The following is a 112115-nucleotide window of genomic DNA, read 5'->3' as shown; positions in this document are numbered from 1 at the left end:
GTCGGCTTCTATTCGGTGCTCGGCTACATGCTGATGACCTACGAGACGCCGATCGACGAGATGATCGCCGCCGAGATGGCGGAACGGCCGCTCGCAGCAATCCCCTGATCATCGGGTGCAAGACGTTCACCCCTCCCTCACCCGCGATCGGCGCTTCCGTCAAACGGAAACCGCCGGCCACGGGCAGGCAGAGCCAGGTGCTCGGCGGGCAACGATTCCCCCGAACCCCTCGGGGGCGACCTGGCGGGCTTTTCGTGACCGCCAGTCTGTCGAAACGTGGCGGGATTGCCTGCAACACGGGTGCAGGTTCTACGACGGGTTATGGCGGCGGCGCGGGCTGCACCACGCAACACGGTCGCGACACGAAAACGAACTCGGCGGGAGCATGCGGGGCGGGCTTCGCCTCCGGTGCGGAGGCGGGCTGCGGCCCGTCCCGAGGCCTTGAGCGCGTCATGACCAAGCCCCCCATCGGACTCGGCCACGAGGCCTCGCCGGCGACCAGGCGGCTGCGAACCGCGGCTGCGATACCTCCGGAGGCTTTCGCAGAACGGGCTCGGAGCGGGATCGTGCCCGGCCCGATGCCCGGCGTGGAACCGCGATGTCGTCGATCGGGCCCTGAACCGGCCGTCGTGCCTGCTCGCTCCTGGGGCTGCCGGGCAGTCGTGGGAGGAATGGGCGGCCCAGGATACGGGTCAGGTCCAGGAGGGCCATCGGGGCGAGGTGTTGCTCGGCCTGACGCGCGACAGCGTGCTTCCGGAACGCGCCGGGCTACGACCACCCGGAACTTCCTGGACGCGGTGGCCTGCCGCCGCGCTCGCCTTCGACCGGATTCGGATCGGTCGCGCCTGGATCCGACCTGATGCCGTCGTTCCGGTCCGGCGGGTGTCTCACACAAGTCACAGATGCATCGGTCGACGTCGCGCCCGCTTCGGCGATGGAGGCAGCGCATTGACATTGCAACCATTGATTGCAGTACAAGGAGTGGACCACGTCTCACAGGGAACATGATGATGGCATCGGCCGCAATGAGATCCGATCTCCGCGCGATTGACGATCTCACGCTTCAGCTCAGCATGATCACCGCCGATATGCTCTGCGGCCGCTTCTCGGGAGTGGGGGCGCCGCCTCAGGTCGGGATCCGCTGCGACGGCCGGCATTGGGCGAGCGTCCCGGTGACGACGGACGATACCGGGGCGCACTTCACCTGCCAGCTCCCCCCGGCTGCCTGGCCGCAGAGCACGAAGGTCGAAATCCGCAGCGTCTCGGGAGAGGACCTGTACGGCTCCTTCACGGCTCCGACGCGCAAGCCGATCACGAACCTGCATGGCCTCGGTGCCATCGACGTGTTGAAGCACCACCCGCTTCCGTTCTCCGCCGTCCCGTACATGAGCTTCGACGGCGCCCGCCTCGTCGTCACCGGCGAGCATCTCCCGCCGGCCGGCGACCCCGGTGCCCTGACGGTCGTGTTCGGGCCGGGAGTCGCGTACGAGTTCAAGTATCCCCTGCCGTCCATGGCGTTCGGCAACCACTTCTGGTACTGGCCGAACGCCCATCTCTCGGCCTTCCAGCTGATCATCGATCTGCCCGCCTGCGCGCCCGGCTCGGATCCGTTCCGGTTCCGCTTCGAGTACAGCAACGGCAATCCCCTCGACCCGACGGCGTTGCAGGTCGGCGACGTCCTGGGGCGCCAGGTCTTCATCCCGCCGCGGCTGGACGCCGGCATCGGCCTGCCCCGCGACAACACCCAGCTCACCCGGGTGCAGACCTGGTCCTCCGACCAGAGCGTCACCGTCACGGGCTACAACGCCTTCCGGGCCATCGAGGCGCTGCTCGCCCGCCACGGCGTGACGCACGGGCCGGAGGTGACGATACTCGATTGGGGCTGCGGCCACGGACGGGTGACGCGCCATTTCCTGCAGAACTGGCCGCAGGCGCGGATTCACGGCACCGACATCGACGGCGAGAACATCGCCTGGTGCCAGCGCAACCTGACGGCCGGCAGCTTCGCGACCGCCCCCCTGGTTCCACCGACGGAGTACCCGGCGGCCAGCCTCGACGGGGTCTTCGGCATCTCGGTGATGACGCATCTCACCGCCGAGGTGCAGGCCGCCTGGCTCGACGAGTTCGCCCGGCTGCTCAAGCCCGAGGGCATCGCCCTCATCACCTTCGGCGGCAAGGGCGCGGCGGCCTGGTCGACCGTCTTCCGCGGACGGGACTGGTGGGAGCGCTGGCTCGAGACCGAGTTCGACGATCACCAGCTCGACGCCGCCCTCGACGGCAAGATCGCCGACAAGACATATTACCGGCATACGGCCCAGACGGCGGAGTACACGCAAGGATTTTGGTCGAAGCATCTCGAAATCCTCGAGATCATCCCCGACTACATCGGCAACCTCGACGTCGCCGTGATGCGCAAGCGCAGGCAGTCATGACCTGAGAGCCTGTGCGATTTCCGGGTTCGGTCGATCTGGCGCACGTATCGACAACGTTCCGGGTGATCCCGGGGCTCGCCGAAGGCGTGAAGCCGGGATCCATAGCCGCTGACGCTGGAGGATCGGGCGGCCGTCGGTCCGCTTCATCCTGGAAGGCCGGCGGTTATGGATCCGGATTCCGCTGCGCGGCCCCGGGATGACGACGGTGAGCGTTCATCCTGTCGAGCAAGTCGAACCGGCTCCGATATCCCGTCACCTTCGAGCGGAGCGCTTCGACGGTGACGGGCGAGCCGGCAGGCTCTCCATTTCCTGGCACCGATCCGCCGGGCGCCTTCGCATCGACGTGTCGATGGATCAGCGCGAGAGTACGATACGAACTTTGCCTGATTGCTTCGCGATGCGGATCTCGGCGTCGCTCGGGCGCATGAAGCTTACGGCTCCACGGCGCGGGCAGTCGGGCTGCGGATCGTCCGCACGCCCGCAGGCGGCAGATCCTCGGCGGGGGCAAGCAGGCGGTGCTGGTGCAACGCCCGGCAGCCCGATCGGTGGTTCGCGACAAGCCGCGCCGGAGCCGGCCGCCCCCGATCACCCGCCCATGCGGGCGATGCTGGCCTTCAGGTCGGGCGAGAGGGGAAGGTTCGGGGTGCGGCCCGTGGCGGGATCGGGGGTCAGGAACCAGGCGTCGTAGATCTCCTTCCACCGGCCGCTCGCGGCGGCGGCCCGCAGCCCCGCATTCACGGCCTGGACGAAGGCGTCGTCGCCCAGCGGAAGCATGATGCCGTAGGCTTCCGTCGCGCCGAGCGTGTCCTCGGACATGGCGAGATCATCCGACCTGCCCCAACCCGCCATCACGCCGGCCAGCAGCACGTCATCCATCACGTAGGCGGCGGCGCGCTCCGTTTTCACGGCGGCGAAAGCCTCGGCATCCTCCCGGCAGAGCAGAATCGCGATGTTGAGCTTGCGCCGTCGGTTGGCCGCGTTCAATTCCCCGGTTTCGCTGGTGCCGGCCAGCGACGCCACGGTGCGCCCGGCGAGGTCCGCGAAGGTCTTGTAGCCGTTCCGCCGCAGCGCCACGAAGCGGGTGGCGGTGAAGAAGATCGGTGCGCTGAAGCTCACCTGCCGCTGCCGTTCCGCCGTGATGGTGGTCGCGGCGCATTCCATGTCCATGCGCCCCTCGCGCATCATCGCGAACCGGGCCGCCAGAGGAATGGGGATGAACTCGACATCGAGCCGGTCGATGCCGAGCTCGCGCCGGAGACCGTCGACCACCTGTCGGCAGAGATCGATCACGTAGCCCACGGGCCTGCCGTCGAGCAGGTCCGAGTACGGCGGGTAGCCGGCCCGGAACCCGATCGTGATCCGCTTGGCGGCCGCGATCGTCTGCAGCGCGGAGGGACCGTCGCCGGCCGTCGACGGCCCGGCCCAGCAGGTCGCTGCAACCACCGGCGCGATCATCGCCATCCAGGACCGCAGCCCGCGCAGGCAGCGTCCGCGCCCGTGTCGCATCGTCCCGTTCTCCATGGTCGTCGCGCCCGTCACGTGCCGCCGCCGGCCGACCCCACGGCCGTCCCATCGCTCCCGGCCCGCATCGTCATGCCCGGCCGGTACAGCGCGTAGCGGCCGCGCCCCTCGTTCTTGGCGACGTAGAGGGCGAGATCGGCGCGCCGGAGGAGAACGCTGCGCTCCGCGCCGTCGTCCGGCACGCCGGAGATCCCGATGCTGACGCCGATGCTCACCGGCGTGCCGCCATAGGCGAAGGGGCGGGCCATCGCCGCCACGATCGCCTGGGCGAGGCCCTGGGCGCGCTGGAGGGCGTTGGCCCCGCCGACGCGCTGGAGCAGCGCGAACTCGTCGCCGCCCAGCCTGGCCAGCACATCGTCGGGCGACAGAAGCGGCGCGATGCGCCGGCCCACCTCCACCAGCACCGCATCGCCCGCCGCATGCCCCAGGGTGTCGTTGACCTCCTTGAAGCGATCGAGGTCCAGCAGCATCAAGGTGCAGGCGGCGGTGCCGGCCGCCATCCGTTCCAGCGCCGCATCGAGCAGCGTGGTGAAGTGCGCCCGGTTGGGCAGCCCGGTCAGGCTGTCGTGATGGGCGCGATGCTCCATCACGGCCGCATGCTCGCCGATCCGGCGCAGCAGGCCGCGCTCCACCACCGCGCAGCGCAGCGTCTCGATGGCGACGGCGAGCTGGCCCAATTCGTCGGTTCGCTCCTGGTACGGAATCCGCACGTCGGTGTCGTTGTCGGCCAGGGCGGTGAGCGTGCCGGTCAAGGCCGGGATCGGCCGGAAGGCGCGGCGCAGGGCGACCGCGGCCACCAGGGCCGACGCGGCCAGGGTCACCATCATCAGCAGCGCCAGGGTCCGGAGCGCCTGGTTGCGGGCCGCCAGCAGCGCGTCGGCCGAGCCGACGCTGGCCACCAGCCCGCCCCTGAGCCGTCCGTCCCCGGACAGGATCGGCATGAACCCCGCGAAATGGGTCGCGGACCCGACCGTGACCCAACCGGTGAACAGGTGCCCGGGTGTCTGGTCGTCGCTGTCGGGAAAGGTGACGCGCAGGCCGGAGCCCTGGCCCTGGCTGTCGCTGAGGCTGGTGAGCCTGCCGGCCTCGTCCGCCGTCACCAGCCACACGTCCTGCCCGGTCTGCGCCGACGCGAGGGCCAGCACGTCCGCCGGCATGAAGCCGGTGGCGATGGTCGACTGGTCGTCTCCCACCGGGCGGCCCGCCTCGATCCAGCTCACGCGCCCGTCGCGATCGATGTGGACGGAGACGAAGGTGTAGATGCCGCGCAGGGCGGTGCTGGCCACCTGCGCGTAGAGGCCGGCATCGTGCTCCCATTGCCGGGATTGGCCGCGTGCCATGATGAACAGCCCCGTGCCCGACCCCAGCGCGTAAGCCAGCATCACGGCGGCCAGCACGAAGACGGTCATCCTGCCCAGCAGCGATCGCGTCCAGGACAGGCCTCGTGCGGTGATGTGACGGCTCAGTCGCGGCAAGATGAGCACCTCCACCGCCAGCCTCGCACGGCAAGCACTTACCATCGCTTAAAGGCCATCGTTGCCCCCCTGAAATCGCTAGTTTTTTCTTAATCTGCAGATGCGCGAGAACGGAGCTGCAGAAGACGGGCCCGTCGCAAGCCGTCTGCGGTGACGCTTCGATAGCAACGTCGTTCGATCTTGCCGCGTCGCGCCCGCCGGCCGAGACCGGGAGGGACCGCCGGCCGGGGGTGGGCGGGGCGGGGTCGATCCCGGGCGGGCTCCCGAGCTGCGGCCCGCCCGATCCGGCCGCGCCACCGTGGCCGGGGCGCACTACCCCGGAGGGATGCGGGCCGGGTACACCACCGCCATGCTCAGCGTCCTCAAGCACGTCCTGATCGAGTACGGCCCCGGCCGCGAGGCGCACATCGATGCGGCCGCGCGCGCCATCCTGGAGGTCTTCCCCGAAGCCTCGCTCGAGGTGGCCCAGGGCCTGCTCGACGACGACCTCCTGATCGAGGCGCGGATCCCGCTGCGCCGCGCGAACGAGTGGCCGGCAGTGAGCCGTCGCGCGCACGCCCTGCAATTCGACACCCTGGCCGCCTGACGACCCGCCTCCGGGCGGCGCGCGCCCGAGCGCCCGAGCGCGGCTGCGCCGCCGGGCGGCGCGGACGCCCCGCTTGGCGCGAGAATGGCCCGGGAGGCCGGCGTCCCGGCGCCCGCTCCGCGGGGAAACCACCGGGCGGCGGGAGCGCTTGACCGCAGCGCCAACCCATGGCTTGTGGGGGCGACTGGCGTCAGACTCCGTAGCTCAGCTGGATAGAGCAGCCGCCTTCTAAGCGGGTGGCGGAAGGAACGGCCAAGCGCTCCTCCCCTCTGCAGAGCAGTCGCCGCGACCGCGCGCCGAACCTTCCGGTAGCAAACCCGTAGCATACCGGCAGATGGCTCCGAACGCGCCGCTTGAGGCGGCGTGACGCCTGCGCGACGGCGCCGAGCTCGCTACGGCGGGATGGGGCTATCCGGCCGAGCCGCCGCGGCGTCCCCGCGTCTGACGAACCGGCGCGGTCGCGCGGCTGCGCTCCTCGGCGACCAGGCGCACCAAGGGCTCGGGCGTATCGTCCTTCACCTGGACTCGCCGAAGCACCCGCGACAGGCGTGCGTCGAGGTCCGCCGCCTTGACCTGCGCCTCCGCAATGGCCCCCGGGCGCCCCGGCGGCGATGCGGCCGCCTCGGCGCGCAGCATCTCCATGTAGCCGGCGTGGGCGTCGCGGAGGCGCAGCGCCTCCATGACCCGGCCCGCCAGCCTCATGTCGTCTCGGTCCATCCCCGCCATCGCGCGCCCTCCGCCACCGTCCCGGGGATGGCGGGCGCGGGGTTACGGCCGCATTTCCGGACACCGGCGCGTTGCCGCCGTCCACAGGGATGGCGGCTGGTGGCTTTCGAGGACCGGTGGGACGATTCCATCGTCACCCGGGAGAGCCCCCCCATGCGCTACGACGACGACCGCGACGACGACGAGCAGGACCCCTTCATCCGCGATAGGCTGGAGGAGATCTACGCCGATCAGGACGACACGCCCCTCCCGGAGCCCGACGACGAGCCCGGGCAGGACCTCGTGCCCCCGGCCGAGCCCGAGATGGCCATGGCGCTGCCCGAGGAAGGTCTGGAGGAGCCCGTGCTCACCGGCGCCGCCGCGGCGGCCGCGGCCCGCCGGCAGGACGCCGCCCGGAAGCGGATCGAGCGCGCCGCCCGCCGCCGCCAGGGCGTCCCGGACACGCGCACGGTCGACAGCGCCGTCGCATGGGCACTTGCCCGTGTGCTGCGCGAGGCGGGCGTCCCCGAACTCGTCCGGCGCGCCGGGACCGTGGAGGGGCTCACCGTCGAACTAGCGCCGATCCTCCGCTACGCCATGGAGGCCCTGCGGGCGCGGGGGGTGCCGTCCGAGATGCGGCGCACCGTCATCGCCGGGAAGCTGCTCCCGGGGCCGACGCGCCGGGCCGGCTGAGGCGGCGGCGACCCGGACGGCGTCCAGCCAAGTATCCGTTTCAATGAGGCATGGTAACGGGGCGCTCCTTTCCGAAGGGGCGCCCTTTCTGTTGGCGTGTCCGGCTGAGGGGGAACGCCCAGGACTTCCTTTACTATACCCACACGAAGGCGCCCGGCGACTCTTGGCACCGATTCGGCGAGCTGCGATCTCAGGTGGACACGCACCGGAGGAGGCCGCCCTGACGTACCATCGCTCTGCTCACGAGGTCGGCACCGCCTTCGAGACCGCCGCCTACGGCATCGCCGGCGCCATCGGATCCGCCCTCATCGCCGGCCGGGCCGCCCGCGCCGAGCGGGATGCCGAGACCGCGGATGCCTGGCTCGCCGTCGCCGCCCGGGTCCGCGCCGGACGCATCGCGGCCGCCCGGGCCAGGCAGGCGGACGCCGCCCGCGCTGATGCCGCCCGACGCGCAGAAGACGAGCAGCGCCTCCGCATCCTCATGCTCCGGGCGCGTGCCACCGCGGCATGAGCGCAGGTCATCGTGGCATCACGGGATGCTACGGCGTGTGCTGGCGGAAAGAGTCAAGGCGGATAAGCAAGACAGAAGGCGTTATCCACAAATAAATGAGCCCGCCACGGGAGGCCGTGGCGGGCTTGCTCGCGTTGGGGCCGTCCGATCAGGCGATGGCGAAGGCCGGTGCCAGCCGGTGGGACGCCTCTCGGCGCCCGCGCTGGGGCTCGGCGTCCGGACGCGCCCGGGGCGTCGCCTTCGCGCCGAGGCGCTCCATCTCCTCCTTCCGCCACTCCGCCATCGTGAGCGGCTTCGGCAGCGCGGCGAGCGGCCGGTCGCCGAGAAGGTGCGCCCCGACGTGGCGGTGCTCCATCGACGCCAGCCGGAGGGCCTGCGCTGGCGTCAGCGTGTCGAGGTAGCGCCGCGCCGCGTCGTCGAGGCAGGCCGTCGCGGCGGGGGGCTGCCCCGGGAGCGGGGCCAGATGGGCGACGGCGGCGCGCCCCCATGCCTCGTGGACGGCGGCCGGCGTGGCGGCGGGCTTCGCCTGAGGCGCGGCCTGTTCCTGCGCGGCGGCCTCGATCTCGGCCATGGCTTCCGCCTGAGCGGCCGCGACGGCCGGCGGCGCGCCGGTGACGGCCCGGGCGACCCAGCGGGCCCCATCCCAGATAAGCCGGGGGACTGCTGCCATGGCCGCGAGGGCGGCTTTCATGACGGCGGCGAAGAAGCGCATCAGGCGCACGGGTTCCTCCTTCGGAAGCGACCCCACCACGATGCGCCCCCGGGACGAAAGCCACACCCGCCCCCGGCGCGGAGGGGGCCTTGTGCCCGGCATAGCGAATCGTACCATCCACCTTATGCGGTCGGCCGTGCCGACCGCCCATCAGCCGCAAGGGAGACCTCGGCATGCGCACCAAGTCCGGCATCGCTTTCGCCTGCCCCATCCGCCCCCTCGACCTCGCCGACCGCGAGCGTCTCGCCGACGAGCTTCACGCCGCAGGGCGCCCATCCATCGTTTACGTCCGCTGCATCACGGACGACCGCTACGATCCCGAGGCCATCCGCCCGGAGCTCGACCTCATCGTCGAGACTAACAGCATCACCCGGGCGCGCTCCGTGTGGTCCAACTGGTCGCTATCGCAGGGCGTCGATGGCCGGTACCGCGTCCAGGTGCTCTGCCCGAACTCCCTCCCGGCCGGGAAGACGCGGCGCAAGCGGGAGGACGGCTACGACGCCGACGTCGACCTGGACATGCTCCAGCTTGAGCGGGACCTGGCGGCCCTCGACGCCGACGACCGCGCCCTCGGCCTGGCCATCTGAGGGAGGCGACGGTGAACGACAACAACCCCTTCTTCAGCTACCCGGTCGGCGCCCGCCGCGCTGCCCTGAGCGCGCTGCCCGCCATCCAGATCCTCAAGAGCGCTCGCACCGAGGCGGACGCCAAGCGCGCCGCAGCCTCCATCGCCGCAGCCTGCACCCGGCAGCGGCCGGCGTGGTACCGCGAGGATCGGCCCGGCGACAGGTACCTCGGAACCCTCGCGAGCGGCGAGGTCCTGGCGTGGGCCTGCGGCGTCACTCCGGACGAGCCGCTGGAGCTCATGGCCTGGGTGGACGAGTGGCAGGGCGCCTGTGTGTGGAGACCCGAGGCGTGACGCCCGATCTGCTCGCGGTCGCCGGCGAGGCGCTGTTCGGTTCCGAGTGGCGCCGCGCCCTGGCGGCCGCCCTCGGCGTCGATCCGCGTCTCGTCCAACGGTGGGCCGGCGGGCAGAGGGAGATCCCGGGCACGGTCGCCCCGGCGCTGCTCGCGCTGCTCGGGCGAGAGGCGTCCGGGCTGGAGGGGCGGGCCCTGGCCATGCGCCGGGCGGCCGCCGCCATCGCGGAAGCGGAATAGCGAAGGGCCCCGGGACGCTCCCCGGGGCCCTTCTCGTTTCAGGCCTCCTCGGCTTCCCGCTCGGCCTTCGCGGCTTCCTCCGCGATCCGACGCTCCTCGTCGGTCTCGGGCGTCTCCGCCATGCGCTCGCGGATCTCGGCCAAGCTGACCGGGCGGTAGCCCCAGGCGTCCACGCCGACGTCGAGGGAGCGGGACGTGCCCGGCAGCTTGCCGTGCGAGTGCCCGTAAAGGTGCAGCGCGCCGCGCCACGACCCGTTCCAGGTCCGGAGGGCATAGTGGCAAAGGACGAGGCGAACCTGGTCAACGTGGATAGTCCGCAGGTCCGCTGGCTCGCTCGCCCACCCCAGCGACAGGTGACGTTCCTTGTCGTGGTTGCCGATGATCAAGTGCTTCCGCCCGTTCAACCGTGCGAACACCTCCCGGCACCGGTCGGCGCTGGAGTTCATCGCGAAGTCACCCAAGAAGAAGACGTCGTGCCCCGGCCGGACGCGCGAGTTCCAGGCGTGGATCAGGTCGTCGTCGTGGCGGGCGATGTCATCCCAGGGGCGGTTCTCCATCTTGAGGACGCCGCGGTGCCCGAAATGGGCATCGGCCGAGAACCAGGTGGTCGAACCGTTGAACGTCGAGTGCTTGGTCTTCATGAAGGCAGCCTCCTTGGAAGGGGGGCTGCGCGCATGGCGTCACGCCCCCGGGGGTGTCGGGCTCGTCGGTTTGGGGGCGGCGAGTATTCGTTTCACGGCGGGCCTCGTTGGGCGGTGCGTGGAGATGGGATCGCAGCTCACGCCTGGGGCGGCAAGCGCCTGTTCGGGGCGGAGCTAGGTTATCCCTGGGCGGTTCGCCTAGACCTTTAGATCCGGCCGTTCCAGTCGGTCCTCATGGCGCCCTCTCCCGCACCCGGTCGCCAAGCCCATGCTGGTCGGCCATCGCGATCAGCCGGGCCTTCTCGCGGGGCACGTAGTCCGGCTGCAGGTACTCCGGAACCGGCGCGGCCGGCCGGGACGGGAAGTACAGCGGCGCCGTCTCCGCCAGGATGGATGGCCCGGCGTCGCGGTGAGCCTGCATGGCGGTGATGGCGCGCTCCGTGGCGGCGCGGACGCGGGCGACGTCAGCCATGGAAGCTTCCCTGCCCCGGCCAAGCCCACGTGACCGGCTCGTGGTAGATCCGCACCAGGGCGGCCCTCGCCTCGCTGACGCGCCCGCGGTTCCGGCGCCGGGCCCGGCGGGACATGGGCTTGCCGATTGCCGGCCGGGCCATCTTGGCCGCCTCGATGTCGACCAGCACGTTGGCCAAGGCGTTCCGGGTCGGGCGGAGGTAGCCGCGCTCGAAGTCGGTTCGCCATGCCTCCATCTCACGTCGATGGCGCTCGCGTTCCGCGCCGACGATGCTCGCGTAGAGGGACTCCCCGCGGCTCAGGTCCTCAGCCTCAGCCTCGCAGGGCGGGCTGACGTCCCGGCCGGGGTTCGGGCTTGCCGGATTTACGGCAAGAGCCTCGGAGGCCGCCTTGGCCTGGCGGACGATGTGGTCGATCCACTCCCTGGCGCCGTTCCGCTTAAGCGTTACCGTCACCGGCTGGCCGCCGGGGCCGTTGAGTTCGAACGCCTCCCTTATGCCGCCCGCCGCAGGTCGTTGAGGTCGTAGCGCCGCAGGGTGACGTAGTCCTGGTCGTCCTCGGCCAGCACCTTCGTGTCGTCGACGAGCTCGACCTCCCACGCCTTGATGGCGGCCTCGACCGCCTCGACGTCGCTCATCTCCCTGAGCTTGGCGAGGCGATCCGCCTCCGTCCTGGCGCGGGTCGCCCGCATCTCCTCGACGACCTCGGCCAAGAGCGTCGCCTCGTGCTCGTCGAGGGCGGAGACTGCCTTCGCGAGTTCCGTCACCTTCCCTACGTCCATGGCCATCCCCCGGGTCCCTGCAACGATTCTACAGGGATGCGTCGATTCGGGGAGGGACGCGCCGCAGAGGTTAACGAGGTCGCAGAAACGCGCTTCGGAATGTCGTCTGTAGAGGACACCGAAATCCGAGCCCTCTCGGGACCCAAAAACGGGTGTCCTCTACAGACGACATTTTCGGGCGTCGCGGGCCGGCCATTCGTTAACGCGGAGGGCGCCGCCAAGTCGGTCGGGAACTCCTAAACGAGTTAGTCCGGGCCCCGGCCGGCCAACTAACTCGGATCGCAGTTCCGGGCTGCCCGCATTCGACCAGTCCCGTTAACCACGCCGGCCGCGCCTCGTGCTATCCGGGGCGGCATGGAGATCGTGCTCAAACACATGGAACCGGAGCGCTGGCCCCGGCCGGAGGGCTGGACGGTCGTCGGCCGCGTCGGGAACCTGGCGCTCGCCTACGACGCCGAGCGACGTGCGCACCTTATCGGCGAGGGCGAGCCGACGCAGCTCGACCGTGACGCCGTCAACGCCGCCTTGGCGCCGGCCATCGACCACGCCGCGACCCGGCTTTGGCCGGGCGGGTGGACGTACGCGGTCGAGGCGATCTTCGGGATCAAGCGGCGGAACCTGGCCGCCGAGCGCCTCGCCCGGCAGGGCCTGCCGCCGAGCGTCCTGCACGTCCTGGCGAAAGCGACTTCTTCGCCTGACGCGGAGGTGCTCGGGGGACTGATCCTCGCCATGGCGCGCTACGCCGATGCCTGTCCGGGAACCGCGAACCTCAACGAGGGCCTGGCCGAAGCCATGGACGCGGCGGAGCGCGCCGCGGGCGTCATCCGCGCGGCGCGTGCCGGAAAGCCGGCATGGCCACATCGCCTTAAGGAATGGTTAGGAGATCCGGACTAGGGTTGTTCCTCACGTCGGCGGCATGGGCCTTACCGGCGAGGAGAGTGAAATCCGATGTCCGACGCCCTTGACGGGGCGGAGGCCTTCAGCGCGCACGCGATCATGCGTGGCGTCTGCCCGGCCCCGACCCGCGCCGACCCCCATCCCTTCGAACCATTCGTCCAATACGTGCTGGCGCGCTTTCCGCGCAGCCCGCGTCGCGACGCCCCTTCGGCGGATCTGAACTGGGACGAGGCCCTGCCCGAGCTCGTCGGTTCGGCCTGCACGACCGTCTACGACCTGGTGCAGGCGCCCAAGAGCCGCGCCGCAGCGGCCGCCCGCATCGCCCATACCAGGGTCATCCATCTCCGCCCGCTGCTCGCCGCCCGCGTCGAGGCGCTGGAGGCCGGTCCCTTCCTGATGGACGCCATCGACGACGAGCCGGCGGTCGATAGCGAGCGGGCGGTCCTCGAATGCGTACGCCTCGCCCAGGGCATCGACGTCTCCCTCGTCGGCATCGGCGACCGCGCCGCCTTCGACCGGCTCGCGGGCGTCGCCGAGTTCTGTCTCATGCACCGGGTCGACGGGTACCTGCCGTTCGCCGTCGGCGCCCGGGCACTCCTCGCTTCGACGGAGGGCCTGGGCGTCTGGCGTCCCGGGGCGCCCCCGCTGCCGCTCATCCGGCGCGCCCTGGAGATGGGCGCGGACATCCTGGCCCGGCAGTCCCGCGCCCGGGAGGCTGCCACGCTGCGCGATACGCAGGGTGGCAGCGACCCGACGGACGGCGACCGCGCCGGCATCGTCCGGCATCAGCCCGCCAGGCCGAAGCCGGTCCCCGCGGCGCCGGCGCCCAAGGCCGTCCCGCCTGCCGAGCCGGAGGCCGCGCCCGATCCCGGTCTCTCTCTCGTCGTGGTCCCGGCGCTCACGCACTTGCCGCAGCCCAGCCTGATGGCGCGGGATCGTGGCGACAGCCCTCGGGCGCTATGCGAGCCCGTCGCCGAGAAGGCCCTGCCTCTGGTGGCGGCGCCGGACCCGGCCACCGTCGCCGCGACGCTGAACGCGACTTTCCCGTGGGCGCGGGAGGTCACGGAGCAGTACGCCGGCGACCTCGTCGGTGCCCCTTATGCCATGCTGCGCCCGCGCATCCTGGTCGGCGGCATGGGAGGCGGCAAGACGAGCTACGCCAGGGCGCTTCTACGCGCGGTTGGCCTGCCCGAGGTGCTGTACGGCGCGGCCGGCGTCATGGATGGGGGTACTTGGTCAGGCACGTCGCGCCAATGGGGATCCTGGCGACTGTCGGTGCCGGCGCAGGGCATCCTACGCCACCGGCTGGCGTCCCTCGGTGTCGTCGTCGATGAGATCGACAAGGGGGGGCCATCGCGTAGGTGGGGACGGCTCGACGAGACGCTTTTGCCGTACCTGGAACGGGCCTCAACCGCGCGGGCGATCTTGGACCCCGCGCTTGAGGTGCCCCTGGATCTCAGCGGCATCTCCTACGTCCTGACGGCGAACCGCCTCGACGGGCTCTCGGGTCCGCTGCTCGACCGGGCTCCCCCGGTCGCGTGGCCGATGCCGCGCCGCGAGGACGTGCCCGTCGCGGCCGCCGCCATCCTCGACGAGATCCGGCGCGAGCGCGGCCTCGACGAGACCTGGTGCCCCGCGCTGGATGGGAACGAGCTCGATGCCCTGACGGCCTGGCGCGGGGGCTCCCTGCGGCCGCTCCGTCGCATGGTCGAGACCGTGGTCGCCTCGCGCGAGCATCTCGCTCGCCTGATGCCGAACTAAGGAGGCCGCCATGCGCGAGAACGACCTGCTGGGCGCCGTCCGGGAACGCATCCGGCTGGCCTGGCAGCACCGCCTCGCCAGTGGCCCCGTGCTCGTCGGCGCCGCGCTGCACGTCGACGAGCTCCTCGCCCGCCGGCATGACGGCGCCGAACCCGAGGAGCTCCTCCTCGCGGAGGCCCTCGCGGTCGAGGTGTGCGCGATGAGCGTGCCCTACCGGCAGCGCCGCGGCTCCACGCAGGAACGGCGGCGTGCCTCTCTGTGAGGTCTACCGGCACACCCGGCGCAGGTGCTGGTCCCTGCGGGAGGGTGGCCGCGTCGTAGCGCACGTCGAGGCGGTCGCCCTCGCCGGCGTCGTCCTCGTCGTCCGCCCCGGGGCACTGGCCCGAGTGCGGAACCGGCGGGTCCGCGAGGTCTGCGCCGTCGCGCGAGGGACTCCCACCGCCGCGCCCCGGCCGCCCGGGGCCCGCCGGCTCCGCTTCGACCCCTACGGCGTCGGCGCCTTCCTCGCCGACGGCCACCCCATCACCGCCGCGGGGCTCGCTTGGTTCGAGGCCGACGGCACAGCCTGGACTTCGGAGGATTGATGATGCGAACCTGTGCCCTCGGCCTCACCTTGCTCGCCGCCGTCCCGGCCGCCGCGGCGGAGGCCGACCGCTTCCCTCAAGCTAGCGACCGCTGGCTCTACGACGTCCACCAGCTGGCGGGGCCGGGCCGGCAGCGCTTCAGCCGCGTCGATGCGGTCCCGGGCTCGTCCGGTTCCTGGCGCGTCACCATCACGTGCGGCACCATCTCGACGCACACGGGGCGCGAGACGACGGAGCTCGCCGCCCGCGGGGAGGCCAGCCGCGGGCGCATGATCGCCATCGGCGGGGGCTGGGACGTCCCGCGGCCGGGCGGGAGCTTCCTCATCGACGAGCGCTCCGAGAGCCGGGAGAGCACGTTCACGGACAAGCGCTGCGCCTCCGGACCAGGCAACATTTCCAGCGGCGACTGACGCGAAACGGCCCGGCTCCCGAGGGGGAACCGGGCCGCTCTGGAACCCACCGACGAGGCCGGTGCAGAGAGCGGCCGCGGCGGCGGACCGCTTGAGCCGGGATCCCAGCTTTGGGGTCGACCGGGACGCGGCGACCGTTGCCGGATTTCCGGCAACCGCCCGGGGAGCGGCGTTGGCGGTGCCGACGGCGACCGCGACGCCGAGGTTGCGCAGGAAGGCGAGCATCAGGCGGCCTCCCCCGAAACCTCGGGCTGCGCGATCAGGCGCGCCCCGGCCGAGATGAGGTTCACGGCACCGTAGGCGACCGCGAACCAGACCGGGTTGACCGGGGGCGCGCCGGCGAGGACCGACATGCCGATGCCGACCGCGGAGGCGACCGCGGCGACGGCGTTGAGCTGGAACGACCAGCTATGCCGGGCGACGGCCTTGGCGTTCGCGACGGGATTGAGCTTGGGCTTGCGCACGGTCAGGACCTCCGACGGCGGCGGAGGAGCGCGCCGTGCTCGTTGAGCGCCCGGGTCAGGTCGGTGCCCGTCGCGATGATGGTGAAGCCGAGCTGCCGGTCGCTCTCGGACAGGGCGACGCGGGGCGTGACGGCGTCGCCCGGCGGGCGGAGGGTGCGCAGGCGTCCCCACAGGTAGAAGCCGGCCGCGGTGTCCCCACCGAGCACGGCGCCGGCCGCCTTCAAGACACCCTCGGGAACGGAGACGATGGCCGCGTAGACGTCGGCGAGCGCGAGCATCAGGCGGTTCCCTTCCGCGCCAGCGCGTGGCGCCGGTCGTTGCGGCCTTGGTCGAGGAGGCTGCGCGCCGCGGCGAAGGCGTCGAAGCACCCGAGCGCCGCGTAGACGAGAGCCCCCGTGTTCACGCCCGGGAAGCCGTCGCCGAGGAAGAGCCGGGCCAACGTGAACCAGACGCCGGCGCCGACGAGGGCGGTCAGGAACCGCAAGGTCGGGCTGCGGCGCCAGTTGCCGTTCACCCAGAGCCCGATCATGCGGACCGTGGCGACGCCCAGAAGCGCCATCCCCCAGGTGCCCTCGGGCGCCACCGCCGCGAGGTTGACGAAGATCGGCCTGGAGAACGTCGACCCCGGCGCGAGCACGGCCAGGCTGAAGGCCAGCAGCTGGCACGAGGCCAGCCACTCGCCCTCGCGCGAGACGTGGGGGACGGGCGAGAGGCGGTTCATGACGCGGACCCCTTGCCCTTGCCGGACGGCCCAGGCGCGCCCGCCGGGGCGGGTTCCACGTCGGGGGCGGGTTCGGACACGGGATCGACCTCGACCGGCTCGAACGCCGTCGGGAACTGCGACGGCGGCAGGAGCTCGCCGTGGCGCACGATGCCCTGGCCGCCGCAGCCGCGGCAGTGGACCTCGCTCCAGTCCATGCCGGGCTTGATCACCGCCAGCATGCCGGCATTGCAGGCGGCCGCGTCGGTGCACTTGTCGAAGGGGAAGGGCTTGTCGGTCACGGGGTCACCCCGAGTTCGAGGACGGTCCGGGGCCGGGCCGGGACCTGGGAGGCGGGGCCGGCCGGGGGCTTGGACACGCGCGCCAGAACCGTGACGACGACGCCGTCGGCGACCCGGACCTTCATGGCCTCGGGGAAGGCGACGACGTTCCCGGTGTGGTGCCCGGCGGCCATCAGCACCCCGCCGACGTCGGCCAGCCGGGCGCGCACCTGCGCCAGGTCGTGCCCGGCCTTGCGCAGGACCGGCATGGCGCGCTGGTCGTCGACGGTCTCGTCGAGGACGGCGCCGAGGTATCGCTCGCAGTACCGGCGGACGGCGTGGTCGGTGACCCGGGCGCGGGGCGAGGTGGCCGTGACGTGGCTCATGCGGCCCGAGCCCCCGCAGCGGCGAGGGGAAGCCCGCTGGCGGCGGCCGGGGCGCTTGGCCAGTTCCCGGAGCTTCTCACCCGGGTAGCGGCTGTAATCCCGCAGGGTGGCGTACGGCAGGGTCTTGGAGACATCGCCCCGGACACGTTCGACGGTACCTGCCCAGACCCAGCGCTGGTTGCTGGGCGAGGTGTCCGGGCGGGTCGGGTAGATGGAGAAGGAGGGGACTGGGTCAAGACGGTGCTCCGAGGGCTGATGCTCGGAGGGTCCGCCCGGTGCCGGTATTCGGCTAGCCGTCGGGGGCGATGTCGTAGGTGCGGCGGTCCCCGGGGCAGGTGCCAACAACGGAAAGCCCCGCCGGCGCCGTAGCGCAGCAGCGGGGCTCCAGCCGTGGTGCAGCTATCCGGGTCACCGGGTATCGCGATGATAGGGCCACGGCGCGCTAGGGACAATGCCCGAAGGCAGCCCTGGGGCCACTTTCGGAGGGCGCGCGCCGGGGGGGGCGTAAGGGTCGTGCCCCTGCGCGATGAAGTCTTCGGCTATGGGGCGGAGCATGACCGGCATGCCACGGACCGGGGTGCCGTCGACATCGTAGATGACGTGAGGGTGCGGGTCGGGAACCGTGACGACGGCGGGTTGGCAGGTGGTCATGTCGAGCCTCAGGGTCGGGCAGAGACGGTCAGGGATGGCAGTTGATGGAGGCCGAGGGTCAGGGGAGGTTGAGAAGGTTGAGGGGGCTGTACGGCCCGCCCTGGACGACACCAGGGGAACGGGTTCTGAGGTGCGGGTGCGAGGGTCGGTAGATACATCCAGCGAGGGCCAGGGAACGGCAAGGACGGCAGGTGCGCGGGTCCGGGTAGGGATGCGCGGGTACGGGTAGGAGACCGCGAGAGAGGTCCACGGTTCATCCTGACAGGGTGCGGGTGCGAGGGACGGGGTAGAGACCGGGGACACGGTCGGGGCCTCTCCGGAAGGGACGGTGACCTCCACCACGCCCAGCTCCCGAGGTTCCACGGACGACGCCCCCGGGAGCTCCGCCCCCGGGGCGCCCGCCGCCGCCCCCGCACAGTGTAGGCGAGCGACGGGGTAAACCGTTGAACCCGAACCAGAAAGTCTGTCGCGGGTGCGGTCGAGAACCTCACCCATCACGCCCTCGACGAACCCCTTGTGCTGGGCCGGGACGGAGAAGCTATCGTGCACCGGCAAGCACGGGATGCTCGCCTTCGCACATTCATCCATGACCTCGCCGGCCATCTCGCAGTCGATGCGCATGAGCCTCACGCCCATGTCCGATCCGAACATGTGTTTGATGCCTTCGTGCCGCTCCTCGATGCGGGCCAAGACGGCCTTCGTCCTGTCCCAGGTCATGGAGAGCGGCCACACTCGCTTGCCGTCCTTGCCCCGCTCGAACCTCTTCTGCATCAGGCTTCTGGCGGTCGCGGTGCCGGTCGGGGCATTGAGGTAGGTGTTCACGGCCCCCTTGAGTTGCCGCCTGGTTACGCCGGTTGCGCCCGGCACCTCGTAGGCGTCACCGTCGAGCCTGAGCCCGCACATCGCGTATGCGAGGTCCAGATGGAGGCAGCTCCAATCCGGCTCCTCCTCGCAGACGGGCTCCCCGTTCAGGAGGAGCTCGGACCGACGCACGCCGGGCAGGCCGGTCCAAAAGCCATACATGCGCCCGTGCAGGTCGAATGAACGCCGGGCGAACATCTGAACCATGTAGGGGTGCTCCTCGCCCCTGACGCACGTCCACTCGCCCGCGTCGGTGAGCGCCCACCAGTGATGGTTCGAGAACCGCCAACGCCCCTGCGCCACGGCCTTCGGGTCGACGCTCACATGGATGCCGGCACGCTCCTCGTTGCGGCGCTCCATGGTGCGGATGATGCGCTGGACCTTCTGTGTCTTCGGCAGGGCCACCGGGTCACCGTTTTCGTCCCGGAGCAGCACGGGCACGCGCGGGCGCCGGTGCTCGACGGCCTCGCCGCTCATGGCCTGCACGAGGGACTCGGTCGCCCAGAAGGCCGACTGCAGCCGGTCGGCCTTTTCCTCGGCAAGATGGGCGCCGCGCTTGGCCCGAAAGCCGTTGAGCAAGCCCATCTTCGTCAGCGTGTCGACGGTGCCGAGCACCCTGGCCCGGCCAAATGGGGTGTCCTCGTAGCGGTCCTGCCGCCACCACTCGCCGCTGCGCGAATACGAGATGCGGCCGCCGCCGCCGTCATGCCGGACGAGAGCCTGGCCGATGATGGCGCGCTGGACGGCGCGGTCGTCGCGCGTGCGCCCGAGGGGAATGCCGAGGCGCGCGAGAGCGGCCTCCGGCACGTGATGGGCGAAGGACAAGGGCGCGTCGTCGCCCTGGGAGAAACGCATCTGCTGAGCCCGTGACCCGAACCTCGCGGATCGCCGGGGCACCACACCCGACGCGCGAACCTCAGCATGTTCCGTGCGTCGCAAGCATTTGAAAAGGCCGGCTGTTTCCGCTGCGGATGGGTACGGAAGGGATACCCCGCAGAAGGCACGGAAACGGGGGCTACGCGGGATCGACGGGTCGCGTGGGCCGCCAGCCACGAAACTTTTTTTCGGGCATCAGGTGACGCTCCCTGCGCCTCGGTGCTGGTCGTTTTGGTGAATTCGGATGACTGGCGGCGGCGGAGAGGCGATCTAATCCTGCGCGCCGCCCGGTCCGGGCCCTCGTAGCCTGGAACGGGACACGCTCGGCGCGCCATCGTGCCGGGCATGAGCACTCGCTTCCGCGTCGAGATCTCCGCCGACGTCATGCCCCAGATCGAGGCGTGGCGCGACCGCTACGTCTCCAGCGTCGGCATCGCCAAGTACAGGCGCGCCGCTGGCTGGGCCGTCGACGAGGTCGCCAAACACGCCGTCGTCGACATCCGCCAGCAGTTCGACAAGCACCTGCGCCGGAACACCCCGTGGACGCAGAGCGCGATCAAGTACCAGCGCTCGTCGGCCGGGGGACTGAACGCGATCGAGCAGGGCAAGGCGGACGGGCTGTTCTCGGCCGTCTACGTCATGCCGAAGCAGTCGACCTACCTGAAGTTCTTGTTCGGGCTTCAGGACAACACCCGCCTCCCGGGCGACGTCGGCCTAGCGCAGCGGCACATCCTGATCCCCTGGTGGGACAACATCCGCCTGACGTAGGGGGTGACCCCGACGCGGTACGGCGGGGTGCCGACCGGGTTCCTGGCGCGCCTCGCCCGCGAGATCCAGGGCACCAAGGCGCCGAAGCGCAGCGGCACCGCGTCGAGGTGGGGCGTCTACTTCGGCGAGATAACCCTGCACGGCCAGAAGCGCCTCGCCTACGTCGCCCGGCCGCCGCGCGTCGCCACCAGCGAGAGCATGTACGTGCCGTCCCGGGGAGGCGGCATGCGGCGCATCGGCCGGCGGATGGTCGACACCGACCACCCGCGCGTGCTGTTCCTCGCCGTCGACCGGGCGACCTACAAGCCGATCCTGGAGAAGCCCTGACAGGAGGCCTGCGAGGCCGCCGCCGCCCGCATCACGCAGATCATGGCCGAGCAGCTCGCGGAGAACCTGGCCCGTGCCGCCAAGAAGGCCGCGGCCGGCCGGCGCGTGGCAGCATGAGCCTGTCCGGAAATCCGGACACGCCTCGGGCTCGCGGGAAGCCGTGCGCGTGTTCGCGAAGAGACCCTCGACGAGATCGACCAGCGCGCCGGAAAACCGGCAAGGCGCCGGTGGAACCACACCGGACGCACCCTCGACGACCAGAGCGTGGTCATGAAGTACCTGATGGGCGATGGGCGATGGGCGATGGGCCGAGGGGCCGTCTCACGGGCGAGACCGGTTTCGTGCGCGGTCGCATCCTGATGCCGAACTGGCGCGCGCTTGAGGCGACGCAGAGCACTCGCCCAAACCGCTACGGCAACCTGCCAGGGGGCGTCGCGGCCCGGCTCAAGCGAGAGGCGGTCGGTATGGTGGCGCGTCCGGAGACGATGGGGGGTCTACGAGGGCGAGCTCGCCGTCGGCGGATCGCGCGTCAGTGCTACATCGCCCGGCCCCCGAGGATAAGGCGGCCCAAGGGCAAGGGCGGGCGCATGGTCTGGCGCAACGTCGGCCGGCCGCGCCTGCTCCTCGCCGCCGCGCGATCGCCTCGACCAGGCTGCCGCCCTCAACCGGGCGCTGGAGGCGATCCAGCGCGCCGGCTTCAGTGGCCGCGAGGACGAGACCCGAGCCCTCCTTGCCCAAGCCCGCTCCCTGCTCGCCTCGACCGGCCGCACCGCCTGAGCCCGGACGCGTCCGGATTTTCGGACAAGTGAACTCCACCCACTTCTGCTGCGGGTCTGGAATTCGCGCTCCACTTGGTTGGCTGTGCGCCATGAGCGGACCTCCGACCGAAGACACTGGAATGGCCGCTTGAAGGCCAACTGCTGCCATTGAGATCGAATGGTTGGTCCGGCGGCCACAACGTCCTCAGGTATCCACCTCGCATCGCGCCGGCACCCTCCCGTGCGCCGAGCGTCTTGCAGACCTTGGAAGCTGGGACGACCGCCCTCACCTTCGGCGCATGCATAGCGAGTACGACGTCATCATCGTGGGGGGAGGCGCCGCCGGCATCGGCGCGGCACGGCGGCTCGCGGCCAACGATGCATCGGCCTTGCTGCTGGAGGCGTCTTCACGTCTCGGAGGCCGCGCCTTCACGCAGGACCTTGGAGGCCATCCGCTCGACCTCGGTTGCGAATGGCTGCACTCGGGCGACCGCAACGCCTGGGTCGGCATCGCCGAGGCGTCCGGGTTTCCGGTCGACCGCAACGACCCGCCGTGGGCGAAGGCGCACCCCGGCATCGCCTGGAGCGAGGACGACGAGGAGGCGGCCCGGAAGGCGTTCGGCAATTGGGAGGAGCGGCTCCGGGTGGTCGCGCAGGCCAGCGACCGGGCGAGCGACGCCATGGAGCCCGGGGGCGAGTGGAACCCCTACGTGCGGGCCATCGCAGGCTTCATGAGCGGGGTCGCGCCCGAGGCGGTCTCGGCCACCGACTACCTCGCCTACGATGATGCCTCGACGGGCAAGAACTGGAACTTGCCGCTCGGCTACGGCACCCTAGTCGCCGCCAGCCTCCCGCCCTCGGTGACGCTGCGCCTGGCCACCCCCGTCGAGCAGATCGACCTGACGGCGGACGGCGTCGCCGTCTCGACGCGGGCCGGCACCATCCGCGCAAAGGCCGCCATCCTCACGGTCTCGACCGCGGTCCTGGCCGGTGACGCGCTCCGCCTGCCTCCCGGGACCGAACCCTGGCGCGAGGCGGCGGCCGCCCTTCCACTGGGTTGCAACGAGAAGGTCTTCCTTGAGATCACGCGCGAGTCCGCATTCGAGCCGGACTCCCACGCCTACGGGAACCTGCGCGACGCGCGGTCCGCCGCCTACTCGATCCGGCCGAACGGCTGGCCTGTCATCGAGGCGTTCCTCGGCGGCGAGGGGGCCCGCATCCTCGATGACGAAGGCCCCGCCGCCATGTTCGCGTTCGTGTCGGCCGAGTTGACCGGCCTGTTCGGCGGCGACGTGGCGTCGGCCGTCCGGCCGCTCGCGGCGACGTCGTGGAGCCAGATGGCGTCCATCGGCGGCGCTTATAGTTGCGCCTTGCCGGGGCAATCGAGCGCGCGGGCACGGCTGGCCCGGCCGTTCGAGGAGCGGCTGTTCTTCGCGGGCGAGGCGACGCATCCCTTCGACTTCACGACCGCCCACGGGGCGCACGACAGCGGGCAGCGGGCTGCCGACGAGGCTTTGGCGGCCCTGCGCGACAGGGACCGCCAGGGAGGGCGCGTCGCCAGCGCCGAGCCGACGCGGCCGGCCGGGTAGGGACCTCAGCCGCGGTAGCGTAGCGCGTCGACCAGAACGGCCAGCGCCGGCTCCGGCTCACGCCGGCTCGGGTAGTAGAGGTGATAGCCCGGGAACGGGTCGCACCAATCCTCCAGCACCCGGACGAGGGTCCCCGCTTCCAGGTGCGCCCGCACCCCGTCCTCGAACAGGTAGGCGATCCCGAACCCGTCCAGCGCGGCCTGCAAGAGCAATGGCTCGGTGTTGAACGTGACCTGTCCTGCACTCCGCCCAGATCGTCGAGAACGAGGACTAGGGTCAAAACTCAATCGGCTTGACCGTGTGAGGGTCTGCCTGCGACCCGGTTGCAGACGAGCGGTCCCTTTGCCGGTAGAACGTCCTGCATGACGGAACACACGAGCATCCATGTGCGGCGCGCCGATCATGTCGGCTTCGCAGTCGGCTCCCTCGACGAGGCACTTCGGTTCTGGATCGATGGGCTCGGCGCACGCCTCGTGCGGACGGGCGAGATGGGGGGCGAGTTCCTTGGTCAGGTCACGGGAGCGCATGGGGCGAAGGTGCGCCTAGCGATCGTTTCGCTGGCGGATCAGACGATCGAACTCCTGGAGTATCAGGGTCCGGGCCGACCAAGCGTGCCAGCCAAGCCGTTCGATCCAGGCTTCGCGCATCTGGCCCTTGTGGTCGATGACATCGACGCGCTCCTGGTGCGGATCGCCGCCTACGGCTGGAAGGCGCAAGGCACGCCGCAACCGATCGCGAGCGGTGCGCGGGCTGGAACGCGGGTGATCTACGCCGTTGGCCCTGACGGCGCGACGATCGAGTTCATGCAGCCGCCAGCTAACGCCAAGGATCACTGATCCCGCCGGGCGGGTGTCCGCTTCCCACCCTCGGCGGTCCTTCATATGGTCAAGCTGATCGGGTTCTGACCCTAGCCTTCTACCTCGCCGAGAGCTCGTGCGACGAGCTCCAACTGGCCGAGGACGGGAAGACGCAGATGCTCCCGGAGCCGGCCGTGCCCGAGCACCACGTCGCGATGCTGCTGTCAGGTCGGCTCAAGGCCACCAACGGCCTGAGACCCGTCAAGGGCGGGACGGAGTGGGTCTAGGGTCCACGCTCAACCAGCTTGACCACGCGAGCGGCAGCTTCCGCGCCGTTTAGGAAACGTCGGAAGGTCCGCTCTCACGCTTTGCCAGCACGGCGAATACGTGACTTGTGAGAAGACCCCCCACAGGGCACATCCCGAGCATGACCCTGCGCAAAAGCATCACCGTCTCGATCACCCGGGAACAGGACGACCTCATCCGGTCGTGCCTGCAATCCGGCCGCTTCGCGAGCACCCGCGAGACCGTGCGCGCCGGGCAACGGCTGCTCGACCGCGACGATGCGGTTACGCCGAGTGAGACGCAGGTCGAGCGGGAACGGGGTGGTACATCTCGTGCCTGAACTCATGGCTCAGACCGCTGCATCTTTGAACGGGGGCGTATTGGGTGCGCTCATGCGAGCGCACGACTGGGCGGCCTCCCCACTTGGCCCATCGGCGGACTGGCCGCAGCCGCTAAAGACGCTCGTGGAGGTTATGCTCGCCGCCGGTCAGCCGATGTTCGTTGCCTGGGGGCCGGAGCGGACCCTGCTCTATAACGACCCCTACGCCGTTCTAATGGCTGACCGCCATCCGGCCGGGCTCGGCCGGCCCTTTTTCGAAGTTTGGCCGGACATCGCCGACGTGTGCCTGCCTCTTTTCGCGCGGGTGTTCTCCGGCGAGCCCGTCCACATGGATGAGATTGAGCTGCACATCGACCGGCCCGGTCGCGCGAGGGAGGCGTTCTTTTCGTTCTCCTATACGCCCGTCAGTGATGAGGGGGGCATGGTAGCTGGCGTATTCTGCGCATGCAGCGAGATCACCGCGCAAAAGGCCGCCGAGCGCGCCGAGAAGCGGAGCAAGGCTCGACTGGAAACGGCGCTCCGAGTTGCACGGCTTGGAACGTTCGAGTGGTTTCCCGCGACGGGGCTGGTCGATCTCGATGCTCGCAGTCGCGAGATCTACGACGTGCCCGAGGCTGGCGACGTTCAGGCCGGGGATATCTTCAGCCGCGTCGCCCCGGAGGATTTCGACCGGGTCGTGACACGCTGCACGGAGGTCATCGAACGCGCGAGCCATCCCGATGCCGACCCCCTCGGGGAACGCATCTCCCTCGACTACGACTTCCTGGTTCCGGATGGGTCGCGGCGCGCGATTTCCAGCAGCGGCGTCGTTTTCAAGGGTGAAGACGGGATCTGGCGAATGCTGGGCGCCATCGGTGACGTGACGGAGATCAGACGCGCGGAAGCACGGTTGCGTGACCAGAACGCCACCTTGGAACAACGTGTCGAGGAGCGTACCGCCGAGCGCAACCGGATCTGGCAAGTCAGCCAGGACATGCTGTTGGTCTGCGACTTCGCGGGCGTGTTCCAGACCGTCAATCCGGCCTGGGCCCGCGTGCTCGGCTGGTCCGAGGCGGAGATGGTCGGCCGCACCTCCGAATGGTTGGAGCATCCCGACGACCGGGAGAGGACACGCGCCGAGGTCCGTCGTCTCGCCGAAAGTGGTGCTCCGACGCTGGCCTTCGAGAACCGGTACCGGACGCGGGCGGGCGACTACCGCCACCTATCTTGGACCGCCGTTCCGGAGGGGGGACGCATCTATTGCGTGGCGCGGGACGTGACCGAGGAGAAGGCGCAGGAAGCCGAACTCGCGGCGCGTACCGCCGAGCGCGACCGATCCTGGCGCTTGGCGCAGGAACTCCTGGTGGTCGCGTCCCCGGACGGCACCTTGGAGGCCGTCAACTCTCGATGGACGACGCTACTGGGTTGGACGGAAGGGGAACTGGTCGGCTCCAAGTTCATCTCTTACACCCATCCCGAAGACCTGGACGCCACCCTGGTGGCCTTTGCCGGCATCTTCGAGAAACCTCTCACCGAGCCTTACGTCTACCGCTTCCGCGGCAGGGACGGCTCCTACCGTTGGTTCGGCTGGACGGCAGCATTCGAGGAAGGGCGGGTCTACGCGGCCGGTCGTGACGTGACGGTCGAGAGAGAGCAGGCGGAGGCGCTGCGCCAGAGCCAGAAGATGGAGGCGGTCGGCCAACTCACGGGTGGGCTCGCGCATGATTTCAATAACCTGCTCGCGGGTATCTCCGGCTCCCTGGAGATGATGCAGAACCGCATGCAGCAGGGCCGCTTCCACGATGTCGAGCGCTACATGGCGGTCGCACAGGGAGCCTCGAAGCGCGCCGCCGCCCTGACGCACCGATTGCTCGCCTTCTCGCGCCGCCAGACCCTCGATCCGAAGCCGACCGACGTGAACCGGCTGGCCCTGGGCATGCAGGAGATGATCCAGCGCACGGTCGGGCCATCCATCCCGATTGAGGTGGTCGGGGCCGCCGGTCTCTGGCCCGCGCTGGTGGACCCGTCCCAGCTTGAGAACGCGCTCCTGAACCTGTGCATCAACGCCCGCGACGCGATGCCAGGCGGCGGACGTATCACCGTCGAGACCGCGAACAGGTGGCTGGACGAACGGGCCTCGCGCAAGCTCGACATGCCGGAAGGCCAGTACCTCTCGCTGTGCGTGACCGACACCGGCACCGGCATGCGGCCGGAGGTGGTCGCGCGGGTCTTCGAGCCGTTCTTCACCACCAAACCCATCGGTGAGGGCACCGGCCTCGGCCTGTCGATGATCTACGGATTCGCGCAGCAGTCCGGCGGACAGGTGCGGATCTACTCGGAGGTCGGACAGGGCACGACGGTGTGCATCTACCTGCCCCGCCACTACGGTGAGGTCGAGGACGACGAACAATCGGCCAAGCTCGATGCGCTACCCCGTTCCGAGCAAGGCGAGACCGTGTTGGTGGTGGACGACGAGCCGTCCGTGCGGATGCTCGTCACCGACATCCTTGAAGACCTCGGCTACACGTCCATCGAGGCGGGCGACAGCGCGGCGGGCCTCAAGGTGCTGCAATCGAACGTGCGGATCGACCTGCTGGTGACCGATGTCGGCCTTCCCGGCGGCATGAACGGACGTCAGATGGCCGACGCGGCTCGCGTGTCCCGTCCGAACCTCAAGGTGCTGTTCATCACGGGCTACGCCGAGAACGCGATCCTCGGCAACGGTCATCTCGCTCCCGGCATGGCGGTGCTGACCAAGCCGTTCCCGGTCGAGACCATGGCCGCGCGCATCCGCTCGATGATCGAGGGCGGCAAGGAACAAGCGCGCCGCGCCTGACCCTCCTTCCGGAACGCGCAGGAGGCGGAGCGTCCGGTTTATGCCGCTGACACGCTCGTGCTCGCACACGACCTGCCGCCGAAAGTGAAAGGACACCTGTTTGTCGATACCGCCTGTATAGGACGGCATGACATCCGGAACTGCGACCATACGTCTGCGTGAGACGGGTGTCGCGACTGCGACACCCGTCGGAGGAGCTGCTACGAGCCTCGGATGGCTGCCAAGCACTCCCGACACATCGCCCTGACCGAACCGTTGATCGCCTACGTCGAGGCCCAGGTCGCCAAGGGCGAGTACACCTGCATCAGCGAGGTCGTCAGGGCGGCACTCCGCCAGATGATCGAGCGCGACGAGGCGAAGGCCGCCCGTGGACCCGCCAGCCCGGAGGTCGCCCGTGACCGCGCCTGAGGACGCCGCGCACGATCCGGCCAGGCTCGCCGCCCTCGACCGCTACGGCATCCTCGACACGCGCGGCGAGCAGGGCTTCGACGACATCGTGCTGCTCGCGTCGCGCATCTGCGGCACGCCGGTCGCGCTGGTGAGCCTCGTCACTGCAGACCGGCAATGGTTCAAGGCTCGGATCGGCTTCGACCCCTGCGAGACGCCGCTGTCGCAATCGGTCTGCGCGCATGCCTTGCAGCAGCCGGGCCTGCTCGTCATCCCGGACCTGACCGCCGACCCGCGGACCCGGGACAACCCCCTGGTGACCGGGGAACCAAGGCTCAGGTTCTATGCCGGTGCCCGGCTTGAGACCCCCGAGGGCAAGCCGCTCGGGACCTTGTGCGTGATCGACGGCAAGCCCCGGCCCGAGGGCCTGACGCCGGAGCAGGCCGAATCCCTCGAAGCGCTCGCCCGTCAGGTCATGGCGCAGATGGAGCTGCGCCGGTCGATGGTCGCCCGCGACGACGCCGTGCGGCGGGTCCGCGAGGCGGATACCCGCCACCGCCAAATCCTCGACAGCGCCGTCGACTACGCCATCGTGACGATGGATCTCGACGCGCGGGTCACAAGCTGGAACGCCGGCGCCGAGGCCATCCTCGGCTGGTCCGAGAAGGAGATGTGCGGCGAGCCGGCCCATGTCTTCTTCACCGAGGAAGACGTCGCCGCCGGCATCCCCGAGCGCGAATTAAAAGGCGCCAGGGAGCAGGGGCGCGGCAACGATGAGCGCTGGCACCAGCGCAAGGACGGCTCCCGGTTCTTCGCGCTCGGCGAGATGATGCCGCTGCACGCCGAGGACGGCAGCCACGTCGGCTACCTCAAGATCCTGCGTGACCGCACCGGGCAGCGCCTCGCGGCCGAGGAGCTCCAGCGCCAGACCGACCTGCTGCAGACCGTCACCGACCACGTCAGCGAGGCGGTGTTCCAGCTCGACCTCGACGGAGGCGTCATCTTCGCCAACCGCACCGCACACGTCCTGCTCGGCTGGGAACCGGATACCCTAATCGGGCAGAACCTGCACGAGGCCGCCCACCACCACCATCCCGACGGGCGTCCGTTCCCGGCCTCCGAATGCGGCTTCGTCGCGGCCATCCGCGAGGGGCAGACCCTTCGCCAGCGCGACGCGACCTTCTTCACCCGGGACGGTACCCCCGTCGAGGTGGTGTGCTCGAACGCTCCCGTCCTGCAGGGCGGCACCGTCGTCGGGGCCGTGCTCACGGTCTCCGACGTCACCGGCCGCCGACGGGACGAGCGCCGTCTGCGGGAGGTCAACGCCGAGCTTGAGCTGCGCGTCGCCGAGCGGCACGCGGCCGAGGCACGGCAGCGCTTCCTCCTTAACCTGACGGATACGCTTCGCGACCAGGGCGGCCCGCGCGGCCGGATGCAGGCGGCCGTCGACGCGCTGGGCGCCTATCTCCGGGCGAGCCGGGTCGGCTACGGGATGATCGGGACCGACGGCCTGACCGCCGTCCTGGGCACCGAGTACGTCGACGGCGTCGCTGCGCTCGCAAACACCTACCCGCTCGACGCGTTCGGGCCCGGCAACATCGCCAACCTCAGGCAGGGCCGGACATCCGTCTACGCGGATGTCGAGGCCGATCCGGAAACCGCCGGCCTCGGGATGGGTGCCTTCGGCATCGCCGCCCTCGTCGCCGTACCGCAGGTCCACGAGGGCCGGCTGCGCTCGGTCGTCTACGTGAACCAGTGTGAGCCGCGGGTCTGGACGCACGACGAGGTCTCGCTGGTCGAGGAGGTCGCGGCCCGGATCTGGGACGCCGTCGAGCGCGTCCGCGCCCAGGGCGCGTTGCGGGCGCTGAACGACACGCTGGCGGCCCAGGTCGCCGAACGCACCAAGGAGCGCGATCGGATCTGGCAGGTGAGCCAGGATATGCTCGGCGTCGCCGACGCGACCGGCGTCTGGGTCAGCATCAACCCGGCCTGGCGGCGCATCCTAGGATGGGAGGCCAACGAGATCATCGGCAAGACCTCGGAGTGGCTCGAACACCCGGACGACCGCGAAAGGACCCGGGCCGAGGTCGCCCACCTCGCCGCCGGCGGCCTGACGCTCGCCTTCGAGAACCGCTTCCGTGCCCGCGACGGCGGCTACCGCACGCTGTCGTGGACGGCCGTGCCGGTCGAGGGGATGCTCTATTGCGTCTCGCGTGACGTCACCCTGGAGAAGGAGCGCGCGGCGACCCTGCTGCAGGCCGAGGAGGCGCTAAGGCAATCGCAGAAGCTGGAGGCCGTCGGTCAATTGACCGGGGGCGTCGCGCACGACTTCAATAACCTGCTGACGGTCATCAAGTCGTCGACCGACCTCCTGAAACGCCCGGACCTCGCCGAGGAGCGCCGGGTTCGCTACATCGCCGCCATCTCCGACACGGTCGACCGAGCCGCCAAGCTCACCGGGCAGCTCCTCGCCTTCGCGAGGCGACAGGCGTTGAGACCGGAGGTGTTCGACGTCGGCCGGAGCGTCAGGGCCATCGGCGAGATGGTCGGGACCCTTACCGGCGCCCGGATCGCGGTTTCGATCCATGTCGGCGACGAAGCCTGCCACGTCAGCGCCGACCCGAGCCAGTTCGACACCGCGCTGGTGAACATGGCGGTCAACGCCCGCGACGCCATGGACGGCGAGGGTCGCCTCGACATCTCGGTCGAGGCGGTGGGCGTGGTGCCGGCGATGCGTTCGCATCCCGCGCAGATCGGGGACTTCGTCCGGATCGCGCTGACCGACACGGGATCGGGCATCCCGGACGACCAGGTGGACCGGATCTTCGAGCCGTTCTTCACCACCAAGGGGGTCGGCCAGGGCACCGGGCTCGGCCTCTCCCAAGTGTTCGGCTTCGCCAAGCAATCCGGCGGCGAGGTGGTGGTCGACAGCGAGGTCGGGCGCGGCACCACCTTCGCCCTCTACCTGCCGCGCGCGGCCGGCGGCGACGGCCGGGTCGAGGAAACGGCGCCAGACGACGCGGCCGTCGACGGGACCGGCACCTGCGTCCTCGTGGTCGAGGACAACCGGGAGGTCGGCGCCTTCTCGACCCAGACGCTGGAGGAGCTCGGCTACGGCACCCACTGGGTCGCGAACGCCGACGAGGCACTGGCGGCGCTCGCGGAGAAGCCGAACGGATACGACGTCGTGTTCTCGGACGTGGTCATGCCGGGCATGAACGGGGTCGAGCTCGGGCGGGAGGTCCGGCGCCTGTATCCCGGACTGCCGGTGGTTCTGACCAGCGGCTACAGCCACGTCCTTGCGCAGGAGAGCGACCACGGATTCGAGCTGCTGCAGAAACCCTACTCGGTCGAGGCGCTGTCGCGCATCCTGCGTCGCGCGGCATCGAAGCCCCGGCGACGCAGGAAGGCGGCGGATAGGCAGGACCGGGAAAACCCGCCGATGGGCAAACCCGACTGACCGACCAGGGACAACCGCCTTTCGCCGACCCGGCGTGTGGCATCGCCGCCTATCGAACCCGCCCCCGGCAGGTTAGATGTTTCTCACGATAACAAGGATGACTTGATGAAGACGGATGGAGCCGAGGTCCTGAGCAAGACCGTCACACAGGACGAGGCCGCCATCCTCGACGCATGGAACGTGGCCCTGCTAGAAGGAACCTCCCTGCAGAGCGGACGTATCCGCGAGGCGGAACTCCAGACCCAGGTCAAGACCGTGTTCGGCCAACTCCGGGATGCCCTGGCATCGGGCGGCCTCGACGCCGACGCCGCGGGCTTCGCATCCCTGCGCGAGACCCTTGCCGACATCTCCCGCTCGCGGGCGATCCAGGGCTTTACCCCCACTGACACCGCCAACTTCGTCTTCTCGCTGAAGGAGCCGATCTTCGACGCGCTGAAGCGCATGCCCGACGGGGACGCGACGGCCCTCGCGGCCGGCGTCTGGGCGGCCGGCAAGGTGCTCGACCGGCTCGGCCTTCAGACCATGGAGGTGTTCCTGGCGAGCCGCGAGGAGGTGATCGGGCGTCAAGGTCAGGAGATCGCCGAGCTTTCCACCCCGGTGGTCCGGCTCTGGGACGGCATCCTGGCCCTGCCGCTGATAGGCACCCTCGACAGCGCCCGCACCGGCGTCGTCATGGAGAACCTGCTCCAGGCCATCGTCGACGAGGAGGCCGAGATCGCCATCATCGACATCACCGGCGTGCCGACGGTCGACACGCTCGTAGCGCAGCACCTGCTGAAGACCGTCGCCGCCGCCCGCCTGATGGGCGCCGACTGCATCGTCTCCGGCATCCGGCCGCAGATTGCCCAGACCATGGTGCACCTTGGCGTGGAGCTGAACGTCGTCTCCAAGGCGACGTTGGCCGACGCCTTCGCAGTCGCCCTGAAGCGGACCGGTCGCAAGGTGGTTCGCCAGCAGGCTTCGACCGAGGGGCGCCGCTGACGCCATGGACCGCATCCCGATCCTCAAGCTGGGTGGCGCCCTCATCGTCACCATCCAGGTCGACATGCACGACCGCCTCGCCCTCGCCCTGGAGGAGGACCTCACGGCGATGATCGCGCGGACCGGCGCACGCGGCGTGCTCATCGAGATCTCGGCGCTGGAAATCGTCGATTCCTTCATCGGCCGCATGCTGGTGAGCATCGCCGCGGTCTCGCGCGTGCTCGACGCGGAGACCGTCGTGGCGGGGATGCGCCCGGCGGTGGCCATCACGCTGGTCGAGCTCGGGTTGGAACTCACCGGCATCAAGACCGCACTGAACGTCGAGCGGGGCATGGCGCTGATCCAGGCTCGGCTCTCCGATGAGGACGACGGGCACGGGAGCGACCGTGACCGTCACGAAGACTGAGGCATTACCTGTCCGATCCGGCGACGATGTCGTCCGCGTGCGGCAGCGCGTGCGCGCGCTCGCCGTGGAGATCGGCCTCGGGCTCGTCGACCAGACCAAGATCGTCACGGCGGCGAGCGAACTCGCGCGCAACACCCTCGATTACGGTGGCGGCGGCGACGTCCGCATGGAGACCGTGCTGGCGGGGACGCGCAAGGGCCTGCGCCTGACCTTCGAGGACCAAGGACCGGGCATTGCCGACATCGAGCAGGCGATGACCGACCATTACACCTCCGGAGGGGGGCTCGGGCTGGGGCTCGGCGGAGCCAAGCGGCTTTCGAACGAGTTCCACATCGAGTCGACGCCCGGTTCAGGCACGCGCGTGACCATCGCGCGGTGGAAGTAGCCATGGACCGGGTCACCATCACGGAGGCGAGCCAGGTGGCCGAGGCGCGGCGGCGTGCCGTGGCCGCGGCGCAGGCCATCGGGTTCGACGAAACCGCGGCAGGACGGGTGGCCCTGGTCGTCACCGAACTCTCCACCAACATCGTGAAGTACGGGGTGCCAGGCGAGATCCTGGTCGGCACCTTTGAGGACGCGACGGGCTCGGGCGTCGAGATCCTGGCGCTGGACAAGGGCCCGGGCTTCTCGGACCTGGGCTCGGCCTTGCGCGACGGCCACTCCACCGGCGGCAGCGCCGGCGAGGGCCTCGGAGCCGTGCGTCGGTTGTCCGACGCCTTCGACATCGCGTCCCGGCCCGGCATTGGCACTGCTGTGCTGGCCCGCCTATCGAGCGTCCGGCCGGCCACGTCTGATGGGACCGCTGCCTTCGGGGCCGTCACGGTGCCTCTGAGGGGCGAAACCGCCAACGGCGACGCCTACGCCGTGCGCGAGCGGCCCGACGGATGGACCGCCATCGTGGCGGACGGCCTCGGCCATGGACCGGAGGCCGCCAAGGCGTCGCACGAGGCCTTACGCCTATTCCATCACCATCGGGACAAGCCTCCCGGCGCGATCCTGTCCGCCATCCATGCTGGACTGCCGCAGACCCGAGGCGGTGCGGTGTCCGTAGCAAACTTCGACCAGGACGCCGGCATCCTCACGTTCACGGGCATCGGCAACGTCCTGGGAGCCGTCGTCTCCGGCGCAGTGACCAAGCGCACGGTCAGCCTTGCCGGAACGGCCGGACATGCGGCCCGACGCATCCAGGAGTTCGAATACCCGATGGGGCAGGACGACGTGTTCGTGCTGTGCTCGGACGGGATCGTGACCGGATGGTCCCTGGATGCCTATCCAGGCATCGCTGCGGCCCACCCGTCGCTCGTCGCCGGGTTGATCTACCGCGACTTCGCCCGCGCCCGCGACGACGCCACCGTGCTCGTCGTGCGGGGTGACGCATCATGAGATGGCCACTCCTCGCCAGCCGCGTCGAGCACGAGGACGACATCGTCACCGTGCGCCAGCGCGTGCGCAGGCTGGCCGAACACCTCGGTTTCGGCATCCAGGACCAGACGCGGATCGCCACCGCGGTGTCCGAGATCGCGCGCAACGCCTACGGCTACGCCGGCGGCGGCAGGGTCGAGTACGGCCTCGACGAGGAGAATGGCGGCCAATCCCTGGTCATCCGCGTGATCGACAAGGGCCCCGGCATCCCGCACTTGGACGAGATACTCGAAGGCCGCTACCGCTCGACGACGGGCCTCGGCATAGGCATCACCGGCTCCCGCCGGTTGATGGACCGCTTCGAGATCGAGACTGACCCCGGCAAGGGCACGGTCGCCACCTTCGCCAAGCGGCTGCCGTACGGCACGGAATCCTTCACGGGAAAGCGGCTCGCGACCCTCGCCGAGGACGTGGCCCGTGCGCGGACCGAGGAACCGCTGGTCGCGCTGCGTGAGCAGAACCGCGAGCTCCTGCGCAGTCTCGCCGAGCTGGCCGAGCGCGAGGAGGAGGCGCAGCGCCTCAACCGGGAACTCGCCGAGACCAATCGCGGCGTCGTCGCGCTGCACGCGGAGTTGGAGGACCAGGCCGAGCGGCTGCGAGAGGTCGGGGCCTCGCTGGAAACCCAGGTCGCCGCGCGGACGGCCGAGCTCGCGGAGGCGAACGCGCGGTTGCTCGCCGAGGCGGTCGAGCGCGAGCGCATGGAGCAGGACCTGCGGCAATCGCAGAAGCTTGAGGCCGTGGGCCAACTCACCGGCGGCGTCGCGCACGACTTCAACAACCTGCTGACCATCATCCGCTCCTCCGTGGACTTCCTGCGTCGCCCCGACCTGCCCGAGGAGCGGCGCAAGCGATACATGGATGCGGTCTCCGACACGGTCGACCGAGCGGCCAAGCTGACCGGTCAACTCCTGGCCTTCGCGCGCCGGCAATCCCTCAGGCCCGAGGTGTTCGACGCCGGCGAGCGCCTGCGTGGCGTCGCCGACATGCTCGACACCATCACCGGAGCCCGCATCCGCCTCATGGTCGAGGTTCCGGACGCGGCCGCGCTGGTGCGCGCCGACGTCAACCAGTTCGAGACGGCGGTCGTGAACGCCGCGGTCAATGCGCGGGACGCCATGGACGGCGTGGGCACGCTGACGATGCGGGTGCTCGCCGGGCAGCCAATGCCCTCCATCCGGGGGCATGGCGGATCGCGGGGGCCGTTCGTCGCCGTCTCCCTGACCGACAGCGGCTCGGGCATCCCCGCCGACGTCCTCGGGCGCATCTTCGAGCCCTTCTTCACGACCAAGGCCGTCGGCCGCGGCACCGGGCTCGGGCTCTCCCAGGTGTTCGGCTTCGCCAAGCAGTCGGGTGGCGACGTCGACGTGGCGAGCGCGGTGGGAGAGGGTACGACCTTCACGCTCTACCTGCCCGAGGTCTCGGACGGGCCGTCCCGGATGCCCGTCCCCGACCGCGATGCCGGGGTGGCGCCCTCCGGCCAGGGCCAACCGGTGCTGCTGGTCGAGGACAACCTGGAGGTCGGGCGCTTCTGCGCCCAGATCCTGGAGGACCTCGGCTACGCGCCCGTATGGGTCGTCAACGCCGAGGAGGCGCTCGAACGCCTGGGCACCGACGGCGCGGGCTTCCGGGCCGTCTTCTCCGACGTCGTCATGCCCGGCATGGGCGGCATCGAGCTCGCGAAGGCGCTCCGCATCCGCATTCCCAACCTGCCGGTGGTGCTGGCCTCTGGCTACAGCCATGTCCTGGCGCGTGAGGACAGCCACGGCTTCGAGCTCCTGCACAAGCCGTACTCGGCCGCGCAGATCGGACGGGTCCTGGGACGGGTCATCGCCGCCTCGCCACCCCCCGTCCACAACCGAGGACGGGTCTCATGACACGCCGCCCGAAGGCACCGGCCGGCCTCGCCGGCCGCGGACGCCTCGACGCCCTCGACGGCTACGCCGTCCTCGACACCGCGCCCGAGCCAGGCTTCGACGGCATCGTCATTTTGGCACGCGCCATCTGCGCCGCCCCGGTCGCGTTGGTGAGCCTCGTGGCCGACGGGCGGCAATGGTTCAAAGCGCGCTCCGGCTTCCCCGAATGCGGGACCGACCTCGATGCCTCGGTCTGCAAGCACGTGCTCGGCAGGCGCGACCTGCTCGTGATCCCCGACCTGTCATGCGACGCCCGGACCGCCGGGAACCCCCTCGTGACCGGGGAGCGGCGCCTGCGCTTCTACGCGGGTGCTCCCTTGGTGACACCGGACGGGCATGGGCTGGGCTCGGTCTGCGTCATCGACACCGAGCCGCGTCCGCTCGGCCTCACCGAGGAGCAGCGGGAGTGTCTCCAGGTCCTCGCCGGTCTGGTCATGACCCAGCTCGAAATGCGGCGGTCCCTCGCGGCGATGGCTCAACCATGAACTCGCATCGGTCGGCGTCCGGCGGGGCGCGGCTTCCCGGTCCCGAGCAGGCGTCCGTGCACGAGGACGGAGCCTGTGCTCCCCCGTTCCTCTCGGGCGGCGGCGCGATGGGGGCGCTGATGTGCGGCCACGACTGGTCCGCGTCCCCGCTCGGATCCCCGACGACCTGGCCGGCGGCCCTGCGCATGGGCGTCAGCCTGATGCTGAACTCGGCCTTCCCGATGTTCATCGCCTGGGGCCCTGGCCTGGGCTTCCTCTACAACGACGCCTACGTCGAGATCCTCGGCGCCAAGCATCCATGGTCCCTGGGACGCCCGTTCGAGACGGTCTGGTCCGAGATCTGGGACGACATCCGTCCCCTCGTCGAGCGGGCCATGGCCGGTGCGGCCACGTTCATGGAGGACCTGCCCCTTGTCATGATTCGTAACGGGTATCCGGAGGACGTGTGGTTCACGTTCTCCTACTCGCCCATCCGCGGCGAGGACGGCGCGGTGCAGGGGATGTTCTGCGCCTGCACCGAGACGACCGCAAAGGTGAAGCAGGAACGCCGCAGCGCCTTCCTGCTGGCTCTCGGCGATGCCCTTCGCGTCCACGACGACCCGGATGCGCTGATCGAGATGGCCTGCGGCATGCTCGGCCGGCATCTCGGCGCGCAGCGTTGCGGCTTCGGCGAGGCCGATGCCGACGGGGTCCACTATAGGGTCGAGCGCGACTGGACAGACGGCACCATGCCGAGCCTCGCCGGAATCCACCGCATGGCCGATTTCGGCGAGGCGGTGGTGGGGGAACTTCGCGCCGGCCGAAGCCTCCGGGTCGACGATGTCGCTTCCGACCCGCGCACGACGGCCCACGCGGCGGCCTACGATGAGGTCGGCGCCTCGCGGGCTGTCCTATCCGTGCCGTTGGTCGTGGAGGGACGCCTGTGGGCGTCGGTGTTCGTCAACCAGTCCACCCCGCGTCGCTGGTGCGACGAGGACGAGGCTCTGGTGCGCGACGTCGCCGGGCGGATACACACCGCCCTGCTGCGCGCGCGGGCGGAGGCCGGTCTCGCCGATGGTGCCAGGCGCCTCGAAGAGGCTCTAGCGGCGACGCAGGAGAGCCGGACCCGGCTCTCCTTCGCGCTGGACGTCGCGCGGCTGGGCACCTTCGACTGGAACACGGCCACGGGCGAGGTCGCGATGGACGCGCGCAGCCGCGAGATCTTCGGGCTGCCACCGGAAGTCGCCATCTCCCAGGATGACGTCTTCTCCCGCATTGCGCCTGAAGAGCTCGCCGACGTGCTCGCCACGGCGCAGGCCGGCTTCCGGAACGGCGCGCGCGTCGATACCGGCTACACGGTCGTCCTGCCCGGCGGCAGTCGCCGTTCGGTCCTCAGCGCCGGCCATCCGTTCGACGACGCCTCCGGCCACCGCCACATGGTCGGCATCTTCAACGACATCACCGCCCTCAGGCAGGCCGAGGCGGACCTGCGTGAGGCGAACCAGACGTTGGAGCAGCGGGTCGAGGAACGCACCAGCGCGTTGATGGCCGCGGAGGAGGCCCTGCGGCAGTCCCAGAAGCTGGAGGCAATCGGGCAACTCACCGGTGGCGTCGCGCACGACTTCAACAACCTGCTCACCGTGATCAAGTCGTCGACCGACCTTCTGAAGCGCCCCGACCTCGCCCCGGAACGCCGCGCCCGCTACGTGGGGGCCATCTCCGACACCGTGGACCGGGCCGCCAAGCTGACCGGACAGTTGCTTGCCTTCGCCCGCCGTCAGGCCCTGAAGCCGGAGACGTTCGCCGTCTGCGACAGCGTGCGGGCGCTTACCGACATGATGGGCACGCTGACCGGCTCGCGCATCGAGATCGTGACTGACCTGCCGGACAGGACCTGCTTCGTCCATGCCGACCCGAGCCAGTTCGACACGGCGCTCGTCAACATGGCCGTCAACGCCCGAGACGCCATGGACGGCGAGGGGCGGCTCGCCATCCGCGTACGTCCTGTCGAGACGATGCCGGCGATGCGGTCCCACCCGGCCATCCCAGGCCCGTTCGTGGCCGTGTCGATCAGCGACACCGGCAGCGGCATCCCGGCCGAGCGGCTGGAAAGGATCTTCGAGCCGTTCTTCACCACCAAAGGCGTCGGCCAGGGCACGGGGCTCGGACTGTCCCAGGTGTTCGGTTTCGCCAAGCAATCGGGTGGCGAGGTGACGGTCGAGAGCGAGGTCGACCGAGGCACCACCTTCACCCTCTACCTGCCGCGCGTCTCGGAGGCGGGGAAAGGGTCCGACACCGGCGAGCCCGAACCTCTCATGGACGGCCACGGGACCTGCGTGCTCGTGGTCGAGGACAATGCCGAGGTGGGCACCTTTGCGGTCCAGACCCTGACCGACCTGGGCTACGTGACGGTGCTCGCCGGCAATGCCGCGGAGGCCCTTGCGGAGCTCGCCGAGGACGCGGACCGGTTTGACGTGGTGTTCTCGGACATCGTGATGCCTGGCATGAACGGCATCGACCTCGCGCATCGCATCCGCGAGGAGCACCACGACCTGCCGGTGCTGCTCGCCTCGGGCTACAGCCACGTCCTGGCGCAGAACGGCACCTACGGTTTCGAATTGCTGCACAAGCCGTACTCGGTCGAGCAGCTCTCGCGGTTGCTGCGCAAGGTGGCGACCTGGCAGCGCCGCAGGCGCATCCTGGGCGACGGTCGAGCCTGACCAGGTCCACAAGGTGGGTGGGAATCCCGCGTCCCGTCCGGGACGGGGACTTGGCCGATACCACCACCCCTCCGTCGCATCGGCACGAGGTAGGCCGTCCACGACACGGGGGGGGCGAACGGACCGGCGCAGCCGAAGGGTTTTGCTTGCCCGACGAAGCCCCGTGGTGTTCCTGGGTCTCGGTCGGGCAGAATGTGACGACCCAACGACCGGCGTTCGCAGGGGCGAGACGAGACAGGAACCGATGGCTTCGCAACGCCTCCCGTCCCTCGTCGAGGACGATGCCCGCCTCGACGCCCTGGCGAGCTACGCCATCTTGGATACCCCGGCCGAGCGGGGCTTCGACGACATCGTCCTATTGGCCTGCCAGCTTTGCCAGGTCCCGGTGTCCCTCGTCAGCCTCGTGGCCGATGACCGGCAATGGTTCAAGGCGCGGGTCAACTTCCCGTCCTGCGGGACCGACCTCAACAGTTCGGTCTGCGCCCACGCCCTCGCCCAGCCGGACGAGGTGCTGGTCATCCCGGACCTGACCGCGGACCCGCGCACCCGGGCCAATCCGCTGGTGACGGGCGACCCCTTCATACGCTTCTATGCGGGCGCGCCGCTCGTCATGCCCGACGGACACGTGCTGGGCAGCCTGTGCGTCATCGACAAGGCGGTCCGTCCGGCGGGGCTGACCGAGGCACAGGCCGAGAACCTCAAGGCGCTGGCCCGCCAGGTCGTGACGCAGCTTGAGCTACGCCGTGCGGTGATGACCCGCGACCAGGCGCGGGGCGAGGAGCAGCGCGCCTACCAAGTTCGCGAGGCCCTGCGCGACGCCCAGGCGCGCATCGCCGCGACGGGGGACGACCTCGACGCCGTGCTGCAGGCCGTGGTCGCCGGGGCGATACAGGCGGTGCCGACGGCCGAGGGCGGCGTGATCGAACTTCTGGACGGAGACCGGTTGGAATACCGGGCCGTGCGCGGAACGCTCGCCCCGCATCTCGGCCTTCGGGTCCCTCTCGCCACCAGCAGCGCGGGATACTGCGCGCGGACCGGCCTGCCGTACCTGATGGCGGACGCCGCCAGCGACCCTCATGTCCGACGCGACCTGGTGGCCGGCCTCGGGCTGGGGTCGGCCATCCTCGCCCCGATCCCGCACGGCGATGCCGTGCTCGGCGTGCTGAAGTTGCAGGCCGCGCGTCCGGGCGCATTCACCCGGGGTGACCTCGACATCCTCGGCCTGTTCACCAGCGCCGCGACGGCGGGGCTGACCGAGGCTACGGCGCGAGCGGACGCCCGTGCCAAGGACGTCTACTGGCGCGGGCTGTTCGACCGCTTGAGCGAGGGCTTCGTCGTCGGCGAGGTGATCCGGGACGCGGCCGGGCATGTCGCCGACTGGCGCTACGTCGAGGTGAACCCGGCCTGGGGCGAGCTGATCGGCATTGATCCCTCAACCGTCGCCGGCCGGACCGTCCGCGAGGTCATCCCCGACATCGAGAACGAGTGGGTGAGCGAGGTCGCCGATGTGGTGGCGACGGGCCGGACCGCGAACTTCACCCGTCGGATCGGCACGCTCGGTCGCTGGTACGAGGGCCGCGCGTTCGCGCTCGACGGCGACAGGTTCGGCATCATCTTCCTGGAGGTCACGGCACGTGTCGAGGCCGACGCCCGGCGTCTGGCCCTGCTATCCCTCGGCGACCGCCTGCGCGACCTCGCGACGGTCGGCGAGATGACCCGGGCCGCGGCCGAGATCGTCGGCCGGACGCTCGGCGCCACCCGCGCCGGGTTCGGCCGGATCGAGGGCGACGTCGAGGCCATCGAGGTCGAGCCGGACTGGACCGCCCCGGGCATCCCGAGCATCGCCGGCCGACACCGGTTCGACGACTACGGCGACATCCGCGCACACCTCAGGCGCGGCGACGCCCTCGTCATCGACGATGTCGCCACCGACCCGCGCACCCGGGACGATCCCGGCCCGATGCGGGCCATCGACGTCGGCGCGCTGGTCAACATGCCGGTGCGCGAGCGCGGGCGCACCGTCGCCGTCTTCATCGTGCACGACGTCCAGGCCAGGATCTGGACGCCCGAGGAGCTATCGTTCCTGCGCAACGTCGCCGACCGGCTTGAGGTCGGCGTCGCCCGGGTGCGCGCGGAGGAGCTCCAGGCGGTGCTCAACACGGAGCTCGCGCACCGCCTGAAGAACACCCTCGCGGTCGTCCAGTCCATCGCCACCCAGACCCTGCGCGGGGTGACCGAGCGCGAGCCGGTCGATGCGTTCGAGCGGCGGGTGCTGGCCCTGTCGCGCGCCCACGACGTGCTCATGCAGAAGAGCTGGGCCGCCGCGCGGATGCAGGCGGTGATGGAGAGCGTGCTCGGCATGCAGGCCGACCTCGACCGCTTCGCGTTCGACGGGCCGGACATGGACATCAGCCCGCAGGCGGCCCTGTCGCTCACCCTGTTGCTGCACGAGCTCGCGACCAACGCCCTGAAGTACGGTTCGCTGTCGGCCAACTCCGGCCAGGTCCGGGTCGCCTGGCGCACCGAGGACGGCACCGCGCCGGCCCTCGTGCTCGACTGGACCGAGACCGGGGGACCGGCCGCGGCGGCGCCGACGGGTCGGGGCGGGTTCGGCTCGAAGCTCATCCGCATGGGTCTGGTGGGAACCCGCAAGGCCGACCTTCGGTATGCCTCGACCGGTTTGCGCGCCGAGTTCCGCGCCCCGCTCACCGACATCCAGATCCAGGTGCACTGATCCCAGATGACCGAGTTGCACCCCAACCACGCCATCGTGCTCGTCGTCGAGGACGACCCGATCCTGATGCTGTCCCTGGTGGACTTCGTCGAGAACGCCGGCTGCGAGGCCATCGAGGCCACCACCGTGGCCGACGCGATCCGCATCCTGGAGACGCGCCCGGACATCCGGACCGTGTTCACCGACCTCGACATGCGCGGTTCCACCGCCGGCATGGCGCTGGCCCTGTCGATCCGCGACCGCTGGCCACCCATCGAGTTGCTGATGGTCTCGTCTCAGCCCTGGGACGCCGCCCAGATCCCCGCCCGCGGGGTGGTCTTCGGCAAGCCGTTCGACCGGCGCCGGATCGTCGCCGCCATCCAGCGGTTCGCCGCCTGATACGGGACGGGGACACACGAGCTGGTCGTTGCCGACCTGACCCGGGGCAGTTAGCCGACATCCGCCAGCGGACCCGCTCAGGCCTCGATCATCGCCCTGACCCTCTCGGCCATGGTCTCGACCGCGAACGGCTTTGTCAGGACCGCCATGCCCGGTTCGAGATGCCCGTTCCCGACGACGGCGTTCTCCGCGTAGCCGGTCACGAACAGGACCTTCAGGTCCGGACGCCCGATCCGCGCGGCGTCCGCCATCTGGCGTCCGTTCATGCCCCCCGGTAATCCGACGTCCGTGACCAGCAGGTCGATGCGCGCGTCGGACTGCAGCACCTTGAGGCCGGCGACGCTGTCGGCGGCCTCGATGGCCACGTAGCCGAGATCCTCCAGGATGTCGGTGACCAGCATGCGCACGCTCGGTTCGTCGTCGACCACCAGCACGGTCTCGCCCTGCTCCGAACGGGGGAGGCCGGAGCCCACGGACGCGATGTCCTCCTCGACCGCTCCGTGGTGGCGCGGGAGATAGAGGCACACGGTCGTGCCCATGCCGACCTCGGAGTAGATCCGGGCATGCCCGCCGGACTGCCGCGCGAATCCGTAGATCATGGAGAGGCCGAGCCCCGTGCCCTGGCCCACGGGCTTCGTCGTGAAGAAGGGGTCGAACGCCTTGGCGATCACGTCCGCCGGCATTCCGGTGCCGGTGTCGGTCACGCAGAGCGACAGGTACTGGCCCGGCTCCAGGTCGCGCTCCCTCGCCCCGCGCTCGTCGAGCCAGCGATTGGCGGTCTCGACCGTGATGCGCCCCCCGTCCGGCATCGCGTCGCGGGCGTTGATGCACAGGTTCAGGAGGGCGTTCTCCAACTGCGGCGGATCGACCAGGGCGGGCCACAGGCCGCTCGCCCCGACCACCTCGACCGCGATGGCCGGGCCGACTGTGCGTCGGATCATGTCCTCCATGCCCTCGACAAGCCGGTTCACGTCCGTCGTCTTCGGGTCGAGGGTCTGGCGCCGGGAGAAGGCCAGGAGCCGGTGGGTCAGTGCCGCCGCCCGGCGCGCGGCCCCTTGCGCCACCGTCATGTACTTCTCGACGTCCGCGATCCGCCCCTGCGCCAGGCGGCTGCCGATCATCTCCAGGGAGCCCGAGATACCGGCCAGAAGGTTGTTGAAGTCGTGGGCCAGCCCCCCCGTCAGTTGCCCGACCGCCTCCATCTTCTGCGACTGGCGCAGCTGCGTCTCGGCCATCTGCAGGGCGGCGGTGCGCTCCTCGACGCGCTGTTCCAACCGCTCATTGAGGTCCCTCAGTTCGGTCAGCGCGCGGTCGCGCTCGGCCTCCACGGCACGCCGCTCCTCGATGTCGAGCAGCACACCGGGGAAACGCACCGGCGTCCCGTCGGGGCCGTGTTCGACGTGCCCGTTGGCCTCAAGCCAATAATACCGGCCGTCCCGACGCCGGACCCGATACTGGTGGGCGTAGCGGCCCCCGCGCGCGACGGCCTGACCGATAGCCTCGGCCAGCCCGGCCTGGTCGTCGGGATGCACCGTCTCGACGACCTTCGCCAAACTGATGCCGCTGCGTCCGAGGGCCGGGTCGAGTCCGAAGTTCAGGGCGAACGCCTCGTCCACGGTGAAGCGGTCACCGGGTATGTCCCAGACCCAGGTCCCGATGATCGCACCGGCCGCGAGCGAGAGCCGGACGCGCTCTACATTCTCGCGGGCCAGTGCCTCGCTCTCGCGAAGGGCCGCATCGCCGAGCACGCGCGCGGTGGTCTCGTTGGTGAGGATGAACAGCCCGGCGACCAGACCGGCGGCGTCGAGGACCCGCGAGTAGGAGAACGTGAACCAAGTGTCCCGTTGACCCCGGTCGGTATCCAGTTTCCATGGCAGGTCGACGAAGCGTTCGGCGCGGCCCCCGAACGCCGCGTCGATGATCGGCTTCGCCTGCTCCCACGCATCCGCCCAGACCCGGTCGAAGCGCTCGCCCATCGCCCAGGTCAGACGGGGCCCGAGCAGCGGGAAGTAGGCGTCGTTGAAAAAGAAGTGCAGGTCCGGCCCCCAGGCCAGGATCATGCTCTCGGGCGAGTTCAGGACCAGTGACAGGGCCGCACGGAACTCGGCCGGCCAGCCCGCCGGATGACCCAGTGGGTGCCCGGTCCAGTCGCGTTCGCGGATCATGCGGGCGGCCTCGCCGCCGCCCGCAAGGAAGGCCATGGGGTCGGTCATCGTCAGGAATAGTGTAATCGGGGGGTAGCCGTGGGTGGGCAGCCCTGCCGCGGGACTTCGGATGCCCGACGCCCTAGCGGCCCTCCCGTTCGGAATTGCGGCAAACCCCGGAAGTGTCGAGAGGTTCTCGAACGGCAGGGTTTCGAGGTCGGTCGCGAGTCGGCGCCATTCCCGCGTCGGGCTCAGATGTCGACGGCGCCGAGTGTTTAAGCATCGTCAGGATGCACAAGGCAGGCCGACGCCTCCTTCGAGCGAGCCGTCACCACCGCCTCCGAGCACGACTTCGAGCACCTTGGCCGCTTGAGCCCGCACGTCTCGGTCGGCGGCCAACACGGGGAGGATCGCCCCCCTGGAGGATGGGGAAACCGCGGCCCTACGGTCGGGCGAGAACCAGCGTCGGTCCGGACGTCCGCCGGATGTGGACGCCCCTGACGGTCCCCGCCGTTCCGGAAACCTTGCGCCCGATCCCATGACGTCTTCCAGGGATACTGGAAGACGTCATGGGTCGTTCAGGCGCCCAGGTCCGCACCCGCCGTGACCCGTTCCTCGCCATCGACATGCCGGTTGTCGAGCTTGCGCAACTCGGTGGCGATGTCCTGCAGGCTGGCGTCGCCCTTCCGCAGGATGCGGTCGGCCTCGGAAAGGCGGTCGCGCTCTCCCGCCGTGATGTCCCTGGCGCTCAGCACCACCACGGGGACGTCGGCGCAGCCGGGCAGGACCCGGAGGCGGTCGAGGAACGAGAAGCCGTCCATCACCGGCATCGTCAGATCGAGCAGGACGAGGCGGGGCACCCCGTGCCGGACCTGGTCGAGCGCCTCGCGCCCGTCCCCGGCCTCGCGAACGGTCCAGCCGTTGCGCTCCAGCACCGTCCGGAGCCGGTGGCGCATATCGGCGTCGTCGTCGACCACGAGCACGTCGCCGTCGGCTGCCCGGAACTGGTCCAGGACCGTCCGGAGGCGTCCCCAGTCCACGGGCTTCGGAATCGCCTCGACCGCACCGAGCGAGGCGCTGAGCGCCGCGTCCGCGACGAAGCTGACCATGACCACCGGGATGCCTGCGGTGTCCGGATCGGCCTTGAGGGCGGCGAGCACCGACCAGCCGTCCATCTCCGGCATCATCACGTCGAGCAGGATCGCCCGCGGCTTGAGCGACCGGGCGAGGTCGAGCCCTGTACGCCCGTTCCCCGCCGTGCGAACGGCGAAGCGTTGGCGTTCGAGGAACCGGGTCATCAGCTCGCGTTGGTTGGCCTCGTCGTCGATGACCAGCACGAGGTCGCCCACGGTCACCTGGTTCTCGCGAGGTGCCGGTGCCGCCTCGACGGCCTGCTCGGGAGCCGCCGCCGGGACGCGCAGGGTGAAGCTCGTCCCCTCGCCCTCGACGCTGTCGACCGTGATGTCGCCGCCGAGCAGCTGGGCGAAGGCACGGCTCAGCGCCAGGCCGAGGCCTGTGCCGCCGTAGTTGCGCGTGGTGCTCTCGTCGGCCTGGGTGAACCGCTCGAACAGGCGCCCGACCTGCTCCGGGCTCATGCCGATACCGGTGTCCGCCACCGTGAACAGAAGCCAGTCGCCGGACGGGTCGACGTCGCGGGCGGCCCTCAGGGTGATGGTGCCGCCCTCGGTGAACTTGGCGGCGTTCGAGAGCAGGTTGAAGACGCATTGGCGCAGCTTGGTCGCGTCCGTGCGCGCACGGCCGACGTCGCCGGCGACGTCCAACGCGAGGACGTTGCCCTTCTTGGCGACCAGCCCCTCCACGGTGCCGGCGGCGTCCGTGACGAAGGCCGCCACGTCGATGTCCTCGGGGTAGAGCTCCATCTTCTCGGCCTCGACCTTGGACAGGTCGAGCACGTCGTTGATCAGCCCGAGCAGGTGCTGGGCGTTCGACTTGATCTTGCCGAGGTCCTTCAGGAGGCTATCCTGGCCGAGTTCCTCCGCCTCCTCCTCCAGCATCTCGGAGTAGCCGATCACCGCGGACAGCGGCGTCCGGAGTTCGTGGCTCATGTTGGCGAGGAAGCGACTCTTGGCTCGGCTGTGCTCCTCGGCGGCGTCGCGGGCGTCTTTGAGCTCTGTCTCGAACGCGCGGCGCTCCGTGACGTCCGCATGGACCCCGACCCATTCCCGGACCGCACCGTCGGCGTCGCGCACCGGTACGGCGCGCACCGAATGGTACCGCCAGGCGCCGTCCGGCGACCGGACCCGGTGCTCGACGACGTACGGCGTCCCGCCCCTGACCGCCGCCGTCCAGACCCGTCGCGTTTCCGCCAAGTCCTCGGGATGGATGGCTGTCGTCCAGCCACCGCCGCGGTACTCGGCGAAGGTCTGCCCGGAGATCTGCTCCCACCCGGGCTGCTCCTCGACGAGGTTGCCGAGGGCGTCGGCAGTCCACATCACCCCGTCCACCGCCCGCACCGCCGAGCGGAAGCGCTCCTCGCTGACGTGCAGTCGCCGCTGTATCCGGCGCTGGTCGAAAGAGCCTGCCATCATCGCCAGGAACAGGATGACGAAGGTCACGCCCGCGACCGCCAGGGCCAGGTTCTGTTGGTTTACGCCGAGTGCGGTCGCGTGCGCAGCATGGGCACCCGCCGCCTCGGCGGTGAAGGTCGCCGCCGCCATGCCCGTGTAGTGCATGCCCGCGACGGTGAGCCCCATCACGCACGCCGCGGCGAGCTTCTGCCAGACGCTATTCTGCCGGAAGGTCAGCCAGAGCGCGGCGGTCGCGGCCGTCACCGCGATGGCGACGGACACCGCGACGACGGGCAGGCTGTAGGCGAGGTTGCCCGGCAACCGCATCGCGGCCATGCCGGTGTAGTGCATCCCTGCCACGCCGACGCCCATCAGCAGGCCGCTGACGAGGACGTCCCGCGTCCCCGCCCCCTCGCGGCTGACCCAGGCGAACGCGGCGCCGGTGGCGGCAATGGCGATCAGCAGCGAGGCGACCGTGATCCCGAGATCGTAGGCGGCCGGCATGCCCATCTCGAAGGCGAGCATGCCGACGAAGTGCATCGCCCAGATGCCGCCGCCCATCGCCAGCGACGCAAGCGCCACCCAAGCCCAGCGCACTCCCGCAGCCGCTCCCCGGACGCGGCCGCCCAGGTCGAGCGCGGTGTAGGAGGCGAACACCGCGATGGCGATGGAGAGCGCGACGAGGGCGAGGTCGTAGCCGGTGTGGACCATGGGCAATCCGGAGGGGCTCGGTTCTATGTCGGACCGCCGGCGAGGGCGGATCAAAGGAAGCAAAGTCACGGCGGGGGGCTTTGTGCCTCCGGCCGACCTGATGGCGCGTCGTATGTGAGCGGTCGTATCGTGTCGCCGAGCCAACCCCGGGTGTGACGTGCCGCCACACTCTTCCCGAAACCTCCGTCGAGGACGGCCCGCCGCCGCAATCGCGTCGTAGTGGGTCCATGCCTTGACGGTTTGTTTACCGCCCGCTCGTCCAGGCTCGCGGCAAGTTCGGGCTTGGGGATGCGGGTGTTGGGTACGTTTGGGTCGGGCCGCGGGTTGCGGGCCTCGTGTATCGTGTTGCCGTTCGCCCTCTTGACCGCATGCGCGGGTCGCCCGACCGGCGTGCTGCTGCCCATCGTCGACGCTGCACATGTGGCTGGCACGTCCCGCGTCGACATGCTCGTCGCGACCACGCGCAAGTCCGCGACCGACCGCGGCGTGCTGTTCTCGGGCGAGCGCGGCGAGGCGGTGACCTACACCGATCTCGCGGTCTCGATCCCGCCCGATGCCATCCGGCAGCCGGGCTCGGTGCAGTGGCCGAAATCCGTTCCGGGCAACCCCGCCACGGACTTCGTGGCCCTGCGCGCCGACCCCGTCGACCGTGCCAAGGTCGCAGCCTGGACCGGCCGGGCCGTCCGCGGCTCGGCCAAGCGGCACGTCCTGGTCTTCGTGCACGGCTTCAACAACAAGTTCGAGGACGCCGTCTTCCGCTTCGCTCAGATCGTGCACGATTCCGGCGCCGAGGTCGCGCCGGTGCTGTTCACGTGGCCCTCCCGCGGTTCGGTGCTCGCCTACGGCTACGACCGCGAGAGCACCAACTTCTCGCGCAACGGTCTGGAGACCCTGCTGCGGGATCTCGCCAAGGACCCGAACGTCGGCGAGGTCACGGTGCTGGCCCACTCGATGGGCAACTGGCTTACCTTGGAAAGCCTGCGGCAGATGGCGATACGCGACAGGCGCGTGGCGCCCAAGATCCGCAACGTCATCCTTGCCGCCCCCGACGTCGACATGGACCTCGCCCGGGCCGCCTTCCACGACATGGGCAAGGACCGGCCGCGGCTGACCCTGATGGTGTCGGGCGACGACCAGGCGCTGGCGGTGTCGCGCCTCGTCTGGGGCGACAGCGTGCGGCTCGGGGCCATTGACCCGATGGCCGAGCCCTACAAGTCGGAGCTGGCGCGCGAGAACGTCGCCGTGCTGAATCTGAGCTCGGTGAAGTCGAACGACGCCCTGAACCACGGCAAGTTCGCCAGCGGCGACGTGGTCGCCCTGCTGGGCAAGCGGCTCGCGGACGGGCAGCCGATCTCGGACGGGCAGATCGGCATCGGCGACCGGCTGGTGAGCACGGCCGCCGGGGCCGCCTCGACGGTGGCCACCGGCGCTGCGCTGGCGGTGGCGGCCCCCGTGGCCCTGATCGACCCGCAGACCCGCGAGACCTACGGCGAGCACCTTTCCAACGTCGGCAGCGGCCTCAGGGATACGGTCGGATCGACCGTCGACCTCGCCGGTGCGCCGGTACGGGCCGTCACGGGCGGACGATAGGGGATCGGACGGACGGGCATGGGGCGCTTCGCGGGCTCCCGCGTTGGTGCGAGCGAGTCCGTCCCCCCATCGGTTCCGATGCCCGTCGGGCGACGACCGCGATCCACCCACCGGAGCCTCCATGAACCGACCCCTGACACTTGCGTTCGTCCTCGGCCTCTCCCTCGTCGCGCCGGCCTCTGCTGAGACCGGAAAGGAAGACCTCAAGCGCTACTGCACCGGCGACGCCACAACCTACTGCGGCGGCCTTGACCCGGCCGGGGAGGAGATGAAGGCGTGCTTCACGAAGCACCGCAAGGATCTGTCGGAGAACTGCCGGCGCGCCATCGATGCCTACACGGCGACGGGCGGCAAATGAGCGGTACGCGGACCACGCTCGCCGCCGTCCTGTTCGTTGCGGGTACGCTGACGGCTCCCACGCAGAACGAGCCGATCCAGGGGCCCGAGGATGCCAAGTGCCGCGACGAGGCGAGGAACCTCGTCTTCTCCGCGCCCAACCCGAAGCGGCTGTCGCCTCGCTGAGACGCACTGGGACTCGCCGGTGTGACAGCCCCGAAATCGCAAGGGAGCGAGCACGCGGTCGCCTTCGATGTCTGCGCTACCGGCCTGCTCTGAAACTTTCCTCTGCATGCCTCCGTACAAGTCGGCGTACGCCCGGCCTGGGCGCGGCGCGAGGCTTCGCCTCGGCGTCCGGCTTGTTGCGCTCCGAAGCCATCGCGGCCGGATTTTTATTCGATAAATCAGGAACTTGATGATCGGGTCTTCTCTTCTCCCAATGTGCGACAGGGGATTCCTTCCCCGTACAGGAGACATTGAATGAAGATCACCACCCTTGCCCTCGCCGCCTCGGTCCTCGGCAGCCTCGCGCTCGGTGCCGGCGCCGCCTCGGCCGCCCCGATGGGCCCGAACGGACTCCAGGCCGCCCCGTCCGACGTCACCCAGGTCCGGATGACCAGCAGCGAGCGGATGATGATGAAGAAGCGCATGATGCGGAAGCAGATGATGAAGCGCCGCATGATGAAGAAGCGGATGATGATGAATCGCGGCATGTGATTTCAAGGCGCCGTGCGCTTCCGGAGGCCCCGACCCAGGGGCCTCCGCCCTGGCCGTCCAGAGTGCGGGGAAGACCGTTTGGCTCGAACCTACCTGACCCGATCAGCCCCCGAGACCGGCGAGGTCGAGCGCCGCCGCTGGATGTTTCGCCATCCCCTCGTGATCAGGGTCACCCACTGGGTGAACGCGATCTGCCTGCTGGTCCTGCTGATGAGCGGCCTGCAGATCTTTAACGCCCACCCGGCCCTTTACTGGGGCAAGGTCTCGACCTTCGACGCGCCGCTCATGGCGATGACCCAGACCGAGGACGACCCGCCCAAGGGCATGACGACGGTGTTCGGCCATGGCTTCGACACGACGGGCTGGCTCGGTTCATCAATCGGCTCCGACGGCGAGGCGGCGGACCGAGGCTTCCCCGCCTGGACGACCTTGCCAAGCGACCAGGACCTTACCGGCGGCCGTTCCTGGCACTTCTTCTTCGCCTGGGCTTTCGTCCTGAACGGCATCGCCTACCTGCTCTATGGTCTGGTCAGCGGGCAGCTGCGATTCCGTGTGATCCCGTCCCGTGACCAGATCCGGCATTTCAGGGCCTCGGTTTGGGAGCACCTGACGCTGCGCTTCCCTCAAGGAGACGAGGCCAAGCGCTACAACGTCATCCAGAAGCTCACCTACCTCGTCGTGCTGTTCGTGCTCCTGCCGGTGCAGGTGCTGGCCGGGCTCGCGATGTCGCCGGCGATGAACGCGGCCTTTCCCTTCCTTCTGACGCTCTTCGATGGACGCCAGTCGGCCCGCACGGTCCACTTCGTCGTTGCGAGCCTGCTGGTCCTGTTCGTGGTCGTGCACGTCGCCCTGGTCCTGCTGTCGGGCTTCTGGAACAACATGCGCGGCATGCTCACCGGCTGGTTCGTGATCGAGCGCAAGGTCGAGCCGGCCGTCCCTGCCGGAGAGCCCCGGGCATGAGCCACTCACCCAACCGACGCGCCCTCCTGGTGGGGGCTTCCGCCACGGCCGCGGCGGCCATGCTCGGAGGCTGCGACCGCCTAGGCAACGCGGAGTGGTTTCGGCGAACGCTGAAGACCGGCGAGGACGCCAACATGTTCGTCCAGCGCCTGCTCCTGGGCGACGCGACGCTGGCACCCGAATACGCCGAGGCCGACATCTCGCCGTGGTTCAAGCCGAACGGCACCGAGGACCCGCCGGACAAGGACTACAAGGCTCTGGCGAAGGGCAAGTTCGCCAAGTACCACCTGGAGGTCGGCGGCCTCGTCGAGGCGCCCTTCAAGCTGTCCCTGAGCGACCTCCGCAAGCTTCCGGCCCGAACCCAGATCACCCGGCACGATTGCGTCGAGGGCTGGAGCGCCATCGGCAAATGGACCGGAGTGCCCCTCGCCGAACTGCTTAACCGCGCTCGGCTCAAGCCGGAGGCGCGATACGTGGTGTTCCACTGCGCCGACACCATGGACCAGGGCAGTCCGCTCGAAGGCGGGGGAGACGACGAGGCGGCCGACGATGTCCCTGCCGGCAACGCCAACCCAAGCATGACGAGGCAGTCGGGCAGCGACGAGAGCAGGAAGGATTCCGGTGGCCAACAGGCGACGGAGGACGATGCGGCCAGCGGCGGAACGCCGGTTCGGTTCTACGAGAGCATCGACCTGGTCGATGCGTTCCACCCGCAGACCATCCTGGCCTACGACATGAACGGGGAGGCGCTTCCCGTGTCGAACGGCGCACCGCTGCGGCTGCGGGTCGAGCGCAACCTTGGCTACAAGCAGGCGAAGTACGTGATGCGGATCGAGGTGGTCGAGAGCTTCGCCCACATCGGCGGGGGCAAGGGCGGCTACTGGGAGGATCAGGGCTACGCCTGGTACGCCGGCATCTGAGTCTGCCCGGACGTGACGTCCACGTTTATGCGAGCATTGAGCGCGCAGCTCTCTCGTGTCGAACTCCGGTGGCATCCGCCTGCGAAACTGCGGAGTAGGGTCGGCCCCTCTCCGTTTGGCTGGCTATCGGACCGGCGACGCCGCCTGGGTGCGTTCGATATGAGTGGTCCGCGGACCTAGCTGAGACGCCCTGCCCGGAGAAACCCGCGACGGACCAATGTTTGGACTGCAGCGCGAATAAGAGGACAATGCGGTCATGTCCCTACATTTTGAACGCCTCGGCACAGGCCGACCGCTACTAATGATCCATGGGTTGGGGTCCAATCTTCGCACCTGGAATCCGCTCTTGCCCGCACTGCGCGGCTCGCGCGAACTGATCTTGGTTGATCTGCCAGGACATGGCAGATCGGCACCGCTCGCGGGTCGGCAGACCATGCAGGCCCATGCGGACGCCCTCGCCAGCTTCGTGCAGTCGCAAGACCTGAAGTCAGCGGACCTTGTCGGCAGTTCGGTAGGGGGGCGGCTGGTGCTGGAGCTGGCGCGGCGAGGCATCGGTCGGCACTGCGTGGCGCTTGATCCCGGCGGTTTCTGGCACGGATGGGAAACGCCCTGGTTTCACTGGACGCTCGCGGCGTCGATACGCCTGGTGCGGTTGCTACGGCCATTCCATCCCGGCCTGTCGCGCCACGCCGTCAGCCGTACGCTGCTGCTGGCCCAACTGTCGGCCCGTCCGTGGGTGCTGCCACCGCAGCTTGTCGTGGAGGAACTGCAGAGCCTGGCAGCCACACCGGTGTTCGATGCGATGCTGCGTGAGCTGGCAAGCGGGCCGTTGCAGCAAGGTTCGGTGACGACCCCCGGCCTTGTCACCATAGGCTGGGGCCGCCAAGACCACCTTCTGCTGCCGCGCCAGGCTGAACGCGCCCGGGTGGCATTCCCATCGGCCCATCTGCACTGGTTCGAGCGATGCGGCCACTTCCCGCACTGGGATCAGCCTGCCGAGACGGCGCGCGTAATCCTTGAAAAGGTCGGGAAGGATGCGCCCTGAAACGGCTTGTCGCACACCTAAGCCCGTGGTCATCCCCGGGTCGTCAAGCATTTCGGCCGAGCTTGCCGCCTCCGCTCGGCAACCGGTCCATGGTCCGGTCTTCCATTACCGCTAAAACGAAGCAGCGCTTCGAAGCCAACTCATGGCGCAGTTGACCTCAGGCAGACTTTCGACGGACGCGAGGTCATCCGGGAACGGTCCGCGGCCGTCCCTCGATATTCGGAACGGGATCCCGTTTCAGACTCGATACGTCGTACTCAGAGTCCGCCGCCCTCTCTCCTGCCGCGGTCCGCTTCAGTTCCCCGGTCACCGTGAGGAAGACCATGACCTACCTTCGATACGCCCCCGGCATCGAGAAGCCTGCTGCGGACGAGCAGAAGACGATTGACGGCATCATCGCCGGCATGACGCAGCAATCCGAGACGGTGGAGAGGCGCGAGCACCATGCGGTGCGGGCCAGCCACGCAAAGAGTTCGGCCTGCGTCACTGGCGAGTTGACGATCGCGACCGGCCTGCCGCCCGAACTGGCTCAAGGGTTGTTCGCCACTCCCGGCACCCATCCCATCGCGGTTCGCTTCGCTCAGGGACCGGGCGAGACCCTGGGTGACCGGGTCTCAACCCACCGGGGAATGTCGATCAAGGTTTTCGACGTCCCCGGCGAGAAGCTGCCCGGCCACGCGGTCGACACCCAGGATTTCGTCCTCGCGACCGGGACCACCTTTCCGTCCGGTACTGCGGCGGGCTTCCTGCGCGACGGCACGGTCATCGGCAAGTCGACCGGCCTGCCGGAGGGCGTGAAGAGCGCGGTGTCCTCCACCATGCGCAACCTCAACAAGGCGCTGCATGCCTTCGGCACTGAGAGCGCGCTCGCCGACTTCTTCGGGCACCCCTACAGCCACCCGCTGGCCGACAGCTACTTCAGCCAGGCGCCGGTACGCTTCGGCGATTACGTCGCCAAGCTCGGGGCTGTACCCGCGAACGAGTCCCAACGTGCGCTGTCCGAGTGGCGGCTCGACCCGCACCAGGACGAGGACGGCTTCCGGCACGCCACGGTCGCCTTCTTCAGGGACCACGAGGTGGTGTTCGAGTTGAGGGCGCAGCTCTGGGCCGATGCCGAGCGGCAGCCCATCGAGGACGCGTCGGTCGACTGGCCGGTCTCGGTCAGCCCCTACCGCACGGTGGCGACGCTGCGCCTGCCGCGTCAGGACGCCTACTCGCCGGATCGGGTGCGCTACTTCGACGAGGTGATGACCTTCCGCCCGGCGCACAGTCTCGCGGCGCACCAGCCGCTCGGTTCGGTGATGCGAGCGCGCCTCCAGGTCTACCGGGCGCTGAGCGACTTCCGCCACCGCGAGAACGGCGTGGCGGCCGAGGATTCCGCCGGCATCGACCGCATCCCGGCGTGAGGAACGGCGCGAACGGCGCCTCCGTTGAATGACGACATTCAGAAGGATGATGTCATGAGCTTGCAGGGCAAGAAGATCGCGATCCTGATCGCACCGCGCGGCACCGAGGAGCCGGAGTTCGCCAAGCCGCATGAGGCGGTGAAGCAGGCCGGGGCGACCGTGACGGTCATCGGTCTGGAGGCCAGCGAGGCCGAGACGGTCAACAACGACCTCGATCCCGCTGGCCGCTACAAGGTGGACAGGACCATCGAGGGGGCCTCGGCCGCGGATTACGACGCACTCGTCATCCCCGGCGGTTGCGTCGGCGCCGACAAGCTCCGGGCGAGCAAGGACGTCGTGGCGTTCGTCCGGGACTTCTTCGTCGCGGGTAAGCCGGTCGGAGTCATCTGCCACGGTCCCTGGACGCTGATCGAGGCGGACGTCGTGAAGGGCCGGACGCTCACCTCCTACCCCACGGTTCGCCGCGACATCGAGAACGCCGGCGGCACCTGGGTCGACGAGGAGGTCGTCTGCGACAAGGGGCTGGTCACCAGCCGTACCCCGAAGGATCTGCCAGCCTTCTGCGCCAAGATCGTCGAGGAGTTCGCGGAGGGCCGCCATCCCGACCAGGCCAGGAGCGCCTGAGGAGTCGGACGGCCAGCGGTTGGTTCTGAGCGCCCGGGGCGGCCCAGGCCGACCCGGGTTAGGCCTTGACGACGTCCCTCGGCCGGGATGCCCTCGCGGAGGCCTCCGTCATCCCTCGATGGCGCCGATCTGCTTGAGGATGCCAAGCTCGTCTGAGGAACCCCACCGCTCGACCATCTTGCCGTCGACGAAGCGACCGATCTGCATGCCGCGGACCTTGATGGCCTTCCCGGTCGGCTTGTGGCCGTTGAAGTCTCCCTGGTGCGTGCCGGTGAGCGTGTAGGCGAAGGCGACGCTGTCCCCGTCGGCGACGAGCTTCTTCACCTCGACCTGCATGTCGGGAAAGGCGGAGCGAAGCTGCGTGAAGAACGCCTGGTATCCCTCGGGACCCATGTGCTGGCCCGGCGCCGGGTCGTGATCGTGGCAATCCGGGGCGACGACCTCGGGGAAATCGTCGAACCGGCCACCGTTGACGAGTTCGCCGAACTTTTCGGTCGCCTGGATGCTAGCCTCGCGTGACATGGTGTTCCTTGCGGTTCGGTGGTGGCGACACGGCGCCGAATATCTCGATGCACGGGTAACGCCCGCCACGGTCGGACGTTGCCCGCGCCGCGCGCGACCGGATCGGAATGACCGCCGGGCGTCACGTCGGATCGTGGCGGGATGCCGGGTCGGCCGCTGTGTGGGACGTCGTCCACGAGGGCGGAGGTAGGCGACAGGCGAGGTCGCCTGTCCCTAGGCGACGTTCACCCGTACCCGATGCCAGCAGGCGCACAGGTAGCCCTTGTGGTTCCAGATCTCGTTCGACGTTGCCGGCTGCGTCTGGCCCGCTTCGTCCCAGGCCCGCACGGCAAGCTCATGCTCGCCCGGCGGCAGGTCGAGGTCCGCGCTCCAGAACGTCCAGGCGAACGGAGCGTCCGCCTCGTGTTCGAGCTCGGCCTGTACCCAGGACCGGCCGCCGTTCCCGGAGACGTCGACGCGTACGACGGCCCGATCACCGCTCACCGCGTAGCCGCGGACCCTGTTACCCCCTGACTTGAGGGTTGCCCCAGTCCCGGGCTCGCAGATCGCTGCGTTCAGCGGCATCGCATCGATGGTGTACCCCTTGGCCGGATCGGCGGCCTCGGCGGTCACGTCCGCCGGATACAGTTTGTAGTCCCCGGCCTGGATCGGGTTGTCCGAGGGGTGGTCCTGGACGCTTAGGCGACGGAGCCATTTTGGGCTGCGTACGCCGGCGAAGCCCGGCACCACCGCGCGAACCGGAAAACCATGCTCGGGGAGCAAGGCTTCACCGTTCATGGCGTAGGCCAGCAGGGTCTCGGACGCCATGGCCTTGGCGAGCGGGATCGAGGCGCCGTAGGGATGGCCTTCCACCATGTCGTGGCTCTCGAAGGCGACATGGTGGCCCACGTGCTCGACGACCCCCGCCTCGCGCAGGACGTCGCCGAGACGCACCCCGGTCCATTCGGCGGTGCCAATGGCTCCGGCATCCCACGGGTCGCCCGAGACCGGGGCGACCGCCCGCATGTCGGCGCGGCGATTGCCGGCGCACTGCATCGTGGCCGTGACCGTGGCTTCCGGGAAGCGTATCCGCAGATCGGATAGCGACAACTCAAGCGCGGTGCTCGTGCCGCCATCGATGGTCAAGCGCTAGGCTGCCTCGTCGAGGTCCGGCAGGTCGCCGTGCGAGCGGACGTAGAAATCCTTCGCCGGCGTCCGGTAGGAGGCCCGCAATCGGTCGAGGGGCGGTTCGGCGTTGTAGGGTTGGTCGCCGTGGACGATCAGGCGTGCCTTGCGCTCGGTCAGACTCGACATCGGGGCTCCCGTCCCAGTGGGGTTACGAGAGTGAACGCGTCGGCGGCGGCAAGGCTCAACCGTCGATGCAGGGGCCAGGGCGGCGGCGGCACGGCATCATCGCTCTGTTTTGGTCGAGCCTTCGCAAAGCGACGCAAATACCCGCCAGGACCGACCTATTCCGTGCCGTTTCTCGTGCCCTGCCGGAAAAAAGCCGAGTCCCGCCCAGGGGATGAATGGTTTGGACGGACCGTTATGAGCGGTCTGGTCAATCCACCGAGCTATCTGTTCAGAATTCCGTTTGCATCTGGCATGTCCGCTTCGTGTGGCGAAGCGGCCACCGAAAAGCCTCGAGCTCAAAGTCCGCAAAGGATCAACAGCTCGGATTGGATGCACGCGTATGTATGTCTGAGAGGAGGCGCAAGCAGCCCCTCGATTAGTTAAGCGGCATGCCCGATCCCAAGCCGGCCCAGCACTCAGATGCCCGGGGGCGTCCGTGCTCGGGGGATGGCGCCAGCGAGCGCCAGGGCAAGAGGGATGGCTCGATCAGCATGGGACATCCGCCAGGGCGAGGCTGAGGGCGGCCGCCACATGCAGAGCGAACACGGCGGTTGAGGAGGCACAGCTATTAGCTGCCGGATTTCCGGACATAACAAGCTGGGCTGTCCGCAGCGCATCCCAGACGAACAGGCGCGCCTCCTTTAACAGGGTCAGGGCACGCCGACAGGGCCCGACATCGGCAACGGTCGGTCCCTGCGGCCTCAAGCGCGGCTTGCGTCAAGTCGGGGAGATCGCGCTGGAGGGGGCTCCGGGATCCAACGCGGGTTCTGAAAGAGCTTTCGAGCCGCCTCAAGTACGGCCCGCGCGGCCGGAGTTAAGATATCAGGGACGTAGTCGGTCATGCCACCGCCGGGGGGCCAGCTGAGCGGGTCGTACAGGCAGGACCTGATCAGGAAGCAGGGCATCCTCGGGCGTCGCCCGGGGCCGGTCAGCGCGCGGTGGACGGCGTTCGGCACCACCTTGCCCCGGATCTTGCATCAGGCGGTCCGGGCGGCGTCGAGGTCGGCGGTGTACCGGTCGGCTTCGGCGCGGGCCTGCGCGTCGGCCAGGTCGAAGGTGTCCGAGAAATCCGACAGTTGCCGGCCGACCGCTAGGGCGGACGCCTCGTTGTCCGCCGCGGTCGCCCCGGCCTGAAGGGCTCGCGTCTTCCAGACGTCCCGCTCGGCTCTGGCCGCGAGCGTCTGCCCGTGCTTAGGCGACGGAGCCGGCGACCGCGCCGGCACTGCGATGGCGAGCCAGGCGAGGGACTCGATGAGCCAGGCCTTGCCGTGTTCGACGAGGCCGCCGAGCCCCGGGACGAGGGCGAGGAGCGAGACGAGCGGCAGCATCGGATGTGCACCCCGACCCGGAGGAGGCGGATGCGGAGCTGGTAGGAGTTGAGCGCCAACGCGGTGTTGACCGCCGTGGCGACCTCGCCCCGCAGCTGGTCGCTGTGGGTGACGTGGCTGGTCACCTTGATGAACTCCTCGGCCTCCTTCGCGACCGCGAAGACGCACTCGCTCCCGGGGCCGTCGGCATGCGGATGGAGGCTGGCGTTTCGATGGGTGGTCGCGAGTTCCTCCGTTCGGTCGAGCTCGGCCTTGAGCCTGGTTGTGGCGAGAGCGTAGGCGTCCATGTCGAGGCTCCGGGTTCACGCCGAGGTCGCGCAGGTCTCGCCTAAGGGCATCCAGGCAGGCGGTGAGGTGATCGCGGACGAGGTCGCGGATCGCGTCCCGGGCGGCGTCGCGGACGTCCTCGGGAAGCGGGTGGCCCCACACCATCACGGTCGAGGCGCCGACCGCGTCTCGGGTCAGCCAGGCGCGCTTGCGTCGGGTCTCGTCGTAGGCGTCGGCGAGCGTGCCGACGTAGGCGGCGGTCCCGAGGTCCATGTCAGTGAACCTCTCGGGCGGCGCGTTCGACACCGGCGACACCCTCGGTCGAGAACCGGGTCACGACTATGGCGCCCATCGGGATGGTCAGGCTGTGGAGGTCCTGGCGTGGGCAGGTCGGGGGCCGTACCCGGGCGACGAGGACCTCGCGGGCGGCCTGCACCAGCCCACGAGGACGCAGATCGCGCAAGCGACGATGGCGACGGTCGGTAGCAGGCGGCCATCGTCGCGGCGGCCGGGGTGTCCGATTTCTCGGACACAGTCCCGGGCGGTGTCTCGACGACCGCGCCCGGGGTGAGCTCGACAGCCGGCGCGTCGCGTTGGCCGCCTCGGAACCCCGCGCGATCTGCACCGCCTTGGAGAAGCTGGCCAGCACCCCGCCGACCATGCACGCCGCGAAGAGCCACCGGAACACCGGGGCGATGTCGGACAGGCTCTGGCACGTGCAGGCATAGGAATTCGCCTGATCGCGGATCACCGCGGCGACGACGCCCGACGTCAAGAAGGCGATAGTTGCCAGGGTCTTGGTCTCGACGATGCCGTCGATTCCCCGCCATACAGCTTCCACGCCTTGAGCACGAACTGGAGGTAGAGGTTCGCCCGACCGACGCCCGAGTTCACGCCGAAGTCGACAACCGCGTAGTCGAGACCCCCAGGGAGTGCGTCGCCGTGCACCCGGCCACAATATTCGGCGCGGTAGATGTTGACCTCCTCCATCTCAGGCAGTGCCTGGACGCTGACCTTGGTGATGGGGTGCCCGCGCCAGGCGGCCAGGGTGGCCTGCGTGATGCCGCAGTTCGTCGAGCCCTCGTGATCCTTCGGGATGTTCTCGTAGCCGGCCTCACAGGCCAGGATACGCGTGATGGCGGTAATGGCGTTCGATGCAGCCATGTGTCCGCGCTCGACGACGAGGACGCGATGAGCCAGCCGCAGGCGAACTTAGCCCTGCTTCAGCTCTGCGACATCGCGGCGGGACTGCTTCAGCACCACCGGGCCGGCGCCGGCGGGCGCTTAAGCGGACCGGGCAGCCCGAGCTTGCGCGATGCGCTCGCCTTCATTGAGGCGCGGTTGTCCGATCCGGATATCGGTCCAAAGCAGGCGCGGACGCATCCGGACATCTCGCGCTTGGGCTTCTACCATTTGAGGGGACCGACTTTCGCACCAAGGCGGGCGAGTTGGGTATCGAGCTTCTGGTCGAGGGCGAAGAGACGGGCGTAGCCGATGCGGACCATCGGTGACCTCGCGGGGAGGAGCCCAGGTGATTAATGTAACGGCGAATAGTCGCGTCAACCCCGATGTGACGCCCGCGAGCCTACCGGATTGACTTTCCATGGCGGTATACTCTGAGTTGACACTGCCGGAGGCGCGGACCCAAGGAACCACCTTGACTTAGCGGAGCTGCTGGATGTTAATTCTGGTGGATAGAGATTGAGCAGATCAATTTGAGGCCGACATTGAGCAACGTTTCTGACGAGCCCTACGAGCGACTACAGATTCTCGAAGCAGAGATCCTAGCGGCTCTCAAGCTTTATCCTAATGAAGCTGATACCCGCTTCAAAGCACTTGATCGCATCCTAATAGAAATTATGGGGTGGCCTCGCGAGACGATATCTACGGAACCGCCGACAGAGAGCGGCTACATAGATTATCTGATTAAAAGCAATCAAGGCAGGAGCCTATTCATTATTGAAGCTAAGAAAGCAGGCCTGCTACATCCTGAAACCAAATCTGATCAGAAAATGGTGATCAGCCTTGATGGACCTGTCGCCAAACCGATGAAGGAGGGTATTAAGCAGGCACTAGGCTATGCGACGGAGCAGGGCGTGCCCGTTGCAGCACTAACCGATGGCATGACATGGTTGTTTTTCCGGGCATCGCGAGTTGATGGGCGGCCACCTCTCAAAGGTAAGGGAATACTTTTTCCGAGTTGGAAAGCGGTCACAGATTATTTTGTGCCATTTTCTGAACTACTTGCACCGAAATCGGTACTGGACAAACGTCATCTGGCGCACCTGAATGACGCTGAAGGCTATACAGTATCGGAAGCTGAGCAGCAATATACGGTTTATCCGCCTACTGACGCTCGTATGCGGCCTCGAGATCCAATGGCGAGCGACGCCGCAGAGCTATTTGCACAATTTTTCTCAAGACTTTCGAACGATCAAGATAAAGAGATGCTGCGCGACTGTTTTGTTGAAACCGCAGAAAGCCACAAGGCCGACTTGGAACTAGAGAAAATAATTCAAAATGTATTGAACAATGTCGCATCTATATCAACCGACAGAGGTGGAGCATTACAGGACCAGCTCGAAAGAGCAATGATTTCAAAGAGATCTGAAACAGTTCTTCTAATCGGCAATAAAGGCTCAGGTAAATCAACATTTATTGACAGATTTTTTGACCACATTCTGCCTGCTTCAATCAGAAAGAGATGCCTTCTCGCCAGAGTCGATCTTGCCGAGAGCACAGGATCGTCCATCAACGCAGTCGATTGGTGTATTTTCCAGCTAAGAAATATAATAGAAAAAGATATTTGTTCTGGAAATTCTCCAGAATACGATGAGTTACAAGGTATATTTTTCTCAGAATATCAGAGAATGTCGCGAGGATCATTCAAACATCTTTATGAAAGTGATAAGAACCAGTTTAAAATCGAGTTCGGTCGTCATATAGAGGGCAGGCGAGAATCTCACCCGGATGAATATGTTCGGCTTCTCCTTGCAAGGGCAGCCAGTGGGCACGGCCTGCTCCCTTGTTTGATATTTGATAATACGGATCAATTTCCGCTTGAAATTCAAGATAAAGTCTATCAACTAGCGCACTCACTCGAGAGCGCAGCTCCAGTTTTCAATATCGTGCCCATTACAGATCGTTCCGTATGGCGGCTGTCGAAAGCAGGTGCGCTTCAAAGCTATGCATCGCGCAGCTTTTATCTGCCTGTACCAGATGCAAAAGAAATTATCTCTCGAAGGGTTGTGTTTATCAAGAATAAACTTCAACGAGAAAAAAAGTCGCCTGAGTCATATTTTTCGAGGCGCGGGTTCCGAGTACAAATCAATGATATAATGATAATGGCTGACGCAGTCGAGAACGTTTTCGTTCACAGTGATTTTGTTACTAGTTTAATCGGCAGATTGGGTAATTTCGATATACGACGAATGCTTAAGCTAGCGGAGCGTATTTTTGTTAGCCCTGAGCTTAAGGTGGATGATATTATTAAGTCACGTTTCGGCGGTCCTGATATTACTGCGAATCTGTACCGCACTCACCGAGCTTTGATAAAAGGCGAATATGATCGTTTCAGTGAAATCGAAAATGCTTTTATTACTAACGTTTTTGCGACAGATCAAAACAAACCTGGATCACCTTTGTTGCCCTATTACTGTCTATACGTACTTCGTCAAAAGGCGAATGCCGCCAGATCTGGAGAATCTGATGACCGCCACTGGTTGGCAGACGACCTCTGCTCGTATTTTGACCATTGCGGCGTACCCGAGGACCTAACCCTCAGAACCTTACAACGAATCCATAAAAGAAGTCTTATCGAAACTCTTGATCCCAATGCAGAAGATGTAGGCCTGTCGGATCGAGTTGCCATCAAGGAAAACGGCGTGGCACATCTTGACCTAATTATGTCATCCACAGTATATCTTGAGCAGATGGCTCTTGTTACAGGTCTGGCTGATTTGTCCGTGCGGGACCAAGTAAAAAAACTCCTTGTATCAGCCAATTCACAGAAATTTGTTCAGATACGGGATATTTTCATTCGATATCTGCTAAAGATGGATGCCGCGCGACTCGAGATTCCTTCTACCCGGCCCTTTGCGTCTCTTAATGAAGCTAGGCGATTATTTAGAAATCGAGTAGTAGAAGATCGACCTCAGCATCGTTCAGGAGGTGACTACCCAGCAAGACGTCCTGCGTCGCGACCACGACGCAAAAATTTATGAATGCTCATTTTTTTACTCGCTTATGTAGCTCACGCTCTTGCTGGAGGGGATGGCCGAGGCGGAGATGCGCGAGACCGGGTACATGCACAACCACATGCGCATGTATTGGGGCAAGAAGATCCCGGAGTGGTCGGCCTCCCCCGAGGAGGCGTTCGAGACGGTGCTGCGGCTGAACAACAAGTTCTTCATCGACGGACACGACGCGAACTCCTTCACGAACGTGACGTGGCTCTTCGGCATGCACAACCGGCCTTGGGGTCCGCGCCGGTCTACGGCAACGTGCGCTCGCTGGGAGCGGCGACCCTTAAGAAGTTCGACGCCGACGGATACGTGCGCGAGGTCGAGCGCCTCGCAGCCGAGCGACGGTGCCGGCAGGCGACCTCGTGGTGCTCACCCTGGCCGACACGGGCGAGGGCATGCCCCCGGAGGTGCTGGCCCGGGCGTTCGAGCCCTTCTTCACGACACGGCCGCAGGGCAAGGGCACCGGCCTCGGGCTCGCGCAGGTTTACGGGACCGCCCAGCAACTCGGCGGCGCCGTTACCCTCCGCAGCCGTCCCGGCGAAGGCACGACCGTGTCGATGTACCTGCCGCGGGCCGAGCCCACCGCCAGGGACGGCCCGGCCGACGGGAGGTTCGAGACGCCTAACTCGAACGAAGCGGCACGCATCCTCGTGGTCGATGACGATCCGCAGGTCCGGGCGATGGCTGTCGCCTCGCTGGAGGAGCTCGGTGACGCGGTCGACGAGGTCTTGGACGGATCGGACGCGCTCCGCCTTCTGCGGGCTGGCAGCCGGTTCGACCTGCTGCTGACCGACTACGCCATGCCCGGGATGACCGGGACCGAACTCGCGGGCCGGGCGCAGGCTGTGGATCCCGGCCTGGGCGTCCTCCTCATGACGGGTTACGCCGACGCGGCCGCCGTGCCGGCCGGAACTCTGCCGGTGCTGCGGAAGCCCTTCGCGCTCGACGACTTGCGGTCGGCCGTCGAACGGCTCCTGGCAGGCAGGCCCGGCCGCGTCCTCCCGTTCCGCCGGGCGGTTGACGACGGCGGCGGGCGGGGCGGCTGAGCGGTCAGGCGGCCCGGGCGGTTTCTTCGTTCAGGTCCAGATGCCGAAGGCCGGAGGGCACGCGGAGTCCCGCGCCGCCACCCTCGCTCCAGGCGACCACGGCATGGAGGCGGCTGCCGCCCATCTCGAACTCCACCGCCTTGCCCGAGGCGAGCGGCGGCACTTCGGCGACCCGGGCGCCATGTGACGAGACCTCGACGAGGCGCACCGGGTAACAGGGTCAGGGCGCGCCGACAGGGCCCGACCTCGGCAACGGTCGGTCCCTGCGGCCTCAAGCGCGGCTTGCGTCAAGTCGGGGAGATCGCGCTGGAGGGGCTCCGGGATCCAACGCGGGTTCTGAAAGAGCTTTCGAGCCGCCTCAAGTACGGCCCGCGCGGCCGGTGTTAAGATATCAGGGACGTAGTCGGTCATGCCACCGCCGGGGGGCCAGCTGAGCGGGTCGTACAGGCAGGACCTGATCAGGAAGCAGGGCATCCTCGGGCGTCGACCTGGGCCGGTTAGCGCGCGGTGGACGGCGTTCGGCACCGCCTCGCCCCGGTTCTCGCACCTGGCGGTCCGGGCGGCGTCGAGGTCGGCGGTGTACCGGTCGGCTTCGGCGCGGGCCTGCGCGTCGGCCAGGTCGAAGGTGTCCGAGAAATCGGACAGTTGCCGGCCGACCGCTAGGGCGGACGCCTCGTTATTCGTCAGGGTCGCCCCGGCCTGAAGGGCACGCGTCTTCCAGACGTCCCGCTCGGCCCTGACCGCGAGCGTCTGACCGTGCTCGGCCGCGACGCCCCGGTCGTCAACGCATCCGTAGGAGACGGCGCCGGCGATTGCCAAAACGGGGAAACGCTCATCCACGCAACGGGCTCAAGAGACAATAGACCCTCATATCCGTCGGAGATTTGATTAATTTGCGATTGTGATTCTAATTTTTGCCAGCGGCTAAAAAATTTTATATCCTCTACGAGATTGATTTTCTTTCGACGGATAGGTTCCTGGCCCGCAAAACATCACTATAGTGCGGGCCAGGAACCCTTATCCGTGCGCACGAGGGCACGGTACGGCCTCGATGGTCGCGCTTAGCGCTAGCAGCGATTCATCTGTGCAGATACACAGGACTTTCACCTTTCAGAGAAAGCCATGCTGCTCGAGGTTAGCCATTTTCATAGCGCCGCAGAGAGCTGTCAAGGTTCAAATTTTTTATGTAGTTAATTTTGTATTTCGCGTAAGATGATTACAGCAGAATTTTTTGAAATAACGAGAGTTGATCGCCTAGTCGCCGTCGCGGTCTCGCTAAAGTTTTGGCCGGAGATCCGGATCGTCCCGGCCAAACCCAGCAAGAGCTGAGCCCGCCGGATTTCCGGCGCTTACCGCTGCCGCCGCGGCCCCCTCCGCCGCTAGCAAGCTCAACGAGATCGCGCAGCGTCAGAACGGGCTGCAGCGGCTGCACGTGGCGGACGCCGCGGATCGTCGTCCGCCTGTCCATGTGGCGCCCGATTCCGTCCGGCATGCACCGGCGTAGTAGCGCGACCTCCTCCAACGTCAGGTCGTAGAGCCAAGCCCGCCGCGCCGGCGACAGGCCGTCGACGCCCTCCTCGTCGTCATGGCACGCGTACCTGAACACGGTCCACCCGTCCCCGGGATCGCCCGGGGCCAGGAGCGCCGCCGCCTCGGCGCGGGCGTCGGCGACCTCGGCAGGCGGCGGGGCCGGGGGAGCCACCGGGGCAGCTGGTTTCGGGATCGGACGCGCCGCCCGGAACAGGAGCCGGCCGACCTCCCAGGCCGCGACGGCGGCGATGGCAACGGCGAGGTAGGCGAGCATCAGGCTTCCTTCTCCGCGTAGTGCCCGGGGCTGAGCTCGAACGGCTCGCCCATCTGCGGGGCGAGCCACTGGTACCGCTGGCGGCCTGCGACCGCGGTGATCTGGAGCTCGTGCCGGGGCTGCCCCTCGATGTCGACGGAAGCGAGCACGGCGCCGGACTTGTCCTGGCGCGCGCTCCAGAGCGTCCATGGCCTCTTGGGGCTGGCCCCGAGGATCGCCCGCAAGGCCTCGGTCGCCTCGTCGTCCAGGGCCTCCCCGGGCGCAGTGTAAAGAAAGGCGTCGGTCGTGAAGAGGTCGCCTTGGAAGGGGTTGTTGCGCTTGGCCATGGGGCTTTCCTCAGGCGGCGGTGAACAGGTCGGGCTGGCGCGCGGCAGCACCGGCACGGGGGGAGAGCCAGAGCACTTCCTCGCGGACGCCCATGGCCTGGTCGCGCACCTGCCGGGTGACCCGTCGCCACCCGGCGAGGGCATCGTCGTAGAGGGGCGAGGCGTAGCCAGAGAGGACGACGGCCCCCTTGAGCGCGAGGAGGGCATCGAGCAGCCGGACGTGCCCGGCTTCGTCGAGCTCGCACCGGTAGCCGGACGACGGGTCCTTCCGCGTGCTCGGCAGGTAGGGCGGGTCGACGTAGTGCAGGGCGTCCGGCCGGTCGTGCCGGCGCATCACGTCGACGGCGTCCGCGCTCTCGACGATGACGTCCCGGAGCCGGGCGCCGATTTGACCGATGCCGTCCGAGTAAGTGAACCAGTCCTTCGCCGGGACCGAACGCCCCGGACCCGAGTAGCTGCGGAACCCGGTGCGGGACGCCGGACGGCGGGCGTCGCTCGCCCGGCCCATGTAGTGTCTGACCAACAACCGCCGGGCCCGTTCGACGGGGCGGTCGCCCTCGACCGGCTCGCAAGCCAGCCGGAACTCCGCGTCCGAGAATGGCGTCAAAGCGCACAACATGCCGAGCTGCCCGCACAGGCCCGGGTCGCGGGCGACCCGGTAGAGGTTGGCGAGCTCGGCATCGAGGTCGTTGAGGACCTCAACCTCCGACCTGGGCTTCCGAAGGAGGACCGCGGCCGAGCCCCCGAAGGGCTCGACATAGGTCCTATGCGGCGGGAGGTTCGCGATGATCCAGGCGCTCATGAGCGCCTTGCCGCCGTACCAGCGGACGAGTGGGCGGATCGCGCCGGGGGCCGCCATCACGCCTGCTCCGACCCGAACACCCGCGCCCGGACTTCCGGCCTGAGTTGCTTCCGGTGGCGCCAGACGGCGGCCAGTGCGTTCGTCGCCTCGATGACGCTGAGCTCGGGCAGCGAGGCCAGGACGTGCCCGGCGTGCGTGTGGCTGCGGCCCCAGCCCACGCCGTTGTCGAGGCTGGCCATGTCCCGGTCCATGTCGGTCAGCAACTTCACCGCGTAGTGCACGGCCATACGGACGTCGGGGTCTTCGGCCCGGGCGAGCCAGTCCCGGGCCGGGTCCTTGGCGACGCGCACCCGCACTGCCTCGATGGCGGCCTCGACCTCGGCGACGAGGTCCCGGGCGAGCTTGGCCGTCGCGGCCTTAGGCGCCCCGTTGGCGCCGTCGGGCTCGCGCAGCAGCGCCTCGGCGACCTCGCGCTTGCGCTTGGACCACGCCCACGCTTTCAGCCTGAGCGACTGGCGCAGGGCCTCCAGGTCGCCCCTCCTCGCGTCCCCGTTGAGCTCCGCGTCGAGGGCCTCAGCCTGCCTGCGGCGCTGTTCCTCCAGGGCGAGCCGGCGGTCGTCCTCGGCGAGGGAGGCCTCGGCCGCGGCGATGGCGTCGACCGCTACCGCGTCGCCCTGCGCCGGGTCTTCCCAGCACACGGGCTGGACCGCGCCCCCGCTCCGCTCGACCGTCCCCCAGGAATAGCCCGCATCGTAGAGCGGCGCCTTCGCCAGCCGGAAGGCACGGGAATACCGCGTCGAGTCTCCCTCACCGAGCCAGAGGACGCGCGGGCCTCGGCCGGTGCGCACGTCACGAAGGCGGCGCCACGTGAGGCCGAGCGCCGAGAGGGGGATGGCCGCCCCGAGGGGCGTGGGGACCGGAACGGCCGGCTCCGAGGCGCCCCGGGACGCGGCGACGGCGGCCGCCAGGATCGGGAGGACGACCCCGGCGGCAGTGAGGATGAGGAGAGCGAGGGAGAGCACGGCAGCGGTCTTTCACGGGTTGGCAACGAGGGTAAAGTGCCCCCCGAAGACAGGATTCGCAAGATGTTGTCGAGCTCCAAAATGCTTTGAAAGTCGATGGATCGGAGCCTCCTTCGATGACATAAATTGAACGGTGTTCAATTTAACCAAGCGGCTCTTGCGCGAATCGTCGTGGTGCTTACCATCGTTGGCAACGCGGGTCGCAATAGGGCGAGCTGCGGCTTTCTACTGAGGGAATGATAACTTCGATGGGACCCAGATTAACGCGCGACGAGGTCCTCGACCTCCTGCGTGCCCGCGTGGAGGCCGCCGGTTCGGCCAGCGCGGCCGCCCGTTCGCTGGGCGTCAGCCCGGCATACCTCATTGACGTGCGCGCCACGCGGCGCCCCCCGGGCGCGCGGCTCCTCGCCGGCCTCGGGCTTGAGCAGGCCATCGTCCCCGTGGAGGGCGCGGGCCGTGTCGCGTAACCCCTTCCTCGACGACCCGGACATCCGGGACCTGCCCGATTTCCTCAGGCATCTCATCGCCGACGAGCGCCTGGCGCAGTCCCCGTCCTTCAACCGCTCTGCTCCCCGCGCCCCGGTCGAACCCCTTCCGCCCGAGGTGCCCCCGGCCGCGCCCGTCGACGCGCGCCCCGTCGCGCAGGTTCGCACCGTCCTGGCGGCGGCGCCGAAGCTCCCGCCGCGGCCGCCCCGCCGCATGCCGTCAGCCGATCCCCGACAGTCGCAGGGGAGGCTTCTGTGAGCGACGGCGTCTACAGCATCGACGCTGCCATCCACGCGTCGCCGTCGCCGGCTTTGGTCGCGCAGATCGTCGATTCGCACGGCGCCGAGGCCGCCCAGGAGAGGTGGCATTGGCTCGACGCCTGGGCGCACGAACGTCCGCTGCCCGAGCTGTCACCGCGAGAGGCTCGCCGTGGCTGACGTCCTCGCTCGCCTCGCCAACCGGGCGCCCTCGAACACCGAGCGGCTCCCGGGCCAACTCGATTTGGAGGATGCCATTGCCGAGAAGGTCGCTGCCGACGCGGCAGGCGCAGCCCGCCACGCCATTGGCGCGAACGGCGGCCCCCGCCTCGACGAGCGCGACATTGATGTCGTCGCCCGCATCGCACGCGCTCAATACGGAGAACTATGGATCGGCAAAATCGGCGTCGAGATCGGCGTGGATCACCGTCAAATTCGCCGCTGGCTCGCGGGGAAAGGCACGCCGCCCCCCACGGTTCTGTCCTGCGTCCGGCTGCAGGCTCGTAGCCACGCAGCCCGCATCCTGCGCTCGCTTGAGGAGTAGGCAATGACCGATTCCCCCTTCGAGCCCCCGGCGGTCGTCCGCCTGGAGGACGTCGACGCCGCCGTCGAGGCCCCCCGCATCCGGGCCGGCGAGCCCTGGGCCGGCACGGAGATCGCCGGCTTGCAATACTACGACTACGACCAGACCGGCCTGGACGGCGAGCCGGTCCGCCCCCGTGCCGGGGACCGCCTCGTCCTCGTCCGGGCGCCCGACAACGAGTACGACCCGCGGGCCGTCGAGGTCTGGTGGCGGAACGACATCCGCCTCGGGCACCTGCCCCGGGGCGTCGCCCGGGAAGTCGCCCCGCAGATGGATGCGGGCGTGCCCCTGCGGGCCTACGTCGCTGATGCCGGTGACGGTTCGGCCTGGTCGGCCCGGGCGCTTCTCGTCGGCCCCGCCGTCGCCGAACTGCACGGGAAGCTGATCAAGCACGCGGTCGCGCAGGCGCTGGAAGAGTGGCGCTGGTCGGAGAAGCTTGCCGAGATGCGCCGCGAGGGCGACAGCCGCGCCCGGGCCGCGCGGTTCGAAGAGCGCCTGAAGCGGGCCAGGGCCGCCCGGCTCGCGCAGGCCGTCAACACCTTCGTCGCGCAGCTTCCGCCAGAGCCCATCGACGAGGCGCGTCTGCCCGAGGCCGGACGGTGCATCGAGCTCTTCGACATCGCCCATGCGGTCGGTTGCTCGCGTTCGACCGCACGGCGCCTCGCCGAGCGGGCCGGCGCCCGCGTCGAGGTCTCGATGCGGGGCTGGTACGCGGCAAGCTCGACGGTCGTTGTCACAGACGAGCTCCGGGCGGTCCTGGCCGAATGGGCCGCCCGGCCGCGCCGGCGCGTCACCGTGGCCGAGCTCGTCTAGGGACCGGCGGACTCAGGCGGGGTTCGTCGCCCCGGCTGGCCGACGTCGCTGGCGCCACGTGCGCCCCTCGGCGTACGCCTTGGCCGCCGCCTTCCGACGGCGCTCACCTTCCGCCTCCAGGTCGGTGACGCCGCGCTGGCGAAGGTTCTCGGCCACGATCTGCTCCTTCAGCGTGATGCTGTCCGGGAGCTCGACCTTGAGCCGCTCGGCCCACACCGCTTTCTGCCACGCCTCCAGGGCCGGCGCCTTCAGGGCGAGCATCTGGTCGAGCGTGTAGCGGCGCGTCATCGCGTTCCCGTCGGACACTTCCAGCAAGTCCGAGTTCGCGTGGTCGAGGACCATGCCGACGACGGGCGTCGCCACGCCGAGATCGCGCTGGCACACGGTCGCGAAGGCCCTCCGGACGTCGTGGGGCGAGGCCTCGATGCCCGGCATCGCGGCGACGGCGTGCGTCAGGGTATGCGGCGACAGGTGGGTGACCGGGTCGCCGAGCCGCCGCGGTCTCGCTGCCGGGTACATCCATTCCGACCGCGCCACGCCCCGCTCATCCGCCTCCCGGCGCGAGAACGCGAGGTACGTGTCGATCCTCCGCCAGACGTGCGGCGGGAGTGGCAGGGCATGGGACCCGTGGCGCGGGTCGTCCTCCGTCGGCGCGCCCTGGCCGATTTTCCGGTGGCCCTGCCACCAGATGCCCCAGCCCTCACGCTCGGCCCAGGGCTCGAATTCGTCGACTCTGGCCTTGACGACGCTTAAGCGCCTCTGCGCGGTATAGATGAGGAGCTCGATGGCGCCGCCGACGGACGTCGAGAGGACGCCGTGCTGGGCGACGGCCAGCATGTAGGCGACGGCGGGCAGGCGCGGGTACCGCCGCTTCGGCTTGCTTCCGGACTTCGGCGCCCGCAGCCCCGCCATGGCGTTCGGGTCGGCGCCGGCTAGGTGTTTCCGGCCGGCGTCGCCCATCCACGGCCAGAACCGCTTCGAGACGCGGACGACGTCCCGGGCGGTCGACCGCTTGCCTTGCTCGACCAGCGTCTCGACGACGGCCGCGACGTCCGCCGCGGTGATGCGCGAGACGATGCCGGCGTCGAGCGTCCGCATGGCCGGCCCGCCCATCACCCCCAGGTAGTTCCGAACCGTCGCGTCCCGGAGGAGCCCCGCCTCGACCTCGCGCCGCATCCAGGCGCCCCAGGCCTGCCGCGCCTCGCCGAACGTCCACGTCGCCGGGCCCTTGTCGCGCGGCATGAAGGTCGGGACCTCGACCTCGCCCTTCGACGCGAGGGCGGCGCGCTTGAGCGTGATCCACTCTTCCGCCGGGACGCCTTGTCCGGCCTCGACATGGTCCCGGACGGCCCCGGCGACCGAGCGAGCCTGCGCCAGGGTCCATTCCCGGGCGTCGCCCAGGCGCACGCGCAGCGGCTTGTCGGCGTGCCGGAACCGGATCGACCAAACCGCCGCCGTCGGCGTCAGGCGCAGCGTCAGCCCCGGGCATCCCCCGTCGGCGACGTCCCGGGGCGCGGCGCCAGTCTCGCGCGCCTCCCGGATCAGGCTCTCGATGCCCTTGGCGGTGAGGGTCTCGGCTTTCCTTGGCATGTCGTGCTCCGCTGGGACGGAAGCTCTAGCGCGTAGCAAACCCGTAGCAAACCGGCGTCTCGCTACCCGTCCCCCGCAGCGATTGCGGAGGCCCGGCCAGGTTCGCCCTCGCGTCCCTCGGAAGGGGCCGGAAACGGGCCTTCGCAGGAGGGAAACGCCTTTCAGGTGAGGTTCTTGTGGACGGGCGGCGGGCGGGCTGATACGACGGAAATCGGTCAGGCCCCGTAGCTCAGCTGGATAGAGCAGCCGCCTTCTAAGCGGCAGGTCGTAGGTTCGAGCCCTACCGGGGTCGCCAGGCCAACGAGGCGGGCGCGCCGGCCCGGCGCGCGTCGGGCGCGACCGCCGGCGACGCCCTCCCGGGGAGGGATCGACATGACGGTCAGGGTGGCCAAGGTCGCGATCGTCGGATGCGGGGCGATGGGGTCGGTCTACGCGGCGCTGATGGCGTCGGCGGGGCACGCGGTCCACGCCGTCACGCTCTGGGCCGACCATGCGGCGGCGATGCGCGAGCGGGGCCTGCGGGTCGAGGGCGCGAGCGGCGACCGGACCGTGCGGCTCGCGAGCGCCGGGACGACGACCGAGGGTATCGGCCCGTGCGACCTCGTCATCGTCGCCACCAAGGCCTTCGACGTCGCGGCCGCCGCCCGCAGCTGCGGGCCGCTGATCGGCCCCGGTACCGTGGTCCAGACGATCCAGAACGGGCTCGGCTCGCCCGAGATCGCCGCGGAGGCGATCGATCCCGACCGGATCGCCGTCGGCGTGGTCGGCGGCTTCGGCGCCTCGATGCGCGGGCCGGGCCACGCCCACCACAACGGCCTCGAGATGATCCGCTTCGGCGCCTTCGCGGGTCTGCCCCGGGCGGCGCTGGAGGCCTCCGCGGCGGTCTGGGAATCGTCCGGGTTCACGGTCAGCCTCTTCACCGACATCGGCCGGATGGTGTGGGAGAAGCTGATCATGAACGTCACGTTCTCCGGCACCACGACCCTCACGGGCCTCACCATCGGCGAGGTGATGGCCGATCCGGAGGCCTGGCGGGTGGCGCGGGCTTGCGCCGAGGAGGCGGTCGCGGTGGCGGCCGCGATGGGCGTGCGCCTCGATGTCGGCGATCCGATCGAGCACATCCGCCGCCTCGGCGGCAAGATCCCCGGGGCGCGGCCCTCGATGCTCCTCGACCACCGGGCCGGACGCCCGGGCGAGATCGAGGCGATCAACGGCGCGATCCCGCGCCTGGGCCGCCGCTGCGGCGTCCCGACCCCGGTCAACGACACCGTGGTCGCCCTCGTCAAGGCGCGCGAGGCCGCCTTCCCGGTCAGGGCCGATCCCCGGGCCTGCCCGGCCTGATCAGGCCCGGTCGGTCTCGGCGGCCCAGGGCAGGCTCGCCTGGCTGCCCGGCCTGCCGCAGGCGAGGGCGGCCGCGACGCTCGCCCGCTCCATCGCCGCCCGCAAGGGCGCGCCGCGGTCGAGGGAGGCCGCCAGGACCCCGACGAAGCAATCCCCGGCCGCCGTGGTGTCGACGGGCGTGATCGCCCGGGCCGGGACGTGCCAGGACCCGCCCGCGGCCGCGGCCTCCGAGCCCGCCTCGCCGAGGGTGCGCACCACGTCGATGCCGAGGGCCGCGTGCAGGGAGGCGGCCTGCGGGGCGCAGCCGAGGCGGGCGGCGGTCGCCTCGGCCTCGTCCTCGTTGACGACGAGGAGGCCGGCGAGCCGCAATATCCCGGGATCGACCGGCAGGGCGGGGGCGAGGTTGAGGATCGGCCGCACGCCGAGCGCCCGGGCCCGCCGCAGCAGGGCGGCGGTCTCGGCGGGGTCGACCTCCATCTGCAGGAGCAGCGAGCTCGCCCGGGACAGGAACCCGTCGTCGACCTGATCGGCCCGGGCCCGGCCGTTGGCCCCGGCGGCGACCACGATGCGGTTGCGGCCCTCGGCATCGATCCAGATCGAGGCGCAGCCCGTCGGGGCCGCGACCGTCGAGACCCGGCCGAGATCGGCGCCGGCCTCGCGCAGGCCGGCGAGCGCCACCTCGGCGAGGGCATCGCCGCCGACCGCGCCGACCATCGCGACGGCGGCCCCGTCCCGGGCCGCCGCCACGGCCTGGTTCGCCCCCTTGCCGCCGGCCTGGACGGCGAGGTCGTCGGCCAGCAGGGTCTGGCCCGAGCGCGGGATCTCGGGCAGGCGGAAGATGAGGTCGGCGTTGAGGGAGCCGAAGCAGACGATCACGGGGTTTCTCCGCACCTACCATCGCGCCGTCGCGATCGACGGGTCGCCGCACAGGGGTCCGGCGCCCGCGGCGCAGACCCGTCCGGGCCGACGCAGCGTTCCTACACGACCTTGCCGGGATTGAGCACGCCGTCCGGGTCGATCGCCGCCTTGAGGCGCCGCATCAGGGCGATCTCGGCCTCCGAGCGGACATGGCCGAGCCACGGCTTCTTGGTCAGGCCGATGCCGTGCTCGGCCGAGACCGTACCGCCGAACTCCCGCACCAGGCCGTAGACCACCTCCTGGATCGCGTCCTTCGGCTGCGGGTCGGCGCCCCTCAACCCGGCCACGATGTGCAGGTTGCCGTCTCCGATATGGCCGTAGAACAGCGCGAAGGCGCCGGGCAGGCGCTCGGACAGGGCGGCCTTGCAGGCCCGCACGTAGGCGTCCATCGCCGCGACCGGCAGGCCGATGTCGAAGGGCTCGTGGGGGCCGAGCACCTGCGGGAATTCCGAGCAGGCGTCGCGCACGCCCCAGAACGCCTTCACGTCGGCGAGCGAGCGGGACAGGACCGCGTCGGCGAGGAGCCCCGCCTCGGCCTGCCGCTCGATCCAGGCCTGGAAGCGCGGTGCGTCGTAGGCCTCGTCGGTGCCCTGCGCCTCCACGAGGCAGTAGGCGGCGTGGCCCTGCGGCAGCGGCACCCGCACGCCCGGCATCGCCCCGATCGTCTCCCAGTAATCCGGCCACATCACCTCGAAGGCCGACAGCATCGGGCCGAGGCCGCCCCGGGCCGCCGCCAGGAGGCCGACCACCGAGGCGTAGTCCGGCAGGGCGCAGAGCGCCGCGACCGTGCAGGCGGGCTTCGGGAACAGCCGCAGCACCAGCCGGGTGATGATGCCGAGCGTGCCCTCCGAGCCGATGAACAGGTGCTTGAGGTCGTAGCCGGCGTTGTTCTTGATCATCGTGTTGAGGGCGGTGACCGTGCCGCCGTCGGGCAGCACCACCTCGAGGCCGAGGATCATGTCGCGGGTCATGCCGTAGCGGATGACCCGGTTGCCGCCGGCATTGGTCGAGGCGTTGCCGCCGATGGCGCAGGAGCCCCGCGCCCCGAGATCGAGCGGCACCAGGAAACCGGCCGCGTCGGCGGCCTCCTGCACGACCTGGAGCGGGGTGCCGGCCCGGACCGTCATCGTGGCGGAGGCCGGGTCGATCGCCTCGATCCCGGTCATCCGCTCCAGCGACAGGGCGACCGCGCCGGGCACCGGCCGGGCGCCGCCGCACAGGCCGGTGAGGCCGCCCTGCGGCACCACCGGCACGCCGTGGGCGGCGCAGATCCGCATCGCGGCGGCGACCGCCTCGGTGGTGGCCGGGCGGACCACCGCGAGCGGCGCCTGCGGGCCGAGCGTGCTCCAGTCGGAGGCGTTGCGGGCCGGCAGATCGGGGCCGGAGAGGACCGTCCTCGCGCCGAGTTCCGCCACGAGGGCGGCGAGGACCGCCTCGTCGCGGGCTGCGTCCGGCATCGCCGTCATAGGTCTCTCCTCCCGGGGTGCGGCGGCGTGGGATCGCCGCTCGTCGCGATGGCCTTCGCGTTGTCTCACGCCGCCGCGGCGCGGGCGAGGCCGGCGAGCTCGGCCGCGATGCGCTGCCCGATCCCGGCCTCCGCCGCGACCAGCGGCGGGCGCACCCGGCCGAAGGCGGCCTCGCCGGTCGTCGCGGCGAGGGCGGATTTGAGCACCGGCACGAACGGCCCGGCGATGAGGCCGATCGCCGCCCGCATCGGGCCCTCGGCGGCGGGATCGGCGAACATCGCCCGCACCAGATCCGGCACGAGATTGGCCATGCCGCAGATCGTGCCGGCCCCGCCCTCGGCGAGCGCCCGGGCGATGTCGGCCTCGTTGCCGACGCAGACCGCGACGTCCGGCGCCGCGGCCCGGAACGCCCGGAACTGGGCGAAGTCGCCCGAGCTGTCCTTGACCCCGGCGACGAGCCGGCCGTAGCGCGCCCGCAGGGTCGCGACCGCCGCCGGCGGCAGCCCGACCCCGGAGGTCTGCGGGATGTGGTAGAGGCTCGCCCGCAGCCGGTCGTCGCCGACGCCGTCGAGATAGGCCGCGAAGGCGTCGACGATCCCGGCCTCGGTCGCGTCGCGGTAGAAGTAGGGCGGCAGCACGAGAGCGTGGACGAGGCCGAGGGCGAGGGCGCCCTTCGTCAGCGCGACCGCGTCGGGAATCGCCGGCATGCCGGTGCCGAGGCCGATCCGCGCCGCCGGGATGCCGGCGGCGAGCAGGGCCTCGACCGCGGCGAGGCGCTCGGACGCGGAGAACGACGTGCCCTCGCCGGTGGTCCCGAACGGCACCACGCCGTCGCAGCCCCGCTCGATCAGGAACCGGACGTGGCGCACGAGGGCGTCGTGATCGACCGCGCCGTCCTCGTCGAGCGGCGTGGCGAGGGCGACCCACAGGCCGGTGATGGCGTCGTTCATGAGGTCCTCCGGGACGGCGCGTCGCGCGCCGGGTTCTCAGGGGGTGGCGGGAGAGGCGGGCGCGGCGTCCTCGGGATCGAGGCCGAGGGCCCGGCGGCGCGAGGTGTCGAGGTGGCGGCGCAGGGCCGCGGCGGCGGCGTCGGGATCGCGCGCCTCCACCGCCGCCAGGATCGCCGCGTGCTCGACGAAGGCGGGCGGCAGCGCCTCGGGCGAGAGCGCGACGCGGCTCTGCATGATCACCCGGATGCGGATGAGGTTGACCCGGTGGATCTCGCTGACGAGACCGTTGCCGAGATGGGCGACGACCGCGTCGTGGAAGCCCCAGTCGATGGCCTGCGCCTCGGCGATCAGCGCAGGCGTGATGCCCCCCCGCGCCGCCGCGCTGACGCGGTCGTGCGCGGCCCGGTGCGCGGCCACCAGGGCGGCCGGCGCGGTGCGGGCGAAATGCGCCACCGCCGCGGTCTCGATGATCTCCCGGAGCTGGAACGCCTCCCGCACCAGCCGCAGGTCGACCGCCGCGACCTGGAGTCCGCGCTGGGGCAGGGTCGCGATCAGCCCGTCGGCTTCGAGCCGCGGGATCATCTCGCGCACGGCGCCGAGGGGCAGGCCGGTGAGCGCGACGAGCTCGCGCTGCGTCACGAAGGAGCCTGGGGCCAGATGCCCGCCGAGCAGGTGCTGGACGAAGGCGTCGTAGGCCTGGTCGCGCTGCTTCATCCCGACGGTGCCTCCGGGAGCAGGATCACGCTGACATGTCAGTCTGTCAAGACTGAAAGGTCGCACCGGCATCTCGCGGCACGGCGGATCGGCCGGGGCGTGCTACGAGGGGGATCGACGCGGCGGCCGGGCACCGGCGTGCCCGCCCTCGCCGGCCGGGTCGTTCCGCAGGCCGCTTCGTCCCAGAACTTCGAGCCCCGCATGTCCACGCTCAGCCTCCGCCTCGACCTCGCCCCCGGGATCCGGGTCGGGCCGGGCAAGATCCGCCTGCTCGAGGCCATCGCCGCCCACGGCTCGATCTCGGCCGCGGGCCGCGCGCTCGGGATGTCGTATCGCCGGGCCTGGATGCTGGCCGACGAGCTGAACCGCGCCTTCGCCGAGCCGGTGGTCGCCGGGCAGGTCGGCGGGCGCAGCGGCGGCGGGGCCCGGCTGACGCCGCTCGGCGAACGGCTGATCGCCTCCTACCGCGCCATCGAGCGCGACGCGGCGGCAGCGGCGGCCCGGCACCTCGCCGGGCTGGAACAGGCGCTGGCGCCGCGCTGAGCGGGTCGCGACGCCGCTTCGGCGCCGTGCCGGCTCCGGATGCCGTGTCCCGGAGGACGCGACATCACGGCGCCTCGAGCCGGCTCGCGCGCAGGGCGCCCCGGCTCTCCAGGATCGGGTAGGCGGCCCCGGCGACGAGGTGGTCGTTGACCCGCTTCAGGTCGCGCACGAGGTCCGGATAGAGCGCGGCGGCCTCCGCCGGACCCGGGCCCGCGACCCCGCCGGCCTGCCGCAGGCGGCGGAAATGGCCCTCGGTCGCCCGCGCCTCGAGATCCCGGAACACCGCCTTCTCGTCGGCCAGCCGCCGGGCGGCGCGGGGATCCTCGGTCAGGAAGGCCGCGCCCGCCGCGCCGAGATTGGCCTGGAGCCGCGCCAGCAGCGCCTCCACCTCGGCCGCGCCGTCGGCCGAGAAGGCGAGCCCGCGCTTCAGGCGCTTGGCGGCGTGGGTCATCACGTTGCGCGAGAGGATGTCGCCGGCATGTTCCAGGTTGGTGGTGAAGGCCAGCAGCGCCGCGATCCGGCGCTCGTCGTCCTCGCTCAGGGCTTCGGGATCGAGGCGGACCAGGTAGGCCTTGATGGCGGCGTTGAGCCGGTCGAGGGTGTCGTCGATGCGGCGGATCTGCGCGACCTTGGTGCGGTCGCCGCCGGTCAGCGCCTCGCCGGCGCCGGCCATCATCTCGGCGAGCACGTCGGCCATCCGCAGGGCCTCGCGGCCGGCCGCGCCGAGCGCCACCGGCGGCGTCTCGAGCGCGGCCTCGTCGAGGTGGAGCGCCCGACCGGGATCGTGGGCGTCGATCCGCTCCGGCACCAGCCGGCGCAGCAGGGCCGCGAAGGGGGTGAGCGCCGGCAGGAAGACCAGCGCGAGCACGAGGTTGAAGGCGGTGTGGAAATCCGCCACCGCCCGCGACAGGTCCGGCTGCCAGGTGACGAGGTGCGGGCCGATCAGCCCGAGGCAGGGCAGGGCGACGGCGCAGCCGGCGGCCCGGGTCAGGAGGTTGCCGAGCGCCACCCGGCGCCCCGCCGCCTCGCCGTCGCGCGCGCCTTCCAGCACCGGGTTGAGGGCCGAGCCGAGATTGGCCCCGAGCACCAGCGCCATCCCGGCCTCCAGCGGCAGGACGCCGGCCTGGGTGAACGACATCACCAGGAGCACGATCGCGACGCTCGAATGCGCCGCCCAGGTCAGCACCGCGCCGATCACCAGGGCGACCAGCCGATCGGTCGCGACGGCCCCGAGCAGCACCCGCAGGGCCGGCACGTCCTCGTAGGGCTGAATCACCTCGACGAGGCGCGAAAGCGCCATCAGCATCAGCCCGAGGCCGATCGCCGCCCGGCCGAGGTCGCGGGTGCGCGGCTCGGCGCCGCGGCGGAACAGGATCACGCCGACCAGCACCAGGACCGGTGCCACCCGGGCGACGTCGAAGGACAGGACCTGCACGATGAGCGTGGTGCCGATATTGGCGCCGAGCATCACGGCGAGCGCCGGCACCACCGCCACCAGCCCGGCCCCGGCGAAGGAGGCGACCATCAGGCCGGTCGCGGTGCTGCTCTGGAGGAGCGCCGTGACCCCGAGGCCCGCCGCCAGCGCCTTGACCCGGTTGCCGAGCGCGACCCCGAGCAGGCGGCGCAGGTGCGGGCCCAGCGCGCGCTGCACCCCGGTCTGCACCATGTGGATGCCCCAGAGCAGCAGCGCCACCGCGCCGCAGAGGTCGAGCAGGGTCAGGGTCGTGTCCATCCGCGTCGGTCGTCCTCCGTCGGGCCCGGCCTGAACATACAGATCGGGAGCATTCGGGTTCCTGCCCCGGATGCAAGTCTGCTGCCCACCGGTCGACGCCCGTCCGCCCGGTCCGCCGGGATCGCCGTCAGGGCTTGGGACAGGCCGGGTCCGCCGGGCGCGGGGCGCGGGCGAAGTCCAGCACTTCCCGCGTATAGGTCTCGACCACCTCGGAGAACGGCTGGCGCTCGCCCGTGAACAGCACCGCCCGGTGGCTGAACAGGTGCGCGGGCACCGCGAGCGTCCCGCAGGCCGGGGCCGGGGGCGGCGCCTGGTCCCAGCCCTCCGGCAGGGGCTGCCAGTGCGGCTCGGCGCCGACGGTCTGGCGGGTGGTGCCGAGCGACGACACCGCCCGGCCGAACGGCGTGTCGGTGGTCTCCAGCACCCGGTTCATCTCCGGGGTCAGGCGGGCGGGCACGTACCAGTTGTCGGCCTCCGACAGGACGTGGTCACCGCAGGCGAGCCGCACCCGGCGGTAGCGCAGGGGCTCGTCCGGCCCGACCGCGAGGCGCTTGCGGGTCTCGGGCGTCGCCGGCTTGTCGACGCCCCGCTCCAGCCGGGCGACGAGGCGCGGCGCCTCGGCCATGCGGTGGGCGGCGCACCACCCTTCGAGCGTCGCGGTGGCGCTGCGGCTCGCCAGAAGGGCGGCGTTGAGGCTCTGCACCACCGCGGTCGCCTCGACGCGCGAGAGATAGGTGTCGGGCCAGTCCGGCGCCGCGGCCCGGGCGGGCAGGGCGGAGGCGATCCCGACGAGGAACGCCGGGAGGACCGCGACGAGGCGGGCGGGCAGGCGGCGGCGGGCATGCGGCATGGCGGGCGTCTCTCCGGATCGGCCCGCGGGCGGGGCCGTGGCGTGAGGCGTGCCCGCTCGGCGGCCGCGCCGCAAGCGGGGGCTGGCAGGCGGGCGCGGCCCGGCTATGAAGGCGCGGGCGCCGCCGATTCGCCGTGTCGCGGGCACGGCTGGTCTTCGTCCTGCCGCAGGGTTTCGCCGGGCGGGATGCCGGATGCGCCGGTGATGACGTCAAGGTGAGGGGGACGACGATGTCGGGTGGTCACGGAGCCGCGGACAGCTCCAACAAGAAAATCGCGCTGCTGATCTCGGTCCTGGCGCTGTTCCTCGCCCTCGGCGAGACCCTGGCGAAGAGCGCGCAGACCGACGCGCTCGGCGCCAACGTCGAATCCTCGAACCTCTGGGCCTATTTCCAGGCCCGCACGATCCGCGCCACGGTGCTGAAGACGGCGAGCGAGCAGATCGCCCTCGAGCCGAGCGCCTCGCCGGAGGCGGTGAAGAAGCAGGTCGAGGAATGGGCCAAGACCATGGCGCGCTGGGATTCCGACCCGGCCTCCGGCGACGGCCGCAAGGAACTCGCCGCCAAGGCCAAGAAGGCCGAGGAGAAGCGCGACCTCGCGCTGGCCCGCTACCACCATTACGAGCTCGGCTCCGCCGCCTTCCAGATCGGCATCGTGCTCGCCTCGGCCGAGGTCATCACCGGCATCGTCGCGCTCGGCTTCGCCGGCGGGGCGCTGGGGGTGATCGGGGTCGCGATGCTGGCGGTCGGGCTGTTCGCGCCGCACGCGATCCATCTGGTCTGAGGCCCGGCCGCGAGGACGGACCCGCCGGGGGCGGATCCGTCGCTCGTCGGCGGCCCGATCGCTCCTCCCGGTGCCCGCGCGACGCCGGCGGTCGGAGCCTGTTCGAGCGGTGCCTCCATCGGCAAAACCGGGATGATCATGGATATCCCACGCTTTCACCCCAGGATGGGGTTGGAGGGTGGGATATGTCCTGCTGTTTTCGGCTCATGAAAGAAGATCCCGCTCGAACGGACCCCCGGGTGGACGGCGTCAGGCTCGTTGCCCCATCGCGCCACTCGAGCCCGGCCTGACGGCCCGCGAATAGGACAACAGTCCTTTTTGTCTCGCCGAGCAGTGAAGCGAGCGGCTTAACCTGTTAACATATTAAGTCCGGGCCCGACCGGCCCAAAAATAGTAAGAGCTTCCACAATCACGTCTCCGATTGTGACTGACAGTCGGCTGCGATGATTGGGGATAGCCCGGATTTTCAGATGCATCGACAGCAGGAATGTCGATCGAAGGTTGTACTTCCCGACCGCGGACCGGATGCGCGGAGGAGGACGACGATGGACAAGGTGTCGTTCGGCGTAGCCAACATGCATTGCAGGCTCTCGGCGACGCCAGAGCATTGGGATGTCAAATTTGCCGTATTCGGGCGCGGCATCACCGGGACCGTGATCGTCCCGGTCGCATACGGCTTGTACAGCGGCGAGAACATCCTGAAGGTAGCCCGGAACGACCTGCGGATCTTCTCCGGGTCTCTCGCCGATGCGACAGCGCCGTATGCGCTGACGCCCGATCAGGTGACCAGGCTGCGCAAGGATTACCAGCCCGATCCGCTGCTGCGATAGGCATCGCCGGATCGGCGCGCGTCCGCCCGGCAGGATCGTTATCCCCGGACGCCCATGTTGCGCCATCATGTCGCAGAAACGAACGCTTGCCAGTCCGGCACGCCGCACCCCTAACTGAACCCGTCAGTTCAGTTAGGCCTTCATGAGCGACGCCGCACGCCACGCCGATCGCCCTCCCGTCGCGCGCCCTCAACCCGAGCGCGCGCTCGATCCCAGACGTCGCCGCCGCATCCTCGAAGCCGGGATGGCGCTGTTCTCGGGGCTTCCCTACGCCGCCGTCCACATGGACGCGGTGGCGGCCGCGGCCGGCGTCGCCAAGCCGACGCTCTATCGCTACTTCCCCACCAAGGAAGCCCTGTTCATCGCCGGCCTCGCCTGGACGCTGGCCGAGCTGCGCGACGCCGTCGGGGCGATCCCCGAGCGGGATGCCGCGGCGCGGCTGCGCCGGGCGGTCGGGCTGGTGCTGGAGCGCATCGGCGCGCTGTCGCCGGCGCTCACCGCGATCGAGGGGCGCGGCGCCGAATTCGGCGAGCGCAGCCGGCGCGTCCTGCGCGAGGGCTTCGACGGCCTGCGCGGCGCCCTGGCCGAGGTGCTGCGGGCCGGGATCGCGTCCGGCGAGCTCGCCGTGCCCGACGTCGACCTCGCGGTGCTGATGATCCTCGGCGGCATCCGCATGGCGGTGCACGGCACCGGCCGGCGCGCGCCGGCCTCCTCGGCGGTCGCCGATTTCTTCCTCCACGGCCTGAGCGCCGCCGCCCATCCTGACGGAGCCCCGCGATGATCCGCCTCGTCCTCGTCCTCCTGGCGCTGCTCGCGGCCGGGGCGGGATGGCTCGTGCAGCGCCACGGCGGCGACACGGGCGCGGCCTGGAGCACCGCCCGGGGGTCGCTGCCGCCGGCCCTCGCCCAGGCCCTGCCCGAGCACCTGCCGGTCGCCTACGTGCCGCCGGCTCCCCCGGCGCCGGCTAATCCCGCCGCGTCGCGCCCCGTCGTCACCACGGTAGCGGCCGGGATCACCGACCTCGCGCTCACCCGCTCGGCGGTGGGCTGGGTCGAGCCGATGGCGAGCGTGATCGTGCGGCCGCGCATCGACGGGGTCATCACCGAGCAGCTCGCCCGGGACGGCCAGGTGGTGAAGGCCGGCGACGTGCTCTACCGCCTCGACGACCGCGAGATCCGGGCCCAGCTCGCCCGCGACGAGGCGGCCCTCGCCCGCGACCAGGCGACCCAGGTGCGGACCCAGAACGACGTGCGGCGCGTCGGCGAATTGCTGTCGCGCTCCTCCGCCTCGCAGGCGCAGTTCGACGTCGCCTCGGCCGAGGCCAAGGTCGCGGCGGCGAACGTCGCGGCCTCGCAGGCGGCGATCGAGGCCGACCGGGTCCGGCTCGACTACACCACCGTGCGGGCGCCGATCGCCGGCCGCCTCGGCCGGGTGCTCGTCACCACCGGCAACCTCGTCAAGGGCAACGAATCGGCCGGCACCGGCCTCGTCACCATCACGCAGATGCGGCCGTTGCGCGCCACCTTCTCGCTGCCCGAGCGCGACCTCGACGGATTGCGTGCCGCGCTCGCCCGCCCCGGCACAGCGCCGGTCCGGGTCTATCCCAGCGGCGGCGAGGCGGTGCTGGCGACCGGCCGGCTTTCCTTCGTCGATTCGAGCGTCGACCAGGCCTCGGGCACGGTGACGGCCTGGGCGCTGTTTCCCAACGAGGACGACCGGCTCTGGCCCGGCCAGTACGTCCGCATCGAGGTCGATCTCGGCTCGCGGCCCGGCACGGTCACGGTGCCGCAGGCGGCGGTGCAGCCGGGACAGGAGGGCAGCTTCGTCTGGGTGGTGCGGCCCGACCGCGTTGCTGAGCGCCGCGCGATCGAGGTGCTGGCCTCCCGCGACGGCCGCGCCGCCCTGGCTCAAGGGTTGAAGGCCGGCGAGCGGGTGGTGGTCGAGGGCCAGTTCCGGGTCCGCCCGGGGCTCCCCGTCACCGAGCGGCCGCAGGACGCGACCGAGGCGCAGGCGGCTGCGCCCGGCGCCCCCACCCGGATCGAGTAGTCGCATGAACCTCTCGGCCCCGTTCATCCGCCGGCCCGTCGCCACGATCCTGCTCTCGATCGCCCTGACGCTGTCGGGGCTGTTCGCCTACCGCTTCCTGCCGGTAGCGGCCCTGCCGACCGTGGATTTCCCGACCATCTCGGTCACCGCGCAGCTGCCCGGCGCCTCGCCGGAATCGATGGCCGCCTCGGTGGCGACGCCGCTGATCAAGGAATTCTCGACGATCCCGTCGATCGCCACGATCTCGGCGACGAACTACCAGGGTTTCACCTCGATCACCGTCGAGTTCGAGCTGTCGCGCAACATCGACCAGGCCGCCGCCGACGTGCAGGCGGCGATCACCCGCACCCTGCGCCGGCTGCCGGTCGAGCTCACCATCCCGCCGAGCTTCCGCAAGCTCAACCCGGCCGACGCGCCGGTGATCCTGCTCGCCCTGTCGAGCGAGACGACGCCGCTGCCGACGCTCGACGCCTTCGCCCAGACGGTGATCTCGCCGTCCTTGTCCACCATCACCGGCGTCGGCCAGGTGCTGGTCTTCGGCAGCCAGAAATTCGCGGTGCGGGTCCAGCTCGACCCGAACGTGCTCGCCGCCCGCGGCATCGGCGTCGACGAGGTCCAGGCGGGTATCCAGAACGCCAACACCTCGACCCCGGTCGGCGTGGTCGAGGGGAGGGGGCAGAACCTCACCATCCAGACCAACACGCAACTGATGAACGCGGACGGGTTCCGCGACGTGATCGTTGCGGTGCGCAACGGCCGCCCGGTGCGCCTCGGCGAGGTCGCCCGCGTCATCGATTCGGTCGAGAACAACCGCATCGCCTCGTGGAAGGACGGCACCCGCGGCCTGGTGCTCGCCGTCCAGCGCCAGCCCGACGCCAACACCGTCGACGTGGTCGACCGGGTGCGGGCCATGCTGCCGAAGTTCCAGGAGCAATTGGGCGGCAGCGGCACCATCGACGTCGTCAACGACCGCTCGCTCTCGATCCGCGAGGCGGTGCACGACGTGCAGTTCACGCTGGTGCTGACCATCGTGCTCGTCGTCGCGGTGATTTATTTATTCCTCGGGCGGCTCGCCGCCACGCTGATCCCGTCGGTGGCGGTGCCGATCTCGATCATCGCCACATTCGGGGCGATGTACCTGCTCGGCTACTCGATCGACAACATCTCGCTCCTGGGCCTCACCCTCGCGGTCGGCCTCGTCGTCGACGACGCGATCGTGATGCTGGAGAACATCGTCCGGCACGTCGAGGAGGGGATGAAGCCGTTCGAGGCGGCGCTGAAGGGCGCGGGCGAGATCGGCTTCACCATCCTGTCGATCACCATCTCGCTCGTCGCGGTGTTCATCCCCGTCCTGCTGATGGGGGGCGTCGTCGGGCGGATCTTCAACGAGTTCGCCATCGTGGTGACGATCGCCATCGTCGCCTCGGCGGTGATCTCGCTGACGCTGACCCCGATGCTCGCCGCCCGCCTGCCGGCCGATGCCGCCGGGCACGGCAAGAAAAACCTGTTCGAGCGCGGCTTCGCCCGGATGCAGGCGGGTTATGAGCGCGGCGTCGACCTCTGCCTGCGCTGGCCCTTCGCGGTGCTGCTGGTGTTCTTCGCCTCCGTCGCGCTCACCGCCTGGATGTTCGTCGTCATCCCGAAGGGGTTCTTCCCCTCCGAGGATATCGGCCAGCTCCAGATCGCCACGGAGGCCGGCCAGGACGTCTCGTTCGACGCGATGACCGCGCTCCAGCACGAGGCCGAGGTGATCCTCGCCCGCCATCCGGCGGTGGCCCACGTGGTGAGCCGCGCCGGCTCGAACGGCTTTTCCGGCACGCTCAACCAGGGCTCGTTCTTCGTCGAATTGAAGGACCGCGACCAGCGCCCGCCGCTGTCCAAGACCATCGCGGAACTGCGGCGCGATCTCGCGGCGGTGCCGGGCCTGACCTCGTTCATCACGCCGGTGCAGAACCTGCGCCTCGGCGGGCGCCAGTCGAAGAGCCAGTACCAGTATGTCGTGCAGGGCCTCGACCGGCCGGGGCTCGAGCGCTGGTCCGAGCGGCTGACCGAGGCTCTGGCGAAGGACCGCGCCACTTTCGCGGGCGTCACCAGCGACCTGCAGAACGCCGCGCTCCAGGCCAAGGTCACGGTCGATACCGACAAGGCCCAGGCCCTCGGCATCACCTCCGACCAGATCCGCCAGACCCTCTATACCGGCTTCGGCACCCGCCAGGTCTCGACGATCTACGGCACCGCCGACAGCTATCAGGTCATCACCGAGTTCGACCCGCGCCTGAACTGGACCGCCGACCGGCTCGACGACATCCGGCTGCGCGCCAGCGGCGGCAAGCTCGTCCCGCTCTCGGCGGTGGCGGGCATCACCCGGGTGCCAGGCCCGCTCTCGATCAACCAGCTCGGCCTCCTGCCGGCGGTGACGATCTCCTTCGACCTCGCCCCCGGCGTGGCGCTCGGCCAGGCGGTGAACCGCATCGCCGAGATCAAGGACTCGCTCGGGGTGCCGGGCACCATCACGACGACCTTCGCCGGCACCGCTCAGGTGTTCCAGGACGCGCTCGCCAACCAGGGCCTGCTGCTGGCGGCGGCCGTCATCACCATCTACCTCGTGCTCGGCATCCTCTACGAGAGCTTCATCCACCCGCTCACCATCCTCACCGGCCTGCCGGCGGCGGCGATCGGGGCGCTCGGGGCATTGCAGCTCTTCGGGATGGACCTCTCGGTGATCGCGATCATCGGCGTGCTGATGCTGATCGGCATCGTGAAGAAGAACGCCATCATGATGATCGACGTCGCCCTGGTGCTCCAGCGCGAGCAGGGCTGGAGCCCGGCGGCGGCGATCCGCGAGGCCTGCGGCCTGCGCTTCCGCCCGATCATGATGACGACGGCGGCGGCCGTGATGGGCACGCTGCCGATCGCCATCGGCCACGGCGCCAGTGCCGAACTGCGCCAGCCCCTCGGCGTCGCGGTGGTGGGCGGGCTGCTGGTGTCCCAGCTCCTCACCCTGTTCATCACGCCGGTGCTCTACCTCTACATGGACCGCCTCGGCACGGGGGTGACGCGGCTCGTCCTGTCGCTGCGGCGCGGACGCCTGCCGGCGAGCCGGGGCGACGGGGAGGCGGGCCGGCACCAGCCGGCGGAGTGATGCGATCCGCCGGAAACCGTGCGGGGAGGGCGGCTCGCCGGGCCGCCCCCGCGGGTCACCCCTGCCGCGACGCCTCGGCGAGGCGGCGCAGGTCCGCCACCACCGCGGGCGTGCCGGAATAGAGCAGGCCGCCGGTGAGCATGTCGTCGGAGCCGAGATACTCGGCGACGCCGCCGGCCTCGCGCACCAGCAGCAGGCCGGCATAGCAGTCCCAGGCGTTGAGGCCGGGATCGTAGTAGCCGGCGAGCCGCCTGGCGGCGACGTAGGCGAGCATCAGGGCGCCCGAGCCGTTGCGGAACAGCACGCCGCCCTCGCGGTAGAGGCCGAGCACGAAGGCGGCGGTCTCTGCGGGCGGGGTCTTCTGGGTCGCGCCGAAGCCGATATTGGCCGAGGTCAGCACCGCCTCCGGGTCGACGCGCAGGCGCCGGCCGTTGACGGTGGCGCCCTCGCCGGCGAGCGCCGCGTAGGTCTCGCGCAGGACCGGCGCCTCGATCACCCCGGCGACCAAGCCTTCGGGGCCGCGCACGCCGATCGACACGCACCAGTTCGGCTGGCCGTTGAGGAACGGGCTGGTGCCGTCGATCGGATCGACGACCCAGACGTAGCCCGACCGGCTCGGGACCGGGTCGTGCTCCTCGCCGATCACGCCGTCCTCCGGGAAGGCTTGCGCGATGCGGGCGCGGATCAGGAGCTCGACCTCGCGGTCGGCCTGCGAGACGAGGTCCTGCGCGCCGCTCTTCTGCTCGATCACCAGCTCGTCGCGGGCATTGAAGAAGCCGAGCGCGGTCTCGCCGGCGGCGCGGGCGATGGCGAGGGCGGCGTCGTAGCGGGCGCGGGCTGCGTCGGTGGTCATCGTTCGGTCCTTCGTAGGTCGAGTGCGGCCGTCCTGCACGGCCGATGTTTCACGCGCGCGACGGTTCGCCGGTGACGGCGGCGAGCGCCGCCGCGATGGCCGCGCGCGCTTCCGGCGAGGCCGGGCTCTGCGGCGGCACCGGATCGCCGACGGCGTAGCCCTGCATCGCCAGGGCCGCCTTGACGCAGGCCGCGAGGTTGTAGCGGGCGAAGACCTCGTTGAAGGCCCAGACCCGCTTCTGCAAGGCCACCGCCTCCGGCCAGTTCCCCTCGCGGCAGAGCCGGTAGAGCGCCAGGCATTCCCGCGGGATGACGCAGGCCGGGCCGGCGAACCAGCCCTTGCCGCCGAGCATCATCACGCTCGCGGCGATGTGCGAGGAGGCGGCGAAGACGTCGAGGTCGTCGTCGACGCGATTCATGATCGAGAGCAGCCGCCCGGTATTGGTCGACGCATCCTTGATGCCGACGATGTTCGGGTGGCGGGCCAGCCGCGCGATCGAGGCGACCGACAGGTCGGCGCGCTGGAAGTTCGGGTTGGTGTAGAGGATGATCGGCAGGTCGGTGGCATCGGCCACGCTCAGGAAGTAGCGCTCGACCTCCGCTTCCGTCAGCGGGAAATAGGCGTCGAGGATCAGCACGATCCCGTCCGCCCCCGCGGCCCGGCAGGCCTTCGCCTGCGCGACCGCGCCGCGGATCGCCGTCGAGGCGACGCCCGGCAGCACCGGCACCCGGCCGCCCGCCGCCGCGACCACCGCCGCCACGGTCTCGCGCTTCTGCGCCTCGTCGAGATAGGCGAACTCGCCGGTCGAGCCCAGCGGCGTCAGGCCATGGATTCCGGCGGCGATCAGGTCGTCGCAGAGCGCCGCCATCGCCCCGGCCTCGACCCGCCCCTCGGGATCGAGCGGCGTGACGAGGTAGGGGATGATGCCGTGAAACCGCGCCATCGTCAGCGCTCCGCGAAGGTGCGCACCAGGGCGTGGGCGATCGCCATCGGCGGCGGCGTCATCAGCCCGTCCGGATGCGTGCGCTCCAGCATCCGGCGCACCTCGTCGCGGGTGAACCAGCGCGCATCCTCGAGCTCGGTCCGGTCGAGCACCAGGGCGTCCCCTTCGGCCTCGCCCTCGCAGCCGATCATCAGCGAGGACGGGAACGGCCAGGGCTGGGAGACGAGGTAGCGCACCGTGCCGACCCGCACGCCGGCCTCCTCGAAGGTCTCGCGCCGCACCGCGTCCTCGATGGTCTCGCCCGGTTCGAGGAAGCCGGCGAGGCAGGAATAGACCCCCGGCAGGAAGCGGGCCTGGCGGCCGAGGAGGCACCTGTCGCCCCGCGTCACCAGCATGATCACCACCGGGTCGGTGCGCGGGAAATGCTCGGTGCCGCAGGCGGCGCAGTCGCGCCGGTAGCCGCCGCAGGAGAGCGTGGTGGCGGTGCCGCAATTCGCGCAGAAGCCGTGCCGGGCGTGCCAGCCGAGCAGCGACTTGGCGGTGGCGAGCACGCCCATCTCGGGCGCCGGCACCGCGCCCTCGACGGCGACCGCCCGCGCGTCGAGCACCCGGAAGGCCGGATCGTCGCCGTAGAGCGCCGCCGCATCCGCCGGCAGCGCGCCCGCGAAGGCCGGCCGCCCGCCGACCCGGCCGAGGAACACTTCGAGCGCCGGCGCGCCGGCCCGCGCGGCGTCCCCGGGCGCCAGCAGGCAGGTGGCGCCGCCCTCCCTCACCCGCAGCACCGGCACGTCGCCGCAGAACAGCAGCAGGCTCGCATCGGGCGTGCCGGCGAGCGTCGGGGTCGGCCCGCTGCGCTCGGCGGAGTGGCGCTCGAGCAGGCTGTGGGCGTAGCCGAGGCGATCCAGAGAGACGGGCAAGGAGGCGGACAAGGCGGCGGACACGGCGGATCCTCATGCATCATCGTGCGGAGCCCGGCGCGGCCCCTCGCGTCGGAGCCAGCATGGGCAGGCAAAATGATGCAAAAGCAAGGCGGTGGGCGGGGGGCGGGCCATGCTCCGGGTGCAGCCGGGGGCGCGGGCCCGGGTCTGCCGGATGCCGAGCTGCGCCCCGTCGTTCCGCCGTCAGCCCTCAGGCCCGCAGCATGGCCTCACTCCGCGCCTCCGCCGCCGGCACCGGGCGCGGCCGCCGGTTCTCGTCGATCGCCACGAAGGTGAAGAGTGCCTGCGTGACCTTGATGGTCTCCTCGCTCTCCCGGGCGCGGCGCCAGGCCTCGATCTGGATGCGGATCGAGGAGCGGCCGACCGAGACGATGTCGGCGTAGAGGCTGACCTCGTCGCCGACGACCACCGGCTGCAGGAAGGTCATGCCCTCGACCGCGATGGTGGCGCAGCGGCCCCGCGCACGACGCGCCGCGACGTTGCCGGCGGCGAGGTCCATCTGCGCCATCAGCCAGCCGCCGAAGATGTCGCCGGCCGGGTTGGTGTCGGCCGGCATGGCGATGGTGCGGATCACCGGGGGGCCCCAGGCGGCGGGCGGGGCGGAGGAGGTGTCGGACATCGGCAGGGCCAGGAGCGAGGGTGATCGAGGGAAACGCCGGCGTTGCCGGCCGGCGTCGGTGGGAAGTCCGGTTCGATACCGCCGCGCCTTCGAACGGACCCGTTCGAAGGCGCCGGCTAAGCCCGCGAGATCTCTCTCCTCGCGGCGGCGCCGATGAGCCGGACGCCCTGGCATCGACGTGGCGATGCTAGGGCGCGAGGGTATGGCGCGACGTCCGGCGCGCAAGGGCCGTGCCGGACCGACGGGCGCGGCTACCCGACGAAGTCGCCGCGGTTGAGCCCGTAGCGCTGCATCTTCTCGTTCAGCGTCCGGCGCGGCAGATCGAGGACGCGCATCGCCTCCGCGATGTTGCCCTGGGCGTCCTGCAGGGCCTGTTCGATCAGGCCGCGCTCGTAGGCCTCGACGCGGGCGGCCAGCGGCGGCGGCCCGCTCTCGGCGGGCTCGGGTGCCGCGCCGAGCCGGTCGAGGCCGAAGGCGTAGCGCTCGGCCGCGTTGCGCAACTCGCGCACGTTGCCCGGCCAGGGATTCTCGACGAGGTCGCGGAGGTGGCGGGCGCCCAGGGGCCGCATCGCGCGGCCATGCGCCTCGGCGGCTTTCGCGGCGAAGTGCTCGAACAGGAGCGGGATGTCCTCGCGCCGCTCGCGCAAGGGGGGGATGCGCAGCTCCGCCACGCCGAGGCGATAGTAGAGATCGGGCCGGAACGACCCGGCGCGCGCCTCGGCCCGCAGGTCGACCTTGCTGGCGCAGAGGGTGCGCAGGTCGGCCGCCACCGGCTCGTTGGCGCCGAGCCGCTCGACCCGGTTCTCCTGCAGGACGCGCAGGAGCTTGACCTGGCCGAGAAGCGGCATCGCCTCGATCTCGTCGAGGAAGAGCGTGCCGCGATGGGCGTATTCGAGCTTGCCGATCCGGCGCTTGACCGCCCCCGTGAAGGCGCCGGCCTCGTAGCCGAACAACTCGCTCTCGACCATCGTGTCGGGGATGGCGCCGCAATTGACCGCGACGAAGCGGCCGTCGCGCCGCGACGAGAAGGCGTGCAGGCACTGCGCCACCAGCTCCTTGCCGGAGCCGGTCTCGCCGTTGATGACGACGTTGACCGGGGTCGCGGCGAGGTCGAGCACCTCGCGCCGCAGGGTCTCCATCGCCCGCGAGGTGCCGATCAGCCGGCTCTCGATGCCCCGCGCATCCGCGGTCGCCCGGAGCCGGCGCAGACCCAGGGTGAGGTGGCGCTTCTCGCAGGCGCGGCCGATCGCGTCGGCGAGGCGCTCGGGGGCGAAGGGCTTCTCGATGAAGTCGTAGGCGCCGCGCCGCATCGCCTCGACCGCCAGCGGCACGTCGCCGTGGCCGGTGACGAGGAGGACCGGCAGGTCCGGGTCGAGGCCGAGCGCCCGCTCCAGCACCGCGAGCCCGTCCATCCGGGGCATCCGCATGTCGGTGACGAGGATGCCGGGAAAACGCTCGTCGACGGCGGCGAGCGCCGCGTCCGGGTCCTCGTGGGTCGAGACGGCGTAGCCGGCGAGCGTCAGCCACTGGTGCAACGCCTCGCGCACCGTCTCCTCGTCGTCGACGAACAGGACGCGGTCCACCCGTGCGTTCATGCTCTCAGGCCTCCGCCACCGGCAGGACGAGGGTCAGGACGGCGCCCCGCTCGCCGTTCTCGGCGCCGAGGTTGCCGCCGAGGTCGCGCACGATCAGCGAGGACAGCGACAATCCGAGCCCCAGCCCCTCGCCGGCGGCCTTCGTGGTGAAGAAGGGATCGAAGATCTGCGCCATGTGCTCCGGGGGGATGCCGCTCCCGCTATCCGCGACGGCGAGGCGCCAGCAGGGACCCGGGTCGCCGGAGGATGCCGGCTCGCGCGAGGCGGTCAAGGCCAGCCGGCGCTCGGGCGCGTCGCGCATCGCGTCGAGGGCGTTGACCATCAGGTTCAGGAGCACCTGTTCGAGGCGCACCGGCTCGGCCCGCACCAGGGCGTCGGGGGGAATCGCGCAGGTCACCGCGACCTCCTCCGCACGCAGCCGGGTCCGCAGCAGGTCGAGGGCGGCTTCCGCCGCGGCGGCGAGGCGCACCGGCTCGCAATGCCGGGGGCCGGTCTTGCGGGCGAAGTCCTTGAGGTGGCGGATGATTTCGGCGATGCGCTGCGTCACCTCGGTCATGCGCTGGAGGTTGCGGCGCACGGTCGCCGCGTCGCCGCGCTCCAGGAAGACCGCGGTGCTGGCGAGGTAGGTGCGGAGGGCGGCGAGGGGCTGGTTGATCTCGTGGTTGATCGCCGTCGAGATCTGGCCGAGCGCCGCCAGCCGTCCGGCATGGATCAGCTCGTCCTGGGTCGCCCGGAGCGCCGCGGTCGTGCGCTCGCGCTCGTCCATCTCGGCGCGCAGGCGGGCATTGGCGTCGCGGAGATCGTGCGTCCGCTCCTCCACCCGCCGTTCGAGGGCGAGGCGCATCGCCTGCTCGCCGCGCAGGCGCCGTCGGCGCTGGCCCGCCGCGGCGAGCGCGAAGACGACGGCGAGGCCGGCGATGCCGGTGGCCGCCGCCACCAGGAGGGCCTGGCGGAGAGCCGGTCCGGTCGGCGCGACGTACCAGAGCGTCCAGCCGAGATCCGGCATCGCGACGCGCTCGACGATGCCGCTCACCGTCCGGCCGTCGGCGGGCAGGTCGATCGTCCCGCCCGGATCGGCCGGGCCGTTCGCCAGCAGGGGTGCCAGCTCGCTGTCGCCGTATTGCTGCGCCGTGCGGATGCGCCGCGTCTCGGCCTCCGGCAGGGGACGGAACGGGCGGTACTTCCAGGCGGGCTCGCTCGCCAGGAAGACGACGCCCGCCGCATCGGAGACCAGGATCCGCTCGCCGGCCCGCCGCCACTCGCCCTGCAGGTTCTCGAGATCGACCTTGACCACCACGATTCCGGCGACGTGGCCGTCCGGCGCGGGCACCGCCCGGCCGATGAACAGACCCGGCTGCTGCGTGGTGGTGCCGACCCCGAAATAGCGCGAGGCACCGGTCGCCACGGCGTCGCGAAAATAGGGCCGGTAGGCGTAGGAGGAGCCGACGAAGCTGAGCGGCTCGTTCCAGTTGCTGGCGCTGCGGGTCAGGCCGTGGGCGTCCATCAGGTAGATCGCCGCGACGCCGGAGGCCCGCGCGATCGCCTCGAGCTTGGCGTTGACGGCGGCGATCGCGGCCGGCGCGCCGGGATCGGCGAGCAGGTCCCGCACCTCGGTGTCGAGGGCGAGCACGCTCGGGAGATAGCGGTAGCGGTCGACCGCCGCCCGCAGGACCGCCTCGGCGATGACGAGGCGCTGGCGCGAGGCCCGCCGCACCTGCTCGCGGCCGGCCTCCAGGGTGGCGAGGAACGCCGCGAGAGTGAGCGCCAGGATCGCCCCGGCGAGCGCCCAGGGCCGGATTCCGGACCGGACGAGGCGCGCGCGACGCGGTGGGCGCGATCCGGAGGGCGGGGCTTGGCTCATGCCGGAGGCCTCGGCTGCGAAGGGCGCGGGATCCCGGATCCCTGTTCCCTGGATCTCTGCCGGGCCCCGTTCCGGGGCCCGGCCGTGTCCGGATCAGTCGCCCATCCGGCCGTTGCCGTCGAGGTAGCCGTACTTGCGGGTATCGGGCATCCACAGCGAGGCGGCGAAGGCGACCGCCGCCATGGCGGCGACGTACCAGAAGAACAGGCTCTCGTTGCCGTAGGTCTTGAACGACAGCGCGACGTATTCCGCCGTGCCGCCGAACAGCGCGTTGGCGATGGCGTAGGGCAGGCCGACGCCGAGCGCCCGCACCTCGGCCGGGAACAGTTCGGCCTTCACCACGCCGCTGATCGAGGTGTAGAAGGTCGCGATCACGAGGCCGGTCAGGATCAGCCCGAAGGCGGCCCACGGATTCGTCGCCAGAGACAGGCTCGACAGCAGCGGCACCGCGCCGAGCATCGCCAGCCCGCTGAACAGGATCATGTTGTTGCGCCGCCCGATCCGGTCGGACAGGGCGCCGAAGACCGGCTGCAGCAGCATGAACACCACCAGCGCCAGAGTCATCACGGTCGAGACCGTCTTGAGGTCGAGCTTCACCGTGTTGACCAGGAATTTCTGCATGTAGGTCGTCATGGTGTAGAAGTAGAGCGAGCCGCCCATGGTGAAGGCGAGGGTGATCAGCAGCGCCCGCTTGTGCTGCATCAGGGCGCGCAGCGAGCCGGCCTCCTTGCTCGTCATCGCCGCGTGCGAGGCGGATTCCTTGAGCGAGCCGCGCAGCATCATCGCGACGACGGCCGCGGCAGCGCCGATCAGGAACGGGATGCGCCAGCCCCAGCCCCGCATCTCCTCGGCCGTGAGCACGTGCTGGAGCGCGAACACCACCAGCACCGCCAGCAGCTGGCCGCCGATCAGGGTGACGTACTGGAACGACGACAGGAAGCCGCGCCGGCCCCTGCCGGCGATCTCGCTCATGTAGGTCGCCGCCGTGCCGTACTCGCCGCCGACCGAGAGCCCCTGCGCGAGGCGGGCGACGAGGAGCAGGACCGGGGCGAGCACGCCGATCGTCTCGTAGGTCGGCAGCAGGCCGATCATCAGCGAGCCGGCGCACATCAGCAGCACCGAGAACACCATCGAGGACTTGCGGCCGCGCCGGTCGGCGATGCGCCCGAAGATCCAGCCGCCGAGCGGCCGCATGAAGAAGCCGACCGCGAAGATGCCGGCGGTGGCGAGCAGCTGGCCGGTCGGGCTGCTCGACGGGAAGAACGCCGAGGCGAAGTAGATCGACGTGAAGGCGTAGGCGTAGAAGTCGTACCACTCGACGAGGTTGCCGGACGAGGCGGCGACGATGGCCTTGATCTTCTGCCGGTCGGTCGCCTCGACGGGCGCCGCCTCGACGGCCACGGGTGCGGCCATGCTCATGGACGTTCTCCCTGATCTGGTTCGCCCGCAACGACGCGGGCCGGATCGTCCCGTCCGAGGCTCCGGGGCCTGTCGGCCTCTTCGCGGAGAGCGTCGGCGGGACGCGGGAGAGCGATGGCAAGCGCGGGGCCAACCCCGGAGAAATAAAATACCCTTCTCGATCAGACAGTTATCACCAGGAGGGACCCGGTTTTGCGCGACATTCCGCCGGCCGGGGATGTGGGCCGGCGGAATTCCGCCGACGGCGTGCCGGCGATGCCCCGCCGCTCACGCCGCCGCGAACAGCGCCCTTGCCCGTTCCACCAGCTGCGCCGCCGCGTGCGCCGGATAGGGCTCGCGGGTGCCGTAGCCCCAGACCGGGCCGGGCCAGGCCGGGTCGGAGCGGAACCGCCCGACCACGTGGACGTGGAGCTGCGCCACCACGTTGCCGAGCGCCCCGACATTCACCTTGTCGGGCTTGGCGAGCGCCTGCATCACTCCCACCGCGAGCCGGGTCTCCTCCATCAGGCGGGCCGAATCCTCGGGGGACAGGTCGGTGAGCTCGGAGAGGCCGGGCAGCCGCGGCACCAGGACGAGCCAGGGGAAGCGCTTGTCGTCGAGCAGCAGCACGCTCGACAGGGCGAGGTCGCCGAGCGCGATGGTGTCGGCGGACAGCCGGGGATCGAGGGTGAAATCGGTCATCGCGGTCCGTCAATGCGCCATCAGCACCGGCATGGCGGCGTGGGCGAGGATGTGGCTGGTGGCGCCGCCGAAGATCATCTGGCGCAGGCGGCTCTGGGTGTAGGCGCCCTTGACGAGGAGGTCGCAGCCGATCGCCTCGGCCTCGGTGAGGAAGACCTCGCCGGCGGTCCGGCGGCCGGCCGCCAGGGTGCGCCCCTGCGCCGACAGGCCCTCGCGGTTGAGGACGGCCGCCAGTTCCTCGGCGCTCGGGCCCGGCACCATGCCGGCATCGACGCCCAGGACCTCGATCCGGGAGGCGGCGCGCAGGAACGGCGCCGCGAAGGCGACGGCGCGGGCGGTCTCGGTCGAGCCGTTCCAGGCGATCACCACGGTCTCGCCGATGCTCGCGGGCGGGTTCGGCGGGGCGATGACGAGGGGGCGCCCGCTCTCGAACAGCACCGCCTCGAGGGTCGTCATGCGCGGCGCGCCCTCGCCGCTGCCGGGCCGGCCGACGACGGTGGCGCAGAACAGCCGCGCGTGCTGGGCGAGGAAACCGTCGCCGGGGGGCGCATCCGGCAGCCAGCGCCAGCGCGCGCCGTTCTTGCCGATGTCGGCGCTCTCGCGGGCGACGCCGTGGCGCTCCATCGCGGCGGTGAACAGCCCGCCGCAATCGCGGGCCTCGACGAGGTCGGTCTCCTCGTCGCGCACCCAGGTCATGCCCCCGACCATGTCGACCGGGACGTACTCGGCGAGCGCCGGCCGCAGGCCGAACCCCTCGATGCTGGCGCCGAAGCGGCGGGCGGCGAGCACGGCGGTGTCGAGCACCGAATCGAGCAGGGTGTGGCGGGCGACCGGAACGAGAAGCGTCTTCATGGGGGCGCACTCACCTCAGGAGCCTCAGGGACGTCGAGCCGCGATAGCATCACGCCGGCCTCCGCCCTGTCCAGGGGTCAGCCGACGCCGTCCCCGGCGAGGGCGAGGGGCCGCCTCCCCGGCGAGGCCTCACGGCCCCGCCGGCGCCCCCGCCTCCTCGCGGCGCGGCTCGGCCTCCTCGGGCGGCTTCGACTGGCTGCAGGCCGCCCCGGCCCCGTCCTGGCCGCCGGGGGCGCAGGTCTCCTCGAGCCACAGCGCCATCATCAGGGCGAGGCCGGCCGGCACGGCGAGCGCCAGGAAGGCCCAGGTCCAGCCGAGATGGAGCGCGAGGAGCCCGCCGACCCACCCCGACAGGGCACCGCCGACGCCCTGCACCGCCGCGACCGTGCCGAGCGCCGTCTGGGTGCGGCCCGAGCCCCAGGTCAGGTCCGCCACCACCACCGGCACCGCGACGCCGATGACGCCGGAGGCGACGCCGTCCAGCACCTCGGCGAGGATCAGCCAGTACGGATCGGACAGGAAGGCGGAGAGGAGCGCGCGGGCCGGCAGCACCGCGCAGGCGACGAGGAGGAGCTGGCGCCGCCCGCGCCGGTCGGCGAGCGAGCCGGCGAACAACGCCACCGGGATCATCACGGCCTGCGCGACGATGACGTAGCGGGCGGTCCAGCCGGTGCCGTCCTGGCCCGAGGCGACGAGCTTCTGGCCGAGCAGGCTCAGCATCGAGCCGTTGGCGAGGTTGAACAGGGCCAGCGCCGCCGAGAGGATCAGCAGGCGCCGGTCGGCGAGGACCTTCAGGATGCCGGAGCGCTCCGGCTTGTCGTCCGGGTCGTCCTCCCTCCAGCCGACGGCGCGGCGGCCGTTATAGGCTTGTCTCGGCGTCGTCAGCGCCGCCGCGATGGCGCAGGCGGAGAGGCCGCCCAGCACCCAGAAGGCGATGCTCGGGCCCATCACCGGCGTGCCGAAGCTGATCGCGAGCGCCGCGCCCAGGATGCCGACGTGGTTCCAGGCCTGGTTGCGGCCCTGCTGCTTGGGAAAGGCCTGCTTGCCGACCATGCCGAGGGTCAGCGCCGTCACCGCCGGTACCACCAGGGTGCCGCCGGCGGCGGCGATGAACTGCGCGACGAGCACGGGCACGAACGAGCGCGCCGGCAGTAGCAGCAGGGTGCCGACCAGGATCGCCGCGCAGGCCGCCGCGATCAGCATCCGGGGCCGGCCGAGCCGGTCGACGAGGGCGCCGAGCGGCCCGCTCAGGCCCAGGGTGGCGAAGCCCACGATGGTGGTGACGAGGCCGACCTCGCTCGGGCCCCATTGCGCGGCCTGCGCCAGCCAGGTGCCGAGGAACGGGCCGAGCCCGCCCTGGATGTCGCCGACGAAGGCGTTGATCAGGGCGAGGTGGGTGGTGGGGTTCATCAACGCGGAGGCGCTCCCGGCAATGCCTGTTCGGGCTCTTGGCGGCCCAAACGAACCAACGCGCCTGAACCGGAAATGATCGGCCCGGCCTCGGCGCATCCTTGCTCGACCGTTACGGGCTCGGCACCGCGCAGGCGGCGGCGAGGCGGGCGAGCATCGGGTCGGGGATGCCCATGGCGACGAGCTGGTCGTGGGTGTGGCGGACGTAGTCCGGGTTGGCGCCCGAGCGCCCGAGGCCCTGGCGCACCAGACGCACCAGCTCGGCCTCCGGCAGGCGGCCGGCATATTGCGGATGGCGCCGGTCGACGAGGTAGGTCACCGCCTCGATCCGGCGCCCGTCGTCCAGGGTGACGCCGAGCACCCGCTCGACGTAGACCGCCGTGACCTGCTCGCGCTCGCGCAGGTAGGCGAGCGTTTCGGCCGCGTCGGCGCGGGCGACCCGGAACGCCGTGCCGCGGCACGAGCCGCCGCGGTCGAGGCCGAGCACCAGGCCCGGCCGCTCCGGCGTGCCGCGATGGACGTGCGAGAGCACGCAGAGCGAGCGGTGGTAGCCGCGCAGGCGGCCCGGGCCGCTCTCGACGAAGGGGAAGCCCGGCCGCCACATCAGCGAGCCGTAGCCGAACACCCAGAGATCCGACGGTGTCCCCGCCTCCATCGTCATCCGCCCCCCGCTCGTTCTTGCGTCTCGCCGTGCGTCTTGCCGGCACGACCTCGTGAGATAGCCTCACTTGCCGGGCGCGGCCGGTAGCAGCTACGGGGACGCGGTTCAATCCGGGCGGCCCGCGGGCCGCCGCAGCGCCGGGATCATGCCGATGGACAGGCCGACCACCGTTGGGCCGACGAACGAGACGCCGCGCACGGGCGAGGGCCCGCGCCGCGGGCCCGGCCTGCGCCTCGGACTGTTCGCGCCGTTCGTGCTGCTCGTCGTGCTGGCGCTGGTCTGGACCGGGGGCTGGTTCTGGCTGCGGGGCAAGGCCGAGAGCGAGATCGACGGCTGGTTCGCCCGCGAGGCGCAGGCCGGGCGGCAATGGACCTGCGCCGACCGCTCGCTCACCGGCTACCCCTTCCGCTTCGAGCTGCGCTGCTCGTCGCTGGGGTTTGCCCGCTCGGACGTGCGCTTCACCGTCGGGCCGGTGGTGGCGGTGGCGCAGGTCTACCAGCCGCGCCACGTGATCCTGGAGGCGACCGGGCCGTTCAAGGTGCAGCAGGGCGGCCTCGACGCCGACGTGACCTGGAGCGACCTCGAGGCGAGCCTGCACGTCACCGGCGACGGCTTCCAGCGCGCTTCCCTGGTGGTCGACGGGCTGAAAGGCGCCGTCACCGGCGCCGATCCCTCGCCGATCGATTTCTCGGCCAGGCATCTCGAGCTGCATGCCCGGCCGACCCCGGGGCGCTTCGCCACCGACGGCGCGGTCGATCTCAGCCTGCGGGTGATGCAGGCCGGCCTGCCGCTGCTCGATCCCGTGCTCGGCGGCACCGAGCCCGCCGACATCGCCCTCGACGCCACCGTGACGCGGGCGGCGGGCTTCCGCACCCGCACCCTGGCGCAGGAGCTCGAGCGCTGGCGCGAGGCCGGCGGCGCGGTCGAGATCGCGAGCCTCGCCGCCGAGAAGGGCAGCCGGCGCCTGCGGGCGCAGGGCGTGCTCTCCCTCGACGACGAGCACCGGCCGACGGGCCAGCTCGACGTGCGCACGGCGGGCCTCGAACAGGTGATCGCCCCGCTCATCAGCGAGCAGATCGGGGCGCGCCTCGGCGGCGACGGCGCGGCGCTGATCGGCAACATCGTCGGCCAGTTCCTCGGCGGGCGCCGCCGGGAGCCGGCCCCGGGCCAGCCCGCCCCGGGCGGCCAGGACCGCCCCGGCGAGCCGCCCCTGAAGGTGCTGCCCACGGTCCGTCTCACCGGCGGGCGGGTAGTGGTCGGGCCGTTCGCGGTGCCGAACGTCCGGCTGCAGCCGCTCTATTGAGCGCTGCGGGCGGTTGCCGCCCCGCCCGGGGCGTCGTACCCCAGGGGGCATGAGCCAGACCGCCCGCTTCCAGAGCTTCGAGGATCCCAGCCACCGGGAGGGCGCGGCGCGGATCGCCGCGCTCCGGGCCGCAATGGCGCAACGGGGCCTCGCCGGCTTCGTCGTGCCCCGCGCCGACGAGCACCAGTCCGAATACGTGCCGCCCAACGCCGAGCGGCTGGCCTGGCTGACCGGCTTCACCGGCTCGGCCGGCACCGCCGTGGTGCTCGCCGACAAGGCCGCCCTGGTGGTGGACGGGCGCTACACCCTCCAGGCCGGGGAGCAGGTCGACACGGCGGTCGTCACCCCGGTGCCGCTGGCCGAGACCTCCGTCGAGGCCTGGATCGAGGCCAACCTGCCGGCGGGCGGGGTGCTCGCCTACGATCCCTGGCTGCACACGGCGGACGGCCTTGCCCGGCTGGAGCGGGCCGCCGCGGCCGCGGGCGGGCGCGTCGAGCCGACCTCCCTCAACCTCGTCGACCTCGTCTGGATCGACCGCCCGGCCGCCCCGCGGGCGCCCGTCGTGCCGCATCCGGAGCACCTCTCCGGCGAGGCCGCGGCCGCGAAGCTCGACCGGGTGCGCGCGGCCCTGGCCAGGGCGCGGCTCGACGCGCTGGTCGTGTCGGACCCGCACAACCTCGCCTGGGCCTTCAACATCCGCGGCGGCGACGTCGCGCACACACCCCTGCCGCTCGGCTACGCGGTGATCCCGCGCGAGGGCCGGCCGCGCCTGTTCCTCGACCCCGGCAAGGTCGGGACCGAGGCCGCGGCGGCGCTCGATGGCCTCGCCGACCGCGACGAGCCCGGCGCGCTGCCGGACGCCCTCGACGCGCTCGGCGCCGCCAAGGCCCGGGTGCGGATCGATGCCGCCACCGGCGCGGTCGCGCTCGGCCGGCGGGTCGAGGCGGCGGGCGGGTCGCTCGATGTCGGGCCCGATCCGATCACCGCCATGAAGGCGGTGAAGAACGCGGCCGAGATCGCCGGCTCCCGCGCCGCGCACGTCCGCGACGGCGCGGCGGTGACCCGCTTCCTCGCCTGGCTCGCCCGCGAGGCCCCCGGCGGCGCGATCTCCGAGATCGACGCGGTGGTGCGGCTCGAGGCGTTCCGGGCCGAATCGAACGCCCTGCGCGAGGTCGCCTTCCCGACCATCTCGGGGTCCGGGCCGAACGGCGCCATCGTGCATTACCGCGTGACCCGCGGCACCGACCGGCGGGTGCAGCCCGGCGAGCTGTTCCTGATCGATTCCGGCGCGCAATACGGCGACGGCACCACCGACATCACCCGCACCGTCGCGGTCGGCACCCCGAGCGCGGAGATGCGCGACCGCTTCACCCGCGTGCTCAAGGGCCACATCGCCATCGCGACCGCGTCGTTTCCCCGCGGCACCACGGGCGCGCAGATCGACGCCTTCGCCCGCCGCCCGCTCTGGGAGGCCGGCCTCGACTTCGACCACGGCACCGGCCACGGCGTCGGCGCCTTCCTGTCGGTGCACGAAGGACCGCAGCGCATCGCCAAGACCGGCACGGCGGCGCTCCAGCCCGGCATGATCGTCTCGAACGAGCCCGGCTACTACAAGCCCCGCGCCTTCGGCATCCGGATCGAGAACCTCGTCCTGGTCGAGGAGCGCGAGATTCCGGGGGGCGAGCGCCCGATGCTCGGCTTCGAGACCCTGACCCTCGCGCCGATCGACCTCGCGCTGGTGGCCCCGGACCTGCTCACCCGGGAGGAGACGGCGTGGCTCGACGCCTATCACGCCCGGGTGCGCGAGACCGTGTCCGACCTCGTGGATGCGGAGACCCGGGCCTGGCTGGCGGAGGCGACGCAGCCGGTCTCGTCGGGCGTCCGCCACCCGGCCTAGAGCGTTTCGGCGCACTCGGCCTGACGATTCATCGTTGGCCGCCCCTTTCCCGGACGACTGAAGCGACAGCGGAAGGAGATCCGGGAACCAGCACGAAAAGTCGCGAAGCGTCCGCGTGTTGCAGAGCGACCGCGCACTTCTCTAGTAGGCGTCGCAGGGATCCGCGTCCCGGAGGTTGGCGCCGAGCGTGAGGGCGCGGGTGTCGATGCTGAGGCCGGGCCGCGCCTCGCTGGTCGGCGGGTGGGTCAGCATCGTGCCCCAGAACAGGCCGGTGGCCAGGGCGAGGGCGCAGAGGGTGGTCAGAACACGCATGGAGGCCTCCTGACGGCCCGCATCACCGGGCCGGGCGGGTTCTTTCGGCGTTCTCGATCGGGCATGCGCCGTCGTCCGCGGTCCTGTCGGCCCGCGCAGGCAGCATCGCTCCGGATATCGGTTCAGTCGCGGACGCTTCGCGCGCAGGGTCCGGCGTGTCGGAGACCGGTGATCATCTATCCGGCGAAGCGGCACGCCGGCTTTTCACCGCCGTTCTGCTTTTCTTGTCACGGACAGGATTAGAGAGGACGGGGCGCTGCGTCATCCCTCATTCGAAGGAGACGAGGATCGCGACGCGCGATCGTGCCTCCCGGATTCCGCTGCACGCCCGCTGCGGTGACGGTCAGGGATGTCGGCCACGCCGGGCAGGCTGCGGGCGGGTCCGTCGACGGCGTCGCCGGCTCTCAACCCGGCACCCCGAGCGCCGCCACGACGGTCAGCAGAGCCGCGAGCGGCGCCAGCCAGAGCAGCGCCCGCGGCCGGTACGACTGGACCACGATCAGCAGGAGGCCGGCCCCGGTGAGCGCGCCCAGCCAGTCGACCGGGCCGAATGCCCAGCCGTCGCGGTGGATCGCCACGGCCAGCGACAGGGCGACCAGCGCCCAGCCGGCGCCGCGCAGCCCGAGCCTGCGGCGGTGATCCGGCGGGTGGGACCACACGGCCTGATGGTGCCGCGCCAGGCTCAGGCACAGGGCGGCGAGCCCGAGGAAGCCGAGCCCGGCGCAGACGAGGAGCGTCAGACCGGGCGAGGTCGTGCCCGGCATGGTCATGCCGGCCCCATCCGCGGCACGCCCGCGGGCGCTCCGGCCGCGCGGGCCCGGCGGGGGCCCGCGAAGCGGGCGACCTTGCGCGAGACGAGCGCGAACCCGGCGGCGAGCGCCAGGAGCGCGAGATCGAAGCCGAGGAACCAGGCCGGATCGTCCCAGAGACCGCGCGCGGTCGCGACGTCCGCGAGCACCGCCGCGACGAACAGGAGAGCGACGGCGGCGAGCGCCCCGCGCCAGGCCCGGCGCGGCGCCGGCCACGCCCCTGCGACCGCGATCGCGATCCAGGCGCCGAAGAAGGCCCGCACCTCCCATTCGGGTCTCCCGGCGAGGTCGAGGGGCAGGAGCCGGTTGGCGAGGAGATACGCGGCGATGGCCCCCGGCAGGCCTGCGACGGTGCCGAGGTTGAGGCCGTGGACGAGGCGCCAGCCGAATCCCGGCGCCGCGCCGTGCTTCGGCTGGCGGGCCACCTGCCACAGCACCAGCCCGCTTCCCACCATGGTGCAGCCCATCAGCCCGCACAGGAAGAACAGCCCCCGCAGGGCGGTCCCGGCGAAATGCGCCTCGTGCAGGCCGACCAGGGTGGTGAAGGTCCTGGCCGCCGGCGCCAAGCCGCCGGACAGGACCTCGACGACCGCCCCGCTGGTGCCCGCGAAGGCGACCTGCGGATGCTCGTGCGACAGGCCGTGCGGTTCCTCGAACACCGCCACCACGGTGGACTGCGCGTCGCGCGGGTTGACGATGGTGAGCCGTTCGAGCGGCCCGGGGAGGGTCGCGAGCGCCCGGGCCACCATCGGCCCGACCGGCGCGAGGGTGCCGGGCGCGCCGGCCGCCGGACGGGCCTGCGTGATCTGCCCGGTCTCGGCGAAGTAGGCCTGGCTGTCGCCCTTGTAGGCGGCGGTGACGCCCCAGGGCATGTACATCAGCGCGAGGGTCACCACGCCCGAATAGGTGATCATCAGGTGGAAGGGCAGCGCCAGCACGCCGCTGACGTTGTGGGCATCGAGCCAGCCGCGCTGCGCCGCCTTGTCCCGGCGCAGGGTGAAGAAGTCGGTGAAGATCCGCCGGTGAGTGACGATCCCGCTGACGAGCGCCACCAGCATCACCATCGCGCAGAGGCCGACGATCCAGCGCCCCCAGAGCGGGGCCAGGTTCAGCTCGAAGTGGAAGCGGTAGAGGAAGTCGCCGCCGCGCGTCGCCCGCATCGCCGCGGGGGCGCCGGTCCGCGGATCGAGGAGGACGTGGCCGGGCGGGGTGCCGGGCCGGTTGCGCCAGAACAGCTCGATCAGCGGCCGCTCCGGCGTCGGCAGGGTGACGAACCAGGTTCGTGCCCCGCCCGCCTGCTCCTGCAGGTACGCCACCGCGCGATCGGCGGAGGCCGCGAGGGCCTCGGGGGCGATCGTCGCCTCGCGCCTCAGCTCCGGCTGCATCCAGCGCGAGATCTCGGCCCGGTAGTAGGTCGCGGTGCCGGTGACGAAGACCGCGAACAGCACCCATCCGACCACGAGGCCGGACCAGGTGTGGAGCCAGGCCATCGACTGGCGGAAACCCTGCTTCATGACCCGAATCCGATAGGGAAGGTTCCGGTGACGAGCCGGAGGGCGAGGCCGAGCGCCAGGACGAGCCCGCCGACGACCGCGGCGGCGCGCGTCGGCGAGCGCGCCGCGAAGGCGACGACCACGATGCCCACCATGATCGGGAAGCTCAGGAGCGTCGCCGCCGTCACGGCCTCGGCCCGCGGCATCGGCAGGGTCAGCGACAGCAGGGCGGTGGCGAGCGCCGCCACCGCGTAGCCGCCGAAAGCCGCGAGGACGACGCGGCCCGCCACCGCGGCGCGGGCTTGGAGCGTGGGCGACCGGCTCATACCGCCCCCTTACCAGCGGTAGCGCAGGGTCGCATAGACCGTGCGCGGCAGGCCGTAGAAGCAGGTGGCGTAGGAGAAGCAGCCGGTGACGGTGCGCTCGTCGAGGAGGTTCTGGGCGTTGACCTGGAGGTTGAAGCCCTTGAGCGTCGGGGTCAGGTGCTTGAGGTCGTAGGACGCCACCGCGTCGACCAGCACGGTCTCGGGCACCCGGAAGGTGTTGGCCGGATCGCCCCAGGAGCCGCCGAGGTAGCGGACGCCGCCGCCGAGGCTCAGGCCCATGAGCGGGCCTGACTGGACCGTGTAGTCGAGAAACAGCGAGGCGGTCCGGTCCGGCACCTGGACCGGGCTCAGGCCCACGATCGGCACGTTCCGGCCGGTGACCTGGTTGAAGGTGGTGTTGGTGTCGCGGGTGTTGCGCACGTCGAGGAAGGACACGCCGCCGATCAGGTTCAGTCCCTCGGCGAGATTGGCCCGGGCCTCGAACTCGACCCCCTGCACGCCGATCTCGCCGGTCTGGAGGCTGAAGGTCGGGCCGTTGACGGGGTCCGGCGTCAGGGTGTTCGAGCGCTTGATGTCGAAGGCCGCGGCGGTGAGCAGGATGTCGGTGCCCGGCGGCTGGTACTTGATGCCGGCCTCGTATTGCCGGCTCGAGATCGGCTCGGGCAGGCGCCCGGTCGTGCCGAAGGCCGGATCGTAGATGCGCCCGCTGGCGATCGGCTCGAACGCCTCGCTGTAGGAGACGTAGGGCGCCACGCCGCCGTCGAAGCGGTAGAGCAGGCTCGCCCGGTAGGTGAGGGCGTCGGAGGGCACGTCCTGGAAGGCGACGGCGCCGGTGGCGAGGGTCCGGGTCGGGCCGCCCTGCCGCGCGGTGTCGTAGCGCCCGCCCAGCGTCAGGACCAGGCGGTCGAACTTGATCTGGTCCTGCAGATAGACGCCGGTCTGCTGCGCGGTGATGCGGGCGTTGCTGGTGAAGCCCGGCACCGCGATAGCCATGTCGTAGTTCGGCGCCAGCGCATTGAGGTCGGGCGCGGCGGGGAAGGGCGTCGAGAGCGTGCGGGTCTTGATCGTCTGGTGGTCGACGCCGAACAACGCCGTGTGGGCGAAGGGCCCGGTGTCGAACTTCGCCTCGAAGTAGTTGTCCATCGTGTAGGCGTCGATCGCCACGTCGGTGGCGATGCGCGAGCGGTTGATCAGCGGTCCCGCGGTCAGCGCCGAGAGGGTCGAGATCGGCGTGGTCGAACTGAAGGCGCCGTAGACGCTGCGATACTGCCCCTCCGTTCGCAGGAAGCGGCCCGAGGAGTGGAAGCGGAAGGCGTCGTCGAAGCGGTGGTCGAGGATGTAGGTCACCGCGGCCTGCGTCCGGTCCGACTGCTCGAAGTTGCGGTCGCCGTCGTAGAAGTCGACCGGCAGGCGGCCGACGACGCCGTTGCCGAAATTGCGCGGAAAGAGCGTGCCGAAGGACGGGAAGCCGCCGTAGAAGCCGGAGAACGGGTCGCGCTGGTAGAGGCCGAGCACGGTGAGCGAGGTGTCGGCCGAGGGGCGCCAGGTCAGGCTCGGCTGGATGAAGGCGCGCTCGACCCGGGTCGTCACCGCCGGCCCGTCGCCGTTCCAGCCGAGGCCCGTCACCCGGTAGGCGAACTCTTCCGAGCCCGGGATCGTCGTCCCGGAGGTGATCGGCCCGCCGACATCGAAGCCGCCGCGGACCTCGCTGAAGCCGCCGCCCTGGACGAAGACCTCGCCGTGGCGGACGAATTGCGGCATCTTCGACGTGAGATTCACGATGCCGCCGGGGCCGGACTGGCCGTAGAGCACCGAGGCCGGGCCCTTGACGATGTCGATGCGCTCGATCCGGTAGGGATCGACCGACGGGAAGGCGTCGCGGCTGGTCGGCAGGCGCATCCCGTCGAGGAAGAGCGGCGCGGTGAAGCCGCGGATCGCGAACTGCTCCAGCCGCGTGCCGCCGGCGCCGCCGCGCTGCTCGGTCGTCACGCTCGGGCTGTAGCGCAGGGCCTGGTTGATGGTGAGCGCGTTCTGGTCCTCAATCTGCTGGCGGCCGATGACGGTGATCGACTGCGCGGTCTCGAGGATCGGGGTGTCGGTCTTCGTCGCCACCACGCTGCGCGAGGCGACGTAGCCCGGCACCGGCCCGCGCGCCCCGCCCGGTTGCGTCCCCGCGGCGGTGGCGGCGACGGGGCGGGCGGCGCCCTCGACGCTGATCGTGTCGAGCGCGATCTCGACCGCGTCCTGGGCCTGCGCGCCGGCCATCATGCCGCCCGACAGCACCACGCCCGACAGCAACGACGAGGTCAGCCGGCGCCCCACGGGCGAGAGACGAGAGGCGCGACGGGACGACGGGACGGGCATGACGATATCCGGGGCGAGCAAAGAGCACCGGCATCGACCAGAACAGCGCAGGGCAGGACACGGTCGATGGCGGCCGGAAACCGAATGGCAAAATTGAGAAAATACGACAAGAACTATGTTTTAAATCTATTACAATGAGAGTTTTGGCCGCGTTATCTCGCCGATACAGAGATAAAACTGGGAGAAGGAGATTGCAATATCGACGAGACGAGTCGACGTTGCCGGCGACCCGGATCGAGAAACAAACCGCAGCGGGCCGGCACAGATCGTCCACCGCCGCAGGGTCATGCCAGCACGCCTCGGACGGCATAGGCCGAAAGACCTATCGGGGGCCTCGCCCCCGGGCGAACACGGCCCCGCTGCCGCCCGGGAAGGCAAGTTGCAGCGCAGCATGACGGCGCGACCGGCGACCTCGTGCGGACGAGGCAGAGGTCGATCCGCGCTCCGGATGCCGGGACATCGTTCGCATGTCTCGGCGCGGGCGAGCCCGCTGCGGCCCCGGCTGCCGAACGGCCACGGTCGCGGGGACGGAAGACTGCCGCGATCCGGGGCGAGCGACGGCTGGCGGCGCTCACCCCGGATGTGGACAAGCGACGCCGCCGGAGCGGCGTCCCGGTCCGCTCACCGGAGCAGGTTGCTCACCGGAGCAGGTTGCTCACCGAAGCAGGTTGCTCTTGGCCAGATCCAGGATCTCGTCGCCGCGGCCGTTCATCACCGCCCGCATCACGTAGAGGCTGAAGCCCTTGACCTGCTCGGCCTGGATCCGCGGCGGCATGGCGAGTTCCTGGCGGTTCGTCACCACGTCGAGGAGGGCTGGGCCGTCATGGGCCAGCATCTCGGCGAGCGCCCCTCCGAGCTCGCCCGGATCCTCGACCCGGCGGCCGTAGAGGCCGGCGGCGCGGGCGATGGCCGAGAAGTCGGGGTTCTGGAGCGCGACGCCGGTATCGAGGTAGCCGGCGGCCTTCATCTCCATCTCGACGAAGCCGAGGGTGCCGTTGTTGAACACCACCACCTTCACCGGCAGCTTCTCCTGCACCAGGGTGAGGAGGTCGCCCATCAGCATGGTGAAGCCGCCGTCGCCGGCGAGCGCGATCACCTGCCGGTCGGCCTGCGCGGCCTGGAGCCCGATCGCGTGCGCCATGGCGTTGGCCATCGAGCCGTGCGACCAGGAGCCGATCAGCCGGCGGCCCGGCGTCATCGTCAGGTAGCGCGCCGCCCAGATCGTCGGCGTGCCGACATCGGCCGTGAACACCGCGTCCGGGCCCGCCGCCTCGCTGACCGTGCGGGCGAGGTATTGCGGGTGGATCGGCCGGCGCCCGGGCGTGCCGGTGGCCAGCTCGTCGAGCCCCTCGCGGGCCTTGGCGTAGTGCTTGCGGCAGGCGTCGAGATGGGCCGAATCCCGGCCCGTCCTCAGGCGCGGCAGCAGGCCGGCGATCGTCACGGCGACGTCGCCGACGAGGCCGAGATCGAGCCGGCAGCGCCGGCCGAGATTCTCCGGCCGGATGTCGACCTGGGCGATCTTCGCCTTCTCCGGGTAGAACTGGCGGTAGGGGAAGTCGGTGCCGAGCAGCAGCAGGGCGTCGCAGGCCTCCATCGCGGCGTAGCCGGAGGAGAAGCCGATCAGTCCGGTCATGCCGACGTCGTAGGGGTTGTCGCCCTCGACATGCTCCTTGCCGCCGAGCGCGTGCACCACCGGCGCCTGCAGGGCCTCCGCCAGCTGGAGCACCTGGTCGCGCGCCCCGGCGCAGCCGCGGCCGCAGAACAGCGTCACCTTGCCGGCCCCGTCGAGGAGGTCGGCCAGGGCGTCGAGGTCGGAGGCCGGCGGCAGGACGATCGGAGGCTTCGGCGCCAGCGTCGCGGGGGCGGCGAGCGCCCGGGCGGGCGCCTCCTTGAGCGCGACGTCGCCGGGGATCACCACCACCGACACCCCGCCCTTGGCGATCGCGGTGCGGATCGCGATCTCGAGGACGTAGGGCAGCTGGGCCGGGTCGGAGACCATCTCGCAATAGTGGCTGCACTCCCGGAACAGCGCCTCCGGGTGGGTGGCCTGGAAGTAGTTGGTGCCGATCTCGGCCGAGGGGATGTGGGCGGCGATCGCCAGCACCGGGGTGCGCGTGCGGTGGGCGTCGTAGAGGCCGTTGATGAGGTGGAGGTGGCCCGGGCCGCAGGAGCCGGCGCAGACCGCGAGCCCGCCGGTCCCCTGCGATTCGCCCGAGGCCGCGAAGGCCGCCACCTCCTCGTGGCGCACATGGACCCAGCGGATCCGGCCCCGGGCCCGGATCGCCTCGGTCAGCCCGTTCAGGCTGTCGCCGACGACGCCGTAGACGCGGTCGACGCCGGCATGGTCCAGGGTCTCGACGATGAGGTCGGCAACGTTTCGGCTCGCCATTGGCCAGTCTCCTGAGAGCGATGCCGCAGCGGCCGGGCCGATGCGGGCACGACGACGACGTTCTCTCTGGGGCGCCCCATCCCGGGGTCGCATCTAGGGCGGCGTCGGCGGAAGGGGACGGGGCGGGAGCGCGGGCAGGATCGGCGGGGAAGGGAAGCCGGCCGGGGCGCCGCGGCGCGCGGAAGAAGACCGGTCCGGACAAGAAAAAAGGCCACCCTTGCGAGCGGCCCGAAGTCTAGGGAGGAAACGCCCAAAGAGGGCTGGCAAGTCCGCGACGCCATCGCGTCCTTACGTGAACCCTGTATCCCACGGTATTTCGCACTGCACAATCCGGACTTTCGTGCGGGGTGTCATGCGCCCGGCGCATGATCCGCCTCGGACGGTGTCCGGTTGATCGCTTCGCGATGCGGCAACCGGCTTCGTTCAGGCGCGCGGCGCCTGCGGCGTCACCGCGCGGGCGGATGGTGCCGATCCGCGCCGGCGCGCCTCACTCGGCCGCGGCGATCTCGAACTCCATCCCGCGCCCGGGCCCCTGGTCGACGTAGTCGACGAGGGTGTAGCCGCGCTCGGTGAGCGCCGCGTCGAGGTCGTCGCGGTGCCGGCGGAACAGCTGGCCGATCGCCAGCGGCGTCAGGCGCGGGCTCGCCCGCCGCAAGTCGTCGACCCCGATCTGGACCGGTGCGCCCTCCCGGTCCGCGATCCGGATCAGGATCGCGGCGAGTTCCGCCGCCTTGGTCTCCGCCGCCGATTTCGCCTTGAAGGCCATGGGTGATCTCCCGTCCTCAACCGCCGCTGATCTGCTCGGCGAAATCCTCCGGGATCTCCCCGAAGGTGCCGAGGATCGTCACGCTCTCGAGCTCGCCCGTCTCGTCGTCCGCCACGATCCGCAACGCCGCCGCTCCCGGCATCCGCCCCGAGATCGCCTCGGCGCGCTTGATCGCCCCGCTCTCCGTCGGCGCGACGTCCCGCGCGCCCGGCCGCAACCGCTTCCGATGCACCTCGAAGGTCTGCACCATGAAGGTCGTCCGCATCGCCATTCCGCTCTCCCGCTGGCACCCGAAGTGACACCCCGAGCGTCACCCTAAGTGGCACTCCAAGCGCGGCGGTAAATCGCCGCCCGGCCTGTTCTTTTTTCGTTCTAGAGCATTTTCCGACGAAGTGGAAACCGGTTCGTCGCAGAAAACGTGGCAAAACAAAGACCTAGAGTACTTCACGATTGCAGCGCGATCGTGAAGTACTCTAGAGCATCGCCGCGCGCGGCTCCACCGCGCCGTGGTCGCGGCCGCGCCCGTCCCGCGCCGGCCCGATGCCGCCCCGCCGGGGATGCCGGGGCTCCCGCCCTTGCGCCACCGCCCGGGCTGCACCAAAGCGGCTCTCGCCGGCGCTCCGCCCGGTCCCGGCGCTCCTAACTCCGATGCAGGCCGTCCTCAACGCCGCCCTCCCGATCTTCGCCCTGATCCTGGCGGGCTTCCTGTCCGGCCGCACCGCCCTGTTCGGGCCGGCGGCGGCCGACAGCCTGAACCGGTTCGCGATCTACCTCGCGCTGCCGGCGCTGATGTTCGGCGCCATGGCGAAGATCACCCCGGACCAGGTCGCCCAGGTCGGGTTCGCGGCGGCCTTCGCGGGCGGCATCGCGGCGGCCTTCGCGGTGGCCTACGGGCTCGGGCGCGGCCGGTCCCTGCGGGGCGCGCAGGCCTGCATCGAGGGACTGGATGCGGGCTACAGCAACGTCGGCTTCATGGGCATCCCGCTCTGCCTGCTGGTGTTCGGCCCGGCGAGCCTGCCGGCGGCGGTGATCGCGACCCTGTTCACCGCCTGCGTGCTGTTCCTGTTCGCGATCGTGCTGATCGAGCTCGACCTGCAGAAGGGGGCGGGCGCGGGCACCGCCCGCAAGGTGGTGCGGGCGCTGGTGCGCAACCCGCTCCTCATCGCGCCGCTCGCCGGCCTCTCGGTCGGCCTCACCGGCGCGACGGTGCCGGGGCCGGTCGAGCGCTTCGCCGCGCTCCTCGGGGGCGCCGCCTCGCCCTGCGCCCTCGTGTGCATCGGGCTGTTCCTGGCCCAGGAGCGGGTGCGCTTCTCCGAGATCCGCCCGATGGCCGTCCTCGTCGTCCTCAAGCTGGTGCTGCAGCCGGCGGTGACGGCCCTCCTCGTCTACAAGGTCTTCGCGGTGCCGGACCTGTGGGCGCGGGCGGCTGTGCTGCTGAGCGCCCTGCCGATCGGCTCGGGGCCGTTCACCCTCGCCAAGCTCTACGGGCTCGAGGCCGGCGTGACCTCGGGGGCGATCCTGCTGTCGCACCTCGCCTCCGTGGTCACGGTCTCGCTGCTGGTGGCGTGGCTGGCCTGAGGGCGGGCCCGCGCGCACGCGACCTCGTGACCGCACGAGGCGGGGGAATGCCTGCCTTCGCGACCGGCCGGCGCTGCCGGAGGAGGCGGTGGCGGCCCGAGGATCGGTCGCCGGTCGAAGCGCTGGAGCAGCGCCCGATCACGCTGCAACACGGTACACGACACGATCTCCGTCGCCCTGCGGTCGGCCTCGCGGCCCATCGTTGGCCGACCCCCTTTCCCGGACGAC

Annotated in this window: 107 protein-coding genes, 1 tRNA gene and 3 pseudogenes (1 of these 111 running past the window's edge); 58 read left to right on the top strand and 53 right to left on the bottom strand. The window is 70.4% G+C overall.

Annotated features, from left to right (window positions below; genetic code table 11):
• Both A5481_RS12485 and A5481_RS12480 read left to right on the top strand, forming a co-directional pair.
• A protein-coding gene (locus A5481_RS12485) for a carboxymuconolactone decarboxylase family protein (protein WP_048432392.1) crosses the window boundary here: on the top strand, positions 1 to 108 show its 3' end. Its footprint begins 441 nt before the window's first position; only the last 108 of its 549 coding nucleotides appear in the window; its start codon lies beyond the left edge, outside the window; the stop codon is at positions 106 to 108.
• Between the two features lie 965 nt (positions 109 to 1073).
• The gene (locus A5481_RS12480; RefSeq protein WP_064503971.1) at positions 1074 to 2432 is read left to right on the top strand and encodes a class I SAM-dependent methyltransferase; all 1359 of its coding nucleotides are present in this window, start codon (positions 1074 to 1076) and stop codon (positions 2430 to 2432) included.
• A 585-nt stretch (positions 2433 to 3017) separates the two neighbouring features.
• Here A5481_RS12480 and A5481_RS12475 read toward each other — a convergent pair.
• A complete protein-coding gene (locus A5481_RS12475) occupies positions 3018 to 3893 on the bottom strand; it encodes an amino acid ABC transporter substrate-binding protein (RefSeq protein ID WP_048432393.1) in 876 nt (291 codons plus the stop codon).
• Between the two features lie 74 nt (positions 3894 to 3967).
• Positions 3968 to 5362: a GGDEF domain-containing protein gene (locus A5481_RS12470; protein WP_053082247.1), complete on the bottom strand. Its 1395-nt coding sequence runs from the start codon at positions 5360 to 5362 to the stop codon at positions 3968 to 3970.
• A gap of 415 nt (positions 5363 to 5777) precedes the next feature.
• Between A5481_RS12470 and A5481_RS12465 the strand changes: the two genes are divergently transcribed.
• Entirely contained in the window at positions 5778 to 6014 is a 237-nt protein-coding gene (locus A5481_RS12465; RefSeq protein WP_064503972.1) for a hypothetical protein, read from the top strand.
• A 408-nt stretch (positions 6015 to 6422) separates the two neighbouring features.
• Here A5481_RS12465 and A5481_RS12460 read toward each other — a convergent pair whose 3' ends face one another.
• The gene (locus tag A5481_RS12460; protein WP_048434716.1) at positions 6423 to 6740 is read right to left on the bottom strand and encodes a hypothetical protein; all 318 of its coding nucleotides are present in this window, start codon (positions 6738 to 6740) and stop codon (positions 6423 to 6425) included.
• A gap of 99 nt (positions 6741 to 6839) precedes the next feature.
• On the opposite strand from A5481_RS12460, the gene A5481_RS12455 reads away from it, so the two are divergent.
• Both A5481_RS12455 and A5481_RS12450 read left to right on the top strand, forming a co-directional pair.
• A complete protein-coding gene (locus A5481_RS12455) occupies positions 6840 to 7412 on the top strand; it encodes a hypothetical protein (protein WP_048434715.1) in 573 nt (190 codons plus the stop codon).
• Between the two features lie 163 nt (positions 7413 to 7575).
• Positions 7576 to 7923, top strand: coding sequence for a hypothetical protein (locus tag A5481_RS12450; RefSeq protein ID WP_048434714.1), 348 nt, complete (start codon positions 7576 to 7578; stop codon positions 7921 to 7923).
• Positions 7924 to 8071: 148 nt separating this feature from the next.
• Here the strand turns inward: A5481_RS12450 and A5481_RS12445 are convergent, their stop codons facing one another.
• Complete coding sequence (locus tag A5481_RS12445; protein ID WP_048434713.1) at positions 8072 to 8644, bottom strand: hypothetical protein; 573 nt, start codon at positions 8642 to 8644, stop codon at positions 8072 to 8074.
• A gap of 164 nt (positions 8645 to 8808) precedes the next feature.
• Here A5481_RS12445 and A5481_RS12440 point away from each other — a divergent pair, with 164 nt between their 5' ends.
• Genes A5481_RS12440 through A5481_RS12430 form a run of 3 tightly spaced genes read left to right on the top strand, consistent with a single transcriptional unit; the run spans position 8809 to position 9793 of the window.
• The gene (locus tag A5481_RS12440) at positions 8809 to 9222 is read left to right on the top strand and encodes a hypothetical protein (RefSeq protein WP_048434712.1); all 414 of its coding nucleotides are present in this window, start codon (positions 8809 to 8811) and stop codon (positions 9220 to 9222) included.
• Positions 9223 to 9233: 11 nt separating this feature from the next.
• The gene (locus A5481_RS12435) at positions 9234 to 9554 is read left to right on the top strand and encodes a hypothetical protein (protein ID WP_048434711.1); all 321 of its coding nucleotides are present in this window, start codon (positions 9234 to 9236) and stop codon (positions 9552 to 9554) included.
• Positions 9551 to 9793 carry a helix-turn-helix domain-containing protein gene (locus A5481_RS12430; protein ID WP_048434710.1) on the top strand — a complete coding sequence of 81 codons (243 nt, stop codon included), beginning with the start codon at positions 9551 to 9553 and terminating at the stop codon, positions 9791 to 9793. Before A5481_RS12435 ends, A5481_RS12430 begins: the two co-directional genes overlap by 4 nt.
• A 38-nt stretch (positions 9794 to 9831) precedes the next feature.
• Here the strand turns inward: A5481_RS12430 and A5481_RS12425 are convergent, their stop codons facing one another.
• From A5481_RS12425 to A5481_RS12410, 4 genes are all read right to left on the bottom strand, one after another.
• Positions 9832 to 10434 (bottom strand): metallophosphoesterase, encoded by a 603-nt coding sequence (locus tag A5481_RS12425; protein ID WP_048434709.1) that lies wholly within the window; start codon positions 10432 to 10434, stop codon positions 9832 to 9834.
• 232 nt (positions 10435 to 10666) lie between these two features.
• Positions 10667 to 10906, bottom strand: a complete 240-nt coding sequence (locus A5481_RS12420; protein ID WP_048434708.1) for a hypothetical protein — start codon at positions 10904 to 10906, stop codon at positions 10667 to 10669.
• On the bottom strand, positions 10899 to 11360 hold the full coding sequence (locus A5481_RS12415) for a hypothetical protein (RefSeq protein WP_048434707.1): 462 nt from the start codon (positions 11358 to 11360) through the stop codon (positions 10899 to 10901). The genes A5481_RS12420 and A5481_RS12415 overlap by 8 nt, the downstream gene beginning before the upstream one ends.
• Before the next feature lie 38 nt (positions 11361 to 11398).
• Positions 11399 to 11692, bottom strand: a complete 294-nt coding sequence (locus tag A5481_RS12410; RefSeq protein WP_156311896.1) for a hypothetical protein — start codon at positions 11690 to 11692, stop codon at positions 11399 to 11401.
• A 348-nt stretch (positions 11693 to 12040) separates the two neighbouring features.
• Between A5481_RS12410 and A5481_RS12405 the strand changes: the two genes are divergently transcribed.
• From A5481_RS12405 to A5481_RS33470, 5 genes are read left to right on the top strand one after another with little or no spacing between them, the layout of a single operon-like run.
• Positions 12041 to 12580 (top strand): hypothetical protein, encoded by a 540-nt coding sequence (locus A5481_RS12405; RefSeq protein ID WP_156311895.1) that lies wholly within the window; start codon positions 12041 to 12043, stop codon positions 12578 to 12580.
• 54 nt (positions 12581 to 12634) lie between these two features.
• Complete coding sequence (locus A5481_RS12400) at positions 12635 to 14344, top strand: P-loop NTPase family protein (protein WP_064503969.1); 1710 nt, start codon at positions 12635 to 12637, stop codon at positions 14342 to 14344.
• Positions 14345 to 14354: 10 nt separating this feature from the next.
• Positions 14355 to 14606: a hypothetical protein gene (locus tag A5481_RS33480; protein WP_064503968.1), complete on the top strand. Its 252-nt coding sequence runs from the start codon at positions 14355 to 14357 to the stop codon at positions 14604 to 14606.
• A complete protein-coding gene (locus tag A5481_RS33475) occupies positions 14593 to 14928 on the top strand; it encodes a hypothetical protein (protein WP_064503967.1) in 336 nt (111 codons plus the stop codon). The genes A5481_RS33480 and A5481_RS33475 overlap by 14 nt, the downstream gene beginning before the upstream one ends.
• Positions 14928 to 15338: a hypothetical protein gene (locus A5481_RS33470; protein WP_064503966.1), complete on the top strand. Its 411-nt coding sequence runs from the start codon at positions 14928 to 14930 to the stop codon at positions 15336 to 15338. Before A5481_RS33475 ends, A5481_RS33470 begins: the two co-directional genes overlap by 1 nt.
• Before the next feature lie 224 nt (positions 15339 to 15562).
• Here the strand turns inward: A5481_RS33470 and A5481_RS12380 are convergent, their stop codons facing one another.
• The 6 genes from A5481_RS12380 to A5481_RS12355 all read right to left on the bottom strand — a co-directional run bounded on the left by A5481_RS12380 (position 15563) and on the right by A5481_RS12355 (position 19536).
• Complete coding sequence (locus A5481_RS12380) at positions 15563 to 15802, bottom strand: DUF7940 domain-containing protein (protein ID WP_048434637.1); 240 nt, start codon at positions 15800 to 15802, stop codon at positions 15563 to 15565.
• Positions 15803 to 15804: 2 nt separating this feature from the next.
• Positions 15805 to 16080: a hypothetical protein gene (locus tag A5481_RS33465; protein WP_048434638.1), complete on the bottom strand. Its 276-nt coding sequence runs from the start codon at positions 16078 to 16080 to the stop codon at positions 15805 to 15807.
• Entirely contained in the window at positions 16080 to 16523 is a 444-nt protein-coding gene (locus tag A5481_RS12370) for a hypothetical protein (protein WP_048434639.1), read from the bottom strand. The genes A5481_RS33465 and A5481_RS12370 overlap by 1 nt, the downstream gene beginning before the upstream one ends.
• A complete protein-coding gene (locus tag A5481_RS12365) occupies positions 16520 to 16804 on the bottom strand; it encodes a hypothetical protein (protein WP_048434640.1) in 285 nt (94 codons plus the stop codon). Before A5481_RS12365 ends, A5481_RS12370 begins: the two co-directional genes overlap by 4 nt.
• The gene (locus A5481_RS12360; RefSeq protein ID WP_048434641.1) at positions 16801 to 17169 is read right to left on the bottom strand and encodes a hypothetical protein; all 369 of its coding nucleotides are present in this window, start codon (positions 17167 to 17169) and stop codon (positions 16801 to 16803) included. Before A5481_RS12360 ends, A5481_RS12365 begins: the two co-directional genes overlap by 4 nt.
• A gap of 408 nt (positions 17170 to 17577) precedes the next feature.
• A complete protein-coding gene (locus A5481_RS12355) occupies positions 17578 to 19536 on the bottom strand; it encodes a hypothetical protein (protein WP_048434642.1) in 1959 nt (652 codons plus the stop codon).
• Between the two features lie 366 nt (positions 19537 to 19902).
• Here A5481_RS12355 and A5481_RS35205 point away from each other — a divergent pair, with 366 nt between their 5' ends.
• The 3 genes from A5481_RS35205 to A5481_RS12345 all read left to right on the top strand — a co-directional run bounded on the left by A5481_RS35205 (position 19903) and on the right by A5481_RS12345 (position 22999).
• Entirely contained in the window at positions 19903 to 20325 is a 423-nt protein-coding gene (locus A5481_RS35205) for a hypothetical protein (RefSeq protein ID WP_245238891.1), read from the top strand.
• A 3-nt stretch (positions 20326 to 20328) separates the two neighbouring features.
• Entirely contained in the window at positions 20329 to 20652 is a 324-nt protein-coding gene (locus A5481_RS35200; RefSeq protein ID WP_245238893.1) for a hypothetical protein, read from the top strand.
• Between the two features lie 1057 nt (positions 20653 to 21709).
• Positions 21710 to 22999: a flavin monoamine oxidase family protein gene (locus A5481_RS12345; protein ID WP_048434643.1), complete on the top strand. Its 1290-nt coding sequence runs from the start codon at positions 21710 to 21712 to the stop codon at positions 22997 to 22999.
• Between the two features lie 5 nt (positions 23000 to 23004).
• On the opposite strand, the pseudogene A5481_RS12340 reads toward A5481_RS12345, so the two are convergent.
• Positions 23005 to 23238, bottom strand: a pseudogene (locus tag A5481_RS12340) (LysR substrate-binding domain-containing protein); the annotation flags it as partial.
• Between the two features lie 123 nt (positions 23239 to 23361).
• Here A5481_RS12340 and A5481_RS12335 point away from each other — a divergent pair.
• The 14 genes from A5481_RS12335 (at position 23362) to A5481_RS12270 (ending at position 42101) form a co-directional block, all read left to right on the top strand.
• Positions 23362 to 23835, top strand: coding sequence for a VOC family protein (locus tag A5481_RS12335; RefSeq protein WP_048434645.1), 474 nt, complete (start codon positions 23362 to 23364; stop codon positions 23833 to 23835).
• 388 nt (positions 23836 to 24223) lie between these two features.
• Positions 24224 to 24421 carry a ribbon-helix-helix domain-containing protein gene (locus A5481_RS12330; protein WP_048434646.1) on the top strand — a complete coding sequence of 66 codons (198 nt, stop codon included), beginning with the start codon at positions 24224 to 24226 and terminating at the stop codon, positions 24419 to 24421.
• A 133-nt stretch (positions 24422 to 24554) separates the two neighbouring features.
• Positions 24555 to 27236 (top strand): hybrid sensor histidine kinase/response regulator, encoded by a 2682-nt coding sequence (locus A5481_RS12325; protein WP_342447341.1) that lies wholly within the window; start codon positions 24555 to 24557, stop codon positions 27234 to 27236.
• 213 nt (positions 27237 to 27449) lie between these two features.
• The gene (locus tag A5481_RS12320) at positions 27450 to 27644 is read left to right on the top strand and encodes a ribbon-helix-helix domain-containing protein (protein WP_048434647.1); all 195 of its coding nucleotides are present in this window, start codon (positions 27450 to 27452) and stop codon (positions 27642 to 27644) included.
• Entirely contained in the window at positions 27631 to 31083 is a 3453-nt protein-coding gene (locus A5481_RS12315) for a PAS domain S-box protein (RefSeq protein WP_053082407.1), read from the top strand. Before A5481_RS12320 ends, A5481_RS12315 begins: the two co-directional genes overlap by 14 nt.
• 36 nt (positions 31084 to 31119) lie before the next feature.
• Positions 31120 to 32064 carry an STAS domain-containing protein gene (locus tag A5481_RS12310; RefSeq protein ID WP_245238894.1) on the top strand — a complete coding sequence of 315 codons (945 nt, stop codon included), beginning with the start codon at positions 31120 to 31122 and terminating at the stop codon, positions 32062 to 32064.
• A 4-nt stretch (positions 32065 to 32068) separates the two neighbouring features.
• Positions 32069 to 32470, top strand: coding sequence for an STAS domain-containing protein (locus tag A5481_RS12305; RefSeq protein ID WP_048434649.1), 402 nt, complete (start codon positions 32069 to 32071; stop codon positions 32468 to 32470).
• Complete coding sequence (locus A5481_RS12300) at positions 32451 to 32855, top strand: anti-sigma regulatory factor (protein ID WP_082173182.1); 405 nt, start codon at positions 32451 to 32453, stop codon at positions 32853 to 32855. The genes A5481_RS12305 and A5481_RS12300 overlap by 20 nt, the downstream gene beginning before the upstream one ends.
• A 2-nt stretch (positions 32856 to 32857) precedes the next feature.
• On the top strand, positions 32858 to 33853 hold the full coding sequence (locus tag A5481_RS12295) for an ATP-binding protein (RefSeq protein ID WP_048434651.1): 996 nt from the start codon (positions 32858 to 32860) through the stop codon (positions 33851 to 33853).
• Positions 33850 to 35766, top strand: coding sequence for an ATP-binding protein (locus A5481_RS12290; protein ID WP_048434652.1), 1917 nt, complete (start codon positions 33850 to 33852; stop codon positions 35764 to 35766). The genes A5481_RS12295 and A5481_RS12290 overlap by 4 nt, the downstream gene beginning before the upstream one ends.
• A complete protein-coding gene (locus tag A5481_RS12285) occupies positions 35763 to 36290 on the top strand; it encodes a GAF domain-containing protein (RefSeq protein WP_048434653.1) in 528 nt (175 codons plus the stop codon). Before A5481_RS12290 ends, A5481_RS12285 begins: the two co-directional genes overlap by 4 nt.
• Positions 36287 to 38989 (top strand): ATP-binding protein, encoded by a 2703-nt coding sequence (locus tag A5481_RS32380; protein WP_082173183.1) that lies wholly within the window; start codon positions 36287 to 36289, stop codon positions 38987 to 38989. Before A5481_RS12285 ends, A5481_RS32380 begins: the two co-directional genes overlap by 4 nt.
• A 244-nt stretch (positions 38990 to 39233) precedes the next feature.
• Positions 39234 to 41723, top strand: a complete 2490-nt coding sequence (locus A5481_RS12275) for a GAF domain-containing protein (RefSeq protein WP_048434654.1) — start codon at positions 39234 to 39236, stop codon at positions 41721 to 41723.
• A gap of 6 nt (positions 41724 to 41729) precedes the next feature.
• Complete coding sequence (locus tag A5481_RS12270) at positions 41730 to 42101, top strand: response regulator (RefSeq protein ID WP_048434655.1); 372 nt, start codon at positions 41730 to 41732, stop codon at positions 42099 to 42101.
• A gap of 77 nt (positions 42102 to 42178) precedes the next feature.
• Here the strand turns inward: A5481_RS12270 and A5481_RS12265 are convergent, their stop codons facing one another.
• Positions 42179 to 44314, bottom strand: coding sequence for a hybrid sensor histidine kinase/response regulator (locus A5481_RS12265; RefSeq protein WP_048434656.1), 2136 nt, complete (start codon positions 44312 to 44314; stop codon positions 42179 to 42181).
• A 509-nt stretch (positions 44315 to 44823) separates the two neighbouring features.
• Positions 44824 to 47484, bottom strand: a complete 2661-nt coding sequence (locus tag A5481_RS12260) for an MHYT domain-containing protein (protein ID WP_048434657.1) — start codon at positions 47482 to 47484, stop codon at positions 44824 to 44826.
• A gap of 420 nt (positions 47485 to 47904) precedes the next feature.
• Here A5481_RS12260 and A5481_RS12255 point away from each other — a divergent pair, with 420 nt between their 5' ends.
• The 9 genes from A5481_RS12255 (at position 47905) to A5481_RS12220 (ending at position 55082) form a co-directional block, all read left to right on the top strand.
• Positions 47905 to 49074 (top strand): alpha/beta hydrolase, encoded by a 1170-nt coding sequence (locus A5481_RS12255; RefSeq protein ID WP_245238896.1) that lies wholly within the window; start codon positions 47905 to 47907, stop codon positions 49072 to 49074.
• A gap of 121 nt (positions 49075 to 49195) precedes the next feature.
• Positions 49196 to 49432 (top strand): hypothetical protein, encoded by a 237-nt coding sequence (locus tag A5481_RS12250; protein ID WP_048434659.1) that lies wholly within the window; start codon positions 49196 to 49198, stop codon positions 49430 to 49432.
• Positions 49429 to 49596 (top strand): hypothetical protein, encoded by a 168-nt coding sequence (locus A5481_RS33460; protein ID WP_156311891.1) that lies wholly within the window; start codon positions 49429 to 49431, stop codon positions 49594 to 49596. Before A5481_RS12250 ends, A5481_RS33460 begins: the two co-directional genes overlap by 4 nt.
• A 294-nt stretch (positions 49597 to 49890) precedes the next feature.
• Positions 49891 to 50127 (top strand): hypothetical protein, encoded by a 237-nt coding sequence (locus A5481_RS12245; RefSeq protein ID WP_048434660.1) that lies wholly within the window; start codon positions 49891 to 49893, stop codon positions 50125 to 50127.
• A gap of 141 nt (positions 50128 to 50268) precedes the next feature.
• Positions 50269 to 51087 carry a cytochrome b/b6 domain-containing protein gene (locus tag A5481_RS12240; protein WP_048434685.1) on the top strand — a complete coding sequence of 273 codons (819 nt, stop codon included), beginning with the start codon at positions 50269 to 50271 and terminating at the stop codon, positions 51085 to 51087.
• A complete protein-coding gene (locus A5481_RS12235; protein WP_048434661.1) occupies positions 51084 to 52007 on the top strand; it encodes a molybdopterin-binding protein in 924 nt (307 codons plus the stop codon). The genes A5481_RS12240 and A5481_RS12235 overlap by 4 nt, the downstream gene beginning before the upstream one ends.
• A 256-nt stretch (positions 52008 to 52263) precedes the next feature.
• The gene (locus A5481_RS12230; RefSeq protein ID WP_048434662.1) at positions 52264 to 53052 is read left to right on the top strand and encodes an alpha/beta fold hydrolase; all 789 of its coding nucleotides are present in this window, start codon (positions 52264 to 52266) and stop codon (positions 53050 to 53052) included.
• Positions 53053 to 53375: 323 nt separating this feature from the next.
• Positions 53376 to 54458 carry a catalase family protein gene (locus tag A5481_RS12225; protein ID WP_048434663.1) on the top strand — a complete coding sequence of 361 codons (1083 nt, stop codon included), beginning with the start codon at positions 53376 to 53378 and terminating at the stop codon, positions 54456 to 54458.
• A gap of 54 nt (positions 54459 to 54512) precedes the next feature.
• Positions 54513 to 55082: a type 1 glutamine amidotransferase domain-containing protein gene (locus A5481_RS12220; RefSeq protein ID WP_048434664.1), complete on the top strand. Its 570-nt coding sequence runs from the start codon at positions 54513 to 54515 to the stop codon at positions 55080 to 55082.
• 108 nt (positions 55083 to 55190) lie between these two features.
• Here the strand turns inward: A5481_RS12220 and A5481_RS12215 are convergent, their stop codons facing one another.
• The 5 genes and pseudogenes from A5481_RS12215 to A5481_RS12195 form a co-directional block, all read right to left on the bottom strand.
• Positions 55191 to 55604 carry an ester cyclase gene (locus A5481_RS12215; protein ID WP_048434665.1) on the bottom strand — a complete coding sequence of 138 codons (414 nt, stop codon included), beginning with the start codon at positions 55602 to 55604 and terminating at the stop codon, positions 55191 to 55193.
• A 213-nt stretch (positions 55605 to 55817) separates the two neighbouring features.
• A pseudogene (locus A5481_RS12210) lies at positions 55818 to 56897 on the bottom strand (molybdopterin-dependent oxidoreductase).
• Positions 56898 to 57913: 1016 nt separating this feature from the next.
• A complete protein-coding gene (locus A5481_RS12205; protein WP_048434666.1) occupies positions 57914 to 58264 on the bottom strand; it encodes a hypothetical protein in 351 nt (116 codons plus the stop codon).
• 541 nt (positions 58265 to 58805) lie between these two features.
• Positions 58806 to 59372 carry a hypothetical protein gene (locus A5481_RS33455; RefSeq protein ID WP_156655622.1) on the bottom strand — a complete coding sequence of 189 codons (567 nt, stop codon included), beginning with the start codon at positions 59370 to 59372 and terminating at the stop codon, positions 58806 to 58808.
• On the bottom strand, positions 59303 to 59695 hold the full coding sequence (locus tag A5481_RS12195; RefSeq protein WP_053082408.1) for a glycosyl hydrolase 108 family protein: 393 nt from the start codon (positions 59693 to 59695) through the stop codon (positions 59303 to 59305). The genes A5481_RS33455 and A5481_RS12195 overlap by 70 nt, the downstream gene beginning before the upstream one ends.
• On the opposite strand from A5481_RS12195, the gene A5481_RS12190 reads away from it, so the two are divergent.
• The 4 genes and pseudogenes from A5481_RS12190 to A5481_RS12180 all read left to right on the top strand — a co-directional run bounded on the left by A5481_RS12190 (position 59696) and on the right by A5481_RS12180 (position 63821).
• A complete protein-coding gene (locus tag A5481_RS12190; protein ID WP_048434667.1) occupies positions 59696 to 60022 on the top strand; it encodes a hypothetical protein in 327 nt (108 codons plus the stop codon).
• A gap of 236 nt (positions 60023 to 60258) precedes the next feature.
• Positions 60259 to 62754 (top strand): ATP-binding protein, encoded by a 2496-nt coding sequence (locus A5481_RS33450; RefSeq protein WP_156311893.1) that lies wholly within the window; start codon positions 60259 to 60261, stop codon positions 62752 to 62754.
• A 49-nt stretch (positions 62755 to 62803) separates the two neighbouring features.
• Positions 62804 to 63111 (top strand): annotated as a pseudogene (locus tag A5481_RS35195) (deoxyribodipyrimidine photo-lyase); the annotation flags it as partial.
• A gap of 26 nt (positions 63112 to 63137) precedes the next feature.
• Positions 63138 to 63821, top strand: a complete 684-nt coding sequence (locus A5481_RS12180; RefSeq protein ID WP_156311894.1) for a response regulator — start codon at positions 63138 to 63140, stop codon at positions 63819 to 63821.
• Positions 63822 to 63825: 4 nt separating this feature from the next.
• On the opposite strand, the gene A5481_RS12175 is transcribed toward A5481_RS12180, so the two are convergent.
• The 5 genes from A5481_RS12175 to A5481_RS12150 form a co-directional block, all read right to left on the bottom strand.
• Positions 63826 to 64029, bottom strand: a complete 204-nt coding sequence (locus A5481_RS12175) for a hypothetical protein (protein ID WP_048434670.1) — start codon at positions 64027 to 64029, stop codon at positions 63826 to 63828.
• A 1008-nt stretch (positions 64030 to 65037) separates the two neighbouring features.
• Positions 65038 to 65625 (bottom strand): hypothetical protein, encoded by a 588-nt coding sequence (locus A5481_RS12165; RefSeq protein ID WP_048434672.1) that lies wholly within the window; start codon positions 65623 to 65625, stop codon positions 65038 to 65040.
• Positions 65625 to 65951 carry a hypothetical protein gene (locus A5481_RS12160; protein WP_048434673.1) on the bottom strand — a complete coding sequence of 109 codons (327 nt, stop codon included), beginning with the start codon at positions 65949 to 65951 and terminating at the stop codon, positions 65625 to 65627. Before A5481_RS12160 ends, A5481_RS12165 begins: the two co-directional genes overlap by 1 nt.
• Before the next feature lie 10 nt (positions 65952 to 65961).
• Positions 65962 to 66810, bottom strand: a complete 849-nt coding sequence (locus tag A5481_RS12155) for a DNA adenine methylase (protein WP_048434674.1) — start codon at positions 66808 to 66810, stop codon at positions 65962 to 65964.
• Complete coding sequence (locus tag A5481_RS12150; RefSeq protein WP_048434675.1) at positions 66810 to 67775, bottom strand: hypothetical protein; 966 nt, start codon at positions 67773 to 67775, stop codon at positions 66810 to 66812. Before A5481_RS12150 ends, A5481_RS12155 begins: the two co-directional genes overlap by 1 nt.
• A gap of 456 nt (positions 67776 to 68231) precedes the next feature.
• On the opposite strand from A5481_RS12150, the gene A5481_RS12140 reads away from it, so the two are divergent.
• The 4 genes from A5481_RS12140 to A5481_RS12125 are packed head-to-tail and all read left to right on the top strand — an operon-like array spanning position 68232 to position 69914.
• A complete protein-coding gene (locus A5481_RS12140; protein ID WP_048434677.1) occupies positions 68232 to 68519 on the top strand; it encodes a hypothetical protein in 288 nt (95 codons plus the stop codon).
• A complete protein-coding gene (locus tag A5481_RS12135) occupies positions 68516 to 68698 on the top strand; it encodes a hypothetical protein (protein WP_048434678.1) in 183 nt (60 codons plus the stop codon). The genes A5481_RS12140 and A5481_RS12135 overlap by 4 nt, the downstream gene beginning before the upstream one ends.
• Positions 68691 to 69062: a hypothetical protein gene (locus A5481_RS12130; RefSeq protein ID WP_048434679.1), complete on the top strand. Its 372-nt coding sequence runs from the start codon at positions 68691 to 68693 to the stop codon at positions 69060 to 69062. Before A5481_RS12135 ends, A5481_RS12130 begins: the two co-directional genes overlap by 8 nt.
• A gap of 3 nt (positions 69063 to 69065) precedes the next feature.
• The gene (locus tag A5481_RS12125; RefSeq protein WP_053082409.1) at positions 69066 to 69914 is read left to right on the top strand and encodes an HIRAN domain-containing protein; all 849 of its coding nucleotides are present in this window, start codon (positions 69066 to 69068) and stop codon (positions 69912 to 69914) included.
• A gap of 12 nt (positions 69915 to 69926) precedes the next feature.
• Here the strand turns inward: A5481_RS12125 and A5481_RS12120 are convergent, their stop codons facing one another.
• Complete coding sequence (locus A5481_RS12120) at positions 69927 to 71504, bottom strand: integrase family protein (protein ID WP_048434680.1); 1578 nt, start codon at positions 71502 to 71504, stop codon at positions 69927 to 69929.
• Between the two features lie 218 nt (positions 71505 to 71722).
• On the opposite strand from A5481_RS12120, the gene A5481_RS12115 reads away from it, so the two are divergent.
• Both A5481_RS12115 and A5481_RS12110 read left to right on the top strand, forming a co-directional pair.
• Positions 71723 to 71799, top strand: a tRNA-Arg gene (locus A5481_RS12115).
• A gap of 77 nt (positions 71800 to 71876) precedes the next feature.
• Positions 71877 to 72845: a ketopantoate reductase family protein gene (locus A5481_RS12110; RefSeq protein ID WP_167350103.1), complete on the top strand. Its 969-nt coding sequence runs from the start codon at positions 71877 to 71879 to the stop codon at positions 72843 to 72845.
• Here A5481_RS12110 and A5481_RS12105 read toward each other — a convergent pair whose 3' ends face one another.
• From A5481_RS12105 to A5481_RS12090, 4 genes are all read right to left on the bottom strand, one after another.
• Positions 72846 to 73721, bottom strand: a complete 876-nt coding sequence (locus tag A5481_RS12105; protein WP_048437290.1) for a PfkB family carbohydrate kinase — start codon at positions 73719 to 73721, stop codon at positions 72846 to 72848.
• 101 nt (positions 73722 to 73822) lie between these two features.
• Positions 73823 to 75229: an FAD-binding oxidoreductase gene (locus A5481_RS12100; protein WP_048437289.1), complete on the bottom strand. Its 1407-nt coding sequence runs from the start codon at positions 75227 to 75229 to the stop codon at positions 73823 to 73825.
• Positions 75230 to 75294: 65 nt separating this feature from the next.
• Positions 75295 to 76179, bottom strand: coding sequence for a dihydrodipicolinate synthase family protein (locus A5481_RS12095; protein ID WP_048437288.1), 885 nt, complete (start codon positions 76177 to 76179; stop codon positions 75295 to 75297).
• Between the two features lie 36 nt (positions 76180 to 76215).
• Entirely contained in the window at positions 76216 to 76893 is a 678-nt protein-coding gene (locus A5481_RS12090; RefSeq protein WP_048432554.1) for a GntR family transcriptional regulator, read from the bottom strand.
• Between the two features lie 201 nt (positions 76894 to 77094).
• On the opposite strand from A5481_RS12090, the gene A5481_RS12085 reads away from it, so the two are divergent.
• Positions 77095 to 77436: a winged helix-turn-helix domain-containing protein gene (locus A5481_RS12085; protein ID WP_048432564.1), complete on the top strand. Its 342-nt coding sequence runs from the start codon at positions 77095 to 77097 to the stop codon at positions 77434 to 77436.
• A 64-nt stretch (positions 77437 to 77500) separates the two neighbouring features.
• On the opposite strand, the gene A5481_RS12080 is transcribed toward A5481_RS12085, so the two are convergent.
• Both A5481_RS12080 and A5481_RS12075 read right to left on the bottom strand, forming a co-directional pair.
• The gene (locus tag A5481_RS12080; protein ID WP_048432555.1) at positions 77501 to 79168 is read right to left on the bottom strand and encodes a Na/Pi cotransporter family protein; all 1668 of its coding nucleotides are present in this window, start codon (positions 79166 to 79168) and stop codon (positions 77501 to 77503) included.
• 127 nt (positions 79169 to 79295) lie between these two features.
• Entirely contained in the window at positions 79296 to 80018 is a 723-nt protein-coding gene (locus A5481_RS12075) for a hypothetical protein (protein ID WP_048432556.1), read from the bottom strand.
• A gap of 230 nt (positions 80019 to 80248) precedes the next feature.
• Here A5481_RS12075 and A5481_RS12070 point away from each other — a divergent pair, with 230 nt between their 5' ends.
• From A5481_RS12070 to A5481_RS12050, 5 genes are all read left to right on the top strand, one after another.
• Positions 80249 to 80800, top strand: coding sequence for a DUF4337 domain-containing protein (locus A5481_RS12070; RefSeq protein WP_048432557.1), 552 nt, complete (start codon positions 80249 to 80251; stop codon positions 80798 to 80800).
• A gap of 545 nt (positions 80801 to 81345) precedes the next feature.
• Positions 81346 to 81630 carry a hypothetical protein gene (locus A5481_RS12065; RefSeq protein WP_048432558.1) on the top strand — a complete coding sequence of 95 codons (285 nt, stop codon included), beginning with the start codon at positions 81346 to 81348 and terminating at the stop codon, positions 81628 to 81630.
• Between the two features lie 142 nt (positions 81631 to 81772).
• A complete protein-coding gene (locus A5481_RS12060) occupies positions 81773 to 82411 on the top strand; it encodes a TetR/AcrR family transcriptional regulator (protein ID WP_048432559.1) in 639 nt (212 codons plus the stop codon).
• Entirely contained in the window at positions 82408 to 83676 is a 1269-nt protein-coding gene (locus tag A5481_RS12055; RefSeq protein ID WP_048432560.1) for an efflux RND transporter periplasmic adaptor subunit, read from the top strand. Before A5481_RS12060 ends, A5481_RS12055 begins: the two co-directional genes overlap by 4 nt.
• A 4-nt stretch (positions 83677 to 83680) precedes the next feature.
• Complete coding sequence (locus A5481_RS12050; protein WP_048432561.1) at positions 83681 to 86818, top strand: efflux RND transporter permease subunit; 3138 nt, start codon at positions 83681 to 83683, stop codon at positions 86816 to 86818.
• Between the two features lie 55 nt (positions 86819 to 86873).
• On the opposite strand, the gene A5481_RS12045 is transcribed toward A5481_RS12050, so the two are convergent.
• The 11 genes from A5481_RS12045 to A5481_RS11995 all read right to left on the bottom strand — a co-directional run bounded on the left by A5481_RS12045 (position 86874) and on the right by A5481_RS11995 (position 98650).
• Entirely contained in the window at positions 86874 to 87671 is a 798-nt protein-coding gene (locus tag A5481_RS12045) for an inositol monophosphatase family protein (RefSeq protein ID WP_048432562.1), read from the bottom strand.
• Positions 87672 to 87720: 49 nt separating this feature from the next.
• Entirely contained in the window at positions 87721 to 88614 is an 894-nt protein-coding gene (locus tag A5481_RS12040) for a dihydrodipicolinate synthase family protein (protein WP_048432563.1), read from the bottom strand.
• 2 nt (positions 88615 to 88616) lie between these two features.
• Entirely contained in the window at positions 88617 to 89531 is a 915-nt protein-coding gene (nudC, locus tag A5481_RS12035; protein WP_156311736.1) for an NAD(+) diphosphatase, read from the bottom strand.
• 211 nt (positions 89532 to 89742) lie between these two features.
• Entirely contained in the window at positions 89743 to 90171 is a 429-nt protein-coding gene (locus A5481_RS12030; RefSeq protein WP_064503963.1) for an acyl-CoA thioesterase, read from the bottom strand.
• A 251-nt stretch (positions 90172 to 90422) separates the two neighbouring features.
• The gene (locus A5481_RS12025; protein WP_048433434.1) at positions 90423 to 91766 is read right to left on the bottom strand and encodes a sigma-54-dependent transcriptional regulator; all 1344 of its coding nucleotides are present in this window, start codon (positions 91764 to 91766) and stop codon (positions 90423 to 90425) included.
• 4 nt (positions 91767 to 91770) lie between these two features.
• Positions 91771 to 93627: an ATP-binding protein gene (locus tag A5481_RS12020; protein ID WP_053082326.1), complete on the bottom strand. Its 1857-nt coding sequence runs from the start codon at positions 93625 to 93627 to the stop codon at positions 91771 to 91773.
• Positions 93628 to 93720: 93 nt separating this feature from the next.
• On the bottom strand, positions 93721 to 95046 hold the full coding sequence (locus A5481_RS12015; RefSeq protein WP_048433435.1) for an MFS family transporter: 1326 nt from the start codon (positions 95044 to 95046) through the stop codon (positions 93721 to 93723).
• Positions 95047 to 95313: 267 nt separating this feature from the next.
• The gene (locus tag A5481_RS12010; RefSeq protein ID WP_048433436.1) at positions 95314 to 95727 is read right to left on the bottom strand and encodes an HIT domain-containing protein; all 414 of its coding nucleotides are present in this window, start codon (positions 95725 to 95727) and stop codon (positions 95314 to 95316) included.
• Positions 95728 to 95736: 9 nt separating this feature from the next.
• Positions 95737 to 96579, bottom strand: coding sequence for a universal stress protein (locus A5481_RS12005; protein ID WP_048433437.1), 843 nt, complete (start codon positions 96577 to 96579; stop codon positions 95737 to 95739).
• Positions 96580 to 96708: 129 nt separating this feature from the next.
• The gene (locus A5481_RS12000) at positions 96709 to 97989 is read right to left on the bottom strand and encodes an MFS transporter (RefSeq protein ID WP_082173062.1); all 1281 of its coding nucleotides are present in this window, start codon (positions 97987 to 97989) and stop codon (positions 96709 to 96711) included.
• A 112-nt stretch (positions 97990 to 98101) separates the two neighbouring features.
• A complete protein-coding gene (locus A5481_RS11995; RefSeq protein ID WP_197514175.1) occupies positions 98102 to 98650 on the bottom strand; it encodes a gamma-glutamylcyclotransferase in 549 nt (182 codons plus the stop codon).
• A 151-nt stretch (positions 98651 to 98801) separates the two neighbouring features.
• Here A5481_RS11995 and A5481_RS11990 point away from each other — a divergent pair, with 151 nt between their 5' ends.
• The gene (locus A5481_RS11990) at positions 98802 to 99953 is read left to right on the top strand and encodes a DUF2125 domain-containing protein (RefSeq protein ID WP_048433438.1); all 1152 of its coding nucleotides are present in this window, start codon (positions 98802 to 98804) and stop codon (positions 99951 to 99953) included.
• A gap of 49 nt (positions 99954 to 100002) precedes the next feature.
• Positions 100003 to 101850, top strand: a complete 1848-nt coding sequence (locus tag A5481_RS11985; protein ID WP_048433439.1) for an aminopeptidase P family protein — start codon at positions 100003 to 100005, stop codon at positions 101848 to 101850.
• Positions 101851 to 101991: 141 nt separating this feature from the next.
• Here the strand turns inward: A5481_RS11985 and A5481_RS34635 are convergent, their stop codons facing one another.
• The 8 genes from A5481_RS34635 to A5481_RS11950 form a co-directional block, all read right to left on the bottom strand.
• Positions 101992 to 102162: a hypothetical protein gene (locus A5481_RS34635; protein ID WP_167350047.1), complete on the bottom strand. Its 171-nt coding sequence runs from the start codon at positions 102160 to 102162 to the stop codon at positions 101992 to 101994.
• Positions 102163 to 102566: 404 nt separating this feature from the next.
• The gene (locus A5481_RS11980) at positions 102567 to 102932 is read right to left on the bottom strand and encodes a DUF3325 domain-containing protein (protein WP_245238753.1); all 366 of its coding nucleotides are present in this window, start codon (positions 102930 to 102932) and stop codon (positions 102567 to 102569) included.
• Positions 102929 to 104485, bottom strand: a complete 1557-nt coding sequence (locus A5481_RS11975) for a PepSY-associated TM helix domain-containing protein (RefSeq protein ID WP_048433440.1) — start codon at positions 104483 to 104485, stop codon at positions 102929 to 102931. The genes A5481_RS11980 and A5481_RS11975 overlap by 4 nt, the downstream gene beginning before the upstream one ends.
• Complete coding sequence (locus A5481_RS11970; protein WP_048433441.1) at positions 104482 to 104790, bottom strand: hypothetical protein; 309 nt, start codon at positions 104788 to 104790, stop codon at positions 104482 to 104484. The genes A5481_RS11975 and A5481_RS11970 overlap by 4 nt, the downstream gene beginning before the upstream one ends.
• Positions 104791 to 104799: 9 nt before the next feature.
• Positions 104800 to 107154, bottom strand: a complete 2355-nt coding sequence (locus tag A5481_RS11965; protein ID WP_048433442.1) for a TonB-dependent siderophore receptor — start codon at positions 107152 to 107154, stop codon at positions 104800 to 104802.
• A gap of 655 nt (positions 107155 to 107809) precedes the next feature.
• Positions 107810 to 109543 carry a ubiquinone-dependent pyruvate dehydrogenase gene (gene poxB / locus A5481_RS11960; protein ID WP_048433443.1) on the bottom strand — a complete coding sequence of 578 codons (1734 nt, stop codon included), beginning with the start codon at positions 109541 to 109543 and terminating at the stop codon, positions 107810 to 107812.
• 487 nt (positions 109544 to 110030) lie between these two features.
• Positions 110031 to 110309: a hypothetical protein gene (locus A5481_RS11955; protein ID WP_048433444.1), complete on the bottom strand. Its 279-nt coding sequence runs from the start codon at positions 110307 to 110309 to the stop codon at positions 110031 to 110033.
• Positions 110310 to 110325: 16 nt separating this feature from the next.
• Complete coding sequence (locus A5481_RS11950; protein ID WP_048433445.1) at positions 110326 to 110580, bottom strand: hypothetical protein; 255 nt, start codon at positions 110578 to 110580, stop codon at positions 110326 to 110328.
• Between the two features lie 377 nt (positions 110581 to 110957).
• Between A5481_RS11950 and A5481_RS11945 the strand changes: the two genes are divergently transcribed.
• Entirely contained in the window at positions 110958 to 111887 is a 930-nt protein-coding gene (locus A5481_RS11945) for an AEC family transporter (protein ID WP_048433446.1), read from the top strand.
• The last annotated feature ends 228 nt before the right edge of the window (positions 111888 to 112115 follow it).

Origin of the sequence: Methylobacterium platani (genome assembly GCF_001653715.1) — a bacterium.
GTDB classification, from domain to species: domain Bacteria; phylum Pseudomonadota; class Alphaproteobacteria; order Rhizobiales; family Beijerinckiaceae; genus Methylobacterium; species Methylobacterium platani.
The sequence above is the reverse complement of the archived record's forward strand: the minus strand, read 5'-3'. Positions and strand labels throughout refer to the sequence as shown.

What these genes read in the sequence shown, in the direction of transcription:
- A5481_RS12480 (WP_064503971.1), top strand. Translation starts at nt 1,074, where the DNA reads ATGATCACCGCCGATATGCTCTGCGGCCGCTTCTCGGGAGTGGGGGCG.
- A5481_RS12475 (WP_048432393.1), bottom strand. Translation starts at nt 3,893, where the DNA reads ATGGCGATGATCGCGCCGGTGGTTGCAGCGACCTGCTGGGCCGGGCCG.
- A5481_RS12470 (WP_053082247.1), bottom strand. Translation starts at nt 5,362, where the DNA reads ATGACCGTCTTCGTGCTGGCCGCCGTGATGCTGGCTTACGCGCTGGGG.
- A5481_RS12465 (WP_064503972.1), top strand. Translation starts at nt 5,778, where the DNA reads ATGCTCAGCGTCCTCAAGCACGTCCTGATCGAGTACGGCCCCGGCCGC.
- A5481_RS12460 (WP_048434716.1), bottom strand. Translation starts at nt 6,740, where the DNA reads ATGGCGGGGATGGACCGAGACGACATGAGGCTGGCGGGCCGGGTCATG.
- A5481_RS12440 (WP_048434712.1), top strand. Translation starts at nt 8,809, where the DNA reads ATGCGCACCAAGTCCGGCATCGCTTTCGCCTGCCCCATCCGCCCCCTC.
- A5481_RS12425 (WP_048434709.1), bottom strand. Translation starts at nt 10,434, where the DNA reads ATGAAGACCAAGCACTCGACGTTCAACGGTTCGACCACCTGGTTCTCG.
- A5481_RS12420 (WP_048434708.1), bottom strand. Translation starts at nt 10,906, where the DNA reads ATGGCTGACGTCGCCCGCGTCCGCGCCGCCACGGAGCGCGCCATCACC.
- A5481_RS12410 (WP_156311896.1), bottom strand. Translation starts at nt 11,692, where the DNA reads ATGGCCATGGACGTAGGGAAGGTGACGGAACTCGCGAAGGCAGTCTCC.
- A5481_RS12405 (WP_156311895.1), top strand. Translation starts at nt 12,041, where the DNA reads ATGGAGATCGTGCTCAAACACATGGAACCGGAGCGCTGGCCCCGGCCG.
- A5481_RS12400 (WP_064503969.1), top strand. Translation starts at nt 12,635, where the DNA reads ATGTCCGACGCCCTTGACGGGGCGGAGGCCTTCAGCGCGCACGCGATC.
- A5481_RS33480 (WP_064503968.1), top strand. Translation starts at nt 14,355, where the DNA reads ATGCGCGAGAACGACCTGCTGGGCGCCGTCCGGGAACGCATCCGGCTG.
- A5481_RS33470 (WP_064503966.1), top strand. Translation starts at nt 14,928, where the DNA reads ATGATGCGAACCTGTGCCCTCGGCCTCACCTTGCTCGCCGCCGTCCCG.
- A5481_RS33465 (WP_048434638.1), bottom strand. Translation starts at nt 16,080, where the DNA reads ATGCTCGCGCTCGCCGACGTCTACGCGGCCATCGTCTCCGTTCCCGAG.
- A5481_RS12370 (WP_048434639.1), bottom strand. Translation starts at nt 16,523, where the DNA reads ATGAACCGCCTCTCGCCCGTCCCCCACGTCTCGCGCGAGGGCGAGTGG.
- A5481_RS12360 (WP_048434641.1), bottom strand. Translation starts at nt 17,169, where the DNA reads ATGAGCCACGTCACGGCCACCTCGCCCCGCGCCCGGGTCACCGACCAC.
- A5481_RS12355 (WP_048434642.1), bottom strand. Translation starts at nt 19,536, where the DNA reads ATGCGTTTCTCCCAGGGCGACGACGCGCCCTTGTCCTTCGCCCATCAC.
- A5481_RS35205 (WP_245238891.1), top strand. Translation starts at nt 19,903, where the DNA reads ATGAGCACTCGCTTCCGCGTCGAGATCTCCGCCGACGTCATGCCCCAG.
- A5481_RS12345 (WP_048434643.1), top strand. Translation starts at nt 21,710, where the DNA reads ATGCATAGCGAGTACGACGTCATCATCGTGGGGGGAGGCGCCGCCGGC.
- A5481_RS12335 (WP_048434645.1), top strand. Translation starts at nt 23,362, where the DNA reads ATGACGGAACACACGAGCATCCATGTGCGGCGCGCCGATCATGTCGGC.
- A5481_RS12330 (WP_048434646.1), top strand. Translation starts at nt 24,224, where the DNA reads ATGACCCTGCGCAAAAGCATCACCGTCTCGATCACCCGGGAACAGGAC.
- A5481_RS12325 (WP_342447341.1), top strand. Translation starts at nt 24,555, where the DNA reads ATGCTCGCCGCCGGTCAGCCGATGTTCGTTGCCTGGGGGCCGGAGCGG.
- A5481_RS12320 (WP_048434647.1), top strand. Translation starts at nt 27,450, where the DNA reads ATGGCTGCCAAGCACTCCCGACACATCGCCCTGACCGAACCGTTGATC.
- A5481_RS12305 (WP_048434649.1), top strand. Translation starts at nt 32,069, where the DNA reads ATGGACCGCATCCCGATCCTCAAGCTGGGTGGCGCCCTCATCGTCACC.
- A5481_RS12295 (WP_048434651.1), top strand. Translation starts at nt 32,858, where the DNA reads ATGGACCGGGTCACCATCACGGAGGCGAGCCAGGTGGCCGAGGCGCGG.
- A5481_RS12290 (WP_048434652.1), top strand. Translation starts at nt 33,850, where the DNA reads ATGAGATGGCCACTCCTCGCCAGCCGCGTCGAGCACGAGGACGACATC.
- A5481_RS12285 (WP_048434653.1), top strand. Translation starts at nt 35,763, where the DNA reads ATGACACGCCGCCCGAAGGCACCGGCCGGCCTCGCCGGCCGCGGACGC.
- A5481_RS32380 (WP_082173183.1), top strand. Translation starts at nt 36,287, where the DNA reads ATGAACTCGCATCGGTCGGCGTCCGGCGGGGCGCGGCTTCCCGGTCCC.
- A5481_RS12275 (WP_048434654.1), top strand. Translation starts at nt 39,234, where the DNA reads ATGGCTTCGCAACGCCTCCCGTCCCTCGTCGAGGACGATGCCCGCCTC.
- A5481_RS12270 (WP_048434655.1), top strand. Translation starts at nt 41,730, where the DNA reads ATGACCGAGTTGCACCCCAACCACGCCATCGTGCTCGTCGTCGAGGAC.
- A5481_RS12265 (WP_048434656.1), bottom strand. Translation starts at nt 44,314, where the DNA reads ATGACCGACCCCATGGCCTTCCTTGCGGGCGGCGGCGAGGCCGCCCGC.
- A5481_RS12260 (WP_048434657.1), bottom strand. Translation starts at nt 47,484, where the DNA reads ATGGTCCACACCGGCTACGACCTCGCCCTCGTCGCGCTCTCCATCGCC.
- A5481_RS12250 (WP_048434659.1), top strand. Translation starts at nt 49,196, where the DNA reads ATGAACCGACCCCTGACACTTGCGTTCGTCCTCGGCCTCTCCCTCGTC.
- A5481_RS33460 (WP_156311891.1), top strand. Translation starts at nt 49,429, where the DNA reads ATGAGCGGTACGCGGACCACGCTCGCCGCCGTCCTGTTCGTTGCGGGT.
- A5481_RS12245 (WP_048434660.1), top strand. Translation starts at nt 49,891, where the DNA reads ATGAAGATCACCACCCTTGCCCTCGCCGCCTCGGTCCTCGGCAGCCTC.
- A5481_RS12240 (WP_048434685.1), top strand. Translation starts at nt 50,269, where the DNA reads ATGTTTCGCCATCCCCTCGTGATCAGGGTCACCCACTGGGTGAACGCG.
- A5481_RS12235 (WP_048434661.1), top strand. Translation starts at nt 51,084, where the DNA reads ATGAGCCACTCACCCAACCGACGCGCCCTCCTGGTGGGGGCTTCCGCC.
- A5481_RS12230 (WP_048434662.1), top strand. Translation starts at nt 52,264, where the DNA reads ATGTCCCTACATTTTGAACGCCTCGGCACAGGCCGACCGCTACTAATG.
- A5481_RS12225 (WP_048434663.1), top strand. Translation starts at nt 53,376, where the DNA reads ATGACCTACCTTCGATACGCCCCCGGCATCGAGAAGCCTGCTGCGGAC.
- A5481_RS12220 (WP_048434664.1), top strand. Translation starts at nt 54,513, where the DNA reads ATGAGCTTGCAGGGCAAGAAGATCGCGATCCTGATCGCACCGCGCGGC.
- A5481_RS12215 (WP_048434665.1), bottom strand. Translation starts at nt 55,604, where the DNA reads ATGTCACGCGAGGCTAGCATCCAGGCGACCGAAAAGTTCGGCGAACTC.
- A5481_RS12205 (WP_048434666.1), bottom strand. Translation starts at nt 58,264, where the DNA reads ATGCTGCCGCTCGTCTCGCTCCTCGCCCTCGTCCCGGGGCTCGGCGGC.
- A5481_RS12195 (WP_053082408.1), bottom strand. Translation starts at nt 59,695, where the DNA reads ATGGCTGCATCGAACGCCATTACCGCCATCACGCGTATCCTGGCCTGT.
- A5481_RS12165 (WP_048434672.1), bottom strand. Translation starts at nt 65,625, where the DNA reads ATGCTCGCCTACCTCGCCGTTGCCATCGCCGCCGTCGCGGCCTGGGAG.
- A5481_RS12160 (WP_048434673.1), bottom strand. Translation starts at nt 65,951, where the DNA reads ATGGCCAAGCGCAACAACCCCTTCCAAGGCGACCTCTTCACGACCGAC.
- A5481_RS12155 (WP_048434674.1), bottom strand. Translation starts at nt 66,810, where the DNA reads ATGGCGGCCCCCGGCGCGATCCGCCCACTCGTCCGCTGGTACGGCGGC.
- A5481_RS12125 (WP_053082409.1), top strand. Translation starts at nt 69,066, where the DNA reads ATGACCGATTCCCCCTTCGAGCCCCCGGCGGTCGTCCGCCTGGAGGAC.
- A5481_RS12120 (WP_048434680.1), bottom strand. Translation starts at nt 71,504, where the DNA reads ATGCCAAGGAAAGCCGAGACCCTCACCGCCAAGGGCATCGAGAGCCTG.
- A5481_RS12110 (WP_167350103.1), top strand. Translation starts at nt 71,877, where the DNA reads ATGACGGTCAGGGTGGCCAAGGTCGCGATCGTCGGATGCGGGGCGATG.
- A5481_RS12100 (WP_048437289.1), bottom strand. Translation starts at nt 75,229, where the DNA reads ATGACGGCGATGCCGGACGCAGCCCGCGACGAGGCGGTCCTCGCCGCC.
- A5481_RS12095 (WP_048437288.1), bottom strand. Translation starts at nt 76,179, where the DNA reads ATGAACGACGCCATCACCGGCCTGTGGGTCGCCCTCGCCACGCCGCTC.
- A5481_RS12090 (WP_048432554.1), bottom strand. Translation starts at nt 76,893, where the DNA reads ATGAAGCAGCGCGACCAGGCCTACGACGCCTTCGTCCAGCACCTGCTC.
- A5481_RS12085 (WP_048432564.1), top strand. Translation starts at nt 77,095, where the DNA reads ATGTCCACGCTCAGCCTCCGCCTCGACCTCGCCCCCGGGATCCGGGTC.
- A5481_RS12080 (WP_048432555.1), bottom strand. Translation starts at nt 79,168, where the DNA reads ATGGACACGACCCTGACCCTGCTCGACCTCTGCGGCGCGGTGGCGCTG.
- A5481_RS12075 (WP_048432556.1), bottom strand. Translation starts at nt 80,018, where the DNA reads ATGCCGCATGCCCGCCGCCGCCTGCCCGCCCGCCTCGTCGCGGTCCTC.
- A5481_RS12070 (WP_048432557.1), top strand. Translation starts at nt 80,249, where the DNA reads ATGTCGGGTGGTCACGGAGCCGCGGACAGCTCCAACAAGAAAATCGCG.
- A5481_RS12065 (WP_048432558.1), top strand. Translation starts at nt 81,346, where the DNA reads ATGGACAAGGTGTCGTTCGGCGTAGCCAACATGCATTGCAGGCTCTCG.
- A5481_RS12060 (WP_048432559.1), top strand. Translation starts at nt 81,773, where the DNA reads ATGAGCGACGCCGCACGCCACGCCGATCGCCCTCCCGTCGCGCGCCCT.
- A5481_RS12055 (WP_048432560.1), top strand. Translation starts at nt 82,408, where the DNA reads ATGATCCGCCTCGTCCTCGTCCTCCTGGCGCTGCTCGCGGCCGGGGCG.
- A5481_RS12050 (WP_048432561.1), top strand. Translation starts at nt 83,681, where the DNA reads ATGAACCTCTCGGCCCCGTTCATCCGCCGGCCCGTCGCCACGATCCTG.
- A5481_RS12045 (WP_048432562.1), bottom strand. Translation starts at nt 87,671, where the DNA reads ATGACCACCGACGCAGCCCGCGCCCGCTACGACGCCGCCCTCGCCATC.
- A5481_RS12040 (WP_048432563.1), bottom strand. Translation starts at nt 88,614, where the DNA reads ATGGCGCGGTTTCACGGCATCATCCCCTACCTCGTCACGCCGCTCGAT.
- A5481_RS12030 (WP_064503963.1), bottom strand. Translation starts at nt 90,171, where the DNA reads ATGTCCGACACCTCCTCCGCCCCGCCCGCCGCCTGGGGCCCCCCGGTG.
- A5481_RS12025 (WP_048433434.1), bottom strand. Translation starts at nt 91,766, where the DNA reads ATGAACGCACGGGTGGACCGCGTCCTGTTCGTCGACGACGAGGAGACG.
- A5481_RS12020 (WP_053082326.1), bottom strand. Translation starts at nt 93,627, where the DNA reads ATGAGCCAAGCCCCGCCCTCCGGATCGCGCCCACCGCGTCGCGCGCGC.
- A5481_RS12015 (WP_048433435.1), bottom strand. Translation starts at nt 95,046, where the DNA reads ATGAGCATGGCCGCACCCGTGGCCGTCGAGGCGGCGCCCGTCGAGGCG.
- A5481_RS12010 (WP_048433436.1), bottom strand. Translation starts at nt 95,727, where the DNA reads ATGACCGATTTCACCCTCGATCCCCGGCTGTCCGCCGACACCATCGCG.
- A5481_RS12005 (WP_048433437.1), bottom strand. Translation starts at nt 96,579, where the DNA reads ATGAAGACGCTTCTCGTTCCGGTCGCCCGCCACACCCTGCTCGATTCG.
- A5481_RS12000 (WP_082173062.1), bottom strand. Translation starts at nt 97,989, where the DNA reads ATGAACCCCACCACCCACCTCGCCCTGATCAACGCCTTCGTCGGCGAC.
- A5481_RS11995 (WP_197514175.1), bottom strand. Translation starts at nt 98,650, where the DNA reads ATGACGATGGAGGCGGGGACACCGTCGGATCTCTGGGTGTTCGGCTAC.
- A5481_RS11990 (WP_048433438.1), top strand. Translation starts at nt 98,802, where the DNA reads ATGGACAGGCCGACCACCGTTGGGCCGACGAACGAGACGCCGCGCACG.
- A5481_RS11985 (WP_048433439.1), top strand. Translation starts at nt 100,003, where the DNA reads ATGAGCCAGACCGCCCGCTTCCAGAGCTTCGAGGATCCCAGCCACCGG.
- A5481_RS34635 (WP_167350047.1), bottom strand. Translation starts at nt 102,162, where the DNA reads ATGCGTGTTCTGACCACCCTCTGCGCCCTCGCCCTGGCCACCGGCCTG.
- A5481_RS11980 (WP_245238753.1), bottom strand. Translation starts at nt 102,932, where the DNA reads ATGACCATGCCGGGCACGACCTCGCCCGGTCTGACGCTCCTCGTCTGC.
- A5481_RS11975 (WP_048433440.1), bottom strand. Translation starts at nt 104,485, where the DNA reads ATGAAGCAGGGTTTCCGCCAGTCGATGGCCTGGCTCCACACCTGGTCC.
- A5481_RS11970 (WP_048433441.1), bottom strand. Translation starts at nt 104,790, where the DNA reads ATGAGCCGGTCGCCCACGCTCCAAGCCCGCGCCGCGGTGGCGGGCCGC.
- A5481_RS11965 (WP_048433442.1), bottom strand. Translation starts at nt 107,154, where the DNA reads ATGCCCGTCCCGTCGTCCCGTCGCGCCTCTCGTCTCTCGCCCGTGGGG.
- poxB (WP_048433443.1), bottom strand. Translation starts at nt 109,543, where the DNA reads ATGGCGAGCCGAAACGTTGCCGACCTCATCGTCGAGACCCTGGACCAT.
- A5481_RS11955 (WP_048433444.1), bottom strand. Translation starts at nt 110,309, where the DNA reads ATGGCCTTCAAGGCGAAATCGGCGGCGGAGACCAAGGCGGCGGAACTC.
- A5481_RS11950 (WP_048433445.1), bottom strand. Translation starts at nt 110,580, where the DNA reads ATGGCGATGCGGACGACCTTCATGGTGCAGACCTTCGAGGTGCATCGG.
- A5481_RS11945 (WP_048433446.1), top strand. Translation starts at nt 110,958, where the DNA reads ATGCAGGCCGTCCTCAACGCCGCCCTCCCGATCTTCGCCCTGATCCTG.